The following is a 115,343-nucleotide window of genomic DNA, read 5'->3' as shown; positions in this document are numbered from 1 at the left end:
GGCTGATTTCGATCGAGTCATGGAGGATTTTCAGAAGTGTAAACCAGACCTGGTTTTATTAGATATTAATTTACCTAGCTATGATGGCTATTATTGGTGTCGTCAAATACGCAAGCAATCGATTTGTCCCGTTATTTTCATCTCGGCAAGAGTTGGTGAAATGGATCAGGTCATGGCGTTAGAAAATGGTGGCGACGATTTTATTACAAAACCGTTTCATCCGGAAATTGTCCTAGCGAAAATTCGCAGTCAACTTCGTCGAGCATATGGAGAATATGCGGCGCAAGCTCAGGAGCGTGTGTTGGAAATAGAAGGGTTAAAGCTTTTTCCCGAAAGGCTGGAGTTATCTTATAAAAAAGACAATATTACCCTATCCAAAAAAGAAGCTGAACTGATTGAATGCTTAATCGATCGATATCCCCGTGTAGCTGGACGTGAGGATTTACTTGAAAAATTATGGGATGAGCAAGTCTATGTCGATGAAAACACATTGAATGTAAACATTACTCGAGTCCGTAAAAAAATGGAGAGCGTTGGTCTTAAAGGAGCCGTCGAGACAGTAAGAGGGGCAGGATATCGCTTAACTATTTCCTGGTTAAAGGCTGAGGATCGATGAAGCTATTTTTAAAGGAGCATGCTCTTCTCATTGGTGTCCAAATCATTCAATTTTTTGTTATTCTCGCGATTTATTATCTAGATGGCTATCACCATTTATTACCTGCACTTTATGCGGTGTTCCTCGGTCTTTTTTTTCTTGGGGGATATTTAATCTATCATTATTATAGCCGCCGTCTGTTTTACAAACGACTCACAAGCGAACTGGAGTCATTGGATCAATCACTGCAAAAAACAGAACAAACACCTATTTCTGAATCACTTGATCGATTGTTAAAGAATCAATATAAGCATTATCAGGAGCAAATCAAAAAATTAGAGTCAAGACAAAACGAGCATATGAAATTTATGGATCAATGGGTTCATCAAATGAAGACGCCATTGTCTGTCATTGAGCTCATTGCTCAAAACCTCGATGAACCAGATTCCTCAAATATCCGTGAGGAAACACACCGAATGAAGACCGGTTTAAATACCATTCTTTATATGGCGAGATTAAGGTCCATTCAACAGGATTTTCATATTAAACCAGTGGAACTAGCAAAGCTGGTCAGTGATGTGAATCATGAAAACAAACGCTTCTATATTCGAAATCAGGTTTATCCTCAGTTCACTCAGGAAAAAGCCGGAATGCTAGTCGAAACCGACGAAAAATGGCTGTTCTTCATGCTTTCCCAACTGATAAATAATGCAGTTAAATATTCGAAGGGTAAAAGCAAGAATATTTCCATGTCGATTTACGATAGAGAAGGTGAAGCGGTATTAGAGGTAAAGGATTTTGGCGTAGGAATACCTGAGAGTGACAAGCATCGCGTATTTGAACCGTTTTTTACAGGAGAAAATGGCCGGAAATTTAGAGAATCAACAGGAATGGGACTGTACTTAACGAATGAGGCCGCACAGCAGCTTGACCATCATATCGAGATTGATTCAAAGGCTGGAGAAGGCACAACCGTTCGAATCATTTTTAGTGTGACCCAAAACATTACACCCCTGTAAGGAAAGTGAAAGAAAAATCGATTTTTTTAACAAAGGAACAACGGATATAATAGTCACAAGTTAAAGGAATTGGTATGGAAGGAATGGTGAACTTGTGATGTTAAAAGTAAAACAAGTAAGTAAAATTTACGAAGGTAAAATTGCTTACCCTGCTTTAACAGATATTGATTTAATGATAAATGAAGGTGAATTTGTTGGGATTATGGGGCCATCTGGAAGTGGAAAAACAACATTGTTGAATATGATTGCAACGATTGATGAGCCAACGACAGGAGATATTCTTATTAATGGGCATAATCCTCATCAATTAAAAAAGGAAGCATTAGCACAATTTAGACGTCGTGAGCTAGGGTTCGTCTTTCAGGACTTTAATCTCCTTCATACCTTAACGGTTGAAGAAAATATCGTCCTTCCGTTAACACTCGATGGGAAAAAAGTGAATGAAATGAAGCAAAAGGCAAATGAAATCGCGGAAAAGCTAGGAATTAGCACCATTATGAAAAAACGCACCTACGAAATATCTGGAGGACAGGCACAAAGAGCAGCTGTTGCAAGAGCAATGATTCATGGACCGAAGCTATTGTTAGCAGATGAACCGACAGGAAATCTTGATTCAAAGTCATCAAGAGATGTGATGGAAATGCTTGAGTCTATTAATAAAAAGGAACGGACAACGATGATGCTTGTAACGCATGACGCACAGGCTGCGAGCTATTGTAACAGGGTCGTGTTTATTCGGGATGGAAAGTTCTATTCTGAAATCCATCGTGGTGATAACCGCCAAGCCTTTTTCCAAAAGATTATCGATACACTTTCTTTAATGGGAGGCGACGCACATGACCTTTCGACAATTCGCGTTTAATAACGTCATCCGGAATAAAAGGTTATATGCGGCCTATTTTCTTAGCAGTTTATTTACCGTGATGGTGTTCTTTACATTTTCTATATTTGCGAATCATCCAGCGTTAAGTGGAAATGAGATGAATGGAAGTGTTACAAAAGGGATGAACATCTCTGCCGGAATCATCTACGTCTTCTCTTTCTTCTTCATTCTTTATTCCATGAGCTCATTCTTACAATCTCGTAAAAGAGAATTTGGATTGTTAATGATCCAGGGGATGTCGATGAAACAAATCCGCATTATGGTGTTTTTAGAAAATATGGTGATTGGTTTTTTTGCGACACTTGGTGGGATATTCCTTGGTGTTGTGTTTGCAAAGGGTATCCTCCTGCTTGCTGAGAACGTGCTCATTATTGAAAGTGCATTACCCTTTTATTTTCCAACACAGGCAATCATTTTGACCTTTGCATCATTTATTGTCTTGTTTTTCTTAATCTCTTTATTTGTTACGTATGTACTTCGCAGTAAAAAGCTTATTGAGTTGATTAAAGGAAATAAAATTTCCAAGGGCGAACCAAAGGCGAACCTATTTTTAACGCTATCAGCAGTCCTACTGCTAGCTATTGGCTATACAACAGCCTTACTTGCAAAGGGAACAATCGTGGTGGTTGTAATGCTTCCCGTCATTATAGTTGTCATGGTTGGAACCTATTTATTATTTACTCAATTAAGTGTTTACATCTTAGGTAAATTACGAAAAAAGGAATCTATTTTTTGGTTTAAAACCAATATGCTTCTCTTTTCCGATTTGGCCTTTCGAATGAAAGATAATGCCCGTACATTTTTTATGGTCGCAATGGTTTCGACGGTTGCATTCTGTGCAATTGGCTCTTTATTTGGATTCCAAACCGTCCTAACATCAAGCATTAAAAATGTGAATGCTACGACATTTTCTTATAAAACCTCTGAAAAAGAATCCGTAACTCAAGACGTGGAGTTTATTAATGATACTTTAAGAGAAGAAAAGATTGAGGCAGACAGTGAGCAAATGGAGATGCGCTACTATGATATCGCAGATGATACGATATTAATAACAAGTAGTTCTGATTATAATCGTTTTGCCTCTTTAATTAGTGAAAAGCAAATAGAGGTAAACAATGGCCAGGTAATCGTTGTCGAGTTCGAAGGAACCAATTTTGGGCAGACAAGTGAGCTGTTAAATGAAAGTATTAAATTGGAATCAGATGTTACACTAAAGCCGAATGAAGATGAAGTCATCTCCTCAAGAGCGTTACCAGCAACAGATTCTTATTATATTGTGTCAGATCATGACTTTGAAAAACTTCCTAATCCAGTAGAGGTGCAAAGCTTTTATGCTTGGCAAGTGACAGATGGTGAGGCTGGAATCATGGCTGCATCTGAAAAGCTTTATAAACATTTAGAACGGTTTAAAATCATGTCTGTGGAATACGAAATCTATCAAATCATGAAATTTTACGGACCGATTTTATTTGTTGGATTATTTATCGGAATTGTCTTTTTTGTCTCAGCCGGTAGCTTCCTTTACTTCAGACTATATATGGATTTAGATGAAGATAAGCAAAAATTTTCATCAATATCGAAAATGGGTCTAACGGTGAAAGAGTTAAAGAAGGTATTAAACAGACAAACCGCCATTCTCTTTTTCGCCCCCATCATCGTGGCACTTGTCCATGGAGCTGTGGCGTTAACAGCATTATCCAATCTATTTTCCTTTAATCTAGTTAAGGAATCCGTAATGGTGCTAGGCGTTTTCTTAGTTATACAAAATATCTACTTCTTTATCGTCCGCTATTTCTATATAAAACAGATTAAAAATGTTATTTAGATACCTTAGAGATTGGTTATATATAATCCCTTAACGGTAAAGTTTAAAAAACAGCATAATTCCATAGAATCTTAAAAATTCCTGGAAAGTGAACCTTCTCAGGAATTTTTACATATTTGAAGGTTAACCAAGATAATTATTCAATGTTTGCTGTAAGGTTGCCTTTGTTTCTGAATAACTAGTAAGATCGATCCCTAAATGAACCATTTGTCTAACAAGTTCTGGGCGTAATCCAGTTATGACTGATTTAGCTCCCATCAGCGTGATACCAATCAACACATTTTGAAAATGAGCAATGGTTACTTCGTCCATGTCTGATATTCCTGACAAGTCAATAATTAATGTCAGAATCCTTAACTTTGCAATGTCTGTTAATACCTTTTCTTCAATAATATGCATACGATAAGCATCGAATGTACCAATCAACGGCAATACAGCTACCGTTTGGCTGACTGGTATGATCGGTACCGAAAGATGTTCGACTAATTTCCTTTGTGAAAGGATTAATTCATCTTTATATTGTGAATAACTAATAAAGAACGTGTTTAAAAACTCATCAATCCCATCATTAACTTTTTGTTCCAATTCGAAAAAATTGTCTGCAAAATTAACATTCTCATTTATTTGTTCATATTTCTTGATAAAATACCATAAAGTACGTCTAATAGCATGTACCCATTCTAATTTAAACGCAACAGTTAATGAATATTTCGCCCAAGCAATGCCTTCTTCATTAGCGAAAGCAATGAGTTCTTCGTTTCTATCCTCCACTACATAAAGAACGAGCTTTTGAGCATTTTTTAATAAATCAATATTTCCCTCTTTTAAGATACTCTCAATATTAGTGGCCACATTGACAGCCTCCGATAATAGTTTCTCCTGAAATTCCTGCTTATTATGATTAATATATTGTGATATATTTTTAGTATCATAGAATGTTTGCAATTTTTAACCCTCCTTAGTGTTTAAAAAAGTTGACCTACAATATAAGTCAGGTCGTCCTTCCCTGTTTTTGCATGGTTATCTAAATAGTTAGAGATCTCTTCAATCGAACTAGAGGAGCTTGCTAATGATTTTATACCAGGAAAGGCAAGACCATCCGTATGAATAATAAATTTTGATCCCTTTTCATAAGAAAATGTTTCGCATCGGTATTTTTGGGGCCTCCCCGATAAATATCCCAGGATAGGCAGTGGATAGATAAACTTTCCAGAGGGGCAAGAAAGAACAAACTGAATGTTTCCCACCGAGCTATAGGTGAAAGTCTTCTGTAAAAAATGTGCCTTTAAAATGGACAGAGTGACACCTCTTTTATCCTTGAGGACCTGATTGCAATTATCGATTAATACCTCTACCTCTTTATCATGGTTTTTTTCCACTTCCTTGCGGACTGCATCCGACGAATAATACGCATACTCCCCACTGCCTAAACCGTCGGCAACCGCACAAATAAAGTAATCGTCCGTTACTTTCATATAAATGCTATCCCCGTTAAATACATTACCTTCCTTCGGAATTTGATAGGCAATTGCCTGAATATGTTGATTAATGCCTCGTTCAAGCATTTTTTTACCCTGCATCTTTACACGTGCCTTTCATAGGTTTTTGGTTACTCTTTGATATGCTTCTATGCTCAATATGATGTATTCAACATCTTTTATATCCTTTTAAAAATTATTAGCGTAAAATCATCCCTTATCTCGAAATTCTGTAATCTCTCGATATCACGATAAATGTTCTCCACCATTTCTTGTGCGGACAAATGCATATAGGTTTGAATTAAATCAGTTATTATAGATCGTTCAATAAATCCCTTTTCTGTCCTTGATTCAGTCACACCATCAGATAACATAACAATCATGTCTCCGGGTTTAACCTTCTTTTCAAATTGCTCATATGTAATATCCCTTTGAGGACCTAACACCATGCCTCTTGTTGTAAGGTCCTCAAAGGATTGAGAAGACGCATGATAATAGAACCCTTGTTCATGCCCTGCAGCAGAATATGTAAATGTATGATTACTGTAATCATATTTTCCGTAAAACATAGTAATAAACATACTTGAATCAAGATTATTTTCTACGACTCTATTTAAATTTGATAACACATCATTTGGATTATTTATGGACATTGGTAAACTATCCATTCCAAACATAATCATAGACATACAAAGTGCTGCAGGTATTCCTTTGCCTATTACATCGGCAATGGCAATACTAATACTTTTTTCGTCCTCAATAAAGCGATAAAAGTCTCCATTTATTTTCTTCGCTGGAACACTAATGGCACCAATATCAACTTCATCCAGCTTCGGAATGGATGTTTCTAAAAAGTTTTCTTGGATGCTCGCAGCCATTTCAATTTCCGATTTAATTTCGAACTGCTTGTCCCTCAAACTCTGATATTCTTGATAGGCTAGTCCATAGTTCATCATAAATTCAATAAGGAAATCAAACGAAACTAAAATTTCCTCTCTAATATCAGGAAATAGATCTTTTAAGACTTTACAATGGATACTAATAATTTCTTCAGGGGATATCTGCTGTGTAATGGATTTCCTGCTGAACATTTGTCCTTGATACAATGCTGTTTCAGAAGATTCTTCTATATACCTGCGAAGTATTTCCCGATAACTGGATTCTAAAATTGGTTTGAAATCCATTTTTTACCCAAACCTCCCTCGTAGCCATTTTACTACCTGTATGGTTGTCCCTTTCCCAAGTGTTGAGGTCAAATCAAATTCATCCATTAAACGTTTTACCCCGGGTAAACCTGCCCCTAAGCCACCAGATGTGGAATATCCATCCTCCATCACTCTCCTAATATTCTGGATTCCCGGGCCATGATCAAGAGCGATTACTTTTAAACCTCTTTTTTCAAGAGCACTGACAGGCTCGAAATAAATCTCTCCCTTGCCCGCATATAAATAAATATTTCTTGCCAACTCAGAAATTACAGTGGTGATTCTTGTCTGGTCAACTGTTCCAAATCCAAGCTCTTTAGCAATGTTTCTACCTCGCTGTCTAGCTGTAACGATATCCCATTCTGATAATATTTTTACAGAGGATTCGTATCCCATGATCTAATCCCCCAACTCCCTTTGTAGTATTTCTAACCCCTTTTCTAAATCTAATGCTGTTGCCACATCTTTTAGATGAATCCCTAGTTCAACTAACGTAATCGCTACAGCTGGTTGGATACCAGTTAATACAACTTTTACACCCATCATTTTTGACATACTAATCACATCGCCTAGAACCTTTGCAATAAACGAATCAATCATATCAACAGATGTTAAATCAATGACCACACCCCTAGCACCAGTTTCATGTATTCTTTGGAGCAATAAATCTTGAAATTGTAATGCTGTTTGATCATCAAGCTCCCACTGAATGGAAACAAACAGATAGTTATATAATTTTAAAATAGGTATTCTAGTATTCATTTTATTCCTCCATTTATACAATCTTTCGATTCGTTATTACTTATGTATCCCTCCTCCTGTCTCTGGTTTCTCTAATCGGTAAATGATTAGATGAAATAACTTTTTCTACATTAACCTTAGTGACATAAATCGATATATATTTTAAATCACAACAAGTCTAAAAAAAGGACTATCAATAAGATAGTCAAAATTAGTCGCAAAGTAAGGATTTGGGGGAAAGCAACTTATTATTTCATACCCGAATATTTATATCTTAAACCCCAAAAATGTTCTTTTATTAAAAAAATAATCTCAATGTTTTACACTATCCTTATTTATAAACTCTTTATACCAATCTACAAATTTCCTATTCCTTCGTTAATACTTGTTTTTGGTTTATATCCTATCTCTTTTTCTAGATTGGGATAAATTTTACGAATTCAATGAATGTCGAAATGTTGCCGAACTTTCTCAAAAGAGTCAATTTAAAGAACAAAAAAAAGAAAACACCAAATGATGTCTCCTCAACAATAATTTAAAAGCAATTCCTATGAACTCTCTTTCCACCATACCAGAACAGCATTTTCCTGTCCTCAATCATCGTCTCCATATAAACATCTACACTAAAGCTGATGAATTATAATGCCACGTTTGAGACATGCACAATCGAATTATAACCTTGTATCCCATCTGCCGCAAAAAGCATCTACCGGACTGTACCCTTTAAAATCTGAATTTCCCAATAACTTCTCCACAATTGATTTTAAAACTGGCTCCGAAGAGGAATAACCATTAATATAGGTTTTAACCCTTGGAACATCTAGCAGGTGATATGGATTTTCTACAGAAATGAAAATAGTTGGTATAGAAGTAATAAAGATTGGGACATTTGCTCCCATTGGTTGTGCCCATTCAATTCTGACTGTAGTTTGGTTACTTTTTGTCGCCATATTTGCCATATAAACAATTAAGTCATACTTTTCCTTGAAAGAATTAGCTGGAGTCATTATCCCTTCAAATCCTGCTTGCGGATTAAATTGTTCTACTTCGAATCCTTCATTCTCCAATAATTTTTTGAACTCACCTGCTGCATTATACGAGGACTGGAAAAAGCCATCTCCCGATTCAATGGAATATAATAGCACCCTTTTATGCTTTGATGGTGTAAGAGGCAGAAGGCCTTTTTCCTCTTTTACAAGAGTAACAGCTTTATCTGCACATTCTAAAGCCCACTCTTTATGTTCAACGTTTCCAATAACTTTCATTGCCGTATCTAATGAAGGGAGAAGTGTACCTTCTTCTTGTTTCTTTTGAAGTCCAAGAGCTGCCTTTAGTCCAAGAATCTTTGTAAGGGCATCGTATAACCGCTCTTCTGTTATTACGCCATTTTCGATCCCTTTTTTCATAAATTCATAATCTTCTTGTTGATTTCTCGTAAACAAGAACATATCGCATCCTGCTGCAATCACTTGTGGAACCACTTGTTCTCGAGGCATTGGGATCGTCAACCCTGCCATCGAAGAAGCATCAGAAACAACAAGACCATTAAAACCTAATTGTTCCTTTAATAATTGTGTCGTAAGCTCGTATGAAAGCGATGCTGGAAGTAAATCTTTGTCTTCGACACCAGGGTTAAACTTTCTGCTATATGCCGGCTGCATAATGTGACCAATCATGACAGTCAAGGAACCCTCATCAATTGCCGCCTTATATGCAGCCCCATAGGTTGCATCCCACTCTTCACAAGATAAATCATTGATGGATGTCACTAGATGTTGGTCGCGCTCATCAACACCATCCCCTGGGAAATGCTTGATAGAAGCAGCTACACCATTTTCTTGGACACCTTTCACGTAGTTTACACCCATTCGACGAACCCGTTCTGGATCTGAACCAAATGTCCGTGTGTTGGTAATTGGATTTCGAAAATTGTAATCAATATCAATAATCGGTGCAAATGCCCAATTACCGCCTACGGCAGAACCTTCTCTTCCGCAAACCACTCCAAGCTTATAAGCCATCTCATCATCATTTGTTGCCGCAACTTGCATTTGGGAACCAAATTTAGTGCCCTCAAGTACTATCCCATTTCCGCCAGCTTCTAAATTGGCAGGAATCAAGAGTGGTATTTTTGAATTTTCTTGAAGCAAACGAACTGTATCTACTGCGGATTTTGCTGGCATCGGTCTAAGCATGACGCCGCCAGGTTTAGCATGGTTCGCCATCATTTTTAATAAATTTTCATCATCAGAGTAAGCAATCAGGCAAAAAAGCTGCCCTACTTTTTCATCAAAGGTCATATTGGAGATGGTGGTTTCGACCCATTTTATATCTTGATCTTTTAAGTTGAAGGGTTTTTTTCTAAGATTAATTAGACTCTTGATTTTATCTAAGGATGACTCTTGTAAACTCATTATTATGACCTCTTTTCTTCTATTTTAGTATATCGTTGATGTTCATCTGTTCTAAGCTCAAGGAGCCCAATTCTGTTCCTGGATAGGATGCGGCTGAACCGACTCCTACGGCCTTCATTCCAGCTGTTAAAGCGGCTTCAATCCCTGCTTCGGCATCTTCCACCACTACACAGTCGCCAGCTTTGATCCCTAATCGCTCTGCTGCAAGTAAAAAAACTTCCGGGTCTGGCTTGCTTCTTTTGATATCGGTCCCATCCGCTACGACATCAAATAAATTCAATAACCCGATTTTTTCAAGGATATATTTTGCATTTTTACTAGAAGAACCAATCGCGATTTTAATCCCTTGTTCTTTTAATTTTGTTATCAAAGGACATACTCCTGGGAGAATATCCTTTGCACTAATAGTTGTCAGTAGCTTTTTGTATATGTCATTTTTTCTTTCTGTTAATTGTTCCTGTCCAAACTCGCTAAAATCCTTTTTGGAATACTTAATGATTATTTTTAAACTTTCACTCCTGCTAACACCACGAAGCTTTTCATTTATTTCTCTATTAAAATGTAAATTCTCTTCCTCGGATATTTGATTCCAAGCTTGGTAATGAAACTCATCTGTTGTAACAATGACCCCATCCAAGTCAAATATGACCGCTTTTTTCCTCATAACCTTTACATCCAATTCCTATTTATTTCCGTTCTTACATTCGAACAGAGAGAAGTGTTTGATCCACTTGATTCAATTTCTCAGGTGTGACGATATTAATAAAAAGAGGTACACCGATTAACTCTTTAAGAGTTGATTCGGAAAAATGCTGAATCAATTCATGCTCAACCAGTCCCGGTAGTTGTTGCACTAAAATGTTTTTCGTTTTCTCATTCTCTATTAATTCTTTTAAACTAGTATCCGAACTGTAGGTTAAAATATAATTTTTGTTCGGCATATATTCAAACACAAAATTACCTGGTGCAAGCACACAACGCACATTTTTTTCCAGTTGTTCCGCCTCCAGACCACTGTCCAAAATACCAACGTTGTTTACCTTTATGTTATTTAACAATGCATCGGGCAAAAAGACTTCTGCCGTAGAATTAAATGGAATCGTAAAACAAAACGATAAACTACCATCTTCTTTAATTTCCCATCCACTGTTAATTAAGCCTGAAGCGGAAAATACACTCGCCTTTGCATAGGTTAATTTGCCGTATGGTTTTGGACTAAATTTAATTTTTCTAAAACCTGGTGCTTCATCTACTGGATTAATCCCACACATCTGTTGGTACATCCATTGTGCGATGGAACCATAGGCGTAGTGATTAAGAGAGTTCATACCAGTGTCACTAATACTCCCATTTGAAAGAACAGAGTTCCATCTTTCCCAAATAGTCGTCGCACCTAATTTCACACCATATAACCAACTTGGATAATCCTCATTTAGCAATAAAGAATAGGCAAAATCATTCGCACCATTTTCTGATAAAACGTTACAGAAATACGGAGTTCCTACAAAGCCAGTGGTTAAATGCATCTTATCTTCACGAAGCTTTGCTTTTAAATCGTTAATGACTCGCTCCACAAAATCCTCCGGAATTAGGTCCATATGAAGAGCCACAATCATAGCGGTTTGTGTATGAATGGCACTTCTGCCATTTGGTGTAAAATACTCCTTCATGATTGCTTCTTTTATTTCATTCGAAAGTTTGTTATATTCTTCTGCAATTTCGTGTTTCCCAAGTACCTTGGCGGCTTTTGCAACCAGTTGTGCCGAATAGCAATAATAGGCAGACGCAATATAATAAGAATCTGTTCCTCCCATTGGGCTATGAGGATCTCTTCCATCAAGTGCCAACCAATCACCAAAATGGAACCCTGTCATCCATAATCTTTTTCCACCTGTCTCATCGTCGATTTTTTTGATGTAATCGACCCAATCTTTCATCGTATCGAACTGGTTACGCAGCAGTTCTTTATCTCCATAATTTTGATAAAGCGTCCATGGGATAACGGTAGCAGCATCCCCCCAGGCGGAAGAACCATGACCATTAATAAAACCATTGTCATCTTTTGGTTTCACCGTAGGTACCGTAAAAGGAACCGAGCCGTTTATTCTTAACTGTTCCTGCCACAGGTCATACATATACTTTCGATAAAATGCCGGTGAATACATATTGTAACAAGCAGTAGGAGCGAATACTTGAGCATCTCCCGTCCACCCCATGCGTTCATCACGCTGCGGGCAATCGGTCGGAACGTCAAGGAAGTTTCCTTTTTGCCCCCATAATGCATTTTGAAATAACTTGTTTACTAACGGGTTAGAGGTTTCAATCCTTCCAGTCTCTTCAAGGTCGCTGTATATCACACAACCCGTAAAGTCATCCAAATTTACTTCGCCAGTAAAACCATTCAATTTTACATAGCGGAATCCAAAGAAGGTAAAATGAGGTTGTACTTCACATGGTTTTCCATTTGAAATATAAATGTGTTCCGCTTTTGCTGTTCGCAAGTTTTCTCGATAAAAGTTGCCTTCCTGAAGAATCTCACCATATTGAAGATGAAGTTTGGTCCCTTTAGCTGTATTGGCTCTAAACCGAACCCAGCCTGTCATAATCTGTCCAAAGTCGAGAACTGTTTCACCAGCTGGTGTTTGAATGATGCCAACAGGCTTTCTTTCCTCCATTATCTTTACAGGCAAACTTAATCGGGCTTGAAGTTTCTCGGTGTTCATTTCTGCGCTTCTAACATGTGACCATTTACTGTCATTAAAGCCACTTAAAGACCAATTATTACTTTTAAGATTGGCATCATAAATTTCTCCATCGTAGATTCCACTAAAAAGGATGGGGGACGGTGCACACTTCCATTCTTGATTAGAAGTCATAACGACTTCTGTTCCGTCTTTAAGTGTGACAATAAATTCAGCAATGAGTGCAAATTTGTCTCCATACAAGTCATGATAACCGCCTTCAAAACCGAAACGTCCTTTATACCAGCCGTTCCCCAGAGTAATTCCAATCGCATTATCACCACTCACTAGAAGATCTGTAATATCATAGGTTTGATATTGCAACCAGTAATCATATGCATTGTATCCTGGGGCAAAATATTCTTCCCCTACCATTTTCCCGTTCAATTCAAGTTCATATAATCCAACTCCGCATATATAGGCTCTTGCGGATACAAATTCGGAGGGCAAATGGAATTCCTTTCTAATTAATGGATGGATTTCTTTACCTAAACTAGGAGTAATCCATTCGGCTTGCCATGGCTCATTCATTTTTGCTGTTTCGAACCAGGCAACATCACTGGTTACGACATCACCGGCATTTCCCCATACCGTAACGCGCCAAAAGTAGCGGGTACGCGGCTTTAAATCAATATCCGGAGTATAAGATAAACTATCAATATCTTGTTTCTTGCCACTATCAAACACAATTTGGTTAAAGTCAGAATCCAGAGCAACCTCAACACGGGCAAAATTTTGAAAAACAGAGTTACTCCCACCTGTTTCCGTTATCCACGATAAACACAATCTTTCAAATTCAAATCCTAATGGATTCGTAATCTGGTTTGTTCTTAGATGTCCTATCTTCACCTTTTATACCTCCACAATCCTAAATGTTAGAAGAAATACAGCTGGAAATGGAATTTCTCCATTATCCAGCTTTATCAAGATGGTCTTTCGTTTTATGCTAATACTTTATTTTCTAGCTCAGTTACGTTATTACTTTGCCCAATCTCCGGTAATGCACGGATTGCAAAAATCGAAAAGATTACACAAGCTACCAAGAAAAGATAAAAGAAGATCCATCCACCGACATGTAATAATAGTGGTGCCAAAGCTGGAATAATGGTTTGAGGCAAAGTATTAGCTATATTTAATATTCCAAAATCCTTTGAAGCATCCAACTTATTTGGTAGAATTCGAGAAACTAAAGCGGTATCAACTGCAGTAAAACTACCAAGTGCTAAATTCAATATCACAACTCCTACAAAAACGGCGATTAAGTTAGGTATGAATGCAAGAACTAGCAATCCGGCAATAATCATAATGGCCGAGATGATCAAAAATGGTTTTTGTTTTTTCATTTTATCGGACAGAATGCCACCTAAAACGCTAGCCAAAGCTGATCCTACAAGACCAAGCATATTAATAGGACCGATTAGGCTCTGAGCCTTTTCTGTTGAAAACCCCAATCGGCTTACAAGCATAATGGATAGATATGTTACTGAAAAATAACCCATCATTAACAAAAACTTCGAAATGATTGCCCAAGTAAAAGCAGGGTGTTTACGAGGGCTTGGATAAAAATGATTTAAGCGCTCCTTAATAGAAGGTTTTTCTACTTTCGCTTTTTCTATCTCAACTTTACCTTCACGAATGAAAAACAAAGCACTAATGAAAGGTCCAACTATCCCAATAATTAGCAACACTAACCATTTGGAGAATGATGGGGCAGCGTTCATCGTTGTCAAAATCCCCATTCCAACAAACATACCAATGGGCATTCCTAATCCATAAATCCCGGAAATGGTTCCTTGTTTTTCAACGCTTACCTGATCCGGTATCAAGGCATTGAAAGCAACACCTGCAAAATTAAAGAACATTTGTGTAAGGCATGTTGCTATTAATACTTGCCAAACAGTTGAGGCAGAAGCAATCCATAAAAGTGATAAACCGCCACCGAGAGAACCAATAAGAATCCAGGTACGTCTACGTCCGAATGATATATTGGTACGGTCACTTATAGCACCACCCACTGGCTGAGCTATTAACGCAAATAATGCACTAATACCAGTAATCAATCCATAGGATGTCGTAAACCCTTTTGGATCTATCTCCATTACCTTAAAAGGCAGGAGCATAATCCCTGGTGTCATCAAAGCAATCAACAGACAAATGTTCCCAAATACAAGACCAAACGCTAATCTTCCAAATGAAGTTTTTCCTTTAATAGAAGCTAACTTTTCAGCCATTTCGCTTCCTCCTCCTAATGATTAATCCGTAAAAATATTTATTACTATCAGAAAACGTTTTCTTTATAGTTTTATTGTATTTTAGTATTTAATTAAAATATGGTAGTATTTTAATAAAAATAGGATGATTGTGCACTTTTTCAGAAAAATTATAGCGTTTTCATCTTTTGAAAGGAATTTAAAATGAATTCTATTAAAAAAGATCATTTAGAGTTTATTTGTAAACAAATGAACGAAAATCTTGGGATTCCTTTTTTTCTAATGGATTCAAATGGAGAAGTTCTTTTTGAAGCATCGACTGGCTATCACCAGAATCCTCTATCTCCGGAAAAAGAGATCTACCTTCAAAGCCTTATTAAAAAGGATGAACCATCTGATTTTCCTATTATTAAATCTACAAACTTACTAGAAAATTTTATTATTGTAAATTTAGAGAGCAATGATACATTTACGGGAGCTATTGTCGGAGGTCCCTCCCTTTTTACTACTCCTAGCGACGATCGGTTAAGAAGGATGTTAATTGATTGGGGTCTTTTTTTAGAGCAAGATTTAATTAATATACACTATCAATCATTGCCAATTATTAAACATCTTGAGTTAATCCGTTCGGGAATAATGATTCATTACATGGTCTATCATAAGATTCTTGATACTGAAAATGTAATCTCTCAAAATAAGCAGCTGGAAACTGAATCAATACAAATAGAGAATCCTAATTTAAATATTTCTATAAACCGCCAACAATTTACCAGTCATCATGACTTCTTGGCTTCGGAAAAAATATTGAATGGTATACAGACAGGAAACAAAAGGGAAGTTTTAAATGATTTACAAAAAATTTATGAAGAGTATGGATTTGGGACTCTATCAAAGAAGAGCCAGCTAAGAAATGATAAGAATTTAACCATTTCTACAATCGCCCTGGCAACGAGAGCAGCGATTTTAGGGGGTGTCCATTATGAAATCGCCTATACTTTAAGCGATTTGTTTATTCAACGGCTTGAGGAATTGAACAATAGTGATGAAATATTTAAACTATGCCAAAAAGCTTTAGGAGATTTTGCAGACCGTGTATTTGCCAGCCAAAACGAAAAATATTCTAAGCCCATTTCTCTATGTCGTAATTACATTGTTAATCATATCTATGAAAAAATATCTCTGGCTGATTTGACGGAATTAGTGGATTTTACGCCAAACTATTTATCAAAAATATTTAAAAAGGAAACAGGACTATCAATAAGTGAATATATCCACAAAACAAAAATTGAGGAAGCAAAAAAATTAATGTCGTTCTCTTCCTATTCTCTTTCTGATATTTGTTCTTTACTGAATTTCACAGACCAGAGCTACTTTGCTAAGATTTTCAAAAAATACACCGGAGTGACACCAAAAAAATTCTTTAAAAATGAAAATACGCTTTAAGTAAAAATTGGCTTACTAGATTAACCTGCCCGCAAAAAAGAATCTTGTGGAGCATTTGTGTGTTTCTTGAACCTTTCCGTTTGCATAAAAATATCCACCCTTCCCTCAAGAATTTGGTGGATTTAACAACTAATACATTTCCTTTATTTTCTGTTTAAGAATGGTTGGCATGAATGCGCTTAAACCAAACCTCTTTATAAAGGTGCCTGTCACTACTCGAATCTTTTCGAATTTCTTTCGGCAGGAATCGGACGGTGATAGGCACTTTTTTAAAAGCTCATCATAATCTCATTTAACCTAAATCAGGAATAAGGCATACCTGATTTTCCTTTTCATCAATAGAAATAGTAAAAACTACATCGGTATCGATATTACTTATTCTTCTTATTTCTGCCGGTATATGAATGGTTCCTTTTTGATTATAAGTACACTTATTTTCATTTTCAAAACCTGCTCTACTTGTTAATACTATTTTTTACCTTCTATAAATATATTGAGCCTGTCACCTACTTCAATATCTAATATTTTACTAAGAGTTTTAGGAATGTACAATTCTCCAGTTTTACTCAATTTAACTTTATTCAATTCAATCCCTCCCTGAGATTTTTTGATCGGCTAGATGTAGGCATTCCTTAGTAATACTAGAATTGAAAGTGCGGGCTCTAAATAATATCAATGAGCCTACATTCAAATATTGGAGGCTCGTTCATTTTATTTATATTCCATACGAAGGGGTCACCAATTTCATTACCAAGGAATTGATTCTATACTCTTCCGTTTCCGGAGTATACTCGGGCGCTTCCAACTCTTTAACCCCGCCGGGAGATTCGCTTGCGGCATCAAAATTAAACAAACCTCTATTTAAAAACCCTGATGGGTGAATATCCCCTTTTAAACAATCAAGTAAACAAAAATATTATAGGGATTTTAACAAACAAGAAGGATCCATAAAAGGTGACAGGCACCATCCATTTTTTTGGATGGTGCCTGTCACCTCTATCAGATATGATAAAATGAGACATAAGAAAAGCCAGGAAATATCCAATAATAGAATAGTTTCTGGTCTTTTTTTCAGTATAAAGTGCTTTCCTTGTTGCACTAGTTTAACTCCATCTAATGAATTTTTACCAAGGAGTATCACTAGTATTTTTCTAAAGAAATCACTTGTACCTTTGTAAAATCCACTAATTTAAATAAAATAAAAACTGATTTTTTCAAAATCATCTAGATTATTTGTCATCTAAAATTTGCAGAGGGAAAGTATTTCGATACCACTTTTAAATTTAATTAATCAGTACGCCTCAATGGATATTTTGTTTAATTTCACTTATTAAACTAGAGGTAATTGCTTCTTGATATCCGGCCATCTTCACGTCCTTCATCAAGCAAATTAATTCCATCCATTCAGGCGAAGAAACACTTTCAAGTTTGGAAATTCTGTTTGTAATATCCTCATTTGATACGCTGGCCTTATATGCATTTATATCCATATTCCATAAAACAATGCGGTCTTTGTACCGTTTTTTTAACCGGTCTGCAATGACAATACCTTCCGGGTCTAAATCTCCCGAATAATAAAGGGTACAGTCCGATTCCACAAGCTTATCCAATAATAACCACCCTGCAACTCGAAGCTGCCCATGAGTACAAATGACAGGAGCATCAGGGACAGCATCCATTATTGTGGAGCATACACTTGAGTTCTCCACAATCCAAACCTTCAGACCCTTTGCCGGCCAAACCCGCTCCACTTTTGTCAGTTCTTTCATCGGCAGGTTCATAACCATTTGTGTATGAACCGCTGCCTGCCATACGGGGTGAAGGATATCCCCAATGGAAGCAAGCAACCCTTGGCATGTTACAAAATTCCACAAATCATCTCGCAACAGTCCATACCCTCCATATAAATCATTCAATTCCTCCACATTCCTTGGCATAACCAAGTCTTTATTTCCATGAAGGACTTGATCCACATACATGCAATGAAGAAGCAATCTTCCCTCCACTTCGTTGCTGTCAAAGGAATGCGGATTTCCCGTTACTCTTTGAGAAAAGAAAGGAAGGCGTTCAAAGTCTCCTTGTTGTGGCAGCTCTTCAAACGCTTTGGACACCGTCACTAGTTGTTCTCTGAGTTTTGTCTTGTTCTGGTTATAAAGCGACCAAATCCATCTTGTATCCGTTGATTTCGAACTGATCCAATCAAGCCATGGTGATGAATATGAAATCTCCTGTTTAAGGAAGTCAAAAAATAATTCCTCTTCCTTTTGCTCGTGCACAAGCTCCTCTTTTTTTGTAAAGATAGTCTCCTGTAAGACTTCCTGGAGCAACTGAAGCAAAGAAAAGTCTGAAAATCCCGTATTGGCCAGTTCCTTTTCAAAATCAACCAATGCGACGCTCCCTTTCCGTTGCAATTGCTCCTTTGAAACACCAAGAAAACCGGCCAGGGACTCAATTTCGGCTTGATTAAAATTTTTCAGGCTCACTGTGCCTCCGACTCTTCCAAGCGAGCGGTATTTCTCTTTAAACATGGAAAATAGTTTGAGAAACCCAGGCTCTTTTTGGAAAACCTGAATTTTTTTATTCATTCATGACCAATTCCTTTACCTGCAAATAATCTTCAACTACAAGTGATCTTTGTTTCCCATCCCATTCATAGCGGATTACCGTTACAAAATCGGCATTTTTCGGACGGACCAATTCGCAGATGGAAAGACTAGAAATCGTATCATAGTCTCCCCATAAAGCTTGAGAATTCATAATATAATTAAAGCCGAGCTGTTCGACTACCTCGAACATATCACGGATGTTGTTTTCGTCTACTCCAGCAAAAGCTTCATCCAAAGAAATGATATACGGTGCCATTTCATCTGCTTCTTTATAGCGCGAGTACGCAGCAGTAAAGAGAGGAATATACATAGCCATTGCCTTTTCCCCACCACTAAATTTAAAGAAGGCGTTGTTGGTCAATTCCCGTTTGGGTTCGTTCACCCGGCTGTAGGAAAGCACGAAGGTAAACCATTTCCGATAATCTAACACCTCTTTCAATACCTGGTGTAGGGTTGAACCTTCATTCCGCAGCTGTATAAGCTCTTTTGCCTTCGCAATCCGGGATTGGAAATGCTTTGTAATTCGATTTAAATCCTCTTCACTTAAAAATTTGCTATTCCGTTGCAAGAGCTGAACAAGATCCTTTGTATCCAACTCCTGTTCTGATTCGGCTGTAAGCGGCTTCCAAGCAATCGAGAAAATAAGTCCCGATGAATTATCACGATCAGCCATAATTTGATCCATTTGCTTCACCCAGCTTTGTGCTCTTTGGATCCGATTCCGAAGAATGATACCCACCGAATTCAAGATGATATCCTCATACAGCTGACGGTCCTGCTCATCGAGCCAGCCTTTTTGGTCTTCTGTCTCTTTTTTTAATGCATTCGAAACATAATAGGGACTGACCCGCTGCCCATGGTACTCCAATTGGATGGTCCTTCTGCCTTTTAACTGATGCCATTCATTTTTGAACGGCTCAAAATGATCTCCATAATCCTCTATAAACCATTCTGGTGCCGGTACATCCTCTGTATACTCAAACATCCTGTATTCAGTTAGATGGGTCTGTTCATTAATAAATACTTTCGAGAGCTGTTCCAAAAGTTTGGAGCGGTCATATTTTGAAAGCACTTGTTCATATTGCGTCAAAATCCCATTAGCATCCGATGCATCAACAATTAAAAATTCCCTTTCAATCTCTTTTCCTACGATTTGCTCCCATAATTGATCCATGTTTGACCAGAATTGCAACTCTTTCCTAGCAGAGGTAAGCTTTTCGGTGCAGCGTTCTTGGTCTGCCTTCTTATTTGGAAGGGTTTCTTTAATGGTGTCGATTTGCTGTTCAGCCTCACTTAATAGGTGCTGCACTTCACGAATCCGCTGCCTGACCTCATCAATTCCTTTTAATTGCAAATGCTGTTCAATCGATCGGATGAGTGCTTTTAATTGTGAAAGCTGATCGCTTTTTTGATTTTGTTCCCCTTTGACTGCATCCATTTCTTCTTCAATTTCGCCTATTTGGTCCACTAAAAATTTTAATTGTTTTCTTGCATAAGAGACTTGAATTGAATTATTTTTAAATTCATGCAAATAGTCAACATAGCTTCCTGCAGCGGTTAATGAGGTGCCGATTTCTTCAATGGTTAATGAAATATTGAGATGAATTCCTTTGTCGCGAAGCTCTCTTTTTACCTGTCCATATTTTTCATGAATCTGTTTCCATTGTGTGTCGATTTTTTCAAGCAGTTCCTGCTCTTTTTCCAACTCTTGTTGTTTCTTTGTAATTTCTTCATAAAGTCCCAATAACTCACCATCATTAGGCATTTCTTTTTTCCAGCTATCAATCAGTTTGAGTTCCGTTTCAAATGCTCCCAGTTTACGATTTAGTTCTCCTAGCTCGTCTTGAAGTTGAAGCAGTTTTTCGGTCCATCTTTGGATTTCCTCGCGCTGGTGGCGTTTGCGTGATGCTCGTCCGATGAATTTCGAAGCCCCTTCGTTTGGAGCATGCCCCACGAGACAGCCGACTGAATACGAACCATCCACATCAACATGAAAACCGCTGCCATCTTTTTCAAGCGGTATGGATCTGAGCACTTCATCGACCATTTCCTTTGAAATTGGACTATCTTCGTCCAAATCAGGCATCAAATAATCAGCTAGGGTATAACCAAGCAAGCGCGGCTCTGGCACCAGGACGGCATCCTGTTCTGGTGAAAACGGACGATTCGTAATCAGGCTGTCCAACACCCCGGTCGTTTTCAAGGCGCCTTCAATCCGCTCCCGTTGCTCTTCTGTTACATGTTCCTGAAACTCGACGGCGGCATAAAATGGGACAAAGGCATATCCCTCATCCTTTAGCTTTCTGCGATGCTCTTCTGTCCCAATTGCTCTTTCGGGTTCTAGCATTTTCTGCGTTTTGATTCTAAGAAGTTCCTCTTCTGTTTCCTTGATTTCAGCCTGCTTTATGGCTAATTTTTCGTTTGTTAAAGACTGGTCTGTTCTGACTTTACTTTCATAAGTATAGATTGCTGAATACAGCTTATCACGGACGAGGTCGTACCGGTTCCTCTCATATAGTCCTTGCAATGCCCGAGCGATTTCCTGCTGCAGGTCTACAGAATAATTCAGTTTTGGATGCTCCTCCATCCACAGAAAGACATCACTTTCCAATTGTTGCTGCTGCGAGTCGAACCATTCCTGCAAATGGTCAAGTTCTTTACTATGTTCATCTACCACCTTTTTCTTTTCGGACGATTCACGCTGGAGGCGGGTATCTTCCTTACTTAACCGCTCCGCTTCTTCCGCCAGCTTTTCCAATGAAACCAATAAGGAATGGTGTTCCTTTGCTTCCTTTTGCCATACGGTAAAATCAAAGGCTTCCATTTGGGAACGAGTAAAATCTTCGACGTTTACTTCATGTTGATCAAAAGCAGCCTCATCCGCATCCCGGTTCAGTTCTTGCAGAAGTTCCTTGGCTTTTTGTTCATGCTGGTACAATTCCGCTTCAGTCGTTTCTTTTTCCCGCCATTTGGAATGCAATTTTTTATTTTGTTCATCCCACTTTTCCTGTAGCCGATTAGCTTCTTTCAATAGTTGGGCAGCGTCGTCTCCTTTTTTGGCCATCTCCTCCTCCAACGACCAAACTTCATGTTTTTGCAGCGAGCTTTTCTCTTGATCGGCTACAAATTTTTGTTGTTGATACTTTTGTAAATCGTTTTTTAGGCCGCCCATTTCTTGTTCCAATGTCTCAAATTGATTGGACAATTCCTGGACCTGCCTGACTGTTGCTTTTTTCTTTTGGCCGGCACGTTTCCATTGTTGCGCGCGCTCTGCCAAAATATATTGGTTGTAAGTATCATATGTGAATTCAAGTCTCTGAATTGAGTCGTATTCCCGTTCCAGCTGTTCCAATTGCTGGGCAGCCTGATCCATATTCTCAATCGTGTCGGAAAGAGTACGTAGCTCATCATCGGTTAACGGAGGCAGTGCTGATTCCAGGATTTCATAAATCACTGTTGGTTTAAAATCCTTTGATAGCTTTGGGCTTCTCAATTGAATCAAGAGTTTAATCAAATCGTCAAAAGCCTCAATGGAATTGAACCCAAAAACATATTTATTTACTAGCTCCATATAATCCCGCTGCGAATGGACGACATAGCCGCCCTGGCCAATCCGATTTTCCAATTCCTTTGCAGATAAAGGCACTTTTTCACCGACGTGCTTTTGTGCAAGATAAAAATCCTTCCCGATTCTGCGATTATCCGTTATGAGAAAATACCAGGATTTAATCCCTTTATTGCGTTTGGCCTGCATCCCGATCCCGGTCGTGATATATTGTTCAGAACCCTGTTTTTTGTATTCGATAAAAAGATAGCCTGTCCGTTCATCCCGATCGACCACTTCCTTCTCTCCAAGCAAGTAATCCTCCATCCTCCTTGCTTTTGAACCGAAAGGATCTAGCCGATCAGGTGATTTTTTCCCGTCGAGTAAAACCGGTAAAAAACTTTGCATCGTTACCGATTTACCGGAACCGTTCGAGCCCCTTAATAATAATTTCCCGTCATTAAAGTGGAAAATTTCATTATCGTAATACCAAAAGTTAAGCAACCCCGCTCGATTCATCACCCAACTATTGTTGTTCATCATCGTTTCCTCCTTCAAAATCCGCCGGGAATGTCCCTGCCAGCACCCCTAACAAAGGTTTTAATTTGATCAGTGAACTTTCTTCCTCTACATCAACCATCATCCAATCCTTCATCGCCTCAATTATTTCGTGACGGATGGCATTATTGGATTTCTCACGAAAATACTTCGACCAGCCCTGCTCATATTCTTTTCTCAATGCTTCGATTACCTTATTCATTCCCCCTTCAGTCATGATGATCTCCCCATTTTCTTTTGGACTAAACGTGTCAAGATGTTCATGAAGGTAGTTGGAAAGCTGAAGGATAATATCGGTCGATGCTTTTGTATTCGGATATATTTCCTGGTATTGTCGTGGCTGTGCGACTGATAAAAAAGCAGTATTTTTAAACACATGCAATTTATAATCACTATGATTTTCGATATCCTCCGATAAACGATTGCGGAAATTGCGAATATACAAAAAGTCAGGGTCCTGCTGATCGATCCGATGCAGGCCGGGGAAAAGAACAGCTTGCGGTACACCCGCTTGCGACGCTCATCCTCCTGATTCAGCCGCCAATCATTCTCCAAAAGCTCCTTCCAATTCTGATAGCTGACAAATTCGTCCGGATAAGAGCGCATGAAATAGCGGCTGTATAGGGTTGCTTCATACAGAACTTCCTGGTCTTCATTATGGTCAAACCGATTGATATCCCCATCAATCTGACGAATCAATTGAAAATCCATTAAAATTTTCACCGCACGAATCAGCGATTTCCGATGAATATAAAGGGTCCAGTCCAGTTTGATATCCCCCGGATAATCTGCCAAAATCTCCTGGCATAAATCTGACAGCAGGAACTGCTCATCGACAGACTTTCCCTCTAAAAACGAGAGGGCACAGCAAAAAATCGCATAATCCATCGGTTCCAGAAAATGATGAATCCCCATCCAGCGCTCCGGTTCAACAGGTATTTTTTCCAGCTTAATAAAATGCTGATGTACAATCAGCCGCAAACCGAATTTCTCCATCACATACTTCCTGAGAACCTTCTCCCGCTCCCGCACAAGCTGGTACCAATCCGGGTGTTCCGTTCGCAGAATCCAATAGTTATGGAATAATAGGTCCAGTCCTTGAATGGCCTTTTCATCAAATTCAAAACTTTGCTCCTGCTTCAACCGTACCACCTCCTTCTTCTTTAAATTCGAACAATGCATCTGGCATTTTCAGTCTTCCGTCATCTGACTCTAGTAAGATATAATTTTCCCTATCAATTGTTACCTTGACAATCAGTCCATAATCAGTCTTTACTTTACCGTCTTTACTTGCCATTGATTTTCCAATCCATCCCAGTAATACTTTTCGAATAAAGGGCTCCACTTTCGTTAATTGCGATAATTGAATCATGCCTTCCGTCGTGTATTGGTCAATAAGAGCACGCTCTTTCTGTCGTTCCTCCAAATATTGCTGTCTTTGCCATTTCTTTTTTTCTTCATTCGAAGTCATCGAGCCCGGCTTTGTTCTTTGCCGATAATGATTCGTCCGCGGCTTGATCATTAACATTACAGGTTTTTCATCCCATGAATCCGAGTGGAGGTTATCGGTCGTTCCCTCTTCCATTTGTAAATGCTGAATCCTCATCGCTCCAAACACTACTGATGAAAGCTTATGAGCCTCATCTAATGAACTGCAGCCGTTAAACCACTTGGCTAAATGAAGATAATCATTTTTTCTGCTCCGAAAATGCTGCTGCCGTTCTCCAATCCGTTGAACATATCTAGTCATTCTACGAATCATTTCATTCGTCTGCGATTGGAGAATCTCCAATTCACTCTGCCCGTTGCTCGATCCCAGGAACCATGCCTTAGCGACGCCCAATACTCTTCATATTCCCTCCGCCATTCTTCAGTGGATGAACTAACATCTTCCAACCTCGGAATCGCCTTTCGATGCTCAATTAATTTTTGAAAAAATAAAGATAGTTTTTGGGGAGTAAGCTCGTGCAACCGTTGCCCGATTTGAAGCGAAGTTTTTTGCAATGCAACAATAAAATCCCGCAAATAGGTAGTAAATTGGTTCTTATAAACAAGAAACGCCTCTGTCTGCATTCGTTGGTCAGTTTGCTCACTGTTGATATAAGCAATATAATCAGCTGTGCTTGTCCTAATCGTTTGAAAATAACGAAACACATCCTCCCACATGCGCATATACTCTTCCGGATTCTCCTTAAGGTCTGTATCCAATTCCTTTTGTAGGACCGTTAACGCCTGCAATAATCGGTCAAATTGGGATCGTTCAAGTGAACCCTGGAATGAGTCGCCGACTTTCTTTTCTAAGACTACTAGCATCCTTTCAATCTCAATCGTATAAGGTGTTGATTGATAGCGAAAACGCTTCTTCTTGTATTCTTCAACTGTTTTTGCGCTCGTCATATCTTGGCGTGCAATCAGGTTATTCCATTTCACCAATTGGGCCAGGTGCTGATGCAGCTGATCTTCCTGATATTCAGTAAATAAGGGAATCGATCGCATATATTCCAAGATTTCCTCTGGTGCTATAAAATCTCTCATTCTTTCATGCTGATGATAAAAATAACGCAAGATCGTTCGATAATGGGCAGCAGAATCCACAGTTAAATAGTTGGCTTCCACTACTTTCTTCATGATTATATCCACTCAACTCATCCTCATAAGTAGTCTATTATTACTATTGTAATGGAAACAAAAATTTGGATAAATGGAAAATATTTTTTTATTGGCAAAAATTTTTTTGGAGTACATAGAAATTTAAAAAATATAGCAGAATCCCTATTACAAATAGTAAGGGAAAAAAATTGAAATATTAATAGTTGCCTAAGGTTTATCAGGTGCAGAATTTTTTTAAAAACAAAAAAATGCACAGTAGACATTAATCCATGTGCGTTACTTTATGTATTGGTGGGACTGCATTAGGAATTGAACCTTGCAGCGACGACACGCGCCGCTCAAGCAGTTTTGAAGTTAGAGGGATGGTATTATTTCGAGGTGTTTTTTGATAACATATGTTGTCGAAAGTCCTTGATTTATAGGGATTCTCGAGCAACTTAAAATTATTTATTAATATTATTTTTTTTTTATTATTTGTGGTATGTTACCAAAATGTTTCCACACTACAATTTTATTTTTAGAGCTATTACTTAGTTACCCACAATATCTGCAGATCATCTCTTAAGAGTGTCTGCAGATTTTTTATTAATTAATGCAGAACTTCATTATAATGACTATTGGCGTAAATATTTGATACTGATGTACTGTTCACTTTCGAGAATGACAAAGAGATAACAGCTTAATCAAAAAGCAAGTGAAAAGCGGATGCTTTGTCGGCATCCGTTTTGCGGTTTTTAGATTATACTTTTTACAGAGCATCTTCCAACTCTTCTTCAGAGTAGCCGAAAGTGTAATCTTCATCTTTTCCATTTGAAGCCCAGATTTGAGCGGCATCATAAACGCTTAAAGATTCGCTTTCGTCTAAATCGTCGTCATCATCTAAACCATATCTGCAATTTGCGCAGTACATATCACTAAAAACGTATTTCTTAGTTAGACGTTCTCCGCATTGTGGACAAGGTGGAGTCTCACCAGTATATGCGTTTTCTTCTTCCCAACTTTTCCTTTTAGAAATATCCATTAATCCCATGTGGATACCCTCCCTCTTTAATTAGCCTCAATCGCTTCATCGGTTTCGCCATCGGGTTCTTGCATTACCTCATTTTCAGTAGCTGCTTGGGTAACATCGTAATTCTTTATGCCTTGTATAAGTTCCTTTTTGGCTGATTCAACTTCGGCGGTTGAGATGGCTTTTTCCTGAGCCAAGTAGTCAATTATTTTTCGCACACCGACTGTAAGGGCAATACCTCCGGCAAAAGCTACACCAACCCAAGGAAAAATCTTTTTTTCTCCGGACTTAACCAGTAGTTCGACAAGTTTTTCGGGACCACCGCATTCCTTTGCCATTTTAGATAGTTCTGCGTAATTCCATGCCATAGTTTTCCGCTCCTTTGATAATTCTAAAGTAGACGTTTATGTTCGCATTCGCTACAATCATTTTAACCATTAATGTCCGCACCATCAATAAGACAGACTGCGGTATTTTTGGCAAAAATGTCCGCAAATCGGGAGGAGAAGGTAATGGGTAACAAAAAGGCTCGGAAAGTACCCGTCAACAAAGAGCGTTTTATTGAAGTATTAAAACATAGAAACTGTAGTATTAGGAAACTCGGCGAAGCCTATGAGGAAATCGAACGTACAGAAAAAACAATACGTCGGTGTTTAGATGATGGGGAAATGCCGCCGGATTTGCTGGATAGGATTGCAAAATACCTTGATGTTCATCCAGACTATCTGTCAGGTGCATATGATGAAAAAGCTGACAAAATTGAAAATGAGTATTTACTCGCTCTTACTCGTTCTTTCATAAAACCAGAAAAATATCCTTACCTCTTAAAAGCCAAAAGCGATATAGGTTATAAAACATATTTTGAGAATATTCTTACCATGAACGATATCACAATGGAGCTATTCCAAACGCTTCCACCGGAGGAGCGTATAGTGTTCCGTCAAGAAATGGTTGTAGCGATTTTACGAGTCATTGCTAAACATTTTTCACATGATTCCTTAGGCAATAATTTAGCGGAAGAACTATCTTATTGCGAATCTTTTGTTGGGGATTTCGACCCATTCTCATATTTTGCAGGGTTAGAAGGCATCGGATTATCAGAGGAAGAACTTGACGGATTAATTGATGATGATAACTCCATGGCTGATTCTGAGAGACGTTTGCATGAAAAATATACAAGATTAGAGCAAGGGTAAGATCAACAGGCGAACGAAAATCCCACGGTAGCGGTTTCAACCGCTCTCGTGGGACTTTTGTGTTTCCAGCGGTTTAATGATTAAACCTCATTTACTTTTGATAAATTAGCTATATTAATAAAGTTAATAAACTACCATATTGATACTTCTTTTTACAATTAGGGATAATGGATAAGTCTATATAAAAATATAGAATTACCAGCTAGGAAACTCTTTAACCTACACAAATATACTATGAATAGCTTTTTTCATAAGTAAATAGAGAAGTAACTTAATGTAATTGCTCATCCTTTCTTACCCCTCAAACATAGCTCACTCTAATAAGTTTCTTTGAGTTAAACCATAATTAACAGCTTTAGGGAGACAATTATAAAATGTTTTTTATCGTCAAGAATTTCGTAATAACATAGTTCATATATGGGATTAAAACCTGATATCCGAACCTTCTAGACTAATAATTCCTGAATTAGAGGGGACAGAGGGACAGATTCTCTGTCCTAGTCCCAATCACTTCAAGATCCCCTTTTCCCTTAAGAGGTGGGACAAGGTACCTGTCCCCTCGTACCTTTGTCTGCAATTTATCGTCGTGGAAGTGGTGACACGCAACGTTGATCTCTCTTCAAAATGGCGGACATTTTTGCGGTATACTATCGCATATTCTGCGGACATCCTGGAGCCAACTAAAGTGCCAGGCACCTTCCATTTTTGTGTGGTGATTATTTGTAATCATTTACTATTTGCTCAATGTAATACAAAATTTGTGGCTCATTTGTGTAGGAATCATATGAAACATTTTGTTTTCTGGTCGTATGGATAAATTGTAATATTTCTTCATTTGACAATTTTGTTTGGTTGCTTTTAAAAATAAGAAATTCAATTAAGTTTTTCTTTTTGAAAAATGTTTGTTCTTCTTCATCCAAACGGGACTTTCCTAATTGTGATTTAATTTGATCCCCACGGCTAGCTAAGCTGAAAACAATATAATCATTAAAACTAAATAAACCATCTACTTGTGTATTTGCCCACTCATTATTTTTTATTCCCCTTGTATAATAATCAGGTACACTCCAATGATCTGTTCTAATTAGAGTCACATTCCCCATTTTCATAAATGGATTACCAGATGATATTTCTCCATTTTGTAAGAAGGGTACTTTTTGGCGTACACTCGCTGAGATAGTTAGAAGAACATGTTTCTTCTCTTTACAAATTTCTGCTGCTAATCCGTCAATTCCCCATTGTTGCCTATCATTTTTAGGATAAGGTAATTCAAGCAAATCCTCCCAAAATGTTGGATAATCAGAATAAAGATACCATCTTGTTTGCCCAATCGCTTTAATAAAGACATTTTCATTTTCTTGTTTTGTGAGGCAGTAGATTTCATTTTTATCCAACTTAATTATATCCAACCCAATTTGGACAACATCTTCTTCCCACTTTGTTTCGATATGTTGGTGAATCCCTGTTTTACTTAACCCATCTAGAAAAGCACTTCGAAAGCGATGTAATTTATTTGCAGGCTTATCAATCTCACGATTAGGATGATAAACTCCAAATATTTTTTCTAAGTATCTATAGTTAATAAATTGTACTTGTTGGTGTAGTTGCCTCAAGGCAATGTGAATTAATTGTTTTGGATCTCTCTTTTTATCATCTCTATGATTTTGGTAATCTGGGATGAAAAAAAGATTGATATTTTGAATCTTGTCATTCAATAAGCTATTAATCTCCTGTGTGACTTCAGATATTTTTGAATTTTTATCAGAATATAGTAGATGAGACTTCTTCAATTCCTTAAACACAAAGCGCAATTCTACCTCTTTATTAAAAAAATGAATTTTTACTTTTGTATTGGATTTAATACTAGGAAAAACTAGCACACCATTCTTTTGATCAACTACTTTATCCAGAAAGCATCCTACAAAATCATTAAAATGTTGTTGTGCTGCAGCAAACACATTTATAGTTAGGTGATTGATGTGACTAGGAACTGTCATATTTGAAAAAATAATATTTTCGCTCTTACCCTTCTTATCAAGTTTTGAGCTCTTTTGGGAAATATCCATTAACCCATCAACTTTTTTTAGCCCCTTTAACCTTGATGCAACTTCACGGTAAAATTCATTCATAATTTTAAGGAAGAAGAATAATATAAAATTTTATAAAAAACAGCTAATTAATAGGAAAAGGTTCCGTTTTGAGTTATTTTCTAATAATTTGTGCCGAAATGACAATCGTTTTGTCATCTTTATCGGCATATAAAAAAGCAAAACTCACCAACTTATTGGCGAGTTCTTTTATTGAAATCCGGAGCTTCTTAAACTAGTCGAGTAGAAGGGAGCCTTTCTACCTTGCGGTAGATTGTACTCCTCCCCCCTCACAGAACCGTGCTTGCGCTATTAACGCACACGGCTCCTCCTAGTCATCATTTACAAAATATAGCTAATTTCTTTTCTTAAGTCGTATATATTAATCTTAACTCTTGCGTAAGGTAATGGATATTTATTAAGAAACAGTCTGAATTTATCCCAAGTAAATGATTTCCTTTGACTTCTTCTATTGAGCCATTTAAACAGTAAGTACCCGATTTTGTCTCTGAATTTGTTTACACTTTGAGTATTATCTGTGATGCAATAGTAGTTGTAATAACCTACTAGTGAGCGTTTAAATCTATCCATTATCATATGAATGTCTTTATTTCTGTTAATTTTCAACCATTCTTTAATTTCTTTTATTTTAGCTTGGACTTTCTTCCTGCTTGTTCTCCGTTTTACTCGAAATTTCCCTTGTTTACTCCTACCGCAATAGTGTGTAAATCCAAGGAAGTCAAAAGTTGCCGGTTTACTTCTTCCCTGTTGATTTGCATTTTGCTCCGCAAACCGCCCAAAGGGTATGATTTTGGTTTTATCCTCAGCTATTTCTAGATTAAACTTCTTTAATCTCAACTTTAATGAATGGAAGAATTGCTCGGCTTCACATTTATATTGAAAACAACAAACTAAATCGTCTGCATATCTCACTATGTATGCTTGTCCCTTACACTGTTTCCTAACCCTTTTCTCGAACCATAGGTCAAGGACATAATGGAGGTAGACATTGGCTAATATCGGAGATATTACTCCACCTTGCGGTGTGCCTTTGTCTGTTTTATATTTCTTACCTTCCTCCATATATCCACCTTTCAGAAACCTACCAATGTTTCTTAGTAAGTTAGGGTCAGCGATACGCAGTTTTAGGAACTCCATCATCCATGTGTGGTCAACGTTATCAAAGAATCCTTTTATATCTACATCTACTACATAATTTACTGACCTCTTTTCAATATAGTGGTTCAGTATTTTCAAAGCATCGTGGCAGTTACGATTTGGACGGAATCCAAATGAACAGTCTAGAAAATCAATTTCATAGATGGTATTTAATATTTTAGTAATGCCTCTTTGAACAATCTTATCTTCATGTTCCGGTATTCCCAATGGTCTTTTCTTGTTTGAATTAAGCTTTGGAATATACATTCTCCTTACTGGAACAGGACGATAACTTTTGCTTTTAAGCCTATTTACTAAATTCTCTATGTTTTCATTTAGATTTTCACTGTATTGCTCTTTAGTTGTACCATTTACCCCACTTGCCTTCTTGTTAGGTAGCTCCTGGTGACATTGAATCAGTGATTGATCATTTAATAAATGTGCAAGAGATGTAAATTTCATTTTAGGATCAGATTTTGCTAATTCTGCTATCCTTAGTAGTTTTGTTTTCATTTATTATTCCTACCTCTGTGTGTAGTAAATGTGTCCCTAGTAAAGGCGATAACTGGTAGCTAGCCTTTCCTCCGTCGGCATTACCCAACTTCATTGGTACTACGCTGCTATCCGACTCCCTACATCGGCATTTGGTTTCCTTGCTTGTTATCGCTTGTACACCATACTCTTCTAAAAAGAAAAGACCGGTAGGGTCTCCCGAGTTGCCGTATCATATCAATGTATAACGTGCCAAGGTCTCTGACTCCAGAGAGGTTTTATCCTTCTTGCCCTTAACGAACGATAAAATGTAGCTTTCTGCTGTGCTTAAGGCATCAGCCCTCTTGATTTACTAACATTATGGAGCTCAATCCCTTCAACCATTTGGCTTTCGGCCCGCTACCTAACTGTCTACGCTTAAAGACTAAAGTTACCTTTAGCCCTCCAAGACTCGCTACGAGCGAATGGCTAGTTCTTACTCGACGGGAATCCCACCCGCTATATGATACGACCTATGCTCGGCCGCACAAGCACTTGTTAGTTTAAATATATTTATTCACATACTTAATTTAAATATGAGCTTACTCTGAACAAACTTGAAGAATATTCCCAGGATTAGATAAGAAATTGATAAATCTTTTTTTAATTATCTTAATCGGGACTCCCAGAGTTGCCTCGAAAAGCTATCATAAATTATTGAAAAATTGTAAAATTAATTATGGTATTGCAAAGTTAAAATAGATATAAATAAATTTCATTATATATAAGGGTGGGATAATTTTTGTACGATTTTACTAACCTAAGTGATGTAGAATTCGAAAGATTAAGTGCAGACATACTAAGTAGAAAGTTAGGAGTTAAATTAAGATACTTTGCACCAGGAAGGGATGGTGGAATTGACTTACTTGACGATGCGGTACAGAAAAATATAGTCGTACAAGTAAAACACTATGCCAAAAGTAGCTTCAATAGTTTATTAACTTCATTAAAGAAAGAGGTTGCTAAAGTAAAAGTAATAAATCCCAAACATTACTATATTTGTGTTTCCCAAGAACTAACTGCTCTTAATATTAACGAAATCTATAATTTGTTTAAAGAATATATGAAAGACAGCTCACACATAATAACTAGAAGTGAATTAGTTGAATCTTTAAATGAAGATGGTAATCAAGACATTCTTCGTAAAAACTTTAAACTTTGGTTACTTTCAGATAAGCTGTTAAAAGACATCTTTAATAATCAAGTTTTTATTGATAGTGAAGTATTATTAGATGATATTAATGAGGATTTTAATTATTTTGTTCAAACCGCAGTTTTTACTGAAGCTTTAGAAACTATAAAAAAACATAGGATGCTAATGCTATATGGTGCTCCAGGAGTGGGAAAATCAATTAACTCAAAAATGTTGGCTGCTACGTTTGCTAAAGAAGATTATATTATTAGGTACACAACTGATGGACAAGTTAGTAATATTAAAAGTGTTTTATCTGAAAATCCAGATGTAAAGGAAGTTATTTTGCTAGATGATTGTCTTGGTCAATATTACTTTAACTTAAAAAGTGGGCAAGACCGAGAATTGATCTCCTTAATAAAGTACATAAAACATCATAAAAACAAAATACTTATACTAAATACTAGAGTTACAATCTTAAACGAGGCCAAAAGAGCTCGTTTTGAATTTAGAGACTTTTTGGACCAAGAAAGAATCCATTTAAAATCTACTGATATGGAAAGTATATCAAGAAGTGAGAAAGCAGAAATCTTTTATAATCATTTGTCAAGGAATCAAGTTCCAAAACCATATTTTGAAGCATTAAGAAATGATAAAAAGTATACACACATAATTAATCATAAAAACTATAATCCCCGAATTATGGAGTTTGTTACTCAAAAGCATAGATATATTAATTTGAATCCAGATGATTTTTTTGGCTATATTTTATCTAACTTAAAAGACCCGAGAGAGGTATGGGCGGATGAATTTGATGAAAGATTAGAAGAGATAGATAGAATTTTTATGCACACTCTCTTTTCGTTAACAAATACTTTTACGGATATAGATATTTTAAAGGAATGTTTTATTTTTAGATTAAAGAATGAAGGTCGTGGCCAAAGCACAATAGATTACTTTTCTGTTGTAAAAACTAGATTAACTAAGTCACTGGTTAAGATTTTCGATGTTAATGGATCACAAAAGATTGGAGTGTTTAACCCATCTATAAATGACTATATGGACAGTCATCTTCGTTCAAACACAATTGGGCTTAACGCAATTAAAGACTCTATTTTATATATAGAACAACTAGAAAAAATGTACGAACCAAAAGAAGCAGCAGAAATATTAATTAACAAATTGAAAACTGGGGAATACCTTAACTTAATGAGTTTAGTTAATAAGAAATTTGAATATTTATATTTTGGTATTGCTACAAATACAATTCTTAAAGATGAGTATAAAACAATCATAAAAAGTAATTTTATTAAATTAAACGAGAGCCTAAGTTTTTCTAATAATACCATCAAGAAAGCGGAAATTGTTATAAAATTCCTTGAGGATAAGCATTTATTCGAATTTTATGACATTGGTGAGAGCTTAAATGATACGGATTTCGTGAGTGATTTTATTACTAATCTTGATTTTAAAGGAATTACTAGATTATTATATGTAATAAAAAAAGAGGAAATTTTGATTCCTGAATTAATTGAACGTTTAAATGAAGACCTCTTAGATGAACTTAATGCTTATATAAGTGATATTGACGTTGGTGAATATATAGAAAGCATTGATGGTTATGACACTTTTTATGATCTTATGCCGTTAGAAGAAAATACAGATAAAATTGATAAAGCGATAAAACTATTATTCTCTGATATTCAAATGGATATTAAGAAATCTTTAATTGAAGAAATGTATCAACTCGATAAAACGCTAGACTATGAAAAACTCAGTAAGCAGATAGAAGATATGGTGGAAGAGTCTATATCTGAAGATACAATTTTTGGTGCATTAGAGATACACTTTTATCCAGAACCGGACTTCGATTATGAATATGATGATGATAGGCGAGGTTACGATTCCGGGAATATAGATGTTGCTTATGTCATATTCAATAGGGATATAGTTTACGATGAATAGGAAGTGGGTATTTAAGTCGAAAAATTCTTTGAAAAACAATTCCTAGAAAAGACTAAACACAGTACCGTTTTGAGGTGTCTATCAAAAATATAATCCAAAATGATAGCAATTGGCATATAAAAAGCAAAACTCGCCGCAATTATGGCGAGTTTTCTTTATTTATGATAATCCAGATTCTTCAAATTTTTATAAAAGTTCATAATATTAATCGTCTGTTTTATATACTTTTTAATTTTCTGAATTCTACAAATTAAATCTTGATTTAATAGATAAATATATTATTATAATAATTGAAAGGATGGATAAAAATTGAAATTAGATGACGTTGCTTTATCACAATTAGTACCTATAATTAATGAAAGTTACTACCGTTCCGGTCCAGTGTTAGTAAATTTATTTAACAAATATGGTTGTAGAGATGTTTATGGTAAAGGTTTCCCATCTAGAAAAGATTATACTTTTGCAAAACTGAAACAAATTAATGAAACAAAACAACTTGAGATGCTTATTAATGAGATTATCTACTCCAGATCATATATTGGAACTGATGTCGATGTATACTTGAATTTTGTAGAACCAATTAATGAAATTTTTAAATATTGTGGGTATAAGCTAGAAAAGAATGAACAGGATGAATATATAGTAACAGGTGAAGGATTAATTCCAGAAGAAACTATAGAGGTCCAGACATCTTTTGAAAATATACAAAATGACATAATAGAACAAATAGACCAAGCCAAATTTACAATTTGGATATCAGTTGCTTGGTTTACAGATAGAACTCTGTTTAACAAATTAAAGGAAAAAGTAACACAAGGAGTTAATATTCAACTCATCATAAATAACGATGACATAAATTCACAAACTGGATTCGATTTTGAAACTTATTTTGAAACATATAGAAAAAATAGCTTTGGAGTTTTTCAAAATAATATATTTCACGAGAAATTTTGTATAATTGACTTAAAAACTGTAATAAATGGGTCATACAATTGGACAAATAAAGCAATGTATAATCAAGAGAATATAAATATAATTCACAGCTATAATACTGCTGAAACTTATGCTAATCGTTTTATAAGAAATAAGCTATTATAAATTATTAAATCAATAAAACTCCTTCGTATCTGTGAATCTGGACAAGTCAAAAATTTCTAAAGTCTTTTATCCGTAATAATCGGTACTTTAAGAATAACTCTACACTTTAACTTAGTCGTACCTTAACCCCCTTTTTAGAACCAAGATTACGTCAACAATTATATCTTTTACTTTTATTCAATTGCTGTCTGCATCTTTATCTTCTATTTTTATGCCAAATTAAAGTAAAAGCTGGCATGATAAATTCATCATACCAGCTTTTTTAAAATGTTTACGCTAATCAATTCCTAGAAGATTATTTAACAACCTTCCAAGTAGTAACAGTATCTGCGACATTAGTTCCATCTGCTTTCTTAGCTGACGTAATTACTACATTTCCACTTTCATTTAGTTCTACACCGTCCCAAATAAATACACCTGGCTGCTGGATTCTTCCCGTACCGTAATCCTTACCGTTTACAGTTAAAGTCACTTCTTCCAGGTTTGAATAAACCTTTACAGGTGTAATACTTTCTTCCCTTTCAGAATATCTTCTGCTTGTGATATAGACAAATTTGTCTTCTTTATTCCATTGTGCTTTATAGAAATAGAATGCATCCTTCTTAAGCTGTCGATCATGTGATACGAGACCCTTGGTATTAATACCTGGAGTTGATGCTTCATTTTTACCGGCAACGCCGAAATCAAACATATTCCAGACATGAGTTGCCCATAACCAAGGACGTTCACTTATGATACTCCATGCATTTTCATGAAGATAATTTTGAAATTCTTCTGGCTGCCATGGACCACGAGAAGATGCGCTATTCCAGTTATTGATAAAGTCATCATCAATTACGTCATGCTGATAAGGGTTTGCTCCGCCACCATACTCGGAAATACCTAGTGGACCATTTGGATGCTTTGCATGTAATGTGTCAAGATAGTCAGCTAAATCCCCAGCTTTATTATAATACCAACCAAAATAGGTATTAAAAGAGGCAACATCTATGCTTCCACTTTCATTCCAGGCCAAATGTCTTTCCAAAACTTCCTTATAACCTCCAGGATCACGGGAATTATTCCCCTGAATAGCGTGAGTTGTCGGTCTGTTAGGATCTAATTCTTCTGCCTTCGTTGCCAAACGCTCAATCAATTGTGTTGCCGCAGCATACTGCTCTTCAAGACTTTCACTAGCGTCTCTACTAGTATAGAAGCCGTTTCCTCCAAATTCGTTTTGAAGACCCCATGTTACAATGGATGGATGGTTATAGTTTTGTTTAATCATCTCAGTTAATTGCTTTTCGGCATTGTTTGAAAATTCTGCTGTTAGTGACATTGTGTTTACCAATGGCATTTCAGCCCAAACGACCAATCCCATTTCATCCGCCTTATTGTAAACATATTGTGAGTGTGGATAGTGAGCTACTCTCAGAGTGTTAGCACCAATTTCCTCAATCAGTTCGAAATCCTCAGCCCTGACTTCATTTGGTACTGCATTACCGTAACCTTTTCTGTCCTGATGGATATTAACGCCATGCAGTGGATAACTTTCTCCATTTAGAAAGAATCCTTTATTAGGGTCTACAGAAAAATAACGGAATCCTACTTTTTCATTTACCTGGTCAATTACCTCGCCTTTTCTTGTTACCTTAACTTCAACTGTATATTGATAAGGATCCTTTGTTCCATTCCAAAGGTGAGGTTTATATACTTTCATTGTACCTGTAAAATCAACGCTATCTCCTGAAACATCTGCAGATTTTAACTTTTTCCCGTCTGCCTTTAATTCTGTTCTTGATCGGACCTTACCTTCTGCATCTTTAATTTCAGCTCTAACTTCTATAGAGTTAGATTTGCTATCAACATCATCACTGTTTACTTTAACTGGTACTGTTAGCGTTACTTCAGCATTTTCATCGATTGATTTATCATTTGGAATGGTCACATAAACACCGCTTGAGCCATCATCATCAACATCAATATGGGTTTTATCAGTAACAAAAAGATTTACACTTCTGTAAATACCACCAAAAAAGGTGAAGTCTCCTTGTAGTGGAGCTGAATCTTTTACTTCATTGTTCACTCTTACGGCTACAATATTTTTTTGTCCATAGTTTACAAAGTCTGAAATATCAACTGTAAATGCAAGATAACCACCTATGTTGGTATGTACAGACTTACCATTAATAAATACCTCTGCTTCTTTGTTCGCAGCTTCAAATTGTAAGAACAATTTTTTGCCTTTGTAGGTTTCAGGAATATCCAGTTGCTTTCTGTACCATCCATCTCCTTCGTAATTTTTCGCTATTCCACTGCCATCCTCTGCATTCCAAGTGTGAGGAAGGCTTATCTTTTGCCAACTGCTATCATTAAAATTATTGGCACTGAAATTTTCCTCTACGCCTTGAGCACCCTTATAGAATGTCCAATCATTATCAATGTTTTCAACAATTCTACCCGTATTGACTACTGTGTCTTTTAAATCGCTTTTTTCCCCTTGCTCGGCGCTTACACCTGGTATAAGAAGTGCAAATACCAGTAAGATAACTAGCATTGATAGTGCCGATTTTTTAAAATTATTTCCGATTAAATGCATCTCTCTCTCCCTTTCTATTTTTCTTTGCGAAGGCACTTTCACTTTATTAAACATTTTGTACTTTTAATTGAATCACCTCCCTTCATTTGTAAAACGCTTACTTGTCCCAATTTTACAAATTTATTAAATATTAAGTAATGTTGATTATTTAGGTGACTATATGTTTTATTAAGGTGGTAGATTACTTAAATTAACTGCCTACTTTATTTATGAAAATGAAACAAAAAAACTCCCACCATTCCGGCGGGAGATTCTTTGTTATGAAAGTAATATTCTTTCGTTACATGCTATTTTCGGAATATCATTCAGCTCTTTGTTAATCACAGGAAGTAATTCCTTAGGAATTTTGAAGAAGGACAGTTTAGACATCTTCTCTATGGACGTGACTCCCATCATTACCTTAAACCTCGGTTCCTCGTCCAGGTTTCCAAAAAATTTCTTAAATACCGCTTTTGCAGCTTCACATTCAAAAAGGTCTTCAATAGTGTCAAATGTAGAGTAGTACCCATCTTTAAGAACTATTTCTTGCACATTAGATAAATCAAAATTTTCGAACCAATTTACCACATTCTTACTTTCTTCTTCCTTAACATATACATAATTTTTGTCTATTTCTGCAACATGATTTAGAATGATTTCATCATTATAAACGATTCGGTACTCATCCATTGCTTCTACTCTTATATGATTTTCCCCTTTTGAAAGTGGTACTTCTTTAATTATTTTCATGGGTTCATCGCTTTTTAACTCAATAAGTAAAACATTATTATTATACAATTTTATATGAGAGAGGTTGGACAAAACGATGATATCATTTAGAGTTTTATGCCTATTCACAAATCTTCTTCCAGCTAAGTGAACAAAAGGTTCATTTGACCAAAATGCTTTATAAAGGAAATAAGCATCTTTTTTTATTTTTCGGTCAATTGTTACAAGTCCTTTTAAGTTCTTTCCAGGTTCCCCGCCTTCATTTCTATTGGCACTGCCAAAATCGAACATATTCCATACATACCCACCTAAAACGAAGGGTCTCTCGTTAAATGTTTCCAGGGCATTATGATGGAAAACTAGTTGATATTCTTCAGAATAGTCTTTTATCTGGGGATCGTAAGTATGAAGTTTGGGATTTGTATCCACACCGTATTCTGAGACTAAAACAGGTACATGAGGTTTCACTCGATGAAATTCATCCAACCTCTCCCCCAATCCTTCCTTCTCTCCATAGTACCAACCATAGTATAAATTATAACCTGCTATATCTGTTATATCATTGAGTACACTGTTATTTTCAACAGAATAGATATTTGCTTGTGCTGTCAAACGAAAAGGATCTATCTTTTTCGCCAAAATCCCTAGTTCCTTAACCAATTCATAGATTTGTACGTTTTCCATAGCAATGGTTATCTCATTTTGAATACCCCAGCAATAGATTGAGCAGTGATTATATGCTTGCTTAATTAACTTTTCTAACTGCTCCTTTGCGTTTTGATTTGCTGGATCTTTTGTGGACGGAATACTGATAAATGGTATTTCAGCCCAAACCAACATCCCATTCTGATCACATAGGCTATAAAAATAATCATCATGTTGATAATGCGCAAGACGAATACTGTTTGCACCCAATTCTTTTATGATAGTCATGTCTTCTTCCATTTGTGCCTTTGTCAAAGCATTGCCAATACCTGCATAATCCTGGTGACGGCTTACCCCCTTTAGCTTTATGGGCTTACCGTTTAAAATTACACCAAGGTCAGAGGTAACTTCTACTGTCCTAAACCCAATTTTTAAATTCCGGGCATCATATGTCTGCCCTTTAATAATAACCGCAACAGATATTGAATATAGGTAAGGTTGGTCTACTCCATCCCAGAGAATTGGATTTTTTATTACTTCAATTACTTTAAATTCCTTTTCTCTAACAATCTCTATTCTTACATTTCTTTCAAACATCATATTTCCATCTTGGTCAATTAGTTGTACCTTAATCGTCCCGTCTTCTGACTTAAAAGATTCATTGACTACTTTTCCACAAACTTCCATTTCAAAGGTATTCTCCTCAATCTTTTTTTGATTGAGGTAAATTCCATCTCTGCTGTTATCTAGAACATCAAAATGTAAATCCCCCATAACAAGAAGCTTTACATCCCTATATAAACCGCCATAAAATGTGAAGTCTGCCATTAATGGATAAACATTATTATGATAACGATTATCGACCATGATAGCAATGAGATTTTCTCCAATTTTCAAGTGCTTGTTTAAAGAAATTCTGAACATTGCATATCCACATTTACTTACTCCGGCAAGCTCCCCATTAATATAGACCTTCCCAATATTACCTGCGGCTCCAATCTCCAAGTATAAACGCTTTTCTAAAGACTCATGGTTAATGGTCAGTTTCCTTTGATACCAACATGTACCTCTAAAATATTCTTCACTGCCGCCTTGCCCATCGTTGCTATTCCAACAGTGGGGCAAGGTTACTGACTCTCCCTTAGTTATTAGCTCCGATTCATATGAAGGATGATTTACCTTTGAAAAGATCCAGTTATCATTTAAATCAATTGCATGCAACATATTTATACCTCTCTTAACATATTCTAATACTTTGATGTTTTACTTAGCTATTAATTGAAGCTCGGTACCATTATCGTCTTTTTTATCTTCATATATTTGTTTATAAACAGTCTTATCAATCTTATAGAATTTCATAGCTATAATGCTGATAATATCCCCTAGTATTGGAAATCCTAAATAAATTAATAAGGATGTCCAAAAAAGCGCAGTGGTTGGCTCGGCATTTGCGTGGTAGCCTGCAAGTCCCATTAGCAGCCCAACAATAGAACCTGCCATGGAACTGATGACTTTATCGATAAAAGAAAAGGATGATGCAATCATTCCAGGCATAAATTTTCCAGTTTTATAAGTATGATAGTCCACGACATCTGCTATCATTGGATCAACATTTTGTGCTGTCAATCTTCTACAAAGCGTGTTTAAAGACATTAGAAGAATAAAAACAGGAACTACATCGAAAGGGCGGAAAAGCAGTAATGAGACAGAAAAGATTAAATTAATCCAAGCGCCTAAGACAAAAGCCTTCCTTAGTCCAAATCCAATGGCAATTCCTCCAGCGATTAAGGCACCAACAAATGCCACTATCGTAGAATAGCCGCTAACCATTGGCTGCAGGCTAACATTTTGAACCGCATAAATATAGAAATAAATCAATGCTGCACTATCAACGGTATCCGCTAACTTGTTCGAAGATGCTGAAATCATTAACATTTGTAGAGGTTTGTTACTTTTTATAATATTCCAGTAATCTATTACTTTTACTTTTTCTTTTCTTTTTTCGCCTATTCTAAAAAACTCAGGTTTATCTTTTGCAGATATCGCAAACAATGCTAAACCAAGTAAAACTAAATTTAAAATGACGGCAAATGTAGAAACCCACTTCCAGCCCGACTCGGCTCCAAATCCACCATTCATATTAATAACTGGAACTACACTCACCAAAAACGCCATATTCAATAATGTGCTGTATACTCCTCCAGCAATACCAGAAACAGGTCTTTGTTTAGGATTCCTTGTTATGACCGCAAGCACTGACTTATTAACGGTTGACATCATAGAATAACCTATATCCCATAGACCATAAAAAAATATAATCCAAAAAATTTGAAAGTTTTCCGGAATAATAAAAGATATTTGGAATAACATTATTAAACTAATATTCATGATGATTGATCCGCTAACTAAAAACGGTCTAAACTTCCCAAATTTTGTTTCAGTCTTGTCAATGAAGGTACCTACAATTGGATCCATAAAAGCATTAAAAAGCCTAGATACTGTTAAAATAATCCCGGTTATGACAGGATTCATTTTTAAGGCTTCTGTAGCAAATACCATGAAGAATGACATAAACAAGAAAAAATGAACATTGGATGAAGCTGAACCTAATGGTGTCATAATAACGCGCCACAATTTTTCACCTGAATTTTTTATAGTCATAGATAAAACCCCCATTTTTTTTGATAAAAAAGTTAAACAGTAATTCTAATTTTCTATTAACCACTAAGACTGAAGTGTAAAGGTTTACAATAACTTGTACAAACCGTGATATTAATAATTATTTACCACCGGTATAGATCTGCCTCATCCATTCATAATTTAATTTTTTTACTAGTCGTTATTTCCACACTATCTATTGCTTTACTAATGCATTACCTTATTATCTTTCCCCTCCTTGAATATGTTGTATATTTAATATACATTTTCTGCGACCGGTTTCTCTGCATTCTAAATTAGGCTAATTATATCTATTATTAAGATTTCTATTTTCAAATAACATTACAAAAAAAACAAAAAAGACAGAACATTTTTATTCTGTCTTTGTATTTCTTTGATTTGTTAATTTTATTTTGTATTGATTTGGTGTCATGCCGTATGTTTTCTTAAAAATCTTATAAAAGTAACTATGGTTTGTATAACCGACTTCCAAAACGATATTTTCAATTGTCATATCTGTATTTTTAAGTAATTTGCTTGCTTCTGACATTCGAACATCAGTCAGTAAATCCTTTAAATTTTTACCAAATTCTTTTTTAACAAGACTGCTTAGATAACTTGGATGAAAATGAAAATACTCAGCCATTTCATTAAGATTTGTATCTTTATATCTATTTCTAATGTAAGTTAAAATTCTTCCCTTAACCTTATGCTGTTCATCCTTTATAAGTTCTCCTGTACTATAAGTAATTTCTCTTGATAGTTCTGTAAAAAGAATTAGTAGATAGCCGTTAATAGCTGCTGAAGATTTGATTTCTGTTGAATAATATTCAATCAGAAGGTTCTCTAAAATAATCTTTATGAGTGAATCGTCTTTTATATGGTGTATTAAGAAATTTTGAGCCTTACTCTTAGAGTAAAGACTATTGATAATAAAATTAGAAATATAGTTACCATCCGACAATAAATACATGAAAATACCATCAAAAAATTCAGGTGTCAAGATAATATTGATAACCACATCAGAATCACGTAAAGGTAAGGAGCTATGTACGACATTTTTGTCTAAAATACACAAATCCCCTTTATTCATCTCGATCTGCCTTCCGTTTATTTCTTGAATAAAACTTCCTTCTAAAACATATACAATTTCAATATACTCATGTTTGTGTTTTAAAATAGGTATATATTTTGTTTTTCTCCTTATTGCAAACTTATTGGTTTTCACCTCATTATTAGGATAAGATGTTATAATTCCTTCTCCGTCTTTATCCATAATAATTTTCGAGTTGTTATCCCCTAATTTATTTTCAATAAAGAGAGGTTGTTGTTTAGAATTTTTCGAAACCATTTCTGGATTCTGCTTTAAATATTTTTCTATTTCAGTTCTTTTATTAATTATTTCCAACAAATTCTGATAACCTTTGAGTCTCATAAAATGCTCTCCAATCTGATGAGGAAATAAAAACGGTTTTATTTTTATACATACTAACATCTGTATAATGAAATAAATAGTCACAAAAATTTACTTTTTATAAAGCAAATAGAAAGGCCCATCGTAGTATGGACCTTTCTATTTATTCTTTTAAACAATCTTTTAACCCAACTTGCTATTATTTTACCATAGCATGATCAGGTGTACCTGTCTCCCCTGCATGATCCGGTTTTCCAACCGCTTTTCCTTGATTATAAGAAAGACCAAAACCGTACTTATAAACATCACCAGATTTATTTACATATGGATAAGCAGGGTCTTCTTCCGGTGCAAAGCTCGGAACATCTCCGACTTCGTTGTGTACTGCCTCCATACTTGCAGGAAGTGCGAATGGAAGTTTTCCAATTGGATTGAATTCTCCACGAATGACATCGACGATTGCTTCTGCCTTTGTCCCAAAAGTTGCGATTAACGCAGCAGCGTTTGGTTCAATTTGATCAAGTACCCATGGGTTGGTCATGTTCACAGCTGTAATCGTCGGAACCATTTTTTGAATTTCAATAATTCTATCAACATTCGTGATTCCTGTTTCAGGCCCTACTGTAATTCTTGGATTATTATCCCAGTTCGACTGAACAGGTTTAACAAAAATATAAGCATGTGTAGCTTCACTAAGATCATTCGTAATCGTAATAGAAGGATCATGCTTTTTAATGGTTTCTATAAACCCCTTTGTACTGGCATCATTCGTTCCGCCAGGGAACATCTCGACATAAAGTTTTACTTTATTAAACTTAGCATCTTTTAAAGGTAATAGATTTTTATCATTTCGCAAAAGAACAATCGATTTTTGATGTGCCTCATATGCAAATTTCTGCGCTTCTGGATTTGCGACCACATCAAGAGCATTCTGTGGATCTACATACGGATCTTCGAACAGCCCTAAATTCATCATTTCAGTGAGCAATAAGGATACGGATTCATTAACTGCCTCTTCCGTGAGTAAGCCTTGTTCGACCGCTTGAATGATCGGAAGCGGATCAGAGGAGCCAGAAATAATATCTGTCCCCGCATTGATTGCCTTTGCAACCTTTTGCACTTGTGTTAAACCTTCAGCCCCCCAAGAATTAGGACCCACAGCACCGGTATCAGAGTTAACATATCCTTTGAAACCGAGCCTGCCACGCAAGAATCCGTCTAAGATTGCATCATTTAGGGCGAAACCGACCTCTTCAAATTGCTGGTCTTCACTGTACCATGGTAATCCTTGATTCGCACTATCATTGCTTGGATAAGCATAATAAGGCATGATGGACGATACATCCGCTGCGATAGCTGCCTCGAAAGGAGGAATGTGATACTTAAGTAGACTTCCTTCTGTCGGATATGGATTGAATTTACCATCAACAAAATGCGGATCCAAACCATTATCACGTGCTCCGCCGCCTGGGAAATGCTTCGCTGTGATCGCAACACTATCTCTTCCAAGTTTTTCTCCTTGAAATCCTTTAATTACATTATAAATCATATCTGAGGCAACTTTTGGATTCTCACCAAATGTATCTTCAATTCTTGCCCATAAAGGATCGGTAGCGATATCCGCGGTATACCCGTAGACCTTGCGAATTCCTGCTGCTCTCCATTCCTTTGCTGCAAGTTCAGAGAATTCCTTTACAGCTTCGGTGTCTCCTGCAGCTGCAAATCCTAGTGGACCCGGCCAAAAAGAATGTTGTCCCTGGCTTGCACTAATATTAGTGTAATCCGTAGAGGCATGATTCCTTGGATTCGATGTTACCACTACAGGGATTCCTAATCTTGAGGCCTCTCCTAACTCTTGCAGTTGATTCGTATATTTTGCGATAACATCTACTGTTGGAGTTTGACGGAAAATAACGTAGCGCATGTTTTTGCCAACAATCATTGGATCATCTGGTTTTACATATTTGCCATCTGCAGGATTTGCGATTGGAGTGTGTGTATTAATCAGCATTAATCCTGCTTTTTCAGCGAGTGTCATCTTGGATACTAGATCAGCAACCCGTTGATTAACCGGTTTTCTCCAATCCTCGTAGAGATCCAGAGCCCTGTCCCCATCTAAATCCCTAAACTGCTTCCCATCAACTGTGAGGACTCCTTTTTTAGCGGCTTCGATTTCCGGTTGCCCAGTAGCAGAGTTAGCCGGTACACGATAGGTTACTGTGTCTGCTCCTGAATTGCCAGGATTGGCATTTGTTGTTGAATCTACATATCCAAGGTCCTCGTTATTTGCATGTACTTGTGGGACCATGACAGGAGCTAGTAATGATAATGCAAGCGCACTCATTAGTATAGTTTTTCTTAGTTTTGAAGATTTTTTTCTTATTCTTGACGATATTGAAGCCATTCTTTTATTCTCCCTTCGTACTACCAGATAATAGTAAACGCTTTCAATCATGCGAATAAAAATCTAATAATCTACCATTTTAAGTATTTTTTAACCTACCTGGTTATATATACATATCCCAGGTAGGTCTAATTTTAGTTACGGGCGAGCTTGATCTATAGCTTCCATAATATCTTTATAATCTTTTGAGTGTTTTTCTACCATTGTCTTAACTGCATCTTGCCAAGGTTTAAGATCCTTAACTTCAGTGAATGTTACACCTTCGTCTTTCAGCTTCTTTTCAGAACGTTGTTCCCACTTATCCCATTCAGCTTTCTGAGTTTCAACCGAATCAAGTGCTGCTTGTTTGATAATTTCTTTGTCCTCTTCGTCTAACTTATCCCAAACACCATCACTCATTAGCAAAACTTCAGGAATTCGTTGGTGGTGATCCAGAATGATGCTTTTTGCTTCTTGATAATGGTTAGATGAGTCAAAGCTTGGCAGATTGTTTTCAGCCCCATCGATGATTCCGGTTTGCAGGGCACTAAATACCTCTCCGTATGGCATTGGAGTAGCACTTGCTCCAATAGCCTTCATGAAATCAATATTAATTTCACTCTGCTGAACTCGAATTTTAAGACCTTCTAAATCATCGATACTGTTTAATTCTTTAGTAGAGTAAAAATTACGTGATCCAGAATCGTAATAGGCTAAACCCTTCATCTTTGATTGTTCTAAACCATCCAGCATTTCCGTTCCTTTCTCACTTTCTAGGAAACTCCATAAATGCTCATCACTTTCAAATACATATGGAAGGCCAAGCACTGAGAAATCTTTATTAAATTCAGCTAATGGGCTAGCGTTAATTCTAGTAAATTCAATAGCTCCCAGCTGAACTTGTTCAAGTACTGATTTCTCATCCCCTAATTGTGCCGATGGAAATACTTCAATTTTTATACGTCCATTCGTTCTCTCTTCAACTAACTCAGCAAACTTTTTATCTCCCACAACTGTAGGATAATCAGCTGGCTGGTTATCTGCCAAGCGGAATGTATAACTTGGCTTATCTTTTTCTTTGGACCCTGCTTCGGAATTTGTCTTCTCTTGATTACTTCCGCAGGCAGACAATATTGTACCTGCGAAAATAGTTGCTGCTAATAATCCTGTAAACTTCTTTGTTTTCATTACTTTTACTCCCCCTTAATTTTGTGTTTATTTATTTTTTATATTTTCACCCAAATCCTATCCCTACTTCACAATCATATTTGGAAGCCACATTACTACTTCCGGGATATAGGTGATAATTAACAAAACGACTAATAAAGCATAGAAGAATGGCAGCATTGCTTTTGTTGCATCCTGAATGGAGACCTTCCCAATGGCGGAACCAACAAACAACACTGTTCCCACCGGAGGTGTTAATAAACCAATCCCTGCGTTTAATATTAGGATGATTCCAAAGTGCACCGGATCCATTCCAAAGCTCGTTACTACAGGAAGGAGAATGGGTGTCATGATTAGAATCATGGGTGCCATGTCCATTGGAGCTCCAAGTAGCAGCAATAAAATATTAATAATCAATAAAATAATCAGCGGATTGTCAGAAATTTGTAAAAATAGATCAGTTACCATACCTGGGATTTGCAAATAAGCAAGTATCCAGCCAAAGGAAGCAGATGCTGCGATTAAGAAAAATACCATCGAAACCGTTCTCATTGTACGTTTTAATATTTTTCCAATACTAGAGAATGGAGCCTCTCTATATACAAAGAATGCTAGAATAAAAGAATACAAACATGCTAATGCTCCTGACTCAGTAGCCGTAAACCATCCACTTAAGATCCCACCTAAAATAATGACGGCAGGGCTTAAAGACAATAAGCCGTGAAGAAGGATCCCTGGAATTTCAGATTTTGGTACAGGTTCAGCTTTTCCATATCCTCGTTTTCTTGCAATGATATATCCCGTTAATATGAGGGCAATTAACATGATGATTCCCGGTACAATCCCCGCCATAAACAGGCTCGCAATAGAAACACCGCCGGCTGCTAATGAATATAAAACAAGATTATGGCTTGGCGGTACCACCACACCCTGAATAGCTGAAGCGATGGTTACACCTACAGCATAATCTGCTTCGTATCCATTCTTTTTCATCATTGGAATCATAACAGACCCAACAGATGACACATCCGCGACAGCAGATCCGGAAATATTTCCAAAGAACAATGCAGCTACGCTGTTAACCATGGCGAGACCCCCACGGATTCTCCCGACCATTAAACTTGCAAACTTTACAATCCTGTTGGCAAGACCGCCTTCACTCATAATTTGTCCTGTAAGAATAAAGAACGGGATCGCGAGCAACGAAAATGAGTTCATTCCTTGAATCATTTGCTGACCAATAACTGGCATCGGAATACCTAGATAAATGACAGTTATTAATGACGAGGCAACAAGTGTCAAAGCAATGGGAAAACGAAGCAATATTAAAAGAACAAAACTTGCAAGTAGAATAATAATAGCGATAGTATTAGTATCCAAGTTACATCCCCTCCTCAATACCTTCATGTCTAGTTGTGTTAATCTTAAATAATTGTAGTAATGAATATCCACAAATCATAATGCCTGTGATCGGCATCGCCAAATAGGTAACACTACTTGGAAGTTTTGTAGCTGGGAGTGTGGATTCAAACATCAATACTGTAAAATTCCATCCTTGTACCACTAGATACAAGCCAAAAGCAAACAGACTCAAACTAATCACCTTATCCCAAAACTTATTGAATGCCTTTCCAAAAAGGTTCGTGAAGGAGTCTATACCTAAGTGGATATACTCGCGAACTCCTATTGCGATTGCCATGAAGGCAAACCATGCAAGCAATAAGAGGGTGATTTCTTCAGACCAGAAAAAAACGAAATTAAACAATTTCCGTGTCATAACCTGAGTAGTTACAACAAAAATTAAACCTACCAGCGTAATTAAGGTAAAGTTTTCAAAAATAGTGTCAATCAATAGACCAGCTTTTTTGATAAACTTCATTAAGATTCCCCCTCTTGTTGTTAAAACGTTTACTTGTCCCAATTTTACAAATATAATAACTATTAAATAATGTCGTTTTTTTAGGAGATTATATGTTTTATTAAGATTAAAGAAATTTCCTCCCATGTAAGTATTTGTTATAAATAAAAACGCTCCTTACAAAATGTAAGAAACGTTTGGAAAATAAGCTTTTTTGAGCTTTATCTTTATTTTAAAATGACCTAAAGAAAAGACTATTTGGAATGAAATTTATTTTGTTTCAGTCGGGAATAAATCCCATCCATTCAACTTATTCAAAGGTACATTGGAAGGTAATCTGTTTCCAGATTAATAAACAGATTCATAAAACAGTACCTTCTTATTTTATTCGTTTAATTCTTTTTTCCTTTTTGGCTTTCATGAGGTTTTGTTTTTTTACTATTTTCCTTCTTTCTAACTCTTTGGAACAATCTTTACTCCATGCAATTAATTCTTCATCAGACATTGTTGGTATTCTTTCAATTATTTCGTTTAATTTTCCCCATCTAATCATGTTCAAAAACCCCTTCAAAAGATTATAATGATAGTTTTTGTTGGGTGTAACTTCTTTTATGCCATTTTTTCTTCATTTTTTTCTTTTTTCCCGTGCCTAGTTCACTGATAGATTTAGTGATCCTTGTTTTAGTGGATAGCCTAGAGAAAATTTACCTAAAGAAGATGATATTTTTGCTATTCACATCACTCCTAATGTGGATTGAGGAAAAAATAAAAAAGCTGGTCGGGAACGACTAGCTTTTAAATATTTTTTTAATTATTATTTTATTATTCCTTCTCGAACTGATTTCACATATACGGTCATTTTAATCATCTGTTTATATAGCCGTCAGACATACAAAATCTGCTCATTAAATTAGGCCACCATACTTAGCAGCCCATTTTTACTTATAAAAATATCAGAAAATATTTCTTCACATTCATTTTGAAAAAACATACTTTTTAGGGGATGAACTATTCATTAATCATTTTTAACGCCGTATTTAATACGTCAACAACTCTGTCACACCAATTGTCAAATTCCTCATCCGGTATTTGTAATTCAGAATGTGCTAATATGTAATCGATTGTTTGCTTAACCCCTTGGTCAAATCGGGTTGTAGCAACAAAATCGGGAACAAGTCTTTTTAGTTTAGAATTATCGAACACGACGGAATTGGCCTTATCCCCCAATAATCCACCCCTGTAATCCTCCTTACTCGATGCGTCTAAAAATCCCGATGACACATGGATCGCATTGAGTTTTTACTCCAAGAGCGTCCGCGATTGCTTCGTAAATTTGATTCCAGGTAAGACTTTCATCTGAAGTGATATGAACAGACTCACCGATTGCATGGATATTGCCCATCAAGCCAATAAAGCCTTTCGCAAAATCACTATTGTGTGTCATCGTCCACAAGGATGTACCATCACCATGAATGATAACGGGTTTATTTTCCAGCATTCGTTTTGCAACCTGCCAGGAACCTTTGCTTCCATGTACTCCAAGTGGAATCGAACGTTCATCATAGGTGTGACTTGGTCTTACAATCGTAATCGGAAAGCCTTCCTCACGATAAAGTTTCAGTAGATACTCTTCACAGGCAATCTTATTTCTCGAATATTGCCAATATGGATTCGATAATGGCGTTCCTTCTGTAATTCGATAGTCGGACAAAGGAGTTTGGTAGGCAGAAGCAGAGCTAATAAAGATAAATTGTTTCGTTTTCCCCTTAAACAAGCGATAATCTCTTTCAAGTTGTGCAGGTTCAAACGCAATGAAATCAGCAACGACATCAAAATCTAAATCTTCAATCAGTCTGGAAACTTGGTCTTCATCATTAATATCGACTTTAAGTAAGTTTACTCCTTCTGGCAAGCGATGCTTTCGATTCCCTCTATTAAGAATGTAAAGCTCACATCCCTTTTCTACCAACTGCTTTGTAATGGCAGAACTAATCGTTCCAGTTCCTCCAATAAATAATGCTTTCATTTTTTCACCTCCGCTAATCTTAAAACAATCATACGTTACCAAGTAAATATTCAATACTAGTAACAAAATTCCTTTTTTCATGCACATTTTTATCCATTAATTCCTACAGGAACTGCCTAGCCTTACCAGAGTGATGTGACCATCCTCAATTTTAGCTAGAAACCTCTTGCACAACTAGTCGAGTAGAAGGGAATCTCTCTACTTCAAGGTAGATTGTATTCCTCCACCCTCACAGAACCATGCTTGCGCAAATAACGCACACGACTCCTCCTAGTCACCATTCACATAATGTAGCCAATCTCTTTTCTTAAGTCATATATGAAATCAATGGTTCGTAGCTCTCTCAATTTTTTTACACATGAGCGGCAATAATCCACACCCTTAAACTAAAGCGCTCTTTCTGGAATATCTTAAATGCCCCGAAAGTTAATAGTTATAGGATAAGACCTTTTCTTCTTTACCTCAACAAAAAGCTTGAAATTCCAATAGGTTTTATTAAACACAGGGATATCCCCTTTGTGTAATATTGGCCATTTTCTATTTCGAATTGGTGGAAGCAGCTTGTCTATCATACACCATCCTTTTTTCCTTTTAAACTTTTTTAACCACAGTATTTCGTATAGTACATTACAATAAAAATTAAGAAAACCAAGTTAGTTTCCTGCACTAGATACAATGAAAAAGGGTACCGCCTCCAGTTTGGAGACAAGTACCCTTTTCACTTCAATCCTTAAAATTTTCTGTTGTCTAAGTTCGTATTTGTTTGATTCAACGAAGTGACCGGAGTATTGTATGAATCATTTGATCTTAGAGTTACGTCTGTATCGTTTTGGTTCATACTTGTATCCACTCCTTGTCCTTCACCTAGAAGGTTTTGTCGGCGTTCCACCACAACAAGGAATTTACCATCTTTTACATAGCCTTCGTAAAGGTCCGCCTCATCTTCAGGAATTCCTAATCCAATTAAAACTCCTGCCAAGCCACCAACACCTGCTCCGGCGACCGCCCCAGTCAGGGTAGCAGCTATTGGCCCAGCTGCTACAATAGGTCCGATACCTGGTATTGCAAGGGCACCTACCCCTGCAAGCAGTCCTAATATTCCACCAAGTGCCCCACCTGTTGCAGCTCCAGTAAGAGCACTTTTTTCAGTTGTCGTACCAGTAGTATCATTAATGTCTTTAACAACGTCTTTGTCTTTCCCGATAACTGAAATATCTTCGGAAGCATAACCCTGTCGTTTTAAATCTTCCACCGCCTGAATAACCTCTTGTTCAGTATCGTAAACTCCCACCAAATGCTTTTCATGTTCGTACATTGAAATTCCTCCTTTGGATTTGTTGTCCTTATTTTAGTTACCCGTCCTGAGAAGGAATGAAACATTCATTTTATCATCGCTTTGGCAATTTCAATATTTTTCAAACAGGACCGTTTTTATCTGTAAGTATTTTTATAGGTACACACCATCTCTCATGGATTATCTTGCTTTAACCCGTTTACTGAGTTGCCAAAGGGGGGAACAAACATCCTTTCTACTTCTGTGATTTAAAAGGATATAGCTCGCGGTAATTGGTCGGTGTCATTCCTTCATGTTTTAAAAAGCGTTTGTTAAAATAGCTGATAGTCGGATAGCCTGCTTTTAGAGCAATTTCTTTAATGGTCATTTCTTTATGGTCAAGCAGCAATTGTTTACTCAGTTGAAGTCGGCATAATGTAATGAACTCCATTGGCGTCATTTGGGTATCCCGTTTAAAAAGGCGACAAAAATAATAGGTGCTCACACCTGCTTGTTCCGCCCAGTAATCCAATTCAAATGGTTCACAAGCTTTACTTTGCATCAAGGGAAGTAAGACCTGAATTCGATTGTCCAACTCCTGCTTTCGGTCGGAAGTCCGGGGTACTACATTTGTTATGAATTCCATTAAGAACGTATAGGTGAGAGTGGACAACCGGGACAAATGCAAAAAACTATTTTTCTCCGCTTCAAGGAGCAGCTGCTCATGAGCCTCTTCTACTGGCTTCATATGTTGGATATTCCATAGTGAATGTCGGTTAAACCCTTTTTCTGATAAAAATGGATGGAGAACGCTTCCATAAAAATGCACCCATCGAATATCCCACGGGTCTTGATGACTGCTATAATAACGCTGTTCCTGCATCGGAAAATACAAAAAAGCATCCCCCCGCTTCAAGGAAAATTGTTTTCCGTCTATTTCTATATAGCCAGTTCCTGAAACAATAAAGTGAATATTAAAATTATTAAGCGTACCTACCTTTCTATCTACCTGATGTTCCGGCTCATCCCAATACCATCCGATCGATTCGGGGAGCACCATATATTCGTTATTATTGAGTGTAGGTAATAGATATTGTCGAAGCATGTTCTATCACTCTTTCCATAGCAATATTGTTTCATATGTAAGGCAAAAAGATTTTATTTTTATTTTATTATGAGTTTAATATAATGACAATATAGTAATATTCTTACATAAAAGGAGAGGAACAGAATGAAAAAAATTCGTTGGGGAATTATTGGCTGCGCCGGCATCGCAAAGCACTCGGTTATACCTGGAATCCAGAAATCTGAAACCGGCGAAGTCGCTGCCATCGCTAGCCGCGGATTGGACAAGGCCAAGCAAACAGCGGAGGAATTGACTATACCGACCGCTTATGGTAGCTATGAAGAATTACTTGCTGATCCTACTATTGAAGCCGTTTACATTCCACTGCCCAACCATATGCATAAAGAATGGGTAATTCGTGCAGCAGAAGCTGGAAAACATGTATTGTGCGAAAAGCCATTAGCGCTTACTGCACAGGAAGCACAAGAAATGGCAGCGGCTTGCGAAAAAGCCGGTGTTGTATTTGCCGAAGCGTTTATGTACCGATATCATCCGCGTTATAACGTCATTCACGACATTATTCGATCGGGTGAAATTGGCGAGATTCGCGGAATTCATGGCACCTTTACCTTTAACAATGCAAAGGACAAGAACAATATTCGATATAAACAAGATTGGGGCGGCGGTTCGCTATACGATGTAGGTGTATATCCAATTAGTGCAGCACGGATGTTGTTAAACGAAGAGCCGCAGGCTGCAACGGTTCATGCTCTATTGTCTGAAGAGCATGATTATGTCGATATGATGGCCTCTGGCATTTTAGAGTTTAATAAAGGTGTTGCTTTAACGTTTGATTGCGGCATGTGGGCGGCATTCAGAAATACCCTTGAAGTCTTAGGAACAGATGGACGAATTGAAGTTCCGAGCGCCTTTGTGGTAAATCAGGATGAAAGAGATAACTTTTTTGTCCATACAAAGGATGGACGTAGAGAAGTAGAAGTTCCTCGCTTGAACCAATATGCCTTGCAGGCAGATGCTATAGGAAGAAGTATTCGTAACGGAGAACCACTTCCTTTTCCAGCATCAGATGCCGTCCTGAATATGAAAGTGTTGGATGCTTGTTTGACATCGGCACGGGAACGCCGTCGTGTGGAAATTTAACAAATTGGAGGTTGAAATAATGAAAACGATTACGATTCCAGGGCTAACAAAACCAGTAACAACCCTTATTCAAGGCTCAGACTATTTTAGGCCAAGTGTGTATGAGCAAGTTTGCCAAGTGCTGGACCGTTTTTTCGCCATAGGCGGGAATACGATTGACACCGCCCATATTTACTGTGGCGGTGAGAGTGAAGTGGCAATTGGGCAGTGGATGAAGGAGCGAAACAATCGTGAAGATGTGGTGATTTTAACGAAAGGGGCTCACCACGACCAGAACGGCACCCGTGTAAATCCTGAAGCAATTTCAAAGGATCTATTTGAGAGTTTAGAAAGGCTTGGAACAGATTATATCGATTTATATGCGTTGCATCGTGATGACCAGAATGTCCCGGTTAACGTCATTATTGATGCCTTAAATGAGCATATTGCCGCTGGAAGAATTAAAGCGATAGGCGGGTCGAATTGGACGGTTCAAAGGTTGCAGGAAGCGAATGAATATGCCGCAGCTAATGGGTTGGTCGGATTTACTTTCAGCAGTCCCAATCTAAGCTTAGCCAAAGCGAAAGAACCGTTTTGGGCTGGCTGTGTATCCGCTGATGCAGCTGATTGCCAATGGCATGAAAAATATCAGATCCCGCTTTTGTCGTGGTCTTCCCAAGCAAGAGGTTTCTTTACAGGTCGGTTCTCGTCAAATGATTACAGCAATGCGGATCTTGTTCGCGTATTCTACAGTGATGAAAACTGGGAACGTCTGCGACGCGCTGAAGAGCTTGCAAAAGAAAAAGGTGTCAGCACCATTCAAATCGCACTTGCATATGTTCTCAATCAACCATTTCCATCCTGTGCCCTAATCGGTGCTCAAAATGAAGCAGAATTGCACTCTTGTTATGAAGGATCCAAAATTGTTTTAACACAAGAAGAGATAAAATGGCTGGAAGATGTTGCAATAAGTGTGAGATAATGCGCTTTCTCTTTTTATTAAAAGATTAGAAGGTTTCCTTTTGTTAAAGAGGAAGCCTTTTTTAGTAGCCAATTAGTTTTATTAAGAAAGTGTCATTTGTATTTTTCATAATTTAATCACTAGTATTAATGTCTAATCCACTAGTTTAAAGTTTACTTCATATCTCTTAGATTTTTCCTTTTATAACATTTACAATATCAAAGAGATTCCCTTAAACTCATAATAAAAAAATGGTTGGTTCTAAGGGACTATCAAAAAAAATTATTATTCAAAATTCTTCCCATTCAAATAATAAGCAGACTCTAGAAAGACAGTAAAAGCAATTTCCACCTCGGGAATACCCTGTGAATGAATGTAATTCGTCATAATTTTTGCAAATTGATCCTGAATTTCCTGGCCACGATCAAACCATTTCACTTCGATGAAAGGAAATCCAGGGACTTCCTCTTGATTAAAAATATAAGAAGAGTGGATTATTTCTAATATAAAATTGTCAGTTTCACAATTACAAAGGTCTGCTAGTTCCTGAACCAATGGAGCACTAATTTTTTTTACTTTATCAACTGTAATTCCTTTAAAAATTAATTGCGGCATTTCAATTCCTCCCATAAAATTTATACTCTGTAGGTAACCAGTATAAAGTTAGTTGTATTCAATCAAGTCTGACCAAATGTGCAGACCTCCGGATATATTGATGATATACTTTTTAAATATCTAAAAATATATGGTGTTAAATTTGGTTTATTTATTTGATATTAATTTTCCTTTTGATTTGTATTATTTTATTTTTCACTTTTAATAAACTTTATATTAGAACTTCAACCATGTCCATATGCGAAATTTGTTTAAAGAAATAGAGAAGCCAAGGATACCTCTTCCTTGGCTTCTCTAAAATAGATTAAAATATTTTCTGAGACTTTTCAAAATTACTACTTATCCAATAAATGTTTTTTTATTTAACTGTTAATATAACGCGCTGATAATGTTTTAGTCCATGTACTCCGTCGTCTTGTACTTCTGCAATAATATGAATCGTATCCCCGGATTTTGCATCTTCAGGTACCGTAAATGTAACGGTATCTGTATTACTGCCTGACAATGTAATACTGTCTGTTACTTCACCCTCTGCCAATTCACGGTGAAGTCCCAACTGTAAACTTCCTGCTAATTCTGGTTTTGTTTCTTCCTGAGGAACTTTTGAATCTTCATAGGAATCGGCTTCAAAGTATCTCCACCATTTATACGTTAGATTGTCTCCATCCGGGTCTTTAGCTTTTGCATGGAGGGTTATTTTTTGTCCTTTTTTAACCGTTAAGTCTAAGCCTTCTTTTATTACAAGTGTTGGGTTATGATTGGCGCCTTTATATTTTGAAGCAATGAGCCAATCTGCTCGGGCAGCAAAATCATCTTGAATATCGTCAAACCAGCGCATTAAAGAATATTCCGCTTCATAACGATTCGTATAGACATTGAAATCTAGAACGGTGTTTTTAAATAACTTCTCATTTTCCGCTCCAAAACGTCCACCCCAGCCGCCATAGCTTGGATCTTCCATACTTCTTAATCCATTATCAATCAGATAGAAAAAGGATGGTGAATCTCCTTCAGATATGAAATCATATCTGTTATACATAGGATTGTTCTGCAAATATTCTTCACTGCCGCGTTGCTCTTCTGGCAATTCGCCTTCAATGATATTACCGTCTCCCATTAAGGCATATAACTCCATTAATGATCCATGCCCGAATTTGATATTCTCAGCATTCCAGGCACCTTTAAGTCTACTATTTACTTCATCCGTATGATACTTCCAAGCATAGGCGAAATGCCAAAAGTTGGATCGATCATTTATAATTCTGATTTCCGACCATTGCTCGGCAATATACGAAGAATAACTATCATCCTGGTCAAGAATAATGTAAAGAACTAGTTTATCACTAACCTTTTTCTTAATACTTTCCCATTCTGCTGTATTCTCATATTCTTCCTGAATGGATTTTAATGCTCTGGCTGTTGTATTTGTCCCGCCCCAAGTCTGGACATATAAATCGCTATCATTATCATCCAAAAACAATTCTTTTAAAAACTCAGACCCTTCCGTCACTTCTTCCATTTCACCTACATTGGAAATATTCCCGATTTTTGTTACACTGCGAATATAGTCAGGTGTAGGATAACCATCTGCATGTTTAGTTAAATTTGGGTAGGCTTCTTCATATGCATCAATCATATTGTATAACCAATCAGTTCCTGTCCATCTAAAAGGTTCAATCCCTTTTTCTTTGTCACCAGCATAGTGGTAGACAGAGCTAGTAATGACGATCCCTTCTAAGTCCATCTCATTGGCATATAAAAGATATCTGAGAACAGAATTCATATCATCTACTTCGCCATCAGTTGTAATAACTGTCCTGGCTTTAGAAGTTTTCTTCTTTTTACTTTCTGCAGTCTTTAGACCTTTATTGCTCTCTTTACTGCTAGTATTCTCCAGATTATTATTTGTAAAACCACTTGCAAAAAACACACTAAATAACAATATGATGCTTAATACCAATTTCCTTGCTTTCATTTTTTACTTCCTTTCTATGTTGTTTTTTTAATAATAGGAAAAAAAAATAACCTAAACCAATACAAAGTAATGTATTGGTTTAGGTTATGCCCGTTAGGTAACATTCCTATTTCTTAAATTAAATAAATTATATTATTAATTAAAAGCGTTTGCAATATTCTAAGTACTTCTAATAGGTTGAAATAATAAAATCGTTGTTTAAAAGCAACGAAGCTCTTTTTGAATAAGACAATAAGCTGCTTTCTCCTTTGTGAAAATCTGGTAACAAGGCAGCTAATAAGACTAAAGGATTTTCATTTTTAACCATTCATTTTCCAAAATGCTCATTTCCCATAAACTCCAATATTCATCACCATTTTTTCTTGAATCTCGAAGTAAACCTTCTTTTATAAATCCTGCTTTTTCGTAACAGGCGATGGCAGAAACATTAAAGTCAAATACGCCAAGACTAACTCTATGTAGGTGAAGTTCATCAAATGCGATTTTAAGGATTTCCTTAATCATTTGTTGTCCTATTCCTTTACCTCTTGCGTTTCGATCACCGACTAAAACTTTTCCAATTCGTGCTGATTTGTTTTTTCTATCAATTTTCCCCAAAGAGATATGACCAATCGTTTCACCAGTCTTATTATCAACTACTTTATAAACCAAATCTTCTGCGTTTTTATAATTGGAATTTTCAATGTACTTTTCTAATTTTGAATCATTCAAGGGATAATCAAATCCTGGGCCTCCCCATTGAAGTAAAAATGCAGGTGAATCAATCCAATCGATAAGTTGCTTGAAATCAGAGCGTTCAAAATACCTTAGTTCTACCATAAATACCTACTCCCTTCTGTTCTTAGCTAAAAAACTAAAATGACTAATGACTGTTGAAAAAGCAGTCCAATATTATTTTACTAATATTCCGATAGTTCAAAAAGCATTTATATAGTATAATTGAAAAAATCAGTAAAGAAATAGGGGGATATCATGCCATTATCAAATATAAATTTATCCAGTTGGAAGCCCGTTTCAACTTCACCACCACCACCATTTACTCCTTTAAACCCGCTTATATTTACAACAGATTAAGAATCTGCGAATATAAGCTGTTTCGCAGATTCGAAGGAGTAGACGATGAAACAGTTTATATTATCAATGATTATTTTCGGTACAATTGGTTTAGTTGTACGACATATCGATTTATCTTCGAGTGAAATAGCTTTACTAAGTAGTTCAATCGGATGCCTATTTTTAATGTTCGTATTTCTTGTGATGAAAAAATCCATTCCATGGAAATTAGTGAAAGCTAATGCCTCTGTCGTAATTCTTTCTGCTATTGCATTAGGAGGCAATTGGATTTTCTTATATCAATCCTACAGTTATACATCCATTACTAACGCAACATTGGCGTATTACTTTGCACCTGTGTTTGTGATGATTCTCTCGCCAATTATCCTTCATGAACCATTACCTATCAAAAAAATGGTTTGCGTGGGTGTAGCGATAGTAGGTATGTTATTGATTGTTGGAAATGGCATAAGTGCATCTGGAAAAGGTGACCTACTTGGGATCTTTTTTGGATTAGTTGCAGCTGCATTTTACGCTGCATTAATGTTATTAAATAAGTTTATTAAAAACATGACCAGGCTAGAGTTTACCATCATCCAACTTGGAACAACTGCTTTACTTCTCTTACCATATGTGCTTTTTACCGAGGGATTCAATGCCTTGGGAGTATCAAGATCTTCCATTCCCTTTATCATACTGTTAGGGATTATAAACACTGGTATTGGGTTTTGGTTATTCTTCTCAGGTATGCAAAAGTTAAAGGGACAGAGTATTGCTATGCTAAGCTATGTAGATCCATTTGTAGCTATACTGATTTCAGGGGTAATCTTAAAAGAACAATTGACCATTATTCAAATGTTTGGTGGGGTATTGCTTTTAGGTTCCACATTTGTTAGCGAAAATCAATCTATGAAGTTTTCGAAACCATTAATGAAAAAAATGGTTAAATAACGTAAAAAAACAGTGGGAAGCATTCGTTTCCCACTGTTTTTGCTCTTTCCAGAATTAATTAGAAGACTTAGATTGTTTAAATACCCATTCAATCATTTCTTTGTTTTCATATGCAGGAACCCATGATCCATGGTTATATTTCAGCTCAGAAGGATACTCAGTGTAAATTGGGTTTCCTCGAGTATTCCTCAAAGCATCTATTGCATTTCGTGTGAAGGAAACAGGGATTACAGCATCATCTTCTGCGTGAAAAGCCCAAATCGGTTTATTTGCAATGGATTGTACCTTATTTGGATCCGCACCCCCGGCAATTGGGACCATTGCAGCAAATAAATCAGGATAAGCAATATTCAGATTAAAGGTACCAAATCCACCTTGAGATAAACCTGTCGAGTACAAGCGGTTGCTATCAATATTATAAGTATCCCTAACCTTCTGTAGTATTTCGTATGCCTTCTGCAAATCACTTGAAAACTCAAAAACCCGGCTTAAATTTACGATATTATTAGAATCCCGCGTAACCGTAAATCCACCATCAGGAACATTCCTTGCTTGAGGTGCCAGGACAAATGCTTGATGCTTTGCTTGGTTCTCAGGTGCTGCCCAAACGACCGCTCCATCATTAGCTGTTATGTGCTTAACATTATCATCACCACGTTCTCCCCCACCATGTAGGAATAATACAAGCGGATAAGATTTAGTTGGATTATAATTCTCTGGCACATAAAGACGATAAGGCATAGACTCGTATTCAAAACTCAAAAATTTAGAGGCAAGTGCTTCTCTTGTCACAAAGTCATATGAGAACGTAGCTATTTCACTTTTCGTTTTCCCTTTGCTGACTTCTAAAGCTTGACTGCTACTATCTCCTCTAATGGCAATCGCTTTAATCGTAATATCATTTTTTATTGTAAAAGGCTTAGTGAATAGAATACTATCTTTTGTAGGCATACTTCCATCGAGTGTATAGTAGATGCTTACACCCGGTGTAGAAGAACTTAGTTCTACAGTTTGCTCCATAAAATAAGAGCCTTCTGCTAATGAAGAAACTGGTGGAGCAACTTCTCCCTTGCTTTTAGTGTCTTTTGCAAGAGCTGTTATTGATAAGCCAGGTAGTATCAGTAAAGCAAGCAGAACAACACCTATTATTTTTTTTAGTTGAAAATTACTCATCGATCATTACCTCCAATTATGTTATTTGGGAACCCGCTTTAGAATCTAACAATCTATTTCCATCTCCAATAAAGCATAACTTAAGCTCTTCCCATGAGTATCCGTACTTAAAGAAGTGGTTACTCCTCCCAGTAAAGCCTGATGACATACGAATTGTAGTGCAGCTATATTTGGAACCTCGTACCGGATTACATTTCCTTCAACTATTTCCTTTAAATGGTCTTTCACTTTTTCGGCGGTCACTTTTTCACACAGTACTTGATAATCTTGTTCATTATAAGGAATAAGCGATAACATTAAAGTATTTCCTTTGTCCCCCGCACGGCTGTGAGCTACTTCATACAATTTTTTCTTCATTCTTTACACTCTCCCTAATAACAACAGACGTATTTATTTTGTCGCGTGAGATCAAAGTAGACACAATGCCAATTACCTCATTCGTATACTTTCGGGCTCCTCCTCCCCCAGCAGGTCCATTCGTATAAAGTGCTTCAACTTCTTCCCCGATTTTTGCCGCATTCTCTATCGTTTGAGCCTTCCCGGCTACTCTAAGCCTTATCTCATAAGGAACTTCATTTTGACTAAACGATGTTCGATGAACCGAAGTACTTCCAATGTAATCAATACGAAGTTCAGAAAAATCATCCTTTAGTCTTTCATACATAACCTCACCGGCCAGTTTTGCTCTACCCAACGCATTCATTCCAGCATAAGAAATTTCACCCTCCCCGACGTATCCGGCATGGTAACCTACACTAACCTTTAGAGTGTCCGGTTTCTTTTTACCAGTACAGCCAGAAACTTCTATGGTATCAGGTGCTAGCTCTCTCAAACTGACCGTTGTAAAATCTGCAATTACATCAGGTGTCATATATTCATTCGGATTCGTTACTTCATACAGAAGCTGCTCTTTAGCAGTCGCTAACGAGATGATTCCTCCCGTTCCCTGTACTTTACTGATGATAGCTGTCCCATCACAATCAACATCAGCATATGGAAAACCTAAATTAGCAAAGTTTGGAACGTCTTTTTTTCCGGGATCCGCAAAATATCCTCCACAAATTTGACTTCCACACTCTAACAAGTGACCTACTACTGTCCCTTGTGCAATCCGATTTGCATCATCCAATGACCAACCATAATGATGAATCATTGGTGCGACAAATAAAGAAGGGTCGGCAACTCGTCCAGTGATGATGACATTTGCACCTGATTCCAAAGCAGGCAATATCGCCTTAACACCCAGGTAAGCGTTTGCCGAAATTAGCGGTCCAAAAGAAGATAATGGTTTATCGACTTCTAGTGCGTTTTCCTCGAAATTAATTGAGTGGAAGACATCATCTCCTGTAACTGCAGCCACTTTGACTGAAACTCCGAGTTTTCTTGCCAATTCTACAATCTTTTCAGCTGCCCCAATAGGATTGGCTGCCCCCATATTCGTTATAAGCCGAACTTTATTTTTACTGATGACAGGTAAAAGGAGCTCCATTCTCTTTTCTAATAAGGGATCATACCCCAACAAAGGATTTTGAAGTCTCCGTTTTTGAGCCAAAGCAATGGTTCGTTCAGCTAGACATTCCAATACTAGATAATCTAGCTTTCCGTTTTCTGCTAAAACAACTGCCGGTTCCAATCGATCTCCTGAAAATCCTGCTCCAGAACCGATTCTTATCATACATACCACCTCAAATAGATATAGCTCCTGTTACTAGAGCAATTATTGTCATTACGATTGTTGTTGCAAAAGCCCATTTAAATATAAAACGCTGATGCTCTCCTAAATTCACGCCAGCTAATCCAACAAGAATAAAAGTGGACGCTGTTAGAGGGCTCAATGGAAATCCTGTTGTCATTTGGCCAAGTATCGCTGCCCGTCCAATTTCAATAGGGTCAATTCCAAAACTAATAGCCGCTTCACTAATGACTGGCAGAACACCAAAATAATAAGCATCTGGAGTAAAAACAAGACTGAGAGGCATACTCGTAATCGCTACAATTAACGGTAAAAACCCTGCAATTTGTTCAGGGATAACGGAAACCATCGACGATGCCATTGCATCAATCATTTTCGTTCCTGTAAAGATACCCGTGAAAATACCTGCAGCAAAAATCATTGTTGAAACCATTACAACACTACTTGCATGGCTAGACAGTCGTTCCTGCTGTTCTTCTAATTTTGGGTAATTTACAAGTAAAGCAATAACAAACGCAACAATAAATAGGACAGGCATCGGTAGCCATGCCATTACCAAAGCAATAAGAAGTAAAATGGTTAACATTAAATTGAACCAAAATAGTTGTGGTTTCCTGCCTTCAATTGCAGCCGCATGTTCAGACATAAAATCCTCATAATTGCCCTTTGTATCAATAATTCCTAGCCTCGCACGCTCTTTTTTCCCAAGCCAGTATGCTGAAAACAAAACCCATACTATGCCGCCGATCATGGCAGGAAGGACAGGATTGAATAAGTTCGCAGAATCTGTATTTAGCATTGACATTGCTCGTGCCGTAGGACCGCCCCATGGTGCAATATTCATAACACCTGCCCCTAACGCGACGACACCAGATAATACAAGAGGATTCATATTTAGCCTCTTATAAAGGGGAAGAAATGCTGTAATCGTTATCATAAATGTAGATGCACCATCTCCGTCCAAGGCAACAAGCATGGTAACTATGGCTGTACCGATGACAATCTTCAGTGGATCTCCTTTAACAATACGAATCATTCGAGAAATAATTGGATCAAAAAGTCCTGCATCCATCATCAGTCCAAAATACAAAACAGCAAACGCTACCATAATTCCCGTAGGTGCAACTTTTTGAATTCCTTCCAGCATCATAGGTCCAAGTTCGGCACCAAATCCGCTAATCAGACCAAAAATAATCGGTACAAGTACAAGAGCTATAATGACAGACATCCGCTTCGTCATAATTAAGAAAAGAAATGTCCCAATCGTTAGGAAGCCTACTAAAGCTAACATCAAATTCCCCCAATCTCCTTTTGATTTCTGACCTTCCCCTTATTCCAAAACTCTTGCTAATAATAAAGCTTTTAATGATACCCCCATTTCAAAAACTATTAAGTTACTTATCTTTAATACTTGCAATTAGCGTGCCAAAAATGTGATCATATCACTTAATGAGTCATTATATATTCAAAATCCCCTTATTTTTTACGGGTTTCACTTTATAGGTAAAAAAATAAAAATAGAGAGCGCTATCAAAATAGGCACTCTCTCACCTGGATATCTTATTGAAATTTCTAAATTTTTAGAAAAAACTATTAACAACTGATTTAACTTGTTATCCACTGTTACAGTACTATTCATGATTTCTAATATTTTAGAATTAAAATGAACAAGATTCTAAAACATTAGAAATCTATGTTATATCGTTTGAGTTTGTTGTATAAAGTAGCGAGTGAAATCCCTAACGAGTTTGCTGCCTTTTTCTTTTCTTCAATGTCGCTACCAAATCTCTTTAATGTTTCAATAATAAACTTTCTTTCTGTTTCCTCCATGGCTTCTTTTAATGATTGTTTAGTCGAATGATCCTTTGATTCATATATGCTGACATGCTTTTTTATAATAAGTTCAGGCAGATGTTCAATCTTTATCTCCGTACCCTCTGCCATGCAGGATGCATAATCAATAACATTTTTTAATTCGCGTACATTCCCCGGCCATTCATACTGTTCCAATAAATTCATGGTTTCTCTGCTAATGGTATACTCGTATGGGGAGTTTTCGATTGATAGGTTCACCTGGGATGAACGGAGCATCGAATAGATAAGGTCAGATATATCTTCCTTACGCTCCCGTAAAGGCGGTAGTTGGAGAGTGATAACATTTAGTCTGTAGAATAAATCTTCTCTGAAGTGAGTCTTTTTGACCAACTGCTGCAAGTCACGATGGGTTGCTGCAATAATCCTTACATCTATGCTCCTTTCATTTGTTTCTCCCACTCTACGAATTTTTCTTTCTTGCAATACCCTTAACAGTTTTGCCTGAAGATCATAGGACATATCACCTATTTCATCGAGAAAAATAGTTCCGTTATTCGCCATCTCAAATAGACCGATTTTACCGCCCTTTTTAGCATTGGTGAAGGCCCCGTCCCCATAACCGAATAGCTCGCTTTCTAAAAGAGCCGATGGTATCGCAGCACAATTGACAGGGATAAAAGGTTGATCTTTCCTGCTACTTTCATTATGAATCGCTTGAGCAAATAACTCCTTTCCAGTACCACTTTCACCTGTAATGAGGATAGGCAAAATCGCATTCGCTACCCTTTCTGCCACATAAACGGCTTCTTTCAGACCACCATTTCTTCCAATAATTTGGTTGAGTGTGTACTTTGCTTGATAAAGAGAATCTATTTTATTTTTTAGTTGATTTAATTTTTCCCCATTTTTCTTCAACTCCAGGGATAGTTTATGTACTTCAGTCAGACTTTTGCAGACTGATACAGCCCCTATGACCTTATCGTTAATAATAATTGGCGCCATATCAACAATATATTCCCGTTTATCCGTTTTCCGATAAACTCCCACCCTGCACTTTCTATCTATTAATATCTCAGGCAGCTGTGCACCTGGTCTATATTCTCTCAACTTTTTTCCAATAATATCAGGGGTCACACCTGTAATTTGTGTATACTCAGGGTTGATAAGTCTTACAAAACCCTCATGATCGATGACTAGGACTCCATCATTAATTGAATGGACAATTGCCTTCCACCAGTCGATCTGTTTTTCCAAAGAAAATTCTGTATATTGATTCTTAATTCTTTCAGGCATACATTTCACTTCCATTCTCCATCTTGTTTACTCTTATCGCCTGGGATTGGATAATACCAAATAAATAATGGTACAATTTTATACTTGGAATCGTTCATAGTTTTCCCTTCGACAAAAAGTCACAAAAAACCTGCTCTAGCTTTCAATTAAATAAAAAATGTTGGATGTATTAACTTGATGATTGTTGTTTTCTATATAGTCATTTACATGGAAATAAGTTACAATTAATATATACTGATAATTATGGAAATTCGCTGTAACAAAGGGGCGCTATTGTTGAATTCTCTAAAACAGTTTTTCAAATGGCTTTTTAAACGAGGTTCTAATAATATTAGTAGATTAATATCTTTTGTATTTGTTTTTATCGCTGTTCTATTTTTCGACTATAATCTCATAAACAAAAATCCACTATTGCTTATACCTTTATTTTTTATTTTACTCGTTCTAAATCAATTAATTGAAAGCTTACTAGGAAAGATACTAAGGGACAAAAATACGGAGATTGGATTCGGTTACTTTGTATTAGCAATCATGATAATAACAGGAGTATCCGCAACTTTAAATTAAATGCAAAAAAATTCCTTAGATAAAAGTCGATGAGGTAACTAAAAGCTCAATCTTTTGAATAATGCACTGTTAATTCAAAAAGAAGCAGCGATGCCTTGTTTAAGCATCGCCGCCTTCAGTAAAAGATGATTTGGAATATAAGTATTGTTTCCATTCCTATTAGTAAGGCATAAAAGCAATTTATTTCAAGTTAAAAATCCCTTTACCAGTTTCCATATTTATAGGCAATGATGAGTGTTCATGAGTTATAACCCAAGATTCATTCATTTTTTTCAAACAATATGTGAACCGATTTGTCATTTGGCGGAGTTTCTCACCTGATTCTTCTTGGTGAGCAGCAAAGGTTACTGCACAATGAACAAAGGCAAGATTTGCATTTTCTTCAAATACTAGGTCATTAAAATCAACTTTAAGTAAAACACCATCTTCACTCAATCCATTAAACCACCCTACCACATTTTCCTTCCATGAAGAAATACCTTTGATCTCCCAGTTCCCCCAGCAATCATAAATATGCATTTCGGGAGCATACATCGATATGAATCTTTCAACATCTTTTTCGTAAATTGCTTTTTTGTAATTTTCAAGTACGTCTTGAACTTTTAAAAAAACCTCCGTCATTAAGTTCATCCCCTTTACTAATTTCAGATTAATTATATTCAAACATTTTTTCCTTCTTTAAGTTAACTCATCCGTTAGTTAATAAGATTTTAAACTGCTCCATTAGTAGAACAAGGAGAGCCATTGAAGCATCTAGTGATATTCAATTATAGCCGTTAATTTTATAAAAATTTAGACATATAGTATTCATCGACAAAATTGCCGTCAATATAAAGAGAATGTCTTTTTGTTCCTTCGATATCAAATCCCATTTTTTTATATAACCTTATTCCGGCTTCATTACGGGTTACTACGGTTAATTCTAAACGATGAACATTGTGTTCCGTTGTGGGTTCACAATAACCTCACCCGTTAATGGAATAAGAAAAAAGAGTTCCACATTATTGTAGAAACCACCCGTTACTTTACGTGTAATAGTTCACAAAGTTCATTACCAGCCCTTACGATTACATAAAGAAGTAATATGTGCAAGATGGTGTCGCCCGTGCCAAGCGTAGATTCCTATATTTTTACCTACTGAAACTTCACCTGAATCTGGGTGGATAAATGTCTTTTCCATATCAGCTGGAATTAGACTAAGTAAAAGATCTGTCCAGCGTATGTGCAATGCTTCGAGCAAAGATAGTGAAATATCAATTGGTAGCTTATAATCAGAAAGTTCCGCCCACTTCGTTTCTTCATATGGCTTAATTACAGGTTTTTCTTCTGTAAGAGCCAATTTAAAGCGAACGTAGGCATTCATATGACTATCTGCAAGGTGATGTATTACTTGTCGAACAGTCCACCCTCCTGGACGATAAGGTGTATCAAGCTGCTCGTTATCTAAGTCTTTTACAACATCTCGTAATAATATTGGTAAATCTTTAATCTCATTTATCCAATTCTTTGTAATGCTGTTAGTAATCTCACCATCAAATTGAAAATTGCCGATTGGATACTTCATATCCATCTACTATTCCTCCTAAAATCCCCTTGATTTTTGTGGCCAACTAAATGAATCGTTTAATAATATATAATTCTGCATCAATTCCTTTAAATCCTTTACGCCTTATATGTGATTCAACTAACCTTCTTCGTTTGTTGAATAACAAAAACAGAACCCTTTTAAAGCAATGCCCTAGGGTGTATACCTAAATAGCTGCCATTAATGAGGATAACGCATGCCTCCTAGTTCATAAAGTGAGTAAATCTACTTATGGTGGGTAGTATATGTTTGGGATGGTGTGCTTTCATAAGAATATTCCCAATTAATAAACAAGGAAGTGAATAGATGAATCAGAGTAACGATCGCAATAACTTTGGTGGAAATTCAGAAGAAAGTAGCAACAATCAAGCTGGTAGAAATGCCAAACAAAGTACCAGTGACTTTAGTGAAACAGTAGGAACTCTTACTGATGCCGTTGCGGGTGCTATGATAGGTTCCCCATTAGGACTAATTGGTACTGTTATAGGCGGTGTTTCAGGCGGTGTAATTGGTAGCCAGATGGGGGAGGGGGCTGAAGTAGATAATAATACAGCTTCCAAAAATCGTGATGTGGGCAAATATATTTAACTCTATAAATAAGGAGCCATTTTGATAAGGATTCAAATCAATTTACGAGGAAAATGTAAATTTTCTGGAAACATAAGATGTTGAAAAACAGCTGCATGAGTGGCTAACGGGTGAAATGTCTTGAGGAAGAACTCAATAATGGGTTCTTTTTCTTTTGATATTATATCACCATGAACGTTTAACAATTAAAACTTATATATGGATTAGAAACTGACCCACACCACGACATTACAAAATAGTGCCAACTTCTCTTTAATTGAAATTGGCACTTCGTTTATTCACTTTAGGTTATCGAGACACTTTTGGCGGTTGGCACACGTCACATTTACGTTGATTATTATTTTTAAATTTCGTAAATGTTTTTTCAAAGTTGCTACCACATTCACATTTAAATAGTAAATTTTGAGAAAAACCATGATATTCAGTCGTTAGCAACTTACTTTCCGAATTGTTCTCGACAAAATCTTTTATTTTTCCAATCGTCCATCGTTTGTTCATACTCTTACACCTCCATATTTTATCGTTAATCGGAGGCATTTCTTAGCATCCGTTAAATTAAAAGTAAAAGTAGTAATTATCCTAAGTTACCCATTATAACATGAGTTTATTTTTTGGAGTAGTGCTCTTTAACAGATGGGAGAAGAGTAATGGATTGAATTATAAGACCCAGGAATATGTAGAAAACGTGAATAAACGCAACTCCTTGAATCATATACAATTCCACCGTAATCCAAATTATTAAGATAAAACCTACGTATAAAGAACTATTCCATGACCAATGTGTTTCTTTATAGAGTCTGAGTTTTTCAGCGATTTTAAATGGCTTTTCAGTGATAAGAAAAATTGCAGTGATTAGTGGGAGAATGCCCAACCCAACAAATAGTATAAGACCAGGGATGAGAAAATTATTAAAGGGGCTATTTTGTAACATCTTCAAAGGCATTGACAAAATCGAACCATCAGGAGAAACAATCAATACACCTCCACCAAAAAGAGCACCTAATCCAAGAAAAATGTGTAAGGAAATTAACAAATAGCAAGCAAAAGACTTCCGTTGTTTCGCAATCATTAGAATCATCTCCTGAAAGATTGTGTTATCAAATTAATTTTACAATATTTCAAAAATTTCAAGTTAGTAAGTTATGACGAATCTGTGAATATTTTTTAGAGGTGGCACCTTTATCTTTTTTTTAACTTTTTATCAATTTTATTGCTCATATTAAATACCTACCCTGAATACCTATATATACTTACAAATCATTTATGGTAAAATAGTATTCCTTGGCAGGGGCATTAAAGAGCGAGTCGGCATTTTATAACCGACTCGCTTTTATTCTTTATCAGGTGATTCTAAAGAAAGTGTCAGGCATCTTCTTTACTGAATGAAATAAGTCCGTCTGCAGTCCGTCTTTTTGCATCCGTAGATGACCCATTAATTAAATCCAATGCAAATGATAATTTCTCCCCAACAAATCAATAGTTACTCCCACATGACTCTCAAAGTCAAAAAAAAACTACTATTCAGACCTAATTTATAGGTCCACGAATAGTAGTTCAAATTTTATTAGACTAATTCATATATGGTTTTCTTGCAAACTAGCAATGGCAATCACCACTATGGTAATAGGAAACTGCTACAAGGTTCTCAACTCCACTTTAGTTTTTCTTATTTCCAGTGGTTCCGTTGTTGCCGCTGCTGTCAACTTTTACAGTATTAGTTGATGCATTACCAGCATTGTCAACTGCTACAACTGTCACGGTTTGTCCTTTAGAAACTGGAGTAGTAAGTTTGTGTGATGTTTCACCATTTACGTATGGTTTTTCTGTAGCAATTTTACCATCAACCGTTACATACCAATAAGCAACACCACTTGTTTTATCTGATAAATCAACTGTTACGGTTTGTCCGTCTGTACCTAATGTTGTTTTTAATTTAGGCGTTGTTATGTCAAGTTTCACTGGGAACGTAACTTTTTGAGCCTCAGCACCTTCAAAGTCAAGAGTTGCTTCTACTTGCAAGTAATATTGACCTTCAGGAGCTCTCTTGCCGTTTTGCATTGTACCATCCCATGTCCAGTCGGAGAATAGGTAGTATTCTGGGCCTCTTCCGCCATCAAAGTAGTTTTTAGTAACATCTACTTCGGTCTTAATTTCTTTTACTACCTTACCTTCCGAATTTATTACATTAAGATTTAATTTTTTCGCGTTGCGGATAAGGGATAGAATGTAGGTTGCACTGTCATTTACCCCATCACCATTTGGTGAGATAGCGATAAGATCAGGGTTTAGATTACCAGTAGCCTTATCTACCCCCAAGAAATCGTAGCTGTTGTCACCAACAGGAGTCACTACACCTGTAAAGCCGTAGTAAGACATTGTATCCCAAGCTGGAGAATCTAAAATTGGTGCTGCATTCCAGTCACCTTTAAAGCCAACATAAGGCACCACTAAATCTGGATTTGAATCAGTTGGGTCAGATAGCTTAACAAAACCTTCTAACCAATATCCATTTGTGAAAATTGTTTTCAAATCTGCATCCCAATCACTAACATCAACAGTAACGTCAAATGTCGCTGTGCCATTAGCAGGGACTTCAATTATACTTACTGCTTGACCGTTAACTTTAGCAATGGCTCCTAGATCAAGGGCTCCAACTTCGTTAGGTCTTGATACTAATACACCACTACTATTAACAGGTCTATCTGTTTGTGAACTAGCACTTACATCATATGTTACTGCTTCGTTAGAATGGTTTTCTGCTGTTAATGTAAAAGTTACCACATTACCAGTAACTTCTTTAAGAGCAACCTTTGCTTCACCAGTTTTGGAGTCAGTTACGGTGACCGGTGTTGATAATGCTGCATGAAGCTGCATTAAACCTGCACCTTGGCGTCGAGGAGAAACAGGTGCTCCACCAAATTCAACTGGTTTTGATGTGTTTAATAAGAATTTCTTCGCAAGCTTCTCCCTTGCAGCGCCATTATGGCCAAATTCTTCATCCACACGTTGTAATACTAATGCAGACCCACCAGAAACATGTGGAGCTGCCATGGATGTACCACTCATAACTTGGTATTCATTATTATTAGCAGTAGAGTAAATTTGTCCACCTGGTGCTGTAATTTCTGGTTTAAAATCAAGGTTTGGAGTTATACCCCAGGAAGAGAATGAACTCATTTTCCCTGATTCAACGTTAGGTATTGTCGTTTGTTTGCCGGCAAAGGTAACGTTTACTGATTGTCCGCTTTGAAGTGCTGTAGCAAAACGATCTCCATCAGCTTTTAACATGAACAATTGAGGGATCTTGATTGACGCATCCGTTGCCATATTAACAGTTCCATCTTGATTATTGTATACAATCACACCTGCTGCTCCAGCAGCCTGAGCATTTTTGGCTTTAGTAACAAAATCTAGTGTACCGCGTTGAATTAAAGCGAATTTTCCATTCAAATCCTTACCTGTAAAATCAGCAGGAGCTCCTATTCCAGCATGTACCAGTTCAAAAGTTGATCCTATTGTAGGGGCAGTCTGACCTGCGGATAAGAACATCACTTGTTGTGCTTCGCCGCCAGCGATTGAAACGTTGGCTGCATCTACAGTGAGGGTAGTGTTTTCATATGAAGCTACTGAAATAGAATCAACAGAAACACCAGGTGCTCCTACAACTCCATAATCAGGATTTGATGCATACGGATGGAAATAGCCACTTCCAAAGTATGTAGAGTTACCTGCAGAAATGGACATAACAACACCGTTATCAACGGCTCGCTTAACTGCTTGTTGTTCAGGGGACTCGGCATTAACAAACCCAGCTGGAGATCCAAGACTCATATTAAGAACATCTGCCCCTAGTTTGATGGCATCATCAATGGCTTTAATATAAATATCGCCCCATGTAGATGCTTCTTCTTCGCCGAATACACGTAGAGCCAAAATTTGTGCTTCAGGAGCAACACCTGTAATACCGCCGTTTTCTTCATCTCCGTTTGCACCAACTGTTCCAGCCACGTGCATACCATGCATTCCAGTGTCTACATTGTCGTCAACGATATCAGTGTTATTATCCATATAGTTCCAGCCATAAGGGACCTTTTCTGTTCGATATGTCCCAGGGAGGCCAAACTCGGAAATTGCATTTTTCACTTCACTTTCAGATAGTTCAGCTTTTGTAGAATCCGATAAAACAAAATCTTCATGAGAAGGGTCAACACCAGAATCAATGATTCCAACAGTCATGCCTTCCCCCGTATATCCAAAATCACGCCAAGCAGCTTGAGCCTCAACCAACTCTTTACTGTACTTCATATCAGGTTTTTCAGTTGGAAGTGTATACTCAGTTGCAAGGTAAACATTTTTGACTCCTTGAACTTCTTTGATTTTTTCAATATCACCGTATTTTACTTTGGCACTAAAGCCGTTTACGATGGCATTAAATTCTTGTTCGTATTTAATGCTAATATTTTTCCCTTTGATTTGATCCTTCGCTGCTTTTTGTTTGTTTTTAGCAGCAGTTTCTAGTTGCTTGCGCTCTGCTTTGGATAGCTTATCGTACTTTACCCCTTTTTTAGTGGCCGTTTCAACCGCCGCACTGCCTGCTAACTCAACGATAACACGAACCTCTTTGGCTGGGTCGACGTTTTGCTTATCAGTAGCTATCAAATTTGTTTTTGAGAGCGTTGGTTTTTGTGCATCTAACTGATGTGGTGTGATTCCTCCTGTCACAGCAAACCCAACACTGCTAAATGTCATTAATGAAACTAGTGAAATTGCAGAAATTCTCTTTAACATGTTTCTACCTCCCCTAGGACTTTGTGAAACTAGATTAATAGAGTAGAATACTGCCCCCTTTTTTATAATCTCTACTAAAAACATCACAAAATTTTCAGTATATTCTAACTATACTAAATTAGTAAATTTTGGACTAGACCCTTAATAAACAGCCAGTAAGACATATTTCTACTTACATATTAAAAATATTGTCATATAATGTTATGAAATATAAAAATCGAATGGAACCAAGAGGTTTTTGACTTGGGAGCGATTTTTAGGGGAGAAAATATACTAGAATGTTAGAAAGTTTTGTCGAGAGTTCTTTTATTTAAAAGGGATATTATATTGGCGAGGGACTGGCAAATTGACCCCAATAAATAGCTCTTTGATTTATTGTTTAATTTTCTCCTATTTCCCTATTTCAGTTGATTTAGAGGAAATTTTTATTTTTGCATAGGACCATGGGGACGGTTCTTCTGGTCTATTTTTTTAATTTGAACCATGAGAACCGTCCCCGCAGTATTTTCCATCACTAACCTTTCTTCACTTAAGAGTACTTTCACCCTTTATATATAGAAAAAGGAAGAAAACGGACAGGGTGATATTCCTTCAGATGTGAATGATTTGTGACAATGGAAATGAAGGTTCCTATGACTGCTCTTTTAAGCTCCATACAACTTGTCTAAAAGGTTTGGCTAGTCTATACATTTTTACATACAATAACACTCAAAACATTGATAGTTCAACATTTGTGAGTGTTTGAAAGTTACTAAAATATTCTTGTGTGAAAACATACGACAACTTCTTTTACAGATTTGGATTTTTCTCTTATTCGGCTAAAGATCTTCTTGTTGTTTTTCTTTTTCTTTTTCTTTTTCTTTTTGCCCACGCATCGTATATATTTCTTGAACGTATCGTAAAATTTCCATTAACGTATCGTAAACTAGCTTTTTTATCCTCCGCGTATCGACAGGAACATCGTTTCACTTGGTAGTAGATTTTGTGTGGTTATAGGTGGATAGGAAAATAAAGTTGCATCTACACAATAAGTGGTTGGCTAAAATCCACGAGTATTGGATGGTTCGTCAGATGGAAAATTACCTTATAATAGTTGTGACAATCTAAATGTCAAGATTAAAACGAAGACATACAAGCAAATTAGTAACCAGAGATTTTGACTAAAGGAGTCGATCAGATATGACATGGACCATTGCACTTACAGTATTGCTTGGAATTGTGCTTAAAATGGTAATGAGTCCTCCAAGTGCAGTGGTGGATTGGATTTTTAGTAAATTTGCACTTCATCCAAAACTAAATTCAAAAGATGTAACTGTCACATATTTAGAAAAGCACTTAGACGAGATAGAAAAAACTCGATTGATTGAAAATTTTAATGATGCTACTTTTTTAAAACAATATGATATTTTTCCAGGCAAAGAAAATTTATTTCTACAACCAGAGACACCTGTTACTCCATTTGTTATCACAGTAAAAAGAGGGAAAAAAGATTGTAAGATCTTTGTTTATTGTTCGGTGGATTACGTGTATGTAGTCAAGCAGTCCAATAAGAAAGTAGTAGCTTATGATCTTAGATCTGAAAATCTACAAAAATTCAATTTATCAGCCAAGGTTGCAACTAAAGATGTAATATGATACAAGTGCAGGTTGGCAATAAGAAGAAACCTAAAAGAAAGTGCATTTTATATTCTCTAAAAGGAAAAATCCGGTAAATAGGCTAGTTAATCTGAATTCGTGCCCGCGCGGCGAAACTTTTAGAGAAAAGGGTAACGAATAACCCAATCATCTCCGTGAAGTGTTATCTTTTTATAGATGACGGTAACGATTAAACTTCATGTTTGATTTCCTTAAGCTGGATTATAAAGGTGTACAGGGAACCAAACTATCTTTTTGATTCCCATAAACTTGAATTACTGAAAGTATAGGGAATCAAAGCCCTTTTTTCTCAAACTGTAAAGGAAAATTCTAGGCTTTTCCTAATGATTACAATAGTATCTGGATAGTTCCATAATCATTGCTCCCATTCTTTCATGTTCAGGGACAAGCATTTTCTCAACTCCCTCTTCTCTTAAAGCCTCCGCAGTAACTTTTCCGACTGCCACTGCAAGTATATGATTATTAAAAGAAGTTAAAATTCTGTCTACACAATCGTTATCTCTTGCAAAATTAAAAAGGGACCGGACTTGAACGGCAGTAGTAAAACAAATTGCGTCCAACTTTTCCTCCAACAGCTCTTCACATAATGTTGCAACGGTTTCTGTTTCTGGGGGAATGTGCTGGTATGGGAGAATCAATGTTACATCTGCACCTTTTTCTTCTAGGAATTTAATTAAGGACGGCGCTTGTTCACCATGAAGCTGAACCATAACTTTTTTTCCGGTGAAGTCAAATTTCTCCAATGAATTAATTAAACTACTGGTTGTACCATCTTCATCTTGGGCTTCCGGATAAATTCCCAGTTTCTTCAAAGACGAAAGTGTCTTATATCCTCGCGAAGCAATCTTGGATTGTTGGATTATGTTTACCAACTGCTGTTTAATCTCTAGTTTATCAGCTATATCCAACAACGTTTCTATACCTATTCCCGTTGTGAAAATAGCCCAATCCGTCCCGTCCTTTATGACTTTATTCAGATTTGGTCCTACCTCTTTTTCAGCCAAGAATACAGTCCCTTGAAGCGACCGGACAATTGGAAAACCTCCCTGTTTTTCAATTAGTGTACTCATTTCATCCGTTTTCCGGGATGCACCGATAGCAACCCTTTTCCCCGTCAATCCTTTTGACATACCGCTGCCCTCTTTCTGTTTATAATGGTAAACTAAAATAACGTTTCTAAATGCTTAATGGTTGGACTTAGATTCGCTATGAAATAAGCTTCTCTTAGTCTTCTAAATGAATCACTCCCCTGTAAATAACCTTGGCCACCAGAATAAAGCATGTCTGCTTGGACTGCTTTCAAGGTTATCTTGGCAATTTCTAATCGTGTTCGCAATATTTCCTTCCAAATAATTGTGAGATCCGTGGCCTTTGCATGTGCATATGTATTTTTACGTATACACTGGATCTCATCGATTAATTCCTTTGGCTGCGGTTTTACATGTTGATTTACCTCTATATTTTTCGAATGATTTTTGACAATAGATTCAATTGCAGCCTGGGATATTCCTATTCCCAATGGAATTTGATAAAGTGCTAATATTGGCCGTAATTGTTGTATATATTCATCCGCTTCTTCAGTTAGAATCCACTTATCTGGGATAAACACATTATTAAAATAACAAGAATATGTCGCACTACCATTTAAACCAATAAAATCTGTTTTACTTTCTAACACTAAACCTTCTAGTTTTACAGGTATCATACACATAATTCGCTGATTGGGATTTAGAGATGCAATAATAACAAACCAATGATCCTCATCCAAATTAGACACGCTTGGTAAGTTTCCAGATATAGTATATCCTCCTTCAGTCCTTTTTGCATTAATACGAATCGGTTCTAATCCAGCATAATATTTTAATGCGTTTGATAAGCCGGTTCCGCCAATGACGTCTCCTGATTCTAATAAAGGTAATAACTCGTTTTTAATGACAATATTATTGCTTAATCTCGCAGACGCCAAAGCTGCTAAATGACACCATATTGTAAAAGCTGTTGTCATGCAATAATTTGCCGTTTCTTCTATTAAATAAATATCCTTATAGCTGACAAGTTCCTTCTGTATTTTGTTTGAATTAAAAAAACCAGCTTTACCAATCGCATTAAGAAATTCTTTCGGGTAAAAAACGTGTTCATCAATTTGTCTGATATGTGGTTTAAGATGTTCATTAATGATTTCGTTAAATATGACCTCTTCTATATTTGTTTTCACAATATCCATTAAAAATGACCCACCAAACATTATTATTTTTCAAACATTCTTGTACCGTTTATTTAAAAAAACATCAATACCTTTAATATCATTCTATATGTAAAAAAACCGAATTCCTATAAAGAGAAAACGGCTTTGTTCCGTAGGTTTGATCTTCTGTTATTTCATCCAAATTGTACTTTCCTGCTTTTCTTTGTTTACAAATAATTTAAAAACATCCGGCCTTGAATAATGACCAACAGAATCAAAGTCAAATTGACTATAGGCGATCTGTTTCATATCAAGGTCTGCAATTATGATCTCTTCTTTTCCCCAAACAGGCTCAGTAACATAATCACCAAGGGGTCCAACGATGGCACTTCCACCGTTACTCATCACATCAGGAGATGATACAAGGTCATCATAACAAGCTAAATCTTTAGGGTACATATCCTTGGATACATATTGATTTGAGGACAATACAAAGCATCTGCCTTCCATTGCGATGTGACGAATGGTCGACTGCCAAGATTCCCTTGCATCTGCAGTAGGTGCAATATACAGCTGGACACCTTGTGCATACATTGCTGCCCTAGCTAGAGGCATATAGTTCTCCCAGCAAATCAGAGCTCCGATTTTCCCATATGGAGTTTCAAATACTGGTAACGTACTTCCATCACCCTCACCCCAAACGATGCGTTCAGCTGCAGTCGGTTTTAATTTGCGATGTTTTCCTAAAAGGGAGCCATCAGGACCAATAAAAATAACAGAACAGTACAGAGTACCACCACTAAATTCACTATCTCGCTCGATAACGCCCATAACAACATAAACTCCAGCTTCACGTGCCGCTGCCCCAAGTTGTACAGTCGCTTCACCAGGTACAGGAATCGAGTTCTCCCAATACCTGTACCAATCTTTTCTGCCATCTTCAGTTCGGCTTCCAATAATCGTACCAAAGGATAACCCTCTAGGGTAGGCAGGAACAAATGCCTCCGGAAAGACAACAATTTTAGCACCCTTTTCTCCCGCTTGTTTTATTATGCTAATGGCTTTTTTAATCGACTCATCTCGATCCATAATAACAGATGCAGCTTGAATAACCGCCACCCTGACATTTTGATTTGTACCCACCTTAATCTCCTCCAATTGAATTTCAGGTTAAATTTTTATAGAAGGAATCATCATTGCTTACTCGATTTGATACTATATCATTGATACCAAGGTAAATGAGTTCAAAAAGTTCTTCTAAATCTTCTTCTTCGACACACGAAAAGGCAATACGTAAGTCAGTTGAATTTATGGCTATGGTGCCTACTCCATATTGATTTAATAAGTGAACCCTCAGTTCCTCGGCATCTACCTGATTAAGCTTTAAGCACATAAAATATCCAGAATTAAAAGGATAAAAACCCCAAGCTCTTTTATATTTTTCTCGAGTAATAATCTCTTTGACCTTCGTCGCCCGCCGCTTCAATATCATATGTTTTTTACATTTTTCCTCTTCAAACTTGCTAGATTGCAAGGAACGTAAAATGACACTCTGAGACAAATGGGAACTGCTTGAAATCGTTCCTCTAATAAGGCCGTTTGTTTTGTGTTCCAATGCTTCCAATATATTAGGACAATCGGACGCAAAGGTTATAAAACCTACTCTAAGTCCCCAAACATAATTTTCTTTTGTTGCCCCATCCACCTTAATCGTTAAGATTCTAGTATGGATTCCTGACAACCTTCCAAACAATGACTCTTTTACAGAGTCTTCAAAGAACAAGCCGAAATAGGCATCATCAAGAATTACCGCTAGATTAATACCAGCGTCCGCCGCTTCTATTAAGACTGAGATAATTCCTTGCACTTCACTTTCCTTTGGCGTGTATCCCGTCGGGTTGTTTGGGAAATTAAGCACAACGATTGCCTTACCTGCATCCTTTTGCTGTAGTAAACATTCTCTGAATGATGGAACATTAAAGGTGTCACTGTCATCAAAAAGCTTAAAAGTCTTAAGATTTCCTCCTCTACGTACATGAAATATTGTTTGATAGTTCCCCCAATATTTATCTGGAAGAATAATGGTATCATTTTCATCTACAAAAAGATCCGCTGCGAGACTTAATCCGTGTGTAAGTGCATTCGTTGTAATCGGGAGCCCCATCCAGTTTTCCTGTATAGATGGATTATCTCGCAATAATTTTTGTTTCCATACATTCCGTAATGTTAATTTCCCAGAGGGAGGTGCATATGGATAAACATCTTCTGGGGCATAATCGGATAATGTTTCTTGTATATGTTCATAATGCATTGGAACCTTTTTTTCAGTAGCAATTCCAATTGTTGCATTAAAACGGGTAGCTTTTTTGGCTGCTTCAGCACTTTGGCTCAAGATTCCTTTGGGGTAATATAACTTCTTACCCAGATTCGAAAGTAACTCAAATACATGCGGATTATATTTATTAATCATGTCGTTTAGGTGTATAGCAAGTTCGTTCATTTTGTCTCTCCTTTTAATTGTATTGTTAAGAGGATTGAACTTATTGCTTCTATTAAGATATTATTCTCCTCTGGTGTTCCAATTGATATTCGAATATGTTCCGGCATCCCCCATGTATTGCCATAACGGACAATGATACCTTTCATTAGTAACTGCATGTAGATTTCCTTTGCAACAGGTCCGAATTTAACTAGAATAAAATTACTCATGCTTTCAGTATAATGTAAGCCTAGCTCTTGAAAGGCTTTGTTTAACTGGTCTCGTCCTGCCGTATTGACCTGTTTTGATTTTTCAATATGTTCTTCATCCCTTATAGCTGCTGCAGCAGCAGCCTGGGCCAAACTATTAACATTAAAGGGTTCTTTTACATGTAGGATGCTTTGAATGATATTTCTAGGTGCCGCACCAAATCCAATCCTTAAACCAGCAAGTCCATAAATTTTCGAAAAGGTTTGTAAAACAATAATTGGAAAACCAGCACGAACATATTCTAGTCCGTTTGTGTAGTCTTCGTTAGTCGCAAAATGACTATATGCACTATCAAAAACTACCAAAATATGATCAGGCAGGGATTGAAGCAGTTCTTCTAACTTAGATTTTGGTAAATACGTCCCTGTAGGATTATTTGGTGAACAGATATATACCAATTTGGTACGATCGGTTACTGCTGATACAATCAAATCAATATTAAATTGGTAATGATTGTCCAGAGGAACAGGTACAACTTTTGCCCCCATCAAATGGGCGCCGAAATCATATTCACTAAAAGATGGGGAGGGGACAATAATTTCATCTTCTGCTTCAAGATAGGTTTCTGAAATTAAGGTTATTAATTCATCTGCCCCATTTGTAATAATTAATTGTTTAGTGGACAGTGATAGGTTTGAAGCGATTGCTGCCTTCAACTCAACTGAATGTGCATCAGGATAACGATTGAGTGTGCTAAGACTATTAGATATTACCTCAAGGGCATTAGTAGATGGTCCGATAGGATTCTCATTTGATGCTAATTTTATCACTCTATCCAATTGCAGTTCCTTTTGTACTTCCCACAATGGTTTTCCTGGAATATAGGGTTTAACAAGATCTAATGCTCTTCGATGTTTAATATGATTGATTTTACTCACTGTGCTTCCCTCCTAGCGATCATTCAGTCATTAACTAACATATAAACTAATAAAAACGAAAAAAAATTATTATTCTATACATAAAGTTTTTATATTATTTTACTTTTTGAATTGTTTCAATAATCAAATCTACTTTTCATCATAAAGGATTTATAAATTTTATTACCCTCCAATTGACAGTTTTTTTAACCATCCAGTTTTACTTCATAATAAAAAGAACCCAATCAAATCATGATTTTTTGATAAAAAAATTATTAACAGTTATCAAGCTTTAGAGTGGGCTGTATCATGAATTCATGCAAATCACAAAAAAAGCCTATCTCCCTTAGGATCATAGGCTTAATTGGACTATTCTGCTATTCCTCAGCATTTATTTAGTTTCCAAGCCATGCCGCACTGCATAGGCAGCAAGCTGAACGCGATTATCCAGTTGGAGTTTCTCCAACAGGTTTTTGATATGATTTTTTACCGTATTTTCTGCAATAACAAGTCTCTGCGCAATTTGCTTATTGGTTTCACCTGACGCTACCCTAGCAAGAATCTCGCATTCCCTCGGCGTTAAAGAAACGGGACTAGGCTCGTCAGCGGTACTGCCTATACGAAAACGATGGAATAACCGGTTGGCAATCCTACGGGATACTTCTGTATGGTTCCCCAACAATGCATGAAGGTACTCAATCCAATCATCCGGCTCCATATTTTTAAGCAAATATCCTTGTGCACCAAATTGAATGGCTGTAAACAAATCTTTAACATCATCTGAAACCGTCAGCATGACAACATGAATATGAGGATAACCCATTCTAATTTTCCGAACTGCTTCCAGTCCATTTAATCTGGGCATATTAATATCAAGAAGCAGCAAGTCGGGCTGCAATTCTTTGCAAAGTTCAATTGCTTCATGTCCATCTGCAGCCTCCCCTATAATAAAAAAGGAATCATCAAATTCCAAAACACTTCGAATGCCTTCTCTAGCTAGAGGATGGTCATCCGCAATCACAACCTTATACTGCTTCATTTCTTTATCTCCTTTGTTACAATAATATCTGTTCCACCCATCCCACTTTTGGATATTTGTAATACTGCACCCACCTGTCTTGCACGTTCCTGCATCATGGATATTCCATACTTCCTTTCCGATACCATTGACGTATCGATTCCGCATCCGTTATCCCAAATCCTCAACTGCCATTGATTATGTGTTTCCTTAAATTTAATACCTACTTTAGTCGCTCCAGAATGTTTTCGAATGTTAGCAAAAGCTTCTTGAATAATAGCAAAGACCTGGACTTCTTCCTTTAATATAAACAATTGATTAGGTATTTCGAAATCTTCCTCGACATCAATCCCGGTGAACGAACTCCACTCAGATATCCACTTGGTCACTCTAGCGTTCAATGATCCACCTTCTTCAGGAGTAGAACGCAGGTTAAAAATCGCCTGTCGAACGTGGTGGTCAATGGTGGAAACAGCTCGGGAGGAAGCCTCCACATCTCCTTGCTTTAGCTTTACATTGAGATAGAAAAGGGATTGGGCAATCCCATCATGAAGTTCGCGTGCTAGTCTTTCCCTCTCTTCATAAACAGCGCGTTTTGCCTGTTCCTTAGCCAATTGGTCATTCTTTATTCTTATAATATGGAATACCCAGGATGAAAACAAAAGGGAAAGAACAAACGTAAGAATCGTAATAAAAACGTTCCCTGTTTCCATCGACAAGTGTCCCAGAAGAATATCATGGCGAAAAAATTCGAAACCTCCGATTAAAATTGTCGGTAAAATCACGGTAAGTATCTGTATTAAACGATACGACAATTAGAACCTCTCCTTCAACACTAATTAAATCTACTATAAATGATAATAACCAAAAACATAAGGCAGTGATAGCCCTGATGAGCTATTTACTATGGTTAGTGGAGGATTTACACTGTTGTTACGGTCAAAATAAATCAATTAAAAATATTTCGTCTTAATGACACTAAAAAAGGAGCTCCATTTTGAAAAAGTTAATTATATTGTTGTTTTTTGTATTTATGATTGTACCTTCGGTCGTTAGTGCACACACAAGTTTGTCTTCATCTGATCCAACAGAGGGACAAGTTGTTACTGAGAATCTCGAACAAATCACCCTTCATTTCGCTACGGCTATTGAAGAATTAAGCACTATGGAGTTGGTTAAGGAAGGAAACAAAATAGAATTAGGAGAAATTAAGGTAGACAATCAGCAATTGATTGGAACAATTTCTGATCCATTGGTTAACGGCTCATACACAATTCAATGGAAAATCGTTGGTGAAGATGGTCATCCCATTAACGGCGAGATAAATTTTAGTGTTCAAACAGAACAAAATCAACAAGAAACGAATACTGTCACACCTGAGGAAAACCAAGGTACGCAAGAGAAAAATAAACAAGCCAATCCAACTGAACAAAATACTGCTAGTGATACAGTTGAACAGGCAGAAAATAATTCTTCTTCCAACATGCTAGTAATTATTGCAATTATTTTGGTCGTTATCTTTGGTATTGTACTACTATTGTTCACAGGAAAGAAAAAACGTTAAGCATTAATACCTTATAACATTTGTCGAAGGGAAGATTTAACTAATGAAAAAGATTATGACCTCGTTTGTAGTTATGTTTGCAGTATTTTCACTTTTTGCAGGAATGGCTAGCGCGCACGTTACTGTCCTACCCAAGGAAACAACACAAGGAAGCTATGAAATGTTTACTGTCAGGGTACCATCCGAGAATGAAACAGTACCTACTACACAGATTAAAGTTGAATTCCCGTCAGACGTTACTATCAGCCGCTTCGAATCAAAACCAGGCTGGAAATATGAAATTGAAAAAGACTCAGCTGGAAAAATTACCAGTGTAACGTGGACAGCAGAAAATGTAGGGTTATCTTCAACAGAATTCGGACTTTTTAATATGCAAGGAAAAGTAGCAGACGACGCAACTGAAATAGCTTTTAAAGCATACCAAACCTATCAGGATGGAAGTGTGGTTGAATGGATTGGGGCACCAGATTCAGAAAAGCCGGCTTCAGTGACCACAGTTAATCCAAAACCAGCCGATGGCTCAAATGATCACCATGAAACTATTGAAAAAGAAGAAACTAAAACAGAACAAGTCAATGATGTGGCAGTAAAAGAAACAACAAGTGCTTCCAATGCTCCACTTTATGTTTCGATCGCCGCTTTAATAGCAGCGCTGATATCTTTAGGTATTTCTCTAAAAAGACGAGGATAATTTAATAATTAAAAGGACATGAGTTAAAATAAAAAGATAGCAAAAATAAATACAGAGAATAGCTCAGTTCATTTCATATCGAACTGGGCTATTTAATTCTGAGAAACTAAACAAAAAACACCGCAGATGCGGTGTAGATAAACACTATACTTTACATTTTTCTTATTAAGAAATTACTCTAAATAACTATTAAATTACTCGTCTACTATGTTATTTTAAATAGTATGCTTCTTCCCATCTTTTACTTTACATTATGAATCTTCAAAAATTCTTCATCAGCATTTTGGGTTATAACGAAGAAAGTAGATATTCGAACCAATCCTTCAACTAACCTAGTATTTTTATGGCAGAGCTAGTCCCAATTCTTGTTGCTCCAGCCTCGATCAATTATTGGCTAACTGTTCTTTAATTACACGTATACTTTTTAGTTCCTCATCCTCTGCACCTTGAACGGGAAGCCCCGCTTCAACATTCATCCTTGTATATACTAGATTATCCTGAGTGATAATTTCTCCTGGTATAAATATTGGAATTCCAGGTGGATAAACCATTACAAATTCTGCAATGATTCTTCCTTCGGACTCTTCAAAAGGAATCACTTCTGTATCTGCATAAAAAGCATCTCGCGGTGTCAATGCTAACAAAGGAATCTCAGGCAACAAAACCGAGCTGTCTACATTCTTATCTACCTGTGTTTTATATTCTTTGGATAGTTCGGTTAATGCTTGAATAAACAGTAATAGATCTTGCTCTGTGTCACCAGGAGTGACAATACAGAGAATGTTGTAGAGATCAGATAATTCCACTTCAATATTAAATCGAATACGAAGCCATTTTTCTACATCGTATCCAGTAACACCCAGCTCTTTTACTGAAATTAGCAACTTAGTTGGATCCATCGCTACTGCCGCGCTTGTTTCCAAAACTTCATGCCCCATACAATAAAGATGAGGAATTTCATTAATTTTCGAACGTGTTTCTTCTGCTTTTCGAATCGTGTCCTCTAACAATGCATGACCTACCGTTGCCAATGATTTTCTTGCAACATCTAATGATGAAAGTAATAGATAAGAAGTCGAAGTTGTTGTTAACATACTTAAGACAGATTGTACCCTTTTTGGAGATACAAGTTTTCCCTGCAAATTCAATATAGAGCTCTGTGTAAGGGAGCCTCCTAACTTATGAACACTAGTTGCAGCCATGTCAGCACCAGCCTCCATAGCGGATAAAGGCAAATCCCTATGAAAATGAATATGCGCCCCATGGGCTTCGTCTACAAGTACAGGAATATTCCTGGAATGAGCAATTTTTACTGTTTTTTTCAAATCTCCCGAAACTCCATAATAGGTTGGATTAATAACAAGAACTGCTCTCGTATCAGGATGGAACTTTAATGCTTTTTCGATAGAATCTGGTGTAATTCCATGTGAGATTCCAAAATAAGAATCAACCTCAGGATGAATAAAGATAGGAATAGCACCTGAAAACACAATGGCACTCATGATAGATTTATGAACATTTCGAGGCACCAGTATTTTATCACCAGGGTTGCAAACAGACATAATCATGGCTATAATGGCACCGCTAGTACCCTGTACAGAGAAGAAGGTATAATCTGCACCAAATGCTTTGGCAGCTAACCCTTGTGCCTGTTTAATAATTCCTTTAGGAAGGTGTAAATCATCAAGCGGTCCTATATTGATTAAGTCAATTGATAGAGCATTTTCACCAATGAATTCTCTAAAATCAGGATCCATTCCATTTCCTTTTTTATGTCCTGGGATATGAAATTGGATTGGATTCTTTTCAGCGTGTTTTTTTAAAGCTGTAAATAACGGAGTTTCAAATTGGTCAACCAATTTTTACACACCCTTTCTCATCTGAATATTGAAGTCATAATCATAGTTGAAATAGATGATTAAAGTGTTGTTTAGATTCATTAATAAATCCACTTCTACATAATAAAGGATTTTAAAAACTTATAACCATCCAATCAGATAGTTTTTTAGCCATCCATTTTACTTCAAAATAAAAAGAACCACGATTAAATCGTGATTCTTTTTAAAGAAAAATATCAGCAGAAAACGTTGTTAAAGAGAATGAAGTGCTTCCGCAAACCTTTTAATTCCTTCATGTATTAACTCCTCATCTTCCCTAGCGAATGTGAATCGCACAAACCCCTTTTTGGATCCCATCGTGGAACCAGGGACATAAATAACTCCCCTTTTTATAGATTCCTCCAGTAATTGCATTTCGTTAAAGTCTTTTTTTATCCGGCACCATAAATGAATGCCTCCCTGAGGAATTGAAAATTCAACTTGTTCCTTTAAATAGAATTGAAGGCTAGTGATAATTTGATCCCTTCGTTTTTCTAACTCTTTCACCAAACTTTTGATATGTGAATCAAAACTTGCCGATTCTAAAAAATCATTTGCAATCCACTGGGTAAAGCTTGCATGCCCGAAGTCTATTTGTTGTTTTGCATCCGATAGCCTCTCAATCACTGGCTTTGGTCCGATAATCCAGCCAATCCTTAAACCAGAGGCAACAATCTTTGATAAAGAGCTAATATATAAGACGTTGCCATGAATATCCATCGATTTTAATGTTGTAACCTCTTCACCGGAAAAAGAAGTTAGACTATAGGGATCGTCTTCCACTACCGGAATCCCATGTTCAGAGGATATTTCTAAAATCGCTTTCCTCTTTTTTTCATGAAGTAAGGTCCCTGTAGGATTTTGAAATGAAGGGTTTAAGAATATCATTTTAATTCGATGTTTTTTATGTAATGTTAATAATTCTTCTGGGTTTATTCCATCCTTATCAACGGAAAGAAAATATGGTTTTATTCCGGCTGATTTAAAGATCGGAAGATTATAATTATACGAAGGGTCCTCCAAAGCAACTGCATCTCCAGGTTTTAACAGACACTGTACGACTAAGTGCAAGGCCTGCTGCGCGCCGGATGTAATTAATATCGAAGAAGGATCGGCTTCAATTCTCCGAAATTGCTTTACATGCTTTGTAATGGTCTCCCTAAGTATTAGGTTACCTTGTGGATGATCATATCCTAAGCTTCCGATAAATGATCTAGAAGCGGTTATCTGTCTTAAAGAATCTAAGGGAAAAAGATCTTCGGATAGTTCTCCACTTGCTAAGTTAATAAGTTTATGTTCAACTGCTTCTTTTCGGATTCTTTGGGTAACAGGTAAATTGGGTAAAAACGATCCTGCCTCTATGTACCTGTTCCAGCTCGGAATACGTTTCTTCGTAATCCCCCAGATATCCTTACTTATCGTTGTCCCGCTTCCTCTATTCCGTTGAATCAGCCCATTTGATTCTAACTCATCATATGCGGAAACCACTGTACTTCTGTTTACGTTTAGTTCCTTAGCTAAGTATCTTTCTGATGGTAATGGTTTATCAGGCGGAAATGTACCATTGGCAATTCCATTTTCAATATATTCAGCAAGCTGTTTATAGATGGCTTTTTTAGCCGTACGATCTGGTTTCCAATCCATTGACTACAGTCCTTATGATTTTATTTTTCTACTTCTATTATTTTTCTATTTCACATTTTTACTCTTGAGGTATTTCCTACAGAAAAATTCATAAAAAAATAACCTATCGAATCTTAAAGTCAATAGGTAACAAAACAATATATTTATGCAAAAAATCTAATATAGACTCCAAGTGAAAATAGAGATAAGGTAATAACCACAACATAAATTAACGTTAAATTTGTAGTATTCTTTTTTGTCGAAACGCTATAATTTTCATCACTCTTTCCTGTGATTAGCAGTGTCGAAACAATTGCTACTAATAAAATAATAATGACCAAAACATACATAAAACTCATGTTTCACCTCTAAACGTATTATTAGACTACTTAGTAATAAGTAGTTAACTAGATAAAGCCACTTCAATATTTACATTTTTCTTAATGACAGCCAATTCAATAAATAATTTATATTATAATATATATCCCTATATTAGTTACCATCCAATTAATAAATATTTAAACCATCCACTTTATTACCTGGTAACCTTAAATTCCTTATTATAAAAATAGGCATTAACGGAATGCTTTCCTAGCAAATACAAAAAACCGGGCAGAAACCGCCCGGTCCATTTTCAATAGTTAACTTCAGAATAACATTAAGCTGCTGGGTTAACTTCTAATTCCACTTTAATTTTGATGTCTTTCCCTACAAGTACACCGCCTGTTTCAAGAGCTGCGTTCCAAGTTAGACCGAATTCTTCACGGTTAATTTTCGCTTCTGCTTCAAATCCGTAAACTTCTACGCCCCAAGGATTTGTACCTTTACCATTAAATTCTACTGAAAACGTTACTGGTTTCGTTACCTCTTTAATGGTTAAGTCACCAGTTACACTATAGTTATCTCCTTCATTTGTAATGCTTGTTGATGTAAATTCAATAGTTGGGTTATTTTCTACATCAAAGAAATCTGCAGATTTTAAATGGTTATCACGATCATCGTTCCGTGTGTTGATGCTTGCCACGTCCAGTTTGAATGCAATGGAAGCTGAAGTTAAATCTGTTAAATCTGCTGTTTCTACTTCAGCAGAATAAGATTCAAATTGTCCTTTTACTTTTGACACCATCATGTGTTTTACTTCAAATCCAATGCTTGAGTGTGATTGGTCTACTGTCCATTTTGCCATTTTAATATTCCCCCATATTTTGTTTTTTATAGTTGTCTCGAAATCGAGATATTCATCCAAAAAAAATTGTTTTTTAATAAACTAATATCCTTCAGTAAATTATCTCGAATTCAGTTATTTTTAACTTGAGATAAATTTACCATATAACCATTTAAAGTGTCAACACTTTATGAAATTATTTTTTATTCAATAAAATTAACGAACTTACATACAATAAGAAGCCACAGAATCAATGTCTGTGGCAATCGTATGTTACGTGCTAAAGGATAAAAGATACCTTAAAAAAGCTCTGGATATAGAAACCAAAGCATGTAATGTGTCTTCTAATAACAATAACTTTACTATGATTAGTTACCTATTTCTCTTCTCCCTGCATTCCCTCCCATTTCCTCCATCATATTTTTAAAATCATTCCCTGAAGGATTCTGGAAGATATGAAGTCCAAATTGTGCAGCTACTGCAAAAAGATGATCAAAGATATCGGATTGGATTGATTCATACACATGCCAGCGGATGTCGTTGGTAAAGGCATAAATCTCTAGCGGCAATCCATTTTCAGTTGGCGCCAATTGTCTTACGAGTAAGGTCATATCCTTACTGATTCCTGAGTGATGATGAAGGTATTGGGTAATATACGCTCTGAAAACACCGATATTGGTTAGGGCCCGGCCATTCACGGGATTATTCCGATTAATTTTATTCTTTGAATTGTATTCAGTAATTTCATGTTCCTTAGCAGTGATGTAATCGGAAAGAAATTGAATTGTTTTAAATTTCTCTATCATTTCATCGGTACAAAATATAATACTTTTCGTGTCAATGAATAAAGAACGCTTAATGCGCCGTCCACCAGAAGCCTGCATCCCTCTCCAGTTTTTGAAAGAATCAGATATAAGAGCATAACTTGGTATGGTCGTAATCGTTTTATCAAAGTTCTGGACTTTTACCGTGTTCAAAGAGATATCGATAATATCTCCATCTGCTTCATATTTTGGCATTTCAATCCAATCGCCAACGCGCACCATATCATTGGCCGATAACTGAATTCCCGCTACAAGTCCCAGTAGCGAATCTTTAAACACAAGCAAAAGTACAGCAGATAAAGCACCAACCCCGCTGAGAAGAATAAAAGGACTTTCCCCCAGCCAATGTGCGATAACGACAATTCCTCCAAGAATGAAAATAGTGATTTGAATCCCCTGAATATATCCCTTTATTGGCTTAATCTTAGAGATTTCAAAGGTTAAGTAAATATCATTAGATGCCTTTAAAAAGCTATTTATGACCATTAAACCGACCACAATTAAATAGGTCATTGCCGCTTTTTCTATAAGCAGCTGATAGTCAGGGAAGGTAGATGAAAAGTAATAAATAATAATGGCTGGAACAATATGGGATAATCTGTGAAAGACCTTCCTTTCCAAAAGCATATCATCCCACTCGAATTTGTTGTGCGTAATAAAATGAGCAATGACTCTCAACACTACCTTCTTCGTGAGAAAATTTGCAGCTATACAGAGGACTCCAATAAAAAGAATCATTAGAAGAACCGCAAGATATTCAGTAAGGACTGGGTCCATATCATATTCAAGCAGTCGATTGCGAATCAGTTCCATGTTTTTCCTCCACGTTTCATCATCATTCCGTTGTCAGGAAGTTACATTCACTACCCAAACATTCATTCTACACCTAGTTTCTCTAAATTTCGTTGCATTCATGTACTATTTAGATTCCCCCACCCATGGGAGAATTAAAATTTGTAGAATATAAAAACTCCAGCATTTAGAAATTTTGTTTCCTCTCAAAATTTGAATCATCGGCTTAATTAATTTCTTCTAATGTATGGTGTATAATTAGATAAGGTACATTGATATGAGAAAGGTTGTGGGAAGATGCGTATGGCAGATCAACATCAAAAGATCATTACCTACAAGGAGTATGCCAGTTGGGATGAAGATAAACGATGTGAAGTGTTGGATGGAAAAATAATCAGCATGGCTCCCTCGCCACAGCCTAGTCATCAAGAAATATCCATGCAAATATCCAACGAGATTGGGTCATATCTTAGAGGAAAAGTATGTAGAGCTTTTGCTGCTCCCATTGATGTGTTCCTTTTTGAAGATACCCGTCATAAATGGATTGATGAAAATGTTAGGAATTGGGTTATCCCTGATTTCATTGTTGTTTGTGACCCAGATAAGATCAAACAAAATAAAATCTTAGGTGCTCCTGACTTGGTAGTTGAAATAATTTCTTCATCTTCTGCTAAAATTGACCGAATCGATAAAAGACTTGCGTACCAGCGTGCAGGAGTAAAAGAATATTGGATAATTGACCCTGCCAATCAGCTCGTTGAAGTTTATCAGTTGAGGAATCATTCATTAGAACTACAAAATGTCTATAAAAGGGAAGATACTATTCCTGTACATGTATTAAATAGCCTGGAAATTGATTTAACTGTAATCTTTCCAGAAAGAGAATCCGACCTCCAAGAGTAACGGGGAGGTCGGATTTTTTTATTTTTGTGTATTTAATTTGTGTTTGTTTTCATTTGTTACTTAATTACTAAGTCGGGCTTTTTTATTAAATATGTGTCCCCGTTAAACTGCTTTTTTATGTTTTGTATTATTAAGGTTTTCTTTATAATTTATGAGATTCTCATACCCAATCTTGTTATTTCCCCATGTTTTTTCATATTCCCAGCCTGTTAATTGTTCAAAAACCTGACGGGCTTCTGGTGAAACATCTTTTTTTGAGCCGCCATTTTTTAACCGTTCAATCTCATTTAACAGAATAACATGATTTTCTTTTGTTAATTTGTAACGATAGGAGATAATTAATCCTCCCACTAAAAAGATGAGTGTACCAAACAACAGGATTGAAATGATCATGTTTACAGCTGATTCTGGTTGAGATCCTTGTCCAGATACGAAGCCAGCTTCTTGCAAGGCCACACTTACTAAAAAGACAGCCAAAGCTTGTGTTCCTTTCCGGATTAAACTCATAACACCAGCAAAGACCCCTTCACGTCTTTGACCCGTTAACGCTTCATCTACATCTGGAATAAAGGCATAGTTATTCCAAGGAATGTAGTTCAAACCACCACGGCCTAAACCACAAATTCCAATCATGACAAACAATAAAGCGCTGCTATTTAGTGTACCAGTATATTTCAATACAATGAATCCACCAATTCCAGCAATAAAGAAGAAAATTGCCGTTCTAAAAGCCGGTGCAGGATTCAATTTAATCGTTAATGTAAGAGCAATCCATACACCAAATATCTGCATGGCATACATAAACGTTAATAAGTTAGAAGCATCAACAGCACTTTGCATGAGCGCAAAGACAACAAAATAAGTAAATACCGCATTGAATACGTCTTGACTCAAATATCCTCCTAAATACATTCCTAAATGGTGACGGAACGTTTTTACTTGTAAGGTTGAGAACAAGTCCGCATAAATCTTATGAACATTTTGAAAGAACGTTCTTTTACTTATCGTTTTTTCTAAAGGTATTTCATCAAGTGGTCGTTCCCAAGTATTTTTGTATAGCAGAGTTAAAACAATTAAAAATATTAATGTGAAAATGATACCTGAATATAAGAATGTCAGAGGATCATCTTTCCCTAATGCTTCTACCAGTCTACCAGGAATAAATGCTGCGAATACAGCAGACGATTGTGCCACAAACATTCTTGCACCCGTAAACTTTGAACGTACTTTATAGTCATTGCTCATCTCAGCTGCAAGAGTATCATAAGGAATTAAGATCATTGAATACACAAGTTCAAACAATATATAGGTTAATAAATAATACCAGTAATTAAATCCATCAACCCAAATTAATGTATACACTAGCACAAGTGGAATGGCCGCCAGGATAAAGAACTTACGTCTGCCAAAACGACGGCCAAGTTTTGTTTTATGAAAATTATCGGTTATATACCCCATTGTTGGTGCAGCAATAGCATCGACAATTCGAGCGATTGCGAAGATAGAACCAGCTTGAACGGCTGTTAGATTACAAAAGGTTGTTAAGAAGAATAGTAACCATGCTGCTGTTAGTGCAAAGGCTCCTGCCCCTAAAAAGTCACCTAAACCATAAGACAAATAATTTATAAACTTCGGTTGTCTCTTCATTATTTCTTCTCCTTTTATTTGAAAAGATGTGATTTTCAACTAATATACGTATTAAGAAATTCTGCTAATGCTAGGATCGCTAGTGATTGACCATATGGCATGGTGGTAGTTCTGATTTCTTTGTAAAAATCAAGTGTATCTCCCATCCCTGTTCCTACAGATACTTTTTGCAGTGCTCCTTCTTCATTCACTTCTTTGATGAGTCCCTGAATGGCCTTGTAGGCTACTTCTTTATAATCCTGGCTAATATATCCCTCATGTACCGATTTTAAAATTCCATATGCAAATCCTGCTGTAGCAGAAGCTTCTACATAAGAGGTTGGATCATTAATTAATGTATGCCATAATCCGCTTACATTTTGGTGTTTCGCAAGTGATTCGATTTGCCTATTCAATGTATCGATTAGGAAATCGTGAAGAAAATTGCCCTTTTCCAATTCCAATATTTCAATAATCTCGGGAATCGCAATCGTAATCCAGCAATTTCCTCTTGCCCAAAGTGCTTCGGCATAATTATGATTTTCTTCGAATGTCCAGCCGTGGAACCATAAACCTGTTTTTCTGTCTGTTAAATATTTGATATGGATGAGAAATTGCTTTTTGGCCTCTTCTAAGTATTCTGGTTTGTTTAGCAGTTTTCCAATTTTGGCTAATGGCAGCACGGTCATCATTAACGTGTCATCCCATAGCTGATTTTTGTTTTCTGGTCCATAGGTCATATGTTGAAGACCATCTTCACAAGTACGAGGCATATCATTCATAACCCATTCCGCCCATTCCTCTAAATGTGGCAGATATGTCTGGTTCTTGGTATCCTCATATAAAAATGCCAATGTTAAAAATGGTGCCATTGTATTGACGTTTTTCGGAGGAACACCTTCTTCGAATCTTGCATTAAACCATTCATTAATAATATTTAAAGCATTTTGATCCTTGGTTAATTTCCAATATTTATAGATTCCATAGAGCCCTACACCTTGAGGCCAGTTCCAAACATGCCAGCTTTTATCGTCAACGATTAAGCCGTCAAAATTAAGTAAAAATTCGCCTGTTTGATCTTTGATTTCTGTTAGATTATTCATTAACAAATTTATGTATTGAATAATCTCTTTCTTTTCGATGACATTAGCCTGTATCACAGTAATCCCTCCAAATGAATGATCTTTGTCTTTTAAACTTGTAAACGTTTTTATGCTACACCTCAATTGTATGGAAAGCGCTTAATCAGAACAATTAAAATAACAGAGGTCTAGTATTAAAAAACATACTTATTCCAGAAGATTGAAAAATCCCTATCTAATTTTTAGACTACAAAAAAACCAGCACAATGGCTGGTTTACTCAATTAATTTCTATCTAGATTACTTATTCATTCCAAGAATCTTTTCTGCATGTTCTCTAAATAACTTTGCTCCATCTTCGGGCGAAATCTTCTTAAATATAATCTGTTCAGATATATCTTGCAATACTTTCATTACTTCTGCACTCCCCAATGGATCAGGAGGGTCGGATGCGCTTACATTTCGAGAAGCTTTTTCAACATAATCAAAGATTTTGGTTTCATCTTCTGCCAATTCGGGCTTGATGGCTTTGACAACCTTCAAAGATACAGGGACACCACGGTCACCTTTAATTAACCTATTGGCTTCTACGTTGTTGACAAAGAAATCGATGAACTTGGCAGCTTCTTCTTTTTGCTTTGAATTCTTAGGAATGGAAAAGAACATACTTGGTCTTAAAAATAAAGCTTTCTCTTTACCCTGCTCGGGTGGTAGATTAAGTGATAAAGAGCTTTGAGCCGCCTCGGCAAATGCTGAAAATTGATTGGACCAGTTCCAAGTTATTGCTGAATCTCCTGTAACAATAAATTCATCTTGAAGTCCTTTTATATGTGCCTCGACATCTGGAGTAGGGAAAGCCTTTGCCTCTACTAAGCGAAGCTGCCTCTCAAAGTAATCAATAAATAATTGGTCGTCTGAATAGCCTAGACCTTTACCATCTTCACTATAAAAACGCTTACCTTGTGTCCTTAAATAATATGGAAAAAATACTTGTGCTGGATTCATTCCATTTGTACCATACTCCCCTGTACCTTTTTGGACATCGAGTGCTATTTTTTCAAAGTCGTTCCAAGTCCAGTTCTCATCGTCCATTTTAATATCGGTTTCTTCTAACATATCATCATTTGTTATAACAGTAAGAACATTGGAACCAAGTGTGAAGCCATATAATTTATCGGCCATCAATCCACCGGAAATTGCATACTCATCGATTGAGCTAGTGTCAATCGTCCCATCTTCAATATACGGATTTATATCCTCAAGCAAATCTTTTTTACCATATTGAAACAGATAGGCTGTATCCATTTGAATGATGTCCGGCAGCTGACTGGCTGCAGCCATTGGAGCAAGCTTCTTCCAATAATCATCCCAGTTGGCATATTCAGCTACTATTTTTACATTTGGGTTTTTCTTCTCATACATTTCAATCACTTTCATTGTATAATCATGTCTTGGTTGCCCACCCCACCAGGCGACTCTAAGTGTCACTTTTTTATTTCCATTTACACCGCTACCTTCAGTATCCTCTTGACTGCTTGTACTGCATGCCGTGAGGGAAAGGAGTACTAGTAAACTTAATAATGACCAGCCAAACTTTCTCAAAATTTATCCCCCTTTTGCGAAAGAGCTTATACCATTCACTTTCCTGCTCTTTGCCAGCCGACCCCTAAATTCAGGTTGCTTTTCGATATTCAGATGGTGTATAGCCAGTGTATTTTTTAAAAACCTGGCTAAAATATTGTGGATTATCACCAAAGCCAATCATTTCCGCAAGTGTTACCATCTTTACATCGTCCATTTCCACGATAAGATCCACTGCCTTTTCAATTCTAAGCTTCGTAAGATAGGCTGAAAATCTTTGCCCCGTTTCTTGCCGAAACAGTTTACCCAGATAATCCGGATTCATATAAAGGATATTATTCGCTACCATTTTAAGGGAGAGATTAGGATTACCCAGATTCTCTTTCACAATGTCTATAACTTTACTAATAACGGAAACCTGTTTTGACTTAAACCTATTATAGTAGTCTATCGTTATTTTTTTCGCGGTTGTTTCGATATATTCTTGTATTTGCTGCACTGTTTCCATGCCCAACAATGCGGATGTCCCCATCAGGTAGGCTTGCATACTCTCTTTATCAACTGTCTGGACAATGGTCATGTAGAGCTGTATACAATAGGATTTTGTCATATGGATACCCATTCGCAAATCAGCCATTTTTTCAAATATACGAGTAAGTTCGTCACCAACATCCTTGATATGCCCTGATTTGATTTTTAAAACAATCTGCTGTTCATCCATGATAAAATCATTAGAGTAATCCGTATGAGCTGGTAATATATCTTTTTTGCTAATAATACTTCCCTCACCCAAATAAAAACGGTGTTCCAAACATTCGATTGCTTCACGGTAAAGACTTCTGACATTTTGGACTTTATCCCCATCACTTATGGCTACAGTGGTATCTCTTTTGTAGTATTGACGAAATAGTTCTCTTATTCTTCCAATTTGATCATGAAGTTTTTCTAAATTTTGATTATCTTCGATTAAAAAAAGCTCATATTCCCCAATATTGGTATTTAACAGGGGAGAAGTAAATATTTCTGCCCCAATATTTTTGATCGCAAACAAATGCTCATAAGAAAATTCACCTTCTAGTTTAAAAAGAATCAGCCTGACCTGTTTATTATTCATTTCAGTATCAAAAAGCAGCTGATAGAAGTATAAATCCTCATTTGAATGGCTTTTACTTAACAAGAATTCTGCTAGGTATTGTGCTTTCATATAGGGCCGAGCTTTTTCATATTTCTCCCGAAGTTGACGGATAAATGTATCCTGGTCATTTTTATCCCTTAATTCATTTAGTACATCCTGAAGCGCGGCAGTAATTTTCACCACATTACATGGCTTTAACAAATAATTTTTCACACCATAATGCATGGCAGTCCTCGCATATTCAAACTCACTGAATCCGGACAATAAAATAAATTTCACCGATGGAAAATTTTCGTAAACCTTCTTTACAAGACTAAGACCATCCATGCCAGGCATTCTGATATCACTGATAACAATGTCAGGCTCATTCTCGACAATTTTTTCATATGCCTCGATCCCATTTCTTGCCGTTGCCACAAGCTCCAAATCCAGTGCAGCCCAATCAATCGCACTGGAAATACCTTCGACAATAATCTTTTCGTCGTCTGCTAATAACACTTTGTATGCCATGGTATCACTCCGTTTGAAAAGGTAGAACTACTGTAATTGCGGTCCCTTTTCCTAAAAGATTTTCAATTCGTAAACCATACTGTTCTCCTGTGAAAAGCTTAATTCTATTATCAATATTATTTAGACCAATTCCTGTTCCTTTCGGCCTCATTATGCCCTCTTTTACTTTTTGGAGAATAAAGGGGTCTATGCCCGGACCATTATCTTCAACCCGAATAAAAAGCTTGTCTTGTTCCTGATAGGCTTGCAATTTAATCACAGACGTATAGATTGAAGTTTCAACTGCATGTTTAAATGAATTTTCAAGAAGCGGCTGTAAGATTAATTTAGGAATCTTACATTTCATATATTCTGAAGGGATATCTAATTGGAATTCCAGCCGATCGTCAAACCTGTATTTTTGAATCGTTAAGTAACTATTAACAATTTCAAGTTCTTCCTCGATCGTGATGATATCCTCTTTAAAATTTATCGAATTTCTCATCAAATTTCCAAGGGCTTCAACCATATTTGAAATCTGCTTCTGTTTGTTGATGATTGCCAGCCAATTGATAGACTCCAACGTATTGTACAAAAAATGGGGATTTATCTGGGACTGCAGTGCTTTAAATTCTGTTTCCTTAATTAAAAACTGCTTAGAATAATTCTCTTGAATCAACTCATCAATTCTTTGAATCATCGTTTTAAAATTCCGATATAGAATCCCCACCTCATCTTCATAAATCTTAGAGGGATTTAATGTATTTACGATCGTAAAGTTCCCGTTTTGAACTTTTTGCATGGTACCGGCCAATTCTAGAATTGGCTTCGTAATTCGACTTAGAAAATTAAAACTAAGTGAAATCAAAATAATGAACATCAATACAAAAACCAATACCAAAGAGTATTTTACAGCGGTAATCTTTGAAAACATCTTGTTAAATGGAATAATGCTCCAGTATGTCCAATCCTCAAAATCGGTTGTGAAATAATTAACAAAGAATCGTTGCCCATTGATTTTTTCAATTCCGTATCCTTGCTCATTCTTAGCAACAAAATTATACGTATTTAAATCTTCCATTCCTTTTTCAGAATAAAAAACGTGATTCCCATCTGAAATGACAATGTTTCCTGCCAAATCTCCAGTTGGTTTGGGTAAATCGCTTACAATTGTATCTAAATTAACACGAATCAGAAGTTTGCCGACGTTATCAAAGTTAAGGTTCTCATACGAACGGATTAGGCGGACGGAGGTTAAATTCCCATTATAGCCGTCTATCTCCATCCAATGGTTTTCTCCCTCATACTTTACTGCCTGGCTAAGAGCAAGCTCTTTTTCTGTCACGTTTAGCGGGTTACTGCTGGAACCGGCTAAAAATTCCCTTCCGGCAGAATCATACAGATAAATGGATTGTATATATTTCTCAGAACCAACATATTTCACTAAGGCATCTTCCAATTCCTGTTCGAGCCGGTAAAAGTCATATTTCTCTACATTTCCTTGCAGCTCTATTAAGATTCTTTGAATGTTCGGATCGACTGCTATTTCATAGCTTACTACTTCGACTTGTTTAAGTTTCTCTTCTATGCTGTTCGAAGACATCATCAACACTTGTGAGGATTTTGCATAAATTTGCTCATCATAAAGGGAAAATGCATAGCGAATGCCTCCTAGGACAAACACCAATGCGGTCACCATAATCAATGAAATGGTTATAAAAAGCTTAACATTCAGCTTTGAATTGTTGTAGATATTCGTAAAGTAGAACCAAATCTTTTTCATGTTAGTTATAAAGCTCCTCAAACTACTTTCTTATTTTATCATAATAAAAATAACAAATGGTTCCCACAAAATAACCGACATCATTGTTTAAAAAACAGTGAAATCAGATACTACAAAATTCGGAATAATGACTTTCTATTAAAAATAAAGCAGAAAAATGAAACCCACCAACTCATTTATATACGAACATTCTATCGAACGGGTTTCCACAAGTCTAGGTTTTTTATAGTGGCGTATACAATAATAAAAATTGGGTGGTGACACGTTCTCACCACCCAATCGGTTAGGTACCAATGACTCGGAACATTATCTTCTTAGATTAGTTTACGGATACGATTAATACGGAATCGTTACCGTCAACCCTACTTTTCCTTGTTCATGGGCACGATTCAGAGTGAATCGTTACCGCTAACCCCACTTTTCCTTGTTCATGGGCACGATTCGGAGCGAATCCTTACCTCTATCTCCACTTATCCTCGTTTACGGGCACGATTCCGAACGGATGGTTTAAATATCCTGCACTTTCTCATATTTTTATATTAAAACATTCCTTCAATTGTTTTCTAATTTTCCCCATATAATCCGCACTCAGAAATCCGTTGCCTCCTCGAAGTATTTCTACGATATAATGTTCAGGTGGTGCTGTTTCCGGATCCTTATCTACGACAACAAATGTAAGTATGTTTGTAAGTTGCCTGCCATTTACAGTGATATCGATTACTGCAGGACGATAGCAGCCTGCATTTACACCTTCTCGTCGATATAAATATGATAGCGCCTCTTGTGGTATTTCATAGACCTTACCTTCAACCGTCCCAGCTACCTCGACGATGTCAGCACGACCTCCGTCATGGGCTCTTCTCGTAAAACGTAAATGATAATTATCCAAAATGCCTCTACCAATTACTTTTTGAAAATAGTGGTTAACTCCTGCTGATTTGAATCTTTCTGCGTCCATACAGCTGCCATAGGCAAAATAAAATAGGGACTGTTTTTGTTTCAATAGTTGATTGACGCTCCAGTCTCCGTTCTTTATCTCATTCAAATTTGGTTTTACCTTTTCATTTGGAAGTATATAAACAAATGCTTCATAACACTCTTTATCTGTATAAATATCCTGTTTTGTTCGAACATAGTAATTATTATGGTTAGTGCCATAGTAACCCTCAAGTGTATCCAGTTCCTTAAGCTGTAGCTGATCCACCTGATAAAGCTCTCCGTAAACTCTGCCACTAGCGGATGGTACTAAATAGGGATATCCGTTCTCTGAATCTATTAGCTTTCCAACAGTCCAGCACTGACTTGCTATACAAGTCACACCATTCAATAGGTAATGATTTCTTTGATGTTTTCTTAATGTTCCATATACGAAAACCATATATTTTTCCACTGAACTTCACTCCTTACATTTGATAAACTACCGATTTTCCTTAATGTCCATTCTAAATTTCTGCTGTCTTGAAATACTACAGATATTAACTTAATCGTATCATAACTGGTTTCTACGATGGTCTCAGTATATAAAAAACAAGATGACAGTCCTGTCATCGTTATTTTTCTCAGCATCTACATCAGCAAGTTGAGATATGATAATATTTAATTTGGGTTAAGCAACCTATAGTGGAATGTATGAAACCTATCAGAACTATTTGAAGGAGATACTATATGATTATTCGAGAAATTAAAAAAGAGGACAATGCAAAAATAAAAGAAATCATACAAGATTCATTAAAATCACTTGGATTAGCGATTCCTGGAACAGCTTATTTTGACCCTCAACTTAACGACCTGCACCACTTTTATAATAATTTAAAACATGCAAGGTATTGGGTAGTAGAATTGGAAGGAGAAGTAGTTGGTGGAATAGGTATAGCACCGTTTATCGAACTTGATAAGATTTGTGAATTGCAAAAGCTTTATTTAAATACAAAAGCACAAGGCCTCGGACTAGGAAAGAAGCTAATGGAAACAGCATTGTCATTTGCCTCTAAACATTACAAAAAATGCTACTTAGAAACAACGCATGAATTAAAAACTGCATGTGTATTATATGAAAAATATGGATTTAAACTTTTAGATGAACCACTATCGGGTTCTGACCATTCTGCTATGAATGCGTGGTATTTAAAAGATTTGAATTAAACAATAGAGATTCCTTAAATCAAATATTATTAGAAATTTATATACAGAGTGTTAAGCCGAATGTAAAAAGAAAATTATCAATTAGGTAGTTGCTAAGGCAACTACCTCATTTTTTATCATTTTTAACCTTCAAATAACTAGTTATACTTATTCTTCACCCTACATAGGTTAATTGTTTGCCTTCACGATACAATTGGCTTATAATTCCACCGCCGAGGCATTCATCTCCTTGATAGAATACAACTGCTTGTCCAGGAGTTACTGCACGAATCGGTTCGTGGAAAGTGACTCTAACTTTGGCATCATCCAGCCATTCTACCGTTACTTTACTGTCTTGTTGACGATAGCGGAATTTTGCCATACATTCAAAAATATCAGTTATAGCCCCCTTTGAAATCCAGCTTACATTATCAGCAATAATGCTGTCTGAATATAACATTTCATGATGGAAGCCTTGTCCAACATAAAGAACATTCCTTTCCATATCCTTACCAATTACAAACCAAGGATCGCCGTTTCCTCCAATCCCCAATCCATGTCTCTGTCCGATGGTATAGTACATTAATCCATCATGATGTCCGATAACTTTGCCATCTAATGTTTCCATATTCCCCTTTTGGGCAGGCAAAAAACCACTTAAAAACTCCTTAAAGTTTCGTTCACCAATGAAGCAGATTCCTGTACTGTCTTTTTTGGATGCTGTCGCCAAATTAGCCTCGGCAGCTATTTCCCTTACTTTTGGTTTTTCCATATCGCCAATCGGGAATAACACCCTACTTAACTGCTCATCGGTTAATTGATTTAGAAAATAAGTTTGATCCTTATTATCATCTTTCCCTCTTAACATGCGTAACCTTCCGTTTACTCTGTCCACTCGAGCATAATGTCCTGTAGCCACAAAATCGGCTCCAAGGCTCATGGCATAATCTAAAAATGCCTTGAATTTGATTTCCTTATTGCATATTACATCAGGATTCGGCGTTCTTCCCGACTTATATTCCTTCAAGAAGTAGGTGAATACCTTGTCCCAATACTGCTTTTCAAAATTCACGGAATAATAAGGAATATCAAGTTGATTGCAAACGCGGATAACGTCCTCGTAGTCTGCTGTAGCCGTACAAACACCAAATTCGTTCGTATCGTCCCAGTTCTTCATGAATATTCCAATTACTTCATAACCTTGCTCTTTCAGGAGCAGTGCAGCAACGGAAGAATCGACCCCGCCTGACATTCCTACAACTACACGTGTGTCTTTTGGTGATTTATCCATTTCGTTTCATCCTATCTATTAATCAATACTTACTATTGACAATCGTAATCTCAGTTACCAGGTTACTTCCTTTATACTCTATAAAACACCCATACCATGTTAGTATGATAAAAGTAGTTTATTTCATCTGAACCAATTGATGTAATACTTCCGTAATATCCCCATCAAAACCAATGGATTTAGCAGCAATTACATCTGGAATGTAAAGCTCGCTGCCTCTATTAAAAGTAATGTAGGTAGCATTTTCCTCATGATTGGTTACATTCATAAATGGGGCTTTAATTATTCGGTTTCTGGCACCCACGCCTAGTTCCAGCAGAACTAACTTTTTGCTATGGGCTTTCTCGATAAAGTCCTGATAAGCCTGATAGCTTATTTGCCAGGTCTGATCTCTTAGAAAGTTCCGATCGACTTCGACATGGACTTGCATTTGGCCGCCACAATCAGGACACTTAGGAATAAGATCCGAAGGAACTTTTCCGTTCTCTTGGTATCCAGCCATTTTGCTTAGGACATCGTCGCCTGGATAAATTCGATTATGGCAACCAAGAGAGCATTGAAGATTCCGGCAATTGCCTTCTATTTCGAAGAGGCGTTCCTTTGGAAAACCTGCCTGTGTAAAATGAGCATCTATATTAGAGGTAACCACAAAGTAATTTTTATCTTTCACTAGTTCATAAAGGTTCTTCATTACCGAACTTGCTTCTCTGCCTATTAAAAAATATTCGTACATACGGCTGAAGTAAGCCCACTTTTCTTCCTCTGAAGGATATAGAAAGAAGCATCCCTGGATGATGCTGTGAAAACCATACTTTTCACGAAAATCACCAAAATTCTCCCGGAAAGATGAATCATCCGCAAAGATATGAATGCCTTCCGAAATGGAAAGGCCGTTACTAGCGCCGATTATAATCGCGTCAGCTTCTTCTATTTTTGTTAAAACATTACGATATTTCTCTTTCATGTGATCCTCCATATTATTGATTTTGTCAAACCGCATTTTGTTTCCTTTCTTTTTGCTGTTTAGCCAGAACATCTCGTAGTACTTGCGCTATATCTTCATGAACAGCGAGTCCCTTACCCTTCAGTTCCCCCGGCAACAAGTTGTGCTCCGGATTTGGATTGATGGTAATATAGTAGGCGTCCGGCCAACTGTAAGTCATATTCCAGAAGGGTTCCTTGATGAACATCGGAGTCATTAGACCGACGCCCAACTCTAAAAAGAGAACTTTCTTATGTTGATTTTCTAATAGAAATTCACGATATTTTTTATGCTCTTCTCTATATTTGGCTCCTTCCAAAAATACAAAGGAACGTACCCACAGTTCCATAGGGCCGCCGCACTCCGGGCACTTTGGAACCATGCTGGATGGAATCCTTGTCCCTTCGATGTGGGTACACAGTTCCTTTGCCTGTTCCGCATAAGGATAAACCCCGTCGTGACAGCGACTACTACACTGTAGATATGTCCAGTTACCCTGAATGGCACTGACTTTTTCTTCTGAGAACTCTTGTAAAAATTGGGTATCTTGATTTGTCGTAAGAATATAATAGTTTTTACCACTTAGTATTTGATTTAAATCCTTATAAGGCTGGCCGATGGGGACCTCCGCTACAAAGTTGATCAAAGTAGCAAGATATGCCCACCGTTCTTCTTCAGTGCGAAAGCGATAGTAAAAGCCTCCAAAGATGCTGTCGATCCCATATTTTTCAGCAAATGCATTAAAATATTTTCGAAAATTTTCATCATCTCGATACCAGTTATATCCTGCTGCCGAAGACATACCGGCGGCACCGCCAACCACAATCGCCTCTGCTTCTCGGATTTTATTTCGTAATGTATCTATGTTGTCTTGATATTGTTGTAATAACATACTTTATTTGTCCTCCTAAAGATTTTTCTTCGTAGTTGAAAAACATTCACTTTTTAGCACCTCTCTCCAAACTTGAATCCAGAGGTGTATATATTTCTTCAGGTTCACTCCCATCCTTTACTTGGATTTGAATGTATTATATAGTCGATATAGAACCATAAACAAGTATGCACTTTTCTGACGCATACTATCTAGGAGGATAGTGTAAAGATGAAAAACAAAGTTAGTGTTGCTGATAGCCAAGAGACTTTTTTTGGCTATACGCTTTCTATTATCAACGGTAAATGGAAGCTGCTAATTATTTACTATTTATCACAAAATGGTGCGGTACGTTATAATGAACTACAGCGTATGATAGGTCAAATAACTTATAGAACTCTCAGTTCGACATTAAAGGAAATGGAGAGTGATGGCTTAGTTCATCGAAAGGAATATCCACAAATCCCTCCAAAGGTCGAATATAGCCTTACCGAAAAAGGGCAAACCCTCTGGCCAATTATCCAAGAAATGTGCCAATGGGGAGAGCATAATAAAGAAAAATAAATGTGAGATAACAAGTAAAAAGGTATAACACCTCAAAATGGAGAGAATTATACCTTTTTTGCTTTTTTATGCTTTTGTATTTTTGTTATCTGATCCTATATTTACTTCTTCTAACGGTACTTCTTCAATTAATACCCGTTTTATAATCTAAATAATAAAAAAGAAAGATACATAAAAATCAGAAAAACCAAAAGTGAAAATAAAATAGAAACAAATATAATTGAATAGTTAGACGGAATAAATATGCCTTCTTGAATTTCCCTTCTTTTCCTTGTGTAATGGATAGTAGACATAACAGCCGTTATAAAGCCAACCACACAAGCGAAAATACCTAGAAATATCGCCAAATTATTAATAGCAGAATTGGAACTGATTTTAATAGTAAAATGTAAAGATGTTGTTAAGAAACCAACACCTGTAATCGAAATAGCAGTCCGAATCCATGCCAGATATGTTCTTTCATTTGCTAAATGTTGCTGAGCATATTTAACACTGTCTTCTGTTCTTTCTTTGATTATTTTTAAAGCTTCCATATTGAGCAAATTCTCCTTTGCATGAGAGAAAAAATAGCCACTAGATAGTCTTACTAGTAGCTACTGGAATGAAAAAACAATTTAAATGTTAGCAGATTTATTAAGCGCGGAAGTTCGTTTTACAACTTGTTTATTTGTTGTGACGAGTATCCCTGCTAACAATATTACGGACACAACAATTAAAATGATTGTCATCCAATTAAGATTGGTATCAGTGACTCCAGTTGCAAACATTACACCAAATACACTGGAAGCAAGGATATTACCGATAAATCTTGACATCAAAAATAGACCTGAAGCTGTACCGGTTTCTGCTTTAGATACAAATGAATAGAGCAGGGTTTGTAAACCAATATTTAACATACCATTGCTAAATCCAATGATGGATAACACGATAAAAATCCAGTAAAGTGGAGAGCTATGGTTGATTGTCATTAAAAGGACAACACCCACTACTCCGATAATGACTCCTGTAAGTAACGGTATTTTATATCCTGACTTTTCGATCCAGCGCGTCGCAAGTGGTGTACTAATAATTGAAAATATCGACAGCGAGAGCATAATAATACCCGTTAACTTAGCGCTCAGCATGAATACAGATTGTAAATACATCGGTATTGAAAGCAACATGGCAAAGAAGATCAATGTTGCAAAAATGTATTGAATATATAGTAGTGAAATGTTGAGATTTTTCTTTAAGAACAGTACATCTATAAAAGGCTCTACTTTCCTTTTTTCAAAGTAGTAAAATAAAAATGTTAACGCAATGGAACCTATTAATGCCCATATGCTTAAACCACTTTTTAATGTTTGTAAAAAATAAATCCATAAAGAAATCATACAACTGAAAATAATGATCCCCATACCATCCCACTTGAATGTTTTGGTCGGTATCTTTTCATCTCGAGGAATGAAAAAGGAGCCCAGGACGGCAGAAATAATGATAATCGGAAAATTAACATAAAAGATCACATGCCATCCGCCCTGCTGAATTAACAGTCCGCTGATTGTTGGTCCAAATGCTGCCGAGGTGGTAGCACATACAGTTAGTGCGCCGATCACTCTATTTTGATTTTTTTCAATATAGGAACGAACAATTCCCATTCCGGCAGGATATAAAGCGGATGTTCCAATTGCCTGTATCGCTCGCATTCCTAGAAGAAACGTCATATTTTGGGATAATGGGGCAGCAAAGGAAGAAATACTGACCAATAGTAGTCCAGACAGAAATATTTTTTTCCTTCCATATAAATCGCTCATTTTTCCAATAAGCGGTAAGAAAATCGCACAAACAATAAAATAAGAAGCGATTAACCATGTAATATCTTTTGATGTAAGTAAAAACTCATTTTTTATCTCTGGCAATGCAACTGTAATCATAGATGTATTTAATGGGTTTAAAATAATTCCAAACGCGATAGCAGCGATTAATAAATTTTGATTTTTAACGAGTGAAACATTTTTTGCGAGTGACAAGAATCATACATCTCCTTCTGAGATGAACACTATTTATTTATAAGTATCTCAATCTCTTTTAGCACCATAAATCTATAAAATTTCCCCATTTGACTCAATAACCTTTTTATACCAATAAAAGGAATCCTTTTTTATTCTTTTAAACGTGCCATTTCCGTTATCATCCACATCCACATAAATAAAGCCATATCTTTTTTTCATTTCACCTGTACTAGCAGCAATGATATCGATTGGTCCCCACATTGTGTATCCCATGACAGGAATACCATCAATTTCAATCGCTTTTTTCAACTCTAATAGGTGATCTCTTAAATAATCTATACGATATGAATCATGGACACCTCCGTCTCCTTCAACTTTATCGACTGCTCCTAAACCATTCTCTACAATCATTAAAGGTATTTGATAACGATCATATAAAAGATTTAATAAGTAACGGAGACCCATCGGATCTATTCCCCATCCCCAATCGCTCATTTGTAAGTGAGGGTTTTTGTAACCTGTTTTAACACCATTTAATCCGTTAAAAACTAAAGGAGAATTTTTTCCTACGACATGAGTCATGTAATAACTAAATGATAAGAAATCAACCTTACCATTCTTCAACTCTTCTAAATCACCATCTTGAATAGGCAAAGTAATTCCTTCACGTTCAAATTCCTTTAATTTATAAGCAGGATAATAGCCGCGACATTGAACATCACTATAAAATAGCATCTTATGCATGAAATCACTAGTTCTTTGCATATCTTCTGGATCACAAGTAGCTGGATATGCAACGTGACCGTTATACATCATCCCAACTTTATTATTGGAATCAATTTCATGCGCCATTTGGACAGCCTTTGCACTGGCCAAAAATTGATGGTAGGCCGCTGTCATACGAACTTGCTCACTTTCAGAATTTACTCCGCTAGCCATCCAAGGTTTTGTTGACATAACATTAATTTCATTAAAAGTCAGCCAATATTTAACTTTACCTTTGTACCGTTTAAAAAGTGTCTCGCAATAACGCAAGTAAAAGTCTACTACTTTACGATTCTCCCATGAACCGTACTTTAGTAATCCTAACGGTGTTTCAAAATGAGAAATTGTTACAACAGGCTCTATTCCTGCTTGAAGGCAGGTATCAAAAACATCGTCGTAATGCTTTAATCCTTCTTCATTTGGTATTTCTTCATCCCCATTTGGGAAAATTCTAGACCAAGCAATGGACATGCGATAACATTTGAATCCCATTTCAGCAAACAGTGCGATATCTTCCTTGAAACGGTGATAGTGATCGACCGCCTTGTGACTTGGGTAATACCTTCCATCAATGACTCCATCTGTAATTCCCCTTGGAATACCATGTTCCGCAACTGTCATCACATCTGCAGTGCTTAATCCTTTGCCATCAGCTAAAAAAGCACCTTCACATTGATTAGCGGCAGTTGCACCGCCCCATAAAAAATCTTTCGGAAAACCCATCATTTTAAAATTCCTTCCTTTCATCATATGGATTGGATGCCCTTACGAGCACCCAATCCCGACCATTTTTAAGCTAATTTAAGGATAGCTTCTCCTGCTTGAACTTCTCTTCCCGTAATACTAAGAATATCTGTATAATCAGCTGAATTTGTCACAATAAATGGTGTAATAACTTCATATCCTTCTTCTTTTATTCCTTCAATATTAAACTCTAATAGTAAGTCACCTTTTTTAACGGATTGTCCCTTTGTCACCTTCGGCGTATAATGGCGACCTCCTAATTTGACTGTATCTATTCCGACGTGAATCAGAATTTCTGATCCATTTTCACCTGTAATGCCAACTGCATGATGTGTATCAAAGAAGGCTGTTACGGTTCCATCAATAGGTGCAAATACTTTTCCTTCTTCCGGAATAATTGCTACACCTTTTCCTAAAATTCCCTCTGAGAATACAGCGTCATCTACTTCTTTAAGTTCAACTGCTCTCCCTCTGATAGGCGAATAGATTACATCATCCGAAATAACTTCTTTTTTGGTTTCAGATTTGTTTTCCATGGATTCTTCAACTGGATCTTCAATGCCAAGGATATATGAAACAATAAATGCTGTAACAAACGATATACCACAACCAATAGATGCATAAATTAAATTTGAAAATCCGTCCGGTCCAATATAACTAGGCAATGAAAAAAGACCTGGAGCAACTTGAGCGTATCTTCCTACACCCATAATTCCTATAAACAGACCTCCAACCCCGCCACCAATCATCGCAGCAATTAATGGTCTTTTGAATCTTAAACTAATACCATACATGGCGGGTTCTGTAATACCAATTACCGCTGTAATCCCAGCCGAAGAAGCTAATTGTTTAATATCTTTATTCTTTGTACGAAGTGCGACAGCCAATGATGCTGCACCTTCCGCAATATTTGAAACCATCATCCCTGGACCTGCAACTGTATCAATGCCTCTAGTTGCAAGCATACTCATACCGATAGGAATAATACCGTAATGCATACCTGTCATGACCAAAAATGGCGTAAATGTACCCACTAACATTGGAACGAGCCAGCTGACATGAGTGTTGAGAAAATTTATAACCGCTCCAAGTCCTAGACCAAGATTATTACCTAAAGGTCCAATCACAATCAAAGTCACTGGTGCTACAACAATTAAAGTTAGCAAAGGAGCAATCATTTGCTTCATAGAACTTGGCACAATCTTATCAAAAAAAGGTTCTACATAAGACATTAACCAGACAGCCAAAATGATTGGTATAACGGATGTCGCATATGAAACAAGAGGGACTGAAATACCAAGGAAATGTAATCCTGTTTCTGCCTCTTTTGCCGCACCCACCATTGAGATAAACATAGGATGCACTAAAATACCACCAATTGCCATTGCCATATATTGATTAACATTAAACTTTTTTGCAGCAGAGACCGCTAAAAGTATAGGTAAAAAATAAAATGCTGCATCCGCAATAAAACTCAAGAACCGATAACTTTCAGATTCAACGGTTATCCACTTAAGTGCGATTAATAATGCCAGTAATGCTTTTAACATTCCAGCACCAGCAATAGCTGGAATAATAGGGAAGAAGCACCCGGCAATGGTGTCTAATACTTTTGCAACAACACCTTTTTTCTCCTCGTCTTTTGTATCACTGCTACTTGCATCACTAAGATTTCCTAATTTGACAAGCTGTTTATATACATTGGAAACCTCATTTCCAATAATGACTTGATATTGTCCTCCTTTGTTGACCACACCAACAACACCCTTTGTGTTTTTTATTGCTTCGGTGTCTGCCTTCTTGTCGTCTTTTAAATTAAACCGTAGACGTGTTGCACAGTTTCCAACTGATGAAACATTTTCTTTTCCGCCAACTTTTTCTAAAATGGTAGCTGCTAGATTTTTATAATCCATTTTATTTCCCCCTGTTTTAATTTCCTGATAAATTTTCAAAAATAAAACCCACCAGCAAAGGAAAGAAATCAACATATGATTCCTTTCGTTTACTGGTGGGTAAAGCCTTTCGTAACAATCCCACATCGTAAATCCACTATTTATTATTTTGCTTTTCACAAAAATAAAACCCACCAGTTATAGAAGGAAATCAACGTAGGATCCCATTTCTTTAACTGGTGGGTATAGCCTTTCGTAACAATCCCACATAGCAAAACCTATTTATTTTATGCACTTTCTCCTATCACTCTTCTAATGTGGATAGCAAGATAAATAAGTTCATCTTCTGTCAATTCACAATTGAGTTCTTTTTGAACATATTCTTCAATCCGTTTGGCACATTTATATTCATTCGGATACTTTGTTTTAATCACATCTAAAAAACCTAGGTCTTCTTTGATACTATCTTTTCCTTTAGATAATCTTCTAACAAAGTATTTAATATGTGTCCAAAACCTGTCATAGTGTATCGAACTCTCATTAAGTTCTATACCGTAATGGTATTTAACTATATCGAGTATTTTCTTTTGTCTACGAATCATTTCCATCGTTTCCTGGATCTTTACGTTATCATCCATTTGCGCATTGACTAAATGTAATGCGATAAATCCAGCCTCTGAATCATTAAGTTTTACACCATGTCGCTTTTCAATAATTTTCAATGCTTCCTTACCGATTAGATATTCATGATTATAAAACCTACTGATTTCCCATAATAAAGCATTTCTTACTACTTTCCCTTTTTTAGCACGATCAATTGCATGGTATATATGATCGGTTAGACCTAACCAAATCGTATCATCTAACTTTTTATCTAAGGAATTGATTGCATATTTAACGATTTCATTTGTCGTTTGAACATATGTGTAAGGAATATTAGACAGTAATACTTCTAGGTAATTACTATTCTCTTCTCCTTCAATCACATAAATTCTTTCTATCAGCGTTTCATCAATGAAATCATCTCTCTGCTTTTTAAAACCAAGACCTTTTCCCATCACAAGGGCTTCTTTACCATCTTTATAGGAACGAACTAAATTATTGTTGATAACCTTATCTATCTTCATCATTTTCATTTGCCTCCAAGGTTACACAATAAAACATGAAACCATTCTAGCAACAAAAATCAGTATAGCCTGCCTGACAGTAACTATCCAATTAATTTGATAATGTTATTTTATCTTCGTCTGAAAACGATGTCAACTACTTATTTTTGCAATTTCAGTAAACGTTTTATATCATCTGGCAGTCAAAGGATTTTGTTGTTTAGTCTCTTGTATGGATAGATACAAAGTGTAGTTCCCATAATCAAGAATCTTATTAAGAAATAGATTCAATGTTTCTTGTGAATCAACTTTTATTTTTAAATGGTAACAGCCTTCTCCTGAAACTCGGTGAGCTTCAACTACCTCATTACGATCATTTATAAAACGTATAAACGAATCGTGGTTTGCTGTTTTCATATAAATAATGACGAACGCTGTAAAAAATAGTCCTAATTTCATTTCATCAACAATTAGTGAGTATGCTTTAATGACACCACTATCTTCGAGTTTTTTAATACGATTTCCGACTGCTTGTCCCGTCATATGAATTTGTTCACCTAGGTCTTTCCATTGAATACGTGAATTTTGGGATAGTAACCGAAGAATCTGAAAATCAATATTATCAAGTTCCATATTAAATTCCTTTCACCATGAAATGCTTTGAGTCAAAAGTGTTTCATCAAAGTATCGAACAAAATCAAGATATTTTATATCATCATACTTGTAATAAAAATTTTTTAATGAGGTGGATAAAATGAGTACAGCTTTAATCATTGTCGATATACAAAACGACTATTTTCCAAATGGAAAGATGGAGTTAATCAATCCTGATAAAGCAGCCGCTAATGCTGCTAAAGTTCTTAATTGGTTTAGACAAAATAACAAAGATCATATTTTTCATGTTCAGCATATCGCAAGTAGTCCTGAATTAGGCTTCTTTCTTCCAAATACAGAGGGAGTTGAACTACATGAAACCGTTCTGCCATTAGAACACGAAAATATTATCGTAAAAAATTTCGCTAACAGCTTTTTAAAGACTGATTTAGAAAGCAAATTAAGAGCAAAAGGTGTAAACAAGGTAGTGGTTGTAGGTATGATGACACATATGTGTATTGATGCAACCGTTAGAGCTGCAGTGGATCTAGGCTTTGAAACTACACTTATTGAAGATGCATGTGCGACAAGGGATTTATCATATCAGAATAAGGTTGTTCCAGCAGAACAGGTTCATTTTGCGTTTGTCAGCGCACTTCAAGGTATGTATGCAAATGTAATTTCGACCGCGGATTTCCTGCAACGAAACTAACACCATTTTGAAGGACATATCATTCATATAATGGGAGTTTGTTTAAAAACAAGCTCCCTTCTTGCTGATGTATAATCAAACCCGTTTACGTAATAGTTTGCGCTTTCCTCAAATTCCCCATCCATAATATCTTTGTGTACTTGTTGAGAATCCTTCCTGATACGCCCCAAATCCGGTGGTGTATATTCTTGGATTTGAAAGTATTATATAGTGGATATAGTTTTCCAAACAGTACGCACTTTCTTGACACATACTATCTAGGAAGATAGTGTAATGATAAGTGAATTCATAGAAATGGTGCTTATAACCATATAACAATCTACTTATCTTTGTTTATTATCAACCCTTTTTAACGTATCTGCTTAAATATGATAAAGAGCCTCTCCCTAAGGAAAGGCTCACTACAATCTTTAAGGCTTCAACTCAAATATAAATTGGTGTTAGCTTAATTTTTTATACTTATTACGCTTTCTCAGTCCCTATTTTAGGTTCAATAATGGTAAATAGAATTAAAAGAGTCATTAAAGAGCTTCCCGCTAAGAATAAAAAGACTGTATTCCAGTTAAAAGTATCTAAGAGTACACCCACTAGGAATGGAGCAAATGCACCCCCGAGGGAACCAGCGGTATTTACAATAGCAGCAGCAAAGGAAACCTGATCTTTTGATGCAAGTCCCATAGGATATACCAAGAAGGTAGAATATCCTAAGTTTAATAGAATACCTGTTAGTAAAAGTAAAGCACCTAGTACCACTGCGTTATCAGGCGCGTATAAAAGTGAATACATCATGAATACAGTTGCTGCAGCCGTTAAAAGCATATTAGGCTTACGGCGTCTATCAAATACATTATCAGAAAGCCATCCGCCAAGGATATTACCAATCATCGCACCAATCCAAGGAGCTGCGGCAACAAACCCCATTTTCATGATGGAAAACCCTTTAACCTCAACCAAATAGGTAGGTACCCACGTCATGATAGCATAGGTAATTCCTACCATAAAGAAGTAACCTAAAGCGCATCCCCAAACATTCCATGAAAAAACTACCTTTCGGCTGGTATCCAATGGCTTAATAGTTTTTGTCCGAATAAGTTGATCTAACCAGTTTAAATTCAAGCTTACTTTCTGTTGACCGATTCCCTTTGTCTTTGTTACAACCTTGTGTTCAACTAGTTTTTCTTCATTGATATACTCTACCTCAGATTCTGAGACATAAGGGCTTTCCTCCGGCTTGTCTTTTACCAGCCACCACCATAGTACAGCAGAAATGAAACCTGGAATCGCAAATAGGTAAAATACTTCACGCCAACCGAAAGTGACAATAATGAAGGCACAAAGTGGAGGTACAATTGCTGGCGCAAACTTAATGGCAGCCATAAAAATACCAGTTGCAAAGCCCTTTTCTTTAGGTGGAAACCATCTATTGATTGTCGTAACAATTCCTATATTCAGCGGACCTTCCGCAGCCCCCAACAATAGGCGAAAAATTTTCAGTTGTAAAACACTATTAGCAAATCCCATAAATAATGTTGCTAATGATGTTAAAATAATCGATAGTGAGAATACTTTGCGTACCCCTTTCTTCCCAAAGTACATTCCTGCTGGAATCTGGATAGCAGAATATCCAAGGTAAAACAAAGTAGTCATCAAACCAATATCGGTATTACTCAGATTGAAACTGTCCTTTATAACAGGGACAATAACACCCATATTAGCCCTGTCTGCACCAGCAATCATATAAACAATAAAAATTAAGAACAGAACAACCCAGCGAAATCGTGTTTTTTTCTGTAAAACGGGTTGTGGTTTTTTTGCGAGTGCGTCTCTCATGTGAACTCCCCCCAACTAAAAATTTAATTATACTACAACAAATTCTCCCGTGATGAAAGAATTAGTATAAGAGCAATTCAAATCGTGCATACTCTTTACACAAAAAACGTTGATCAAAGTTTATGTTATCTTATCTCCTCCTTAAAAGTAGGATTATGTTAATTCCCGGAATCTGATTTTATAGTAGCAAACGCTTTCATCTTTTAATAACGATTTTTTTACATGTTAATTATCAACTTTTTAGATAATTCAATCTGAAA

86 protein-coding genes and 4 pseudogenes (1 of these 90 only partly in view) are annotated in these 115,343 nt (G+C 36.6%); 19 read left to right on the top strand and 71 right to left on the bottom strand.

The window, feature by feature from the left end; genetic code table 11:
* The 4 genes from ABC255_RS14060 to ABC255_RS14045 all read left to right on the top strand — a co-directional run.
* Positions 1-616: the 3' portion of a response regulator transcription factor gene (locus tag ABC255_RS14060; RefSeq protein ID WP_412994358.1), read on the top strand. Its footprint begins 92 nt before the window's first position; only the last 616 of its 708 coding nucleotides appear in the window; its start codon lies off the left edge, out of view; it ends in the stop codon at positions 614-616.
* Positions 613-1,614: a sensor histidine kinase gene (locus tag ABC255_RS14055; RefSeq protein WP_412994357.1), complete on the top strand. Its 1,002-nt coding sequence runs from the start codon at positions 613-615 to the stop codon at positions 1,612-1,614. The genes ABC255_RS14060 and ABC255_RS14055 overlap by 4 nt, the downstream gene beginning before the upstream one ends.
* Before the next feature lie 97 nt (positions 1,615-1,711).
* Positions 1,712-2,476, top strand: coding sequence for an ABC transporter ATP-binding protein (locus ABC255_RS14050; protein WP_412994355.1), 765 nt, complete (start codon positions 1,712-1,714; stop codon positions 2,474-2,476).
* The gene (locus ABC255_RS14045; RefSeq protein ID WP_412994354.1) at positions 2,451-4,322 is read left to right on the top strand and encodes an ABC transporter permease; all 1,872 of its coding nucleotides are present in this window, start codon (positions 2,451-2,453) and stop codon (positions 4,320-4,322) included. Before ABC255_RS14050 ends, ABC255_RS14045 begins: the two co-directional genes overlap by 26 nt.
* 123 nt (positions 4,323-4,445) lie before the next feature.
* On the opposite strand, the gene ABC255_RS14040 is transcribed toward ABC255_RS14045, so the two are convergent.
* The 9 genes from ABC255_RS14040 to ABC255_RS14000 all read right to left on the bottom strand — a co-directional run bounded on the left by ABC255_RS14040 (position 4,446) and on the right by ABC255_RS14000 (position 15,132).
* Positions 4,446-5,267 carry an STAS domain-containing protein gene (locus tag ABC255_RS14040; protein WP_412994352.1) on the bottom strand — a complete coding sequence of 274 codons (822 nt, stop codon included), beginning with the start codon at positions 5,265-5,267 and terminating at the stop codon, positions 4,446-4,448.
* A gap of 20 nt (positions 5,268-5,287) precedes the next feature.
* Positions 5,288-5,887: a PP2C family serine/threonine-protein phosphatase gene (locus ABC255_RS14035; RefSeq protein WP_412998559.1), complete on the bottom strand. Its 600-nt coding sequence runs from the start codon at positions 5,885-5,887 to the stop codon at positions 5,288-5,290.
* A gap of 92 nt (positions 5,888-5,979) precedes the next feature.
* Positions 5,980-6,984: a PP2C family protein-serine/threonine phosphatase gene (locus ABC255_RS14030; protein ID WP_412994351.1), complete on the bottom strand. Its 1,005-nt coding sequence runs from the start codon at positions 6,982-6,984 to the stop codon at positions 5,980-5,982.
* Between the two features lie 3 nt (positions 6,985-6,987).
* Entirely contained in the window at positions 6,988-7,401 is a 414-nt protein-coding gene (locus tag ABC255_RS14025) for an anti-sigma regulatory factor (protein WP_412994349.1), read from the bottom strand.
* Between the two features lie 3 nt (positions 7,402-7,404).
* Positions 7,405-7,767 carry an STAS domain-containing protein gene (locus ABC255_RS14020; protein ID WP_335537283.1) on the bottom strand — a complete coding sequence of 121 codons (363 nt, stop codon included), beginning with the start codon at positions 7,765-7,767 and terminating at the stop codon, positions 7,405-7,407.
* Positions 7,768-8,417: 650 nt separating this feature from the next.
* Positions 8,418-10,160 (bottom strand): glycoside hydrolase family 3 protein, encoded by a 1,743-nt coding sequence (locus ABC255_RS14015; protein WP_412994347.1) that lies wholly within the window; start codon positions 10,158-10,160, stop codon positions 8,418-8,420.
* Positions 10,161-10,179: 19 nt separating this feature from the next.
* Positions 10,180-10,824 (bottom strand): beta-phosphoglucomutase, encoded by a 645-nt coding sequence (gene pgmB / locus ABC255_RS14010; RefSeq protein WP_412994346.1) that lies wholly within the window; start codon positions 10,822-10,824, stop codon positions 10,180-10,182.
* Positions 10,825-10,858: 34 nt separating this feature from the next.
* A complete protein-coding gene (locus ABC255_RS14005) occupies positions 10,859-13,750 on the bottom strand; it encodes an alpha-L-rhamnosidase (RefSeq protein ID WP_412994345.1) in 2,892 nt (963 codons plus the stop codon).
* Positions 13,751-13,842: 92 nt separating this feature from the next.
* Positions 13,843-15,132 carry an MFS transporter gene (locus ABC255_RS14000; RefSeq protein WP_412994343.1) on the bottom strand — a complete coding sequence of 430 codons (1,290 nt, stop codon included), beginning with the start codon at positions 15,130-15,132 and terminating at the stop codon, positions 13,843-13,845.
* A gap of 183 nt (positions 15,133-15,315) precedes the next feature.
* On the opposite strand from ABC255_RS14000, the gene ABC255_RS13995 reads away from it, so the two are divergent.
* Positions 15,316-16,554: a helix-turn-helix domain-containing protein gene (locus tag ABC255_RS13995; RefSeq protein ID WP_412994342.1), complete on the top strand. Its 1,239-nt coding sequence runs from the start codon at positions 15,316-15,318 to the stop codon at positions 16,552-16,554.
* 1,301 nt (positions 16,555-17,855) lie between these two features.
* On the opposite strand, the gene ABC255_RS13990 is transcribed toward ABC255_RS13995, so the two are convergent.
* From ABC255_RS13990 to ABC255_RS13965, 6 genes and pseudogenes are all read right to left on the bottom strand, one after another.
* Entirely contained in the window at positions 17,856-19,139 is a 1,284-nt protein-coding gene (locus ABC255_RS13990; RefSeq protein ID WP_412994341.1) for a TIGR02679 family protein, read from the bottom strand.
* A complete protein-coding gene (locus ABC255_RS13985; RefSeq protein ID WP_412994340.1) occupies positions 19,132-23,244 on the bottom strand; it encodes a TIGR02680 family protein in 4,113 nt (1,370 codons plus the stop codon). The genes ABC255_RS13990 and ABC255_RS13985 overlap by 8 nt, the downstream gene beginning before the upstream one ends.
* Positions 23,231-24,444, bottom strand: a pseudogene (locus ABC255_RS13980) (TIGR02678 family protein). Before ABC255_RS13980 ends, ABC255_RS13985 begins: the two are co-directional and overlap by 14 nt.
* A pseudogene (locus tag ABC255_RS13975) lies at positions 24,383-25,890 on the bottom strand (TIGR02677 family protein). The pseudogenes ABC255_RS13980 and ABC255_RS13975 overlap by 62 nt, the downstream one beginning before the upstream one ends.
* 730 nt (positions 25,891-26,620) lie before the next feature.
* A complete protein-coding gene (locus ABC255_RS13970; protein WP_412994339.1) occupies positions 26,621-26,902 on the bottom strand; it encodes a hypothetical protein in 282 nt (93 codons plus the stop codon).
* A gap of 17 nt (positions 26,903-26,919) precedes the next feature.
* The gene (locus ABC255_RS13965) at positions 26,920-27,249 is read right to left on the bottom strand and encodes a hypothetical protein (RefSeq protein ID WP_412994338.1); all 330 of its coding nucleotides are present in this window, start codon (positions 27,247-27,249) and stop codon (positions 26,920-26,922) included.
* Positions 27,250-27,393: 144 nt separating this feature from the next.
* Here ABC255_RS13965 and ABC255_RS13960 point away from each other — a divergent pair, with 144 nt between their 5' ends.
* A complete protein-coding gene (locus tag ABC255_RS13960) occupies positions 27,394-28,077 on the top strand; it encodes a hypothetical protein (protein WP_412994336.1) in 684 nt (227 codons plus the stop codon).
* Between the two features lie 716 nt (positions 28,078-28,793).
* Here the strand turns inward: ABC255_RS13960 and ABC255_RS13955 are convergent.
* The gene (locus ABC255_RS13955) at positions 28,794-30,206 is read right to left on the bottom strand and encodes a hypothetical protein (RefSeq protein ID WP_412994334.1); all 1,413 of its coding nucleotides are present in this window, start codon (positions 30,204-30,206) and stop codon (positions 28,794-28,796) included.
* Positions 30,207-30,506: 300 nt separating this feature from the next.
* Complete coding sequence (ltrA, locus tag ABC255_RS13950) at positions 30,507-31,835, bottom strand: group II intron reverse transcriptase/maturase (RefSeq protein WP_412994333.1); 1,329 nt, start codon at positions 31,833-31,835, stop codon at positions 30,507-30,509.
* A gap of 760 nt (positions 31,836-32,595) precedes the next feature.
* Between ltrA and ABC255_RS13945 the strand changes: the two genes are divergently transcribed.
* Positions 32,596-34,950 (top strand): nSTAND3 domain-containing NTPase, encoded by a 2,355-nt coding sequence (locus ABC255_RS13945; RefSeq protein ID WP_412994331.1) that lies wholly within the window; start codon positions 32,596-32,598, stop codon positions 34,948-34,950.
* A gap of 309 nt (positions 34,951-35,259) precedes the next feature.
* Positions 35,260-36,048, top strand: coding sequence for a phospholipase D-like domain-containing protein (locus tag ABC255_RS13940; RefSeq protein WP_412994329.1), 789 nt, complete (start codon positions 35,260-35,262; stop codon positions 36,046-36,048).
* Positions 36,049-36,343: 295 nt separating this feature from the next.
* On the opposite strand, the gene ABC255_RS13935 is transcribed toward ABC255_RS13940, so the two are convergent.
* The 12 genes and pseudogenes from ABC255_RS13935 to ABC255_RS13880 all read right to left on the bottom strand — a co-directional run bounded on the left by ABC255_RS13935 (position 36,344) and on the right by ABC255_RS13880 (position 53,863).
* Positions 36,344-38,680, bottom strand: coding sequence for a glycoside hydrolase family 2 protein (locus ABC255_RS13935; protein ID WP_412994328.1), 2,337 nt, complete (start codon positions 38,678-38,680; stop codon positions 36,344-36,346).
* 204 nt (positions 38,681-38,884) lie between these two features.
* Complete coding sequence (locus tag ABC255_RS13930; RefSeq protein ID WP_412994327.1) at positions 38,885-41,203, bottom strand: glycoside hydrolase family 2 protein; 2,319 nt, start codon at positions 41,201-41,203, stop codon at positions 38,885-38,887.
* Between the two features lie 39 nt (positions 41,204-41,242).
* Positions 41,243-42,640, bottom strand: coding sequence for an MFS transporter (locus tag ABC255_RS13925; protein ID WP_412994325.1), 1,398 nt, complete (start codon positions 42,638-42,640; stop codon positions 41,243-41,245).
* A 370-nt stretch (positions 42,641-43,010) separates the two neighbouring features.
* The gene (locus ABC255_RS13920) at positions 43,011-44,132 is read right to left on the bottom strand and encodes an AraC family transcriptional regulator (protein ID WP_412994324.1); all 1,122 of its coding nucleotides are present in this window, start codon (positions 44,130-44,132) and stop codon (positions 43,011-43,013) included.
* 118 nt (positions 44,133-44,250) lie between these two features.
* The gene (locus ABC255_RS13915; RefSeq protein ID WP_412994322.1) at positions 44,251-46,455 is read right to left on the bottom strand and encodes a glycoside hydrolase family 3 protein; all 2,205 of its coding nucleotides are present in this window, start codon (positions 46,453-46,455) and stop codon (positions 44,251-44,253) included.
* A gap of 138 nt (positions 46,456-46,593) precedes the next feature.
* Positions 46,594-47,622: a TRAP transporter substrate-binding protein gene (locus ABC255_RS13910; RefSeq protein ID WP_412994321.1), complete on the bottom strand. Its 1,029-nt coding sequence runs from the start codon at positions 47,620-47,622 to the stop codon at positions 46,594-46,596.
* 63 nt (positions 47,623-47,685) lie between these two features.
* Positions 47,686-48,981 (bottom strand): TRAP transporter large permease, encoded by a 1,296-nt coding sequence (locus ABC255_RS13905; RefSeq protein ID WP_412994319.1) that lies wholly within the window; start codon positions 48,979-48,981, stop codon positions 47,686-47,688.
* A 1-nt stretch (position 48,982) separates the two neighbouring features.
* Positions 48,983-49,480 (bottom strand): TRAP transporter small permease, encoded by a 498-nt coding sequence (locus ABC255_RS13900; RefSeq protein WP_412994317.1) that lies wholly within the window; start codon positions 49,478-49,480, stop codon positions 48,983-48,985.
* 358 nt (positions 49,481-49,838) lie between these two features.
* Positions 49,839-50,012 carry a hypothetical protein gene (locus ABC255_RS13895; RefSeq protein WP_412994316.1) on the bottom strand — a complete coding sequence of 58 codons (174 nt, stop codon included), beginning with the start codon at positions 50,010-50,012 and terminating at the stop codon, positions 49,839-49,841.
* A gap of 455 nt (positions 50,013-50,467) precedes the next feature.
* Positions 50,468-51,485 (bottom strand): annotated as a pseudogene (locus ABC255_RS13890) (SDR family oxidoreductase).
* A 730-nt stretch (positions 51,486-52,215) separates the two neighbouring features.
* On the bottom strand, positions 52,216-52,800 hold the full coding sequence (locus ABC255_RS13885) for a general stress protein (RefSeq protein ID WP_412994315.1): 585 nt from the start codon (positions 52,798-52,800) through the stop codon (positions 52,216-52,218).
* 214 nt (positions 52,801-53,014) lie between these two features.
* Positions 53,015-53,863: an AraC family transcriptional regulator gene (locus tag ABC255_RS13880; RefSeq protein WP_412994313.1), complete on the bottom strand. Its 849-nt coding sequence runs from the start codon at positions 53,861-53,863 to the stop codon at positions 53,015-53,017.
* A 126-nt stretch (positions 53,864-53,989) separates the two neighbouring features.
* Between ABC255_RS13880 and ABC255_RS13875 the strand changes: the two genes are divergently transcribed.
* A complete protein-coding gene (locus ABC255_RS13875; RefSeq protein WP_412994312.1) occupies positions 53,990-54,985 on the top strand; it encodes a Gfo/Idh/MocA family protein in 996 nt (331 codons plus the stop codon).
* A gap of 19 nt (positions 54,986-55,004) precedes the next feature.
* Positions 55,005-55,946, top strand: a complete 942-nt coding sequence (locus tag ABC255_RS13870; RefSeq protein WP_412994311.1) for an aldo/keto reductase — start codon at positions 55,005-55,007, stop codon at positions 55,944-55,946.
* A 264-nt stretch (positions 55,947-56,210) separates the two neighbouring features.
* Here the strand turns inward: ABC255_RS13870 and ABC255_RS13865 are convergent, their stop codons facing one another.
* The 3 genes from ABC255_RS13865 to ABC255_RS13855 form a co-directional block, all read right to left on the bottom strand.
* On the bottom strand, positions 56,211-56,540 hold the full coding sequence (locus ABC255_RS13865; protein WP_412994309.1) for a DUF1904 family protein: 330 nt from the start codon (positions 56,538-56,540) through the stop codon (positions 56,211-56,213).
* 358 nt (positions 56,541-56,898) lie between these two features.
* On the bottom strand, positions 56,899-58,515 hold the full coding sequence (locus ABC255_RS13860; protein ID WP_412994307.1) for a DUF1593 domain-containing protein: 1,617 nt from the start codon (positions 58,513-58,515) through the stop codon (positions 56,899-56,901).
* Between the two features lie 282 nt (positions 58,516-58,797).
* Positions 58,798-59,334 carry a GNAT family N-acetyltransferase gene (locus ABC255_RS13855; RefSeq protein WP_412994305.1) on the bottom strand — a complete coding sequence of 179 codons (537 nt, stop codon included), beginning with the start codon at positions 59,332-59,334 and terminating at the stop codon, positions 58,798-58,800.
* A gap of 300 nt (positions 59,335-59,634) precedes the next feature.
* Here ABC255_RS13855 and ABC255_RS13850 point away from each other — a divergent pair, with 300 nt between their 5' ends.
* The gene (locus ABC255_RS13850; RefSeq protein ID WP_412994304.1) at positions 59,635-60,519 is read left to right on the top strand and encodes a DMT family transporter; all 885 of its coding nucleotides are present in this window, start codon (positions 59,635-59,637) and stop codon (positions 60,517-60,519) included.
* 54 nt (positions 60,520-60,573) lie between these two features.
* Here ABC255_RS13850 and ABC255_RS13845 read toward each other — a convergent pair whose 3' ends face one another.
* The 8 genes and pseudogenes from ABC255_RS13845 to ABC255_RS13810 form a co-directional block, all read right to left on the bottom strand.
* Positions 60,574-61,692, bottom strand: coding sequence for a chitobiase/beta-hexosaminidase C-terminal domain-containing protein (locus ABC255_RS13845; RefSeq protein WP_412994303.1), 1,119 nt, complete (start codon positions 61,690-61,692; stop codon positions 60,574-60,576).
* 45 nt (positions 61,693-61,737) lie between these two features.
* Entirely contained in the window at positions 61,738-62,049 is a 312-nt protein-coding gene (locus ABC255_RS13840) for an AtuA-related protein (RefSeq protein ID WP_412994302.1), read from the bottom strand.
* Positions 62,030-63,367, bottom strand: a complete 1,338-nt coding sequence (locus tag ABC255_RS13835; RefSeq protein WP_412994300.1) for an acyclic terpene utilization AtuA family protein — start codon at positions 63,365-63,367, stop codon at positions 62,030-62,032. Before ABC255_RS13835 ends, ABC255_RS13840 begins: the two co-directional genes overlap by 20 nt.
* 10 nt (positions 63,368-63,377) lie before the next feature.
* Positions 63,378-64,676: a CitMHS family transporter gene (locus ABC255_RS13830; RefSeq protein ID WP_412994298.1), complete on the bottom strand. Its 1,299-nt coding sequence runs from the start codon at positions 64,674-64,676 to the stop codon at positions 63,378-63,380.
* A 392-nt stretch (positions 64,677-65,068) separates the two neighbouring features.
* Positions 65,069-66,493 carry a sigma-54 interaction domain-containing protein gene (locus ABC255_RS13825; protein ID WP_412994297.1) on the bottom strand — a complete coding sequence of 475 codons (1,425 nt, stop codon included), beginning with the start codon at positions 66,491-66,493 and terminating at the stop codon, positions 65,069-65,071.
* 747 nt (positions 66,494-67,240) lie between these two features.
* Positions 67,241-67,681, bottom strand: a complete 441-nt coding sequence (locus ABC255_RS13820) for a YybH family protein (protein WP_412994293.1) — start codon at positions 67,679-67,681, stop codon at positions 67,241-67,243.
* A 161-nt stretch (positions 67,682-67,842) separates the two neighbouring features.
* A pseudogene (locus ABC255_RS13815) lies at positions 67,843-68,004 on the bottom strand (GNAT family N-acetyltransferase); the annotation flags it as partial.
* Positions 68,005-68,111: 107 nt separating this feature from the next.
* On the bottom strand, positions 68,112-68,630 hold the full coding sequence (locus tag ABC255_RS13810) for a YfiT family bacillithiol transferase (RefSeq protein ID WP_412994292.1): 519 nt from the start codon (positions 68,628-68,630) through the stop codon (positions 68,112-68,114).
* A 321-nt stretch (positions 68,631-68,951) separates the two neighbouring features.
* Here ABC255_RS13810 and ABC255_RS13805 point away from each other — a divergent pair, with 321 nt between their 5' ends.
* Positions 68,952-69,233, top strand: a complete 282-nt coding sequence (locus ABC255_RS13805; protein ID WP_412994290.1) for a glycine zipper 2TM domain-containing protein — start codon at positions 68,952-68,954, stop codon at positions 69,231-69,233.
* 288 nt (positions 69,234-69,521) lie between these two features.
* Here ABC255_RS13805 and ABC255_RS13800 read toward each other — a convergent pair whose 3' ends face one another.
* The 3 genes from ABC255_RS13800 to ABC255_RS13790 form a co-directional block, all read right to left on the bottom strand.
* Entirely contained in the window at positions 69,522-69,731 is a 210-nt protein-coding gene (locus ABC255_RS13800) for a hypothetical protein (RefSeq protein WP_412994289.1), read from the bottom strand.
* 106 nt (positions 69,732-69,837) lie between these two features.
* Complete coding sequence (locus ABC255_RS13795; RefSeq protein ID WP_412994287.1) at positions 69,838-70,302, bottom strand: hypothetical protein; 465 nt, start codon at positions 70,300-70,302, stop codon at positions 69,838-69,840.
* A 587-nt stretch (positions 70,303-70,889) separates the two neighbouring features.
* Entirely contained in the window at positions 70,890-74,021 is a 3,132-nt protein-coding gene (locus tag ABC255_RS13790; protein ID WP_412994285.1) for a S8 family serine peptidase, read from the bottom strand.
* Positions 74,022-75,200: 1,179 nt separating this feature from the next.
* Between ABC255_RS13790 and ABC255_RS13785 the strand changes: the two genes are divergently transcribed.
* Positions 75,201-75,656: a YfmQ family protein gene (locus ABC255_RS13785; RefSeq protein ID WP_412994283.1), complete on the top strand. Its 456-nt coding sequence runs from the start codon at positions 75,201-75,203 to the stop codon at positions 75,654-75,656.
* 341 nt (positions 75,657-75,997) lie between these two features.
* On the opposite strand, the gene ABC255_RS13780 is transcribed toward ABC255_RS13785, so the two are convergent.
* The 7 genes from ABC255_RS13780 to ABC255_RS13750 form a co-directional block, all read right to left on the bottom strand.
* On the bottom strand, positions 75,998-76,807 hold the full coding sequence (locus ABC255_RS13780; RefSeq protein WP_412994281.1) for a uroporphyrinogen-III synthase: 810 nt from the start codon (positions 76,805-76,807) through the stop codon (positions 75,998-76,000).
* A gap of 32 nt (positions 76,808-76,839) precedes the next feature.
* The gene (locus ABC255_RS13775; protein ID WP_412994280.1) at positions 76,840-77,901 is read right to left on the bottom strand and encodes an acyl-CoA dehydrogenase; all 1,062 of its coding nucleotides are present in this window, start codon (positions 77,899-77,901) and stop codon (positions 76,840-76,842) included.
* Between the two features lie 150 nt (positions 77,902-78,051).
* Positions 78,052-79,005 (bottom strand): carbon-nitrogen hydrolase family protein, encoded by a 954-nt coding sequence (locus ABC255_RS13770; RefSeq protein WP_412994278.1) that lies wholly within the window; start codon positions 79,003-79,005, stop codon positions 78,052-78,054.
* A 22-nt stretch (positions 79,006-79,027) separates the two neighbouring features.
* Positions 79,028-80,362 (bottom strand): aminotransferase class I/II-fold pyridoxal phosphate-dependent enzyme, encoded by a 1,335-nt coding sequence (locus tag ABC255_RS13765; protein ID WP_412994276.1) that lies wholly within the window; start codon positions 80,360-80,362, stop codon positions 79,028-79,030.
* Positions 80,359-81,489, bottom strand: coding sequence for a histidinol-phosphate transaminase (hisC, locus tag ABC255_RS13760; RefSeq protein ID WP_412994275.1), 1,131 nt, complete (start codon positions 81,487-81,489; stop codon positions 80,359-80,361). The genes ABC255_RS13765 and hisC overlap by 4 nt, the downstream gene beginning before the upstream one ends.
* A gap of 370 nt (positions 81,490-81,859) precedes the next feature.
* Entirely contained in the window at positions 81,860-82,507 is a 648-nt protein-coding gene (locus ABC255_RS13755; protein WP_412994273.1) for a response regulator, read from the bottom strand.
* Positions 82,504-83,301 (bottom strand): sensor histidine kinase, encoded by a 798-nt coding sequence (locus ABC255_RS13750; RefSeq protein ID WP_412994271.1) that lies wholly within the window; start codon positions 83,299-83,301, stop codon positions 82,504-82,506. Before ABC255_RS13750 ends, ABC255_RS13755 begins: the two co-directional genes overlap by 4 nt.
* Positions 83,302-83,519: 218 nt before the next feature.
* Between ABC255_RS13750 and ABC255_RS13745 the strand changes: the two genes are divergently transcribed.
* Both ABC255_RS13745 and ABC255_RS13740 read left to right on the top strand, forming a co-directional pair.
* On the top strand, positions 83,520-84,050 hold the full coding sequence (locus ABC255_RS13745; RefSeq protein WP_412994269.1) for a copper resistance CopC family protein: 531 nt from the start codon (positions 83,520-83,522) through the stop codon (positions 84,048-84,050).
* A 43-nt stretch (positions 84,051-84,093) separates the two neighbouring features.
* Positions 84,094-84,741, top strand: a complete 648-nt coding sequence (locus ABC255_RS13740) for a YcnI family copper-binding membrane protein (protein ID WP_412994267.1) — start codon at positions 84,094-84,096, stop codon at positions 84,739-84,741.
* 383 nt (positions 84,742-85,124) lie between these two features.
* Here the strand turns inward: ABC255_RS13740 and ABC255_RS13735 are convergent, their stop codons facing one another.
* From ABC255_RS13735 to ABC255_RS13715, 5 genes are all read right to left on the bottom strand, one after another.
* The gene (locus tag ABC255_RS13735) at positions 85,125-86,600 is read right to left on the bottom strand and encodes an aminotransferase class I/II-fold pyridoxal phosphate-dependent enzyme (protein ID WP_412994265.1); all 1,476 of its coding nucleotides are present in this window, start codon (positions 86,598-86,600) and stop codon (positions 85,125-85,127) included.
* A gap of 231 nt (positions 86,601-86,831) precedes the next feature.
* Entirely contained in the window at positions 86,832-88,262 is a 1,431-nt protein-coding gene (gene pdxR, locus ABC255_RS13730) for a MocR-like pyridoxine biosynthesis transcription factor PdxR (RefSeq protein ID WP_412994264.1), read from the bottom strand.
* A gap of 143 nt (positions 88,263-88,405) precedes the next feature.
* Positions 88,406-88,600, bottom strand: a complete 195-nt coding sequence (locus ABC255_RS13725; RefSeq protein ID WP_412994262.1) for a hypothetical protein — start codon at positions 88,598-88,600, stop codon at positions 88,406-88,408.
* A 299-nt stretch (positions 88,601-88,899) separates the two neighbouring features.
* The gene (locus ABC255_RS13720) at positions 88,900-89,427 is read right to left on the bottom strand and encodes a YceI family protein (RefSeq protein ID WP_412994260.1); all 528 of its coding nucleotides are present in this window, start codon (positions 89,425-89,427) and stop codon (positions 88,900-88,902) included.
* 347 nt (positions 89,428-89,774) lie between these two features.
* On the bottom strand, positions 89,775-91,043 hold the full coding sequence (locus ABC255_RS13715; protein ID WP_412994258.1) for a mechanosensitive ion channel family protein: 1,269 nt from the start codon (positions 91,041-91,043) through the stop codon (positions 89,775-89,777).
* A gap of 282 nt (positions 91,044-91,325) precedes the next feature.
* Between ABC255_RS13715 and ABC255_RS13710 the strand changes: the two genes are divergently transcribed.
* Entirely contained in the window at positions 91,326-91,925 is a 600-nt protein-coding gene (locus ABC255_RS13710) for a Uma2 family endonuclease (RefSeq protein ID WP_412994257.1), read from the top strand.
* A gap of 102 nt (positions 91,926-92,027) precedes the next feature.
* Here ABC255_RS13710 and ABC255_RS13705 read toward each other — a convergent pair whose 3' ends face one another.
* From ABC255_RS13705 to ABC255_RS13680, 6 genes are all read right to left on the bottom strand, one after another.
* Positions 92,028-93,572 carry an MFS transporter gene (locus tag ABC255_RS13705; RefSeq protein ID WP_412994255.1) on the bottom strand — a complete coding sequence of 515 codons (1,545 nt, stop codon included), beginning with the start codon at positions 93,570-93,572 and terminating at the stop codon, positions 92,028-92,030.
* Between the two features lie 35 nt (positions 93,573-93,607).
* Positions 93,608-94,654, bottom strand: coding sequence for a beta-galactosidase BglB (gene bglB, locus ABC255_RS13700; protein ID WP_412998558.1), 1,047 nt, complete (start codon positions 94,652-94,654; stop codon positions 93,608-93,610).
* Positions 94,655-94,932: 278 nt separating this feature from the next.
* Positions 94,933-96,234, bottom strand: a complete 1,302-nt coding sequence (locus tag ABC255_RS13695; RefSeq protein ID WP_412994253.1) for an ABC transporter substrate-binding protein — start codon at positions 96,232-96,234, stop codon at positions 94,933-94,935.
* A gap of 70 nt (positions 96,235-96,304) precedes the next feature.
* Positions 96,305-97,858: a response regulator transcription factor gene (locus ABC255_RS13690; RefSeq protein WP_412994251.1), complete on the bottom strand. Its 1,554-nt coding sequence runs from the start codon at positions 97,856-97,858 to the stop codon at positions 96,305-96,307.
* A gap of 4 nt (positions 97,859-97,862) precedes the next feature.
* The gene (locus ABC255_RS13685; RefSeq protein ID WP_412994250.1) at positions 97,863-99,620 is read right to left on the bottom strand and encodes a cache domain-containing sensor histidine kinase; all 1,758 of its coding nucleotides are present in this window, start codon (positions 99,618-99,620) and stop codon (positions 97,863-97,865) included.
* 526 nt (positions 99,621-100,146) lie between these two features.
* Positions 100,147-101,010: a gamma-glutamylcyclotransferase family protein gene (locus tag ABC255_RS13680; protein ID WP_412994248.1), complete on the bottom strand. Its 864-nt coding sequence runs from the start codon at positions 101,008-101,010 to the stop codon at positions 100,147-100,149.
* A gap of 275 nt (positions 101,011-101,285) precedes the next feature.
* Here ABC255_RS13680 and ABC255_RS13675 point away from each other — a divergent pair, with 275 nt between their 5' ends.
* Positions 101,286-101,762 (top strand): GNAT family N-acetyltransferase, encoded by a 477-nt coding sequence (locus tag ABC255_RS13675; protein ID WP_412994246.1) that lies wholly within the window; start codon positions 101,286-101,288, stop codon positions 101,760-101,762.
* Between the two features lie 154 nt (positions 101,763-101,916).
* Here ABC255_RS13675 and mnmA read toward each other — a convergent pair whose 3' ends face one another.
* The 3 genes from mnmA to ABC255_RS13660 all read right to left on the bottom strand — a co-directional run bounded on the left by mnmA (position 101,917) and on the right by ABC255_RS13660 (position 104,906).
* Positions 101,917-103,032 carry a tRNA 2-thiouridine(34) synthase MnmA gene (mnmA, locus tag ABC255_RS13670; protein ID WP_412994245.1) on the bottom strand — a complete coding sequence of 372 codons (1,116 nt, stop codon included), beginning with the start codon at positions 103,030-103,032 and terminating at the stop codon, positions 101,917-101,919.
* A 118-nt stretch (positions 103,033-103,150) separates the two neighbouring features.
* Complete coding sequence (locus ABC255_RS13665) at positions 103,151-103,996, bottom strand: SIR2 family NAD-dependent protein deacylase (RefSeq protein ID WP_412994243.1); 846 nt, start codon at positions 103,994-103,996, stop codon at positions 103,151-103,153.
* A gap of 25 nt (positions 103,997-104,021) precedes the next feature.
* A complete protein-coding gene (locus ABC255_RS13660) occupies positions 104,022-104,906 on the bottom strand; it encodes an SIR2 family NAD-dependent protein deacylase (protein ID WP_412994241.1) in 885 nt (294 codons plus the stop codon).
* Positions 104,907-105,116: 210 nt separating this feature from the next.
* Here ABC255_RS13660 and ABC255_RS13655 point away from each other — a divergent pair, with 210 nt between their 5' ends.
* A complete protein-coding gene (locus tag ABC255_RS13655; RefSeq protein WP_412994240.1) occupies positions 105,117-105,449 on the top strand; it encodes a winged helix-turn-helix transcriptional regulator in 333 nt (110 codons plus the stop codon).
* 140 nt (positions 105,450-105,589) lie between these two features.
* On the opposite strand, the gene ABC255_RS13650 is transcribed toward ABC255_RS13655, so the two are convergent.
* The 6 genes from ABC255_RS13650 to ABC255_RS13625 all read right to left on the bottom strand — a co-directional run bounded on the left by ABC255_RS13650 (position 105,590) and on the right by ABC255_RS13625 (position 112,580).
* On the bottom strand, positions 105,590-105,982 hold the full coding sequence (locus ABC255_RS13650; RefSeq protein WP_412994238.1) for a YidH family protein: 393 nt from the start codon (positions 105,980-105,982) through the stop codon (positions 105,590-105,592).
* Between the two features lie 81 nt (positions 105,983-106,063).
* Complete coding sequence (locus ABC255_RS13645) at positions 106,064-107,458, bottom strand: MFS transporter (protein WP_412994236.1); 1,395 nt, start codon at positions 107,456-107,458, stop codon at positions 106,064-106,066.
* Positions 107,459-107,530: 72 nt separating this feature from the next.
* Positions 107,531-108,931, bottom strand: coding sequence for a glycoside hydrolase family 1 protein (locus ABC255_RS13640; protein ID WP_412998557.1), 1,401 nt, complete (start codon positions 108,929-108,931; stop codon positions 107,531-107,533).
* Positions 108,932-108,996: 65 nt separating this feature from the next.
* Positions 108,997-110,862, bottom strand: a complete 1,866-nt coding sequence (locus ABC255_RS13635; protein WP_412994235.1) for a beta-glucoside-specific PTS transporter subunit IIABC — start codon at positions 110,860-110,862, stop codon at positions 108,997-108,999.
* Positions 110,863-111,128: 266 nt separating this feature from the next.
* Positions 111,129-111,971, bottom strand: coding sequence for a BglG family transcription antiterminator LicT (gene licT / locus ABC255_RS13630; RefSeq protein WP_412994233.1), 843 nt, complete (start codon positions 111,969-111,971; stop codon positions 111,129-111,131).
* Between the two features lie 168 nt (positions 111,972-112,139).
* Complete coding sequence (locus ABC255_RS13625; RefSeq protein ID WP_412994231.1) at positions 112,140-112,580, bottom strand: Lrp/AsnC family transcriptional regulator; 441 nt, start codon at positions 112,578-112,580, stop codon at positions 112,140-112,142.
* A gap of 121 nt (positions 112,581-112,701) precedes the next feature.
* Between ABC255_RS13625 and ABC255_RS13620 the strand changes: the two genes are divergently transcribed.
* Positions 112,702-113,253, top strand: a complete 552-nt coding sequence (locus ABC255_RS13620; protein ID WP_412994230.1) for a cysteine hydrolase family protein — start codon at positions 112,702-112,704, stop codon at positions 113,251-113,253.
* 462 nt (positions 113,254-113,715) lie between these two features.
* Here the strand turns inward: ABC255_RS13620 and ABC255_RS13615 are convergent, their stop codons facing one another.
* Positions 113,716-115,083, bottom strand: coding sequence for an MFS transporter (locus ABC255_RS13615; RefSeq protein WP_412994228.1), 1,368 nt, complete (start codon positions 115,081-115,083; stop codon positions 113,716-113,718).
* Positions 115,084-115,343 lie beyond the last annotated feature (260 nt).

The sequence above is a fragment of the Neobacillus canaveralius genome (assembly GCF_047237705.1).
Classification (GTDB): Bacteria; Bacillota; Bacilli; order Bacillales; family Cytobacillaceae; genus Neobacillus; species Neobacillus niacini_K.
The sequence above is the reverse complement of the archived record's forward strand: the minus strand, read 5'-3'. Positions and strand labels throughout refer to the sequence as shown.

What these genes read in the sequence shown, in the direction of transcription:
- ABC255_RS14055 (WP_412994357.1), top strand. Translation starts at nt 613, where the DNA reads ATGAAGCTATTTTTAAAGGAGCATGCTCTTCTCATTGGTGTCCAAATC.
- ABC255_RS14050 (WP_412994355.1), top strand. Translation starts at nt 1,712, where the DNA reads ATGTTAAAAGTAAAACAAGTAAGTAAAATTTACGAAGGTAAAATTGCT.
- ABC255_RS14045 (WP_412994354.1), top strand. Translation starts at nt 2,451, where the DNA reads ATGACCTTTCGACAATTCGCGTTTAATAACGTCATCCGGAATAAAAGG.
- ABC255_RS14035 (WP_412998559.1), bottom strand. Translation starts at nt 5,887, where the DNA reads ATGCTTGAACGAGGCATTAATCAACATATTCAGGCAATTGCCTATCAA.
- ABC255_RS14030 (WP_412994351.1), bottom strand. Translation starts at nt 6,984, where the DNA reads ATGGATTTCAAACCAATTTTAGAATCCAGTTATCGGGAAATACTTCGC.
- ABC255_RS14025 (WP_412994349.1), bottom strand. Translation starts at nt 7,401, where the DNA reads ATGGGATACGAATCCTCTGTAAAAATATTATCAGAATGGGATATCGTT.
- ABC255_RS14020 (WP_335537283.1), bottom strand. Translation starts at nt 7,767, where the DNA reads ATGAATACTAGAATACCTATTTTAAAATTATATAACTATCTGTTTGTT.
- ABC255_RS14015 (WP_412994347.1), bottom strand. Translation starts at nt 10,160, where the DNA reads ATGAGTTTACAAGAGTCATCCTTAGATAAAATCAAGAGTCTAATTAAT.
- pgmB (WP_412994346.1), bottom strand. Translation starts at nt 10,824, where the DNA reads ATGAGGAAAAAAGCGGTCATATTTGACTTGGATGGGGTCATTGTTACA.
- ABC255_RS14000 (WP_412994343.1), bottom strand. Translation starts at nt 15,132, where the DNA reads ATGGCTGAAAAGTTAGCTTCTATTAAAGGAAAAACTTCATTTGGAAGA.
- ABC255_RS13995 (WP_412994342.1), top strand. Translation starts at nt 15,316, where the DNA reads ATGAATTCTATTAAAAAAGATCATTTAGAGTTTATTTGTAAACAAATG.
- ABC255_RS13990 (WP_412994341.1), bottom strand. Translation starts at nt 19,139, where the DNA reads ATGAATAAAAAAATTCAGGTTTTCCAAAAAGAGCCTGGGTTTCTCAAA.
- ABC255_RS13985 (WP_412994340.1), bottom strand. Translation starts at nt 23,244, where the DNA reads ATGAACAACAATAGTTGGGTGATGAATCGAGCGGGGTTGCTTAACTTT.
- ABC255_RS13970 (WP_412994339.1), bottom strand. Translation starts at nt 26,902, where the DNA reads ATGGGATTAATGGATATTTCTAAAAGGAAAAGTTGGGAAGAAGAAAAC.
- ABC255_RS13965 (WP_412994338.1), bottom strand. Translation starts at nt 27,249, where the DNA reads ATGGCATGGAATTACGCAGAACTATCTAAAATGGCAAAGGAATGCGGT.
- ABC255_RS13960 (WP_412994336.1), top strand. Translation starts at nt 27,394, where the DNA reads ATGGGTAACAAAAAGGCTCGGAAAGTACCCGTCAACAAAGAGCGTTTT.
- ABC255_RS13955 (WP_412994334.1), bottom strand. Translation starts at nt 30,206, where the DNA reads ATGAATGAATTTTACCGTGAAGTTGCATCAAGGTTAAAGGGGCTAAAA.
- ltrA (WP_412994333.1), bottom strand. Translation starts at nt 31,835, where the DNA reads ATGAAAACAAAACTACTAAGGATAGCAGAATTAGCAAAATCTGATCCT.
- ABC255_RS13935 (WP_412994328.1), bottom strand. Translation starts at nt 38,680, where the DNA reads ATGTTTAATAAAGTGAAAGTGCCTTCGCAAAGAAAAATAGAAAGGGAG.
- ABC255_RS13930 (WP_412994327.1), bottom strand. Translation starts at nt 41,203, where the DNA reads ATGTTGCATGCAATTGATTTAAATGATAACTGGATCTTTTCAAAGGTA.
- ABC255_RS13925 (WP_412994325.1), bottom strand. Translation starts at nt 42,640, where the DNA reads ATGACTATAAAAAATTCAGGTGAAAAATTGTGGCGCGTTATTATGACA.
- ABC255_RS13920 (WP_412994324.1), bottom strand. Translation starts at nt 44,132, where the DNA reads ATGTTAGTATGTATAAAAATAAAACCGTTTTTATTTCCTCATCAGATT.
- ABC255_RS13915 (WP_412994322.1), bottom strand. Translation starts at nt 46,455, where the DNA reads ATGGCTTCAATATCGTCAAGAATAAGAAAAAAATCTTCAAAACTAAGA.
- ABC255_RS13910 (WP_412994321.1), bottom strand. Translation starts at nt 47,622, where the DNA reads ATGAAAACAAAGAAGTTTACAGGATTATTAGCAGCAACTATTTTCGCA.
- ABC255_RS13900 (WP_412994317.1), bottom strand. Translation starts at nt 49,480, where the DNA reads ATGAAGTTTATCAAAAAAGCTGGTCTATTGATTGACACTATTTTTGAA.
- ABC255_RS13895 (WP_412994316.1), bottom strand. Translation starts at nt 50,012, where the DNA reads ATGATTAGATGGGGAAAATTAAACGAAATAATTGAAAGAATACCAACA.
- ABC255_RS13885 (WP_412994315.1), bottom strand. Translation starts at nt 52,800, where the DNA reads ATGTACGAACATGAAAAGCATTTGGTGGGAGTTTACGATACTGAACAA.
- ABC255_RS13880 (WP_412994313.1), bottom strand. Translation starts at nt 53,863, where the DNA reads ATGCTTCGACAATATCTATTACCTACACTCAATAATAACGAATATATG.
- ABC255_RS13875 (WP_412994312.1), top strand. Translation starts at nt 53,990, where the DNA reads ATGAAAAAAATTCGTTGGGGAATTATTGGCTGCGCCGGCATCGCAAAG.
- ABC255_RS13870 (WP_412994311.1), top strand. Translation starts at nt 55,005, where the DNA reads ATGAAAACGATTACGATTCCAGGGCTAACAAAACCAGTAACAACCCTT.
- ABC255_RS13865 (WP_412994309.1), bottom strand. Translation starts at nt 56,540, where the DNA reads ATGCCGCAATTAATTTTTAAAGGAATTACAGTTGATAAAGTAAAAAAA.
- ABC255_RS13860 (WP_412994307.1), bottom strand. Translation starts at nt 58,515, where the DNA reads ATGAAAGCAAGGAAATTGGTATTAAGCATCATATTGTTATTTAGTGTG.
- ABC255_RS13855 (WP_412994305.1), bottom strand. Translation starts at nt 59,334, where the DNA reads ATGGTAGAACTAAGGTATTTTGAACGCTCTGATTTCAAGCAACTTATC.
- ABC255_RS13850 (WP_412994304.1), top strand. Translation starts at nt 59,635, where the DNA reads ATGAAACAGTTTATATTATCAATGATTATTTTCGGTACAATTGGTTTA.
- ABC255_RS13845 (WP_412994303.1), bottom strand. Translation starts at nt 61,692, where the DNA reads ATGAGTAATTTTCAACTAAAAAAAATAATAGGTGTTGTTCTGCTTGCT.
- ABC255_RS13840 (WP_412994302.1), bottom strand. Translation starts at nt 62,049, where the DNA reads ATGAAGAAAAAATTGTATGAAGTAGCTCACAGCCGTGCGGGGGACAAA.
- ABC255_RS13835 (WP_412994300.1), bottom strand. Translation starts at nt 63,367, where the DNA reads ATGATAAGAATCGGTTCTGGAGCAGGATTTTCAGGAGATCGATTGGAA.
- ABC255_RS13830 (WP_412994298.1), bottom strand. Translation starts at nt 64,676, where the DNA reads ATGTTAGCTTTAGTAGGCTTCCTAACGATTGGGACATTTCTTTTCTTA.
- ABC255_RS13825 (WP_412994297.1), bottom strand. Translation starts at nt 66,493, where the DNA reads ATGCCTGAAAGAATTAAGAATCAATATACAGAATTTTCTTTGGAAAAA.
- ABC255_RS13820 (WP_412994293.1), bottom strand. Translation starts at nt 67,681, where the DNA reads ATGACGGAGGTTTTTTTAAAAGTTCAAGACGTACTTGAAAATTACAAA.
- ABC255_RS13810 (WP_412994292.1), bottom strand. Translation starts at nt 68,630, where the DNA reads ATGGATATGAAGTATCCAATCGGCAATTTTCAATTTGATGGTGAGATT.
- ABC255_RS13805 (WP_412994290.1), top strand. Translation starts at nt 68,952, where the DNA reads ATGAATCAGAGTAACGATCGCAATAACTTTGGTGGAAATTCAGAAGAA.
- ABC255_RS13800 (WP_412994289.1), bottom strand. Translation starts at nt 69,731, where the DNA reads ATGAACAAACGATGGACGATTGGAAAAATAAAAGATTTTGTCGAGAAC.
- ABC255_RS13795 (WP_412994287.1), bottom strand. Translation starts at nt 70,302, where the DNA reads ATGATTGCGAAACAACGGAAGTCTTTTGCTTGCTATTTGTTAATTTCC.
- ABC255_RS13790 (WP_412994285.1), bottom strand. Translation starts at nt 74,021, where the DNA reads ATGTTAAAGAGAATTTCTGCAATTTCACTAGTTTCATTAATGACATTT.
- ABC255_RS13785 (WP_412994283.1), top strand. Translation starts at nt 75,201, where the DNA reads ATGACATGGACCATTGCACTTACAGTATTGCTTGGAATTGTGCTTAAA.
- ABC255_RS13780 (WP_412994281.1), bottom strand. Translation starts at nt 76,807, where the DNA reads ATGTCAAAAGGATTGACGGGGAAAAGGGTTGCTATCGGTGCATCCCGG.
- ABC255_RS13775 (WP_412994280.1), bottom strand. Translation starts at nt 77,901, where the DNA reads ATGGATATTGTGAAAACAAATATAGAAGAGGTCATATTTAACGAAATC.
- ABC255_RS13765 (WP_412994276.1), bottom strand. Translation starts at nt 80,362, where the DNA reads ATGAACGAACTTGCTATACACCTAAACGACATGATTAATAAATATAAT.
- ABC255_RS13755 (WP_412994273.1), bottom strand. Translation starts at nt 82,507, where the DNA reads ATGAAGCAGTATAAGGTTGTGATTGCGGATGACCATCCTCTAGCTAGA.
- ABC255_RS13745 (WP_412994269.1), top strand. Translation starts at nt 83,520, where the DNA reads ATGATTGTACCTTCGGTCGTTAGTGCACACACAAGTTTGTCTTCATCT.
- ABC255_RS13740 (WP_412994267.1), top strand. Translation starts at nt 84,094, where the DNA reads ATGAAAAAGATTATGACCTCGTTTGTAGTTATGTTTGCAGTATTTTCA.
- pdxR (WP_412994264.1), bottom strand. Translation starts at nt 88,262, where the DNA reads ATGGATTGGAAACCAGATCGTACGGCTAAAAAAGCCATCTATAAACAG.
- ABC255_RS13725 (WP_412994262.1), bottom strand. Translation starts at nt 88,600, where the DNA reads ATGAGTTTTATGTATGTTTTGGTCATTATTATTTTATTAGTAGCAATT.
- ABC255_RS13720 (WP_412994260.1), bottom strand. Translation starts at nt 89,427, where the DNA reads ATGGCAAAATGGACAGTAGACCAATCACACTCAAGCATTGGATTTGAA.
- ABC255_RS13715 (WP_412994258.1), bottom strand. Translation starts at nt 91,043, where the DNA reads ATGGAACTGATTCGCAATCGACTGCTTGAATATGATATGGACCCAGTC.
- ABC255_RS13710 (WP_412994257.1), top strand. Translation starts at nt 91,326, where the DNA reads ATGGCAGATCAACATCAAAAGATCATTACCTACAAGGAGTATGCCAGT.
- ABC255_RS13705 (WP_412994255.1), bottom strand. Translation starts at nt 93,572, where the DNA reads ATGAAGAGACAACCGAAGTTTATAAATTATTTGTCTTATGGTTTAGGT.
- bglB (WP_412998558.1), bottom strand. Translation starts at nt 94,654, where the DNA reads ATGAATAATCTAACAGAAATCAAAGATCAAACAGGCGAATTTTTACTT.
- ABC255_RS13690 (WP_412994251.1), bottom strand. Translation starts at nt 97,858, where the DNA reads ATGGCATACAAAGTGTTATTAGCAGACGACGAAAAGATTATTGTCGAA.
- ABC255_RS13685 (WP_412994250.1), bottom strand. Translation starts at nt 99,620, where the DNA reads ATGAAAAAGATTTGGTTCTACTTTACGAATATCTACAACAATTCAAAG.
- ABC255_RS13675 (WP_412994246.1), top strand. Translation starts at nt 101,286, where the DNA reads ATGATTATTCGAGAAATTAAAAAAGAGGACAATGCAAAAATAAAAGAA.
- mnmA (WP_412994245.1), bottom strand. Translation starts at nt 103,032, where the DNA reads ATGGATAAATCACCAAAAGACACACGTGTAGTTGTAGGAATGTCAGGC.
- ABC255_RS13665 (WP_412994243.1), bottom strand. Translation starts at nt 103,996, where the DNA reads ATGAAAGAGAAATATCGTAATGTTTTAACAAAAATAGAAGAAGCTGAC.
- ABC255_RS13660 (WP_412994241.1), bottom strand. Translation starts at nt 104,906, where the DNA reads ATGTTATTACAACAATATCAAGACAACATAGATACATTACGAAATAAA.
- ABC255_RS13655 (WP_412994240.1), top strand. Translation starts at nt 105,117, where the DNA reads ATGAAAAACAAAGTTAGTGTTGCTGATAGCCAAGAGACTTTTTTTGGC.
- ABC255_RS13650 (WP_412994238.1), bottom strand. Translation starts at nt 105,982, where the DNA reads ATGGAAGCTTTAAAAATAATCAAAGAAAGAACAGAAGACAGTGTTAAA.
- ABC255_RS13640 (WP_412998557.1), bottom strand. Translation starts at nt 108,931, where the DNA reads ATGATGGGTTTTCCGAAAGATTTTTTATGGGGCGGTGCAACTGCCGCT.
- ABC255_RS13635 (WP_412994235.1), bottom strand. Translation starts at nt 110,862, where the DNA reads ATGGATTATAAAAATCTAGCAGCTACCATTTTAGAAAAAGTTGGCGGA.
- licT (WP_412994233.1), bottom strand. Translation starts at nt 111,971, where the DNA reads ATGATGAAGATAGATAAGGTTATCAACAATAATTTAGTTCGTTCCTAT.
- ABC255_RS13625 (WP_412994231.1), bottom strand. Translation starts at nt 112,580, where the DNA reads ATGGAACTTGATAATATTGATTTTCAGATTCTTCGGTTACTATCCCAA.
- ABC255_RS13620 (WP_412994230.1), top strand. Translation starts at nt 112,702, where the DNA reads ATGAGTACAGCTTTAATCATTGTCGATATACAAAACGACTATTTTCCA.
- ABC255_RS13615 (WP_412994228.1), bottom strand. Translation starts at nt 115,083, where the DNA reads ATGAGAGACGCACTCGCAAAAAAACCACAACCCGTTTTACAGAAAAAA.